Raw genomic sequence first — 115,343 nt, 5'->3', positions numbered from 1 at the left:
ACCATCAGCGAACCATGCCGGGCGGTGGCCGCCCAGTGGACCCTTCGCATGGGGTCGCCGTGACGGTATTCGCGCGTCATGACGTCGTCGTCGCTGGGATTGGCACGGGTCCTGGTTGCCGTCACGCCATCGTTCCCGCGCGCGCCGGCCAGGCCGGTAGCGGGGAGCACGACGGCGGCCGGCGTCACGGTGAGCGTGTCGCCGTCGTCGATGGACTGGCGGTGCAGTGACAACCCGAAGGGGTCCGTGAACTCAGCGGTGACCGGCCCAATGCGGAATTGGCCGCGCTGCTCCGAACGCAGGTGGTATTCATAGCGGCTGGTACCGCCGGAGGCTGTACGCGAGGGAAACCTGAACGAGGGCGAAGAACCGAACCGCGGCGGCAGGCGTTCCTCCATGCTGGCCCGGCCGCTGCCTGCACCGGTCCGCGCCACGGCAAGGCGCACGGTGGTGGGGGAGGACGTTTCCACCGGCGAAGGATGGAACTCCCGGTACACCCGGAAGCGGGGCTTCACCAACCGGATACCGGCCAGCGAAACCAATGGCAAGACCAGCAGCAGGATGCTGAGGGTCAGAAGGTCCCTGCGTCCCATGACCTGGGCGGCTGCCAGGGTGAAGCCACCGGCGGCAAGCATGCCCCACCCCCGTGCGGTGAAAAGGTGCTGGGGCAGTCTGTCCAGGAGGGCCATGGCGTACCGCTTAGCGGTTCCTGCCCGAACCTGCCACGGAAGCGGCGTTCCGGGCGGCCTGGCTCCGCGTTCCGGCGGCAGTGCCTGTACCAGCCGCGTTGCCGGCGCCTCCGGGTGCCTGCGGAACCGGGAGCCGCGACAGGATGCCCTGCAGCACGGTGTGCGCTGTTTCGCCGGCGCCGGCAGCTTTGCGGTCCAGGATGATCCGGTGCGCCAGGACAGCCTCGGCCACCTGGACGACGTCGTCGGGGAGGACGAAGTCGCGGGCGTCCAGGGCTGCGGTCGCCTTCGCTGCGCGAAGCAACTGCAGCATGGATCGCGGACTGGCCCCCAACCGCAGCAGCGGGCTTTCCCTGGTGGCCCTGCCAACGGAAACGGTGTATTCCTTCACCGCCTGCGAGACGTAGACCTGCTGGACGGTGGTGATCATGGCTGCTACCTCAGCGGCGGTGACCACGGCTGAGACCTTTGCCAGCGGGGACACCGCCTGATGGGTTTCGAGCATCTCGATTTCGGCGTCCTTGTCCGGATACCCCATGGAGATCCTGGCCATGAACCTGTCGCGCTGGGCTTCGGGCAGCGGGTAGGTGCCTTCCATCTCGATGGGGTTCTGGGTGGCAACCACCATGAACGGTTCGTCGAGCCGGTAGGAAGTGCCGTCCACCGTGACCTGGTGTTCCTCCATGCATTCGAGGAGGGCGGACTGGGTTTTCGCTGACGCCCGGTTGATCTCGTCGCCGATGACGATGTTGGCGAAAACTGCGCCCGGACGGAACTCGAAGAGCCGGGATGACTGGTTGTAAATGGATACCCCGGTCACGTCGGAGGGGAGCAGGTCCGGCGTGAACTGGATGCGGCTGACGGTGCAGTCAATGGTTTTGGCAAGGGTTTTGGCCAGCAGTGTCTTGCCGACGCCTGGAACGTCTTCCAGCAGCAGGTGGCCTTGGGCGAGCAGGACGGTCAATGCAAGCTCCGCGGCGTCGGACTTCCCGTCGATCACCGTGTTGACAGTGCTGAGGATCCGCTGGCTGGCGTCGTGGAACGAGTCAGCGTCCATGGCGGCGGCACGATGGCCGTTCAGGTGGCTGACGGGATCGGAAACGCCCGCAAGGTTGCGGTTCGCAGCGCTCACATCGTTGGCAGTGCGTCGGTAAGATTCCATCGGCAACCTTTCAGCCAGGGTTTCACCTGGACGGGACAGCAAGCCTGCCTTCGCCCGTCGGTGGGCGTTCTCATGTGCTCCCACCAGACTACTAACACAACTGCCTGGCCTGGCATAGAGTTCCGGCGAAATCGTGGTGCCCTCCGCCGTTAGGCTGGAGTGATGTGCAGTCCGCAGACCCCCGATGCCTACCGCGAACCCACAACGGGAGGTTCCCAGAGTGGCGCAGCGTCCCCGAAACGCGAATATCCGCCCGCTCCCGAACCGCTGCCGGTACCGGTAATGGATAACCACACGCACCTGGATTTTCCTGACGGAAAAGGGCCAGTGGGAATAGCCGAAGCTATGGACGCCGCTGCCGCCGTGGGTGTCCAGGGGGCAGTCCAGGTGGGCTGCGACCTGGAGTCCTCGCGGTTCACTGTTCAGGCGGTGCAGCAGGATGACCGGTTGCTGGGCGCTGTGGCGCTGCACCCCAATGATGCTCCCGGCTATGCCGCCCGCGGTGAACTCGAAGACGCTCTCGCTGAGATTGAAGAGCTGGCAGCCCACCCGCGGATCCGTGCCATCGGCGAGACAGGCCTCGACTTCTTCCGCACTGAAGGCGAGGGACTGGCTCATCAGCGGTACTCATTCCGGCGGCACATCGACATCGCCAAGCGGCTGGACCTCACCCTCCAGATTCACGACCGGGACGCACACGCCGACGTGGTGCAGGTCCTGGAAGAAGAGGGTGCTCCGGACCGGGTGGTATTCCATTGCTTCTCCGGCGATGAGGAGCTTGCCACCATCTGCAACCGCGAGGGCTGGTACATGTCGTTCGCCGGAACACTGACCTTCCGAAACGCGGCCAACCTGCGGTCCGCGCTCGCGGTCGCTGACCCGGAACTCGTCCTGGTGGAAACAGACGCCCCGTTCCTGACCCCACATCCGCACCGCGGCCGGCCCAACGCCAGCTACATGGTGCCGTACACCGTCCGGGCCATGGCTGAATTGACAGGCACGGACCTCTCCGAGCTGTGCACCCGGATCAGCTCAAATACGTTGCGGGCATACGGATCCTGGAGCTGAGAAATGTCACAGTGATGAAGCTTTGAGGCATACGTGGTATGCAAATTTGTTGGCCCGTTTATAACGCTACGGTTACAGTGGAAAACTATTAGCCGGGGTCGGGGAAGGCCAACGGGTAATTTCGCTTCCTTTTCAGCATCACAAGCCGGGACCCTGTCCCGTCCTGGCTGCTGGCGGGAAGCAGGCGGCGCAAAGGTGCCCGGACTGCTGTTCAAAGGCGGTGCCGGGCATTTTACTGCGCAAATCCCCGTGCCCGGATGGACCTAAAGTTACGGGCAATCGTGGTCAAGTTCTTCACATCGGATGGCAAGATCAGCTTTTTCAAGGTTGGGGCCCAGCTGCTGGTGCTTTGCACCCTGGTAGCGGGGCTCGTAGCCTTCGTCGGCAATAACAAAACCATCACGCTCAACGTCGATGGCAAGGTCTCTTCCGTCCAGACCTTCGGCGGCACCGTCGGCCAGGTGGTCAAGAGTGCCAACATTGAACTGACGCCCGCAGACAGGGTTTCCCCGGCCATCGACGCCTCGGTCCACAACGGAACCGTGATCAACGTCAACCAGGCCAAGGAAGTTAAGGTCAGCCTCGACGGCGCAGAGAAAACGGTCAGTACCACCGCGCAGGACGTCGCAGGCTTGGTCACCGAGCTCGGCGTGGCCAGCACCTCGTCGCTCTCCGTCCCCAAGGATGCGCAGCTCGCACTCGCCGGCTCCTTCGTGTCCATCTCCACCCCAAAATCCGTCAGCATCGTCGCCGACGGCAAGGTGAACACCACCACCACCACTGCAGCTACCGTAGGTGACGTGCTCGAAAGCGCCGGGCTGACCATCGGCGCCAACGACCGGACCTCCCAGCCTGCCAACGCGCACGTCGTCAACAACATGGTGATCAAAGTGTCCCGGGTCGATAACGGCCAGACCGCGAAAACCACCGAGGACGTCCCCTTCGAGACGGTGACCACCGAAAACGCCGAGATGCTCAAGGGCGAGAAGGAAGTTACCCAGGCAGGCGCCGCGGGCAAGCTGGAGAAGACCTTCAAGCTGGTCCTCGTCGATGGCCGTGAAGCCTCCCGCACCCTCGTCTCTGAAGCCGTAGCCGTCCAGCCCGTCGCTGAGAAGGTCACGGTGGGCACCAAGGCAAAGCCTGTGGCCCAGGCCGCTGCGGCCCCGGCCGCCGGCAACAACACCGGCGCTGCTGCTCCGGCCATGATGAACGAAGCCATGTGGGACAAGATCGCCCAGTGCGAGTCCACCGGCAACTGGAGCATCAACAGCGGCAACGGCTACTACGGCGGCCTGCAGTTCGACATCCGGACGTGGATCGGTGCCGGCGGCGGTGCCTACGCCCCCAACGCCAGCCTGGCCACCAAGGCCCAGCAGATCGACATCGCCAACCGCGTGTACGCGCAGCGCGGCCTGCAGCCGTGGGGCTGCGGCTGGGCAGCCAGCAGCTAGCAGACCCGCTGCCAGCCCGTACTGGCATGGTCCACGCATCGAAGCCGGGCCCGGGATTTTTCCGGGCCCGGCTTCGGCCGTTAACACGGCCGACCCGGCGGAAACGGCCCGGCCACGCGGGATAGGATACCTAGGTGACTGAACCCAACCCCGCCGCGCCCGCACCGCTTTTCGGTGCCTCCGACATTCGCCGGCTGGCAGGGGAGATCGGTGTCAGGCCCACCAAAACCCTGGGCCAGAACTTCGTCATCGACGGCAACACCATCCGCAGGATCGTGGCAGCAGCAGGAGTCGGTGCCAATGAGACCGTCCTGGAAGTCGGCCCGGGCCTCGGCTCACTGACGCTGGGCCTGCTGGACGCCGCCGCGGCCGTGGTGGCTGTGGAGATCGATCCCGTCCTCGCCGCCAAGCTTCCGGACACCGTGGCTGAATGGCGGCCGGCCGCCGTCGGAAATTTCCACCTCGTCGAGGCTGACGCCATGAGGGTCACGGACCTTCCCGTGGAACCTACGGCGCTGGTAGCCAACCTGCCCTACAACGTTGCGGTACCCGTGGTCCTGCACCTCCTGGAGCATTTCCCCAGCCTGCAGCACGGCCTGGTCATGGTGCAGGACGAGGTAGCCGACCGCCTGGCCGCCGGTCCGGGCTCAAAGACCTACGGTGTTCCGTCCGTCAAGTCAGCGTGGTACGGCCAGATGCGCAAAGCCGGCGTGATCGGCATGAACGTGTTCTGGCCAGCGCCCAAGATCCACAGCGGACTGGTCGCCTTCACCCGGCGCGAACCGCCTGCCACCAGCGCCACCCGCCAGCAGGTCTTTGCCGTGATTGACGCTGCCTTCGCCCAGCGGCGCAAGACCCTGCGTGCCGCGCTCAGCGGCTGGGCCGGGGGAGGAGCGGAAGCCGAACGCTTCCTGCTGGCGGCCGGCGTCGATCCCACCGCGCGCGGTGAAGTCATCGACATCGCCGCGTTCGCCAGGATCGCCGAAGCCAAGGAAGCGGGCGCGTGAACACGCCCGCCGTCCGGTTCGCGGCGCGGACGGTCCGGGTCAAGGCTCCCGGGAAGATCAACGTCTCGCTGGACGTCGGCCCGCTCCGGCCAGATGGCTACCATTCCGTGGCCAGCGTCTACCTGGCCGTCTCCCTCTATGAAGAAGTGGCAGCCACCAGCACGGAAACGCCGGGCATCACGGTGAGCCTGAGCCCGGGCAGCACCCTTGACCTTGACGCCGTCGACATCCCGCTGGACGCCAGCAACCTGGCCTACCGGGCCGCCGCCATCATGGCTGACGTTTCCGAGCACGCCACAGGAGTCCACCTGGAAATCACCAAGAGGGTGCCCGTGGCCGGCGGGATGGGCGGGGGATCGGCGGACGCCGCCGCTACGCTCCTGGCCTGTGATGCCCTGTGGAACAGCGGCCTCTCCCGGGAGGAACTCGCGCACCTTGCTGCCGAACTCGGAGCCGATGTTCCGTTCTCCCTGCTCGGCGGAACAGCGGTAGGGCTCGGGGTTGGTGACCAACTGTCGCCGGCACTCGCAAAGGCAAAGACCCACTGGGTCCTGGTTACCGCAGATTTCGGCCTGCCCACTCCGGAAGTCTTCCGGACCCTGGACAGGCTGCGGGAAGCGGAGGGTGTGGACGCGGACGAGCCCACCGGCGTCGACCCCCACGTCCTGGCCGCCCTGCGCGGCGGCGACGCAGACGCCCTCAGCCGCATCCTGGTCAACGACCTCCAGCGGGCCTCCATTGAACTGGCCCCCTCACTGCGCGATACGCTGGGCATCGGCGAATCGCATGGCGCCATCGCCGGCATCGTATCCGGCTCCGGGCCCACCGTGGCCCTTCTCGCGGATGACTCCGTGGCAGCGGAAGCACTGGCGGAAGACCTGCAGCACCAAGGCCTGTCCGCCCTGGCCGTCCATGGTCCCGTCCCCGGCGCCCGCATCATTTCCGACACCCTTCTCTAGCAGCGCAACGCCCATCCGGGCAGCAGAAAGCAGTTCTTTTTGGCACACCTTCTTGGCGGCGAAAACCTCACAGTCTCCTTCGCGACCCGCACAGTCCTGGACGGCGTCACGCTCGGACTCGAGGAGGGCGACCGCATCGGCATGGTGGGCCGGAACGGCGACGGCAAGTCCACCCTGATGCGGCTGCTCGCCCTGCGCTCCACCCCGGATTCCGGCCGTGTTACCAAACGCGGCGACGTCAACGTCGGCTACCTGGACCAGAGCGACGTGCTCGACGGCGACCTGACAGTGGGCGTGGCGATCGTCGGCGACCAGGCCGACTACGAGTGGGCGCGCAACCCTCAAATCCGTGAAGTCATGGGCGGCCTGGTGTCCGACGTCGACTGGCATGCCAACGTCCATGCGCTCTCCGGCGGGCAGAAGCGGCGGGTGGCCCTGGCCAAGCTGCTGATCGAGGACCACGACGTCATCATGCTCGACGAGCCCACCAACCACCTTGACGTCGAAGGTGTTGCCTGGCTGGCCCGCCACCTGAAATCGCGCTGGCGCGCCAACCAGGGCGCCTTCCTGGTGGTTACCCACGACCGGTGGTTCCTCGACGAAATCTGCACCAAGACGTGGGAGGTGCACGACGGTATCGTGGACCCCTTCGAGGGCGGCTACGCGGCCTACGTCCTCGCCCGGGCCGAGCGGGACCGGATGGCCTCCGTGGTGGAAGGCAAGCGCCAGCAGCTGGTCAAGAAGGAGCTCGCCTGGCTGCGCCGAGGTGCCCCTGCCCGCACCGCGAAGCCGAAGTTCCGGATCGAGGCGGCCAATGCGCTCATCGCCGACGTTCCCGCGCCGCGTGATTCCATGGCGCTGAGCAAGATGGCCACCGCACGCCAGGGCAAGGACGTCCTGGACCTGGAACACGTCTCGCTGAACTTCCAGGGCGACGACGACGGGAAGAAGCTTTTCGACAACATCACCCTCCGCCTGGCCCCGGGTGAGCGGCTGGGCCTGGTGGGCGTCAATGGCGCCGGCAAGACCACGCTCCTGAAGCTCCTGAACGGCGAGATTGCCCCCGATGCCGGGAAGCTGAAGCGCGGCAAGACGGTGGTCACCGCGGTCCTCACCCAGGAAGTCAAGGAGCTTGACGACGTCGCTGACCTGCGCGTCATCGAGGTCATTGAGCGTGAGAAGCGTTCCTTCAACGTGGGCGGCAAGGAATTCACGGCCGGCCAGCTGGTGGAGCAGCTCGGGTTCACCAACCAGAAGCAGTGGACACCGGTACGGGACCTCTCCGGTGGTGAGCGGCGCCGCCTTCAGCTGCTGCGGCTGCTGGTGGGCGAACCCAACGTGCTGATGCTCGACGAGCCCACCAATGACCTCGACACCGATACCCTCGCCGCCGTCGAGGACGTCCTGGACGGCTGGCCCGGCACCCTGGTGGTGGTCAGCCACGACCGCTACCTGCTGGAACGCGTCACCGACCACCAGATGGCGCTCCTTGGCGACGGCAAGCTCCGTGGCCTGCCCGGCGGCGTGGACCAGTACCTTGAACTCCGCGAGGCTGCCCTGGCCGGGTCCACCGTGACCGGCGGCGGAAACCCCGTCACCAGCGCCGGTGCTGCCTCGGCAGCAACCGGGACCGGCCCTTCCGAAGCCGAAAAGCGCGAAGCCCGCAAGGCCCTCAACCGGATCGAGCGGCAGATCAAGAAGCTGGATCAAGAGGAAAAGAAGCTTCACGACCTGATGCTGAAGTCCACCGAGGCCGGAGACTTCGACAAGCTCGCCGACCAGAACAAACAGCTCAAGGACCTCACGGACGAAAAAGACGCCCTGGAAATGGAGTGGCTGGAGTCCTCAGAACTCCTGGGCGACTGACAAAGGCAACCGGGCAACTCACAGCTCTGACTGCAGCTCCGGGTCTTTCCTGAGGCCGGTGAGGCCGTTCCAGGCGAGGTTGACCAGGTGCGCTGCGACGGTGGTCTTGTCGGGCTGGCGGCTGTCCTGCCACCATTGGCCGGTCATGGCCACCATGCCCACCAGCATCTGGGCGTACATGCCGCCGTCCTGGCCGCTGAAGCCGCGCCGGGAGAACTCGTCGGACAGGATGTGCTCCACCCGGGCGGTGACGTGGGACAGCAGCGTGGAGAAAGCGCCTTCGGGCTGTGACGGGGGAGCGTCGCGCATGAGGATCCGGAAGCCCTCAGTGCGGTCCTCGATATACGTGAGCAGGGCCAAGGCGGCGCGTTCAACCAGGACGCGCGGCTTGGCTTCGTCGGCCAGTGCGGTGTTGATCGCGTCCAGGAGGATGTGGAACTCGAAGTCCACCACCTGGGTGTAGAGGCCTTCCTTGGAGCCGAAGTGCTCGTAGATCACCGGTTTGGAGACGCCCGCGCAGGCGGCGATTTCTTCGATGGTGGTGCCGTCCAGCCCGCGGACTGCGAACAGGCCGCGCCCCACGTCGATCAGCTGGTTCCGCCGCTGAAGGCCGGTCATCCGTGTCCGCGGAGGGTTGTTGCTCACATTTCCATCATGCCCTACCCCGGCGGGCCCGTTTTCCCGCTTCCCGGGGGCGCCCGGCTCCCGGTCAACAAGGGCTGTGTCGCGCGCTGCCCCGAAGCCGTGGCAAAATAGGGACTTGTGCCCGGGCCTTGTGCCGGAGGCATGGTCCGCCCTGGTGTAACGGCAGCACCCCGGCCTTTGGAGCCGTGGAGTATAGGTTCGAATCCTATGGGCGGAACTGCTGTGCGGGGAGTTCAGCAGGTAACTCCCGGTGCCGGGCCGGCGGACGTTGGCCGGACACCATGAAGCGCCAGCGCAACAAAGCGAGGAGAATCCGTACGTGATCCCTGAAAACACCGGTCCGGCCGCAGTCATCGTATTGGCAGCAGGTGCCGGTACCCGGATGAAGTCACGTACCCCCAAGATCCTCCACGAACTCGGCGGACGCTCGATGGTGGGCCACGCGCTCCTCGCTGCCCGCAGCATCGAACCCCGCCAGCTCGCCATCGTGGTCCGCCACGAACGCGACCTCGTGGCCGGGCACGTGGCTGAACTCGACCCGTCCGCGGCCATCGTGGACCAGGACGAGGTGCCCGGCACCGGGCGTGCCGTGGAGGTGGCCTTGCAGGCGCTGGACGCCAAGGAAGAGCTCACCGGCACCGTGGTGGTCACCTACGGCGACGTCCCGCTGCTCTCCGGCGGACTGCTGGCCGAACTCGTCGCCACCCACGAACGGGAAGCCAACGCGGTCACCGTGCTCACCGCAGTCCTGGACGACGCCACAGGCTACGGCCGGATCCTCCGCGGAGAAGACGGCACAGTGACCGGCATCCGCGAACACAAGGACTCCACCGATGCCGAGCGCCTGATCCGCGAGGTCAACTCCGGGATCTACGCCTTCGACGCCGCCGTGCTCCGCGAAGCACTGGGCAAGGTCACCACCGACAACGCCCAGGGCGAGAAATACCTCACCGACGTGCTGGGTCTGGCGCGCGAGGCAGGCGGCCGCGTTGCCGCCGTCGTGACCGCTGACCGCTGGCAGGTGGAGGGCGCAAACGACCGTGTCCAGCTCGCCGCCCTCGGTGCCGAACTGAACCGGCGCACCGTGGAGGCATGGATGCGCGCCGGCGTGACAGTGGTGGACCCTTCCACCACCTGGATCGACTCCTCCGTCACACTGGACGAGGACGTCCGCCTGCTGCCCAACACGCAACTGCACGGCTCCACCTCGGTGGCGCGGGACGCCGTCGTCGGACCCGACACCACCCTCACCGACGTTGAGGTGGGCGAGGGCGCAACGGTGATCCGCACCCACGGTTCCGGTTCGGTGATCGGCCCGCGCGCCGCCGTCGGACCCTTCACTTACCTGCGCCCGGGCACCGTCCTTGGCGAAAAGGGCAAGATCGGCGCCTTCTACGAAACCAAGAACGTCACCATCGGACGCGGCTCCAAGCTGTCCCACCTGGGCTACGCCGGCGACGCTGAAATCGGCGAAGACACCAACATCGGCTGCGGCAACATCACGGCCAATTACGACGGCGAGAAGAAGCACCGCACCGTCATCGGCTCAGGCGTCAGGACAGGTTCGAATACGGTCTTCGTTGCGCCGGTCACCGTGGGGGACGGCGCCTACAGCGGCGCCGGCGCGGTGATCCGCAAGGACGTCCCGGCAGGTGCGCTCGCGCTGAGCATCGCCGCCCAGCGCAACACCGAAGGGTGGGTCCCGGCCAACCGTCCCGGCAGCCGATCCGCCGAACTGGCCCAGGCGGCCATCAACAACTCCTCAAGTACCCCGGCATCTACAGAAGAGGGCAAGTAACAATGAGCGAAATTACGGCGCATGGCGAGAAGAAGCTGGTGCTCGCCACCGGGCGGGCACATCCGGAGCTGGCCCGGGAAATCGCCAAGGAGCTCGGCACCGACCTCCTTCCGGTGGACGCGTACGACTTCGCCAACGGTGAGATCTATGTCCGCGCCGGGGAAAGCGTCCGTGGCACGGATGCCTTCGTGATCCAGGCCCACCCGGCCCCGCTGAACAACCACCTCATGGAACAGCTGATCATGATTGATTCGCTGAAGCGCGCCTCCGCCAAGCGGATCACCGTGGTGTCCCCGTTCTACCCGTACGCCCGGCAGGACAAGAAGGGCCGCGGCCGCGAACCCATCTCCGCCCGCCTGGTGGCCGATCTCTACAAGACCGCCGGTGCGGACCGCATCATGAGCGTGGACCTGCACACCTCCCAGATCCAGGGCTTCTTCGACGGCCCCGTTGACCACCTGATGGCCATCCCGCTGCTTGCCGATTACATCCGCACCCGCGTTGACGCCGAAAACATCACCGTGGTTTCCCCGGACACCGGCCGCGTCCGCGTCGCCGAACAGTGGGCCGAGCGCCTGGGCGGGGCGCCGCTGGCTTTCGTTCACAAGAGCCGCGACCTCACCGTCCCCAACCAGGCCGTATCCAAGACCGTGGTGGGCCAGATCGAGGGACGCACCTGCGTCCTGATCGACGACATGATCGATACCGGCGGAACCATCTCCGGCGCCGTCCAGGTGCTGAAGAACGCCGGCGCCAAGGATGTCATCATCGCCGCAACGCACGCCGTGTTCTCCGAACCGGCGGCACAGCGCCTGTCCGAGTCCGGTGCACGTGAAGTGGTGGTCACCAACACCCTGCCGCTGAACTCGTCGCAGCGCTTCCCGCAGCTGACGGTGCTGTCCATCGCGCCGCTGATTGCCCGCGCCGTGCGTGAAGTGTTCGACGACGGTTCGGTCACCAGCCTGTTCGACGGCAACGCCTAGCACCTGCTTGTCCCTGCCGGTGCCGGTACCGTTTTCAGTAAACGATGCCGGCACTGGTAGGATTTACCCCGAAACCTTGGCGAGGGAGAGCAGCCGCTTCGACGGCTCGCAGATCTCCGTGATCGACTGGGTCTGACCTGTTCTTCAGATGAAGAACAGCCTTCTTGGATTGGGCCGCCCCGGCCGCCCGGCGTTGAAGGTCATCCCAGACCTCCGCCCTCGCTGAACACCGTTTAGCCTTCAAGGAGATTCCATGTCTGAGCAGAAGCTCGCAGCAGAACTGCGCACCGAATTCGGCAAGGGCTACGCCCGCCGTGCACGGATGGCCAACCTGATCCCCGCCGTCATCTACGGCCACGGCGCAGAGCCCATCCACATCACCCTCCCCGCCAAGGCCACCACCCTGGCCGTCCGCACCGCCAACGCCCTGCTGTCCCTGGACATCAACGGCGAAGGCCACCTGGCCCTGGTCAAGGACATCCAGCGCGACCCGATCAAGCAGATCATCGAGCACATCGACCTCCTGACCGTCCGCCAGGGCGAGAAGGTCACGGTTGACGTTGCCGTTCACGTCGCAGGTGAGTCCGCACCAGGCACCGTCCACAACCTCGAGCTGACAACCGTCTCCCTCGAAGCTGAGGCCACCCACCTGCCCACCGCCGTCGAGGTCTCCATCGAAGGCCGCGCCGCAGGCGAGCACATCCACGCATCGGACCTCGTCCTGCCCAAGGGCACCGTGCTGCTGACCGACGCCGAGGCGCTGGTTGTGAACATCTCTGAGGAAGTCGAAATCGCCGAGGAAGAGGGCGAGCAGGCCGAGGCTCCCGCAGGCGAAGCTGAAGCCACCGAAGAAGCTGCTGCCGAGTAGCCTTCCCCACGTGCGCAATGGCCGGATCCCGCAGGGGTCCGGCCATTGCCATGCCTGAGCCGCGAGACCACCCACCTTAGGATTGATCCATGACTGATACCTGGCTGATTGTTGGCCTCGGCAACCCCGGCGCCCAGTACCAAGGGAACAGGCACAACGTCGGCCAGATGGTCCTTGACGAACTGGCGGGCCGGGTAGGTGCGGGGTTCAAGAGCCACAAGGCACGCGCCCAGGTGGTTGAAGGGCGCCTGGGCATCGGAGGCCCGCGCGTGGTGCTCGCCAAACCCATGACTTACATGAACGTCTCCGGCGGGCCGGTGTCCGCGCTGGCCAACTTCTACGGGATATCACCCGACCATGTGGTGGCAGTCCACGACGAGATCGACATTCCCTTTAATACGGTGAAACTCAAAATCGGCGGCGGCGAGGGCGGCCACAACGGACTGCGGGACATCTCCAAGGCGCTGGCCACCAAGGATTACCTCCGGGTCAGGGTAGGCGTGGGCCGTCCGCCCGGCCGCATGGACACTGCCGATTACGTGCTGCGCGATTTCGGAACCGCAGAGCTCAAGGAACTTCCTTTCCTGCTGGACGAGGCAGCCGACGCCGTCGAATTGCTCCTACGCGAAGGCCTGACCGCAGCGCAACAAAAGTTCCACCCGGCCAAGACAGCCGGATAGCAGGCACCGGCCGGCGCCACAAAAAACTTAAAGTGGCTTTGACCTGTCTCGTTGTCCGCCGGGCAAGGTACTCTTCTTGCTATGCGGGGGAGCAATGGGGCTACATTCCGCTATAGCTGGATGTAGGGGAACGTTCATGTCAATTGAGCCACTCAGCTGGGGGCGCGGGCCAGCACCCCTGGACGTCGGGTTGCGTACTCCGGCCCAGGGCAGCCCGGGGCCGCAATGGTCCGTGCCCGCCCGCAGCGCCAACCTTGAAACCGTCCGTACCGCACTGACCGCAGACAACTCGCTTGGCGTCGTCATCACCGGCGGCCGGGGCGTCGGAAAATCATCCCTCGCCCGTGCCGCCGTCACGGACCTTGGCCCGGAGGTCTGGTCGCTGCAGCTCCGCAGCGGACCCGCCGGCTCCACCACACCCTACGGATGCCTGTCCTTCCTGCTGGCACGCCTCCCGCAGGCCTATATGGGCTCGCCCACCGCCATCCTGCGCGGCATCACGTCCCTGATCCGCAGTGACGCCGCCGGCAGGCCCTGCGTCATCACGCTGGACACCTCCGGCACCATCGACGATCTCAGCGCCGGCGTGCTCCTCAACGTTCTCCTGACCGGGACCGCCAAGATCATTGCCGTGGCACCCAAGATCAGTGACCTCCCCTCCGACTTCCATTGGCTCCTCACGGACCGGCGGCTCACCGAAGTCCGGCTCAGCAACCTCAATGAGCTCCAGACACGGCAGGTCCTCCTTTCATTGCTGGGCCACCGCGTGTCCGCTTCCCTGGTCACCACGTACCACCAGATGGTGGGAGGCAATCCGCTGCTGCTCAAGGCCCTGGTCACCGAGCAGCAGCTGTCCGGCAACCTGGTGCTGTCCGACTCCGTATGGACCCTGCGGGACAAAGTAGTCCTCGACGGCGCCGCCAGCCTCGACGACATCGTCCGCTCCCGCTGGTCGCGTGAAACCGCCGAAACCCGCGAAGTCATAGAAATGCTGTCCTGCGCCCGGAGCGTGGAGCTGTCGCGGCTGACCTCCATCTACGGCGCCGACGTCGTGGCGGACATGGAAGACGGCGGACTCCTCGAAATCGACAGTTCAGACCACCGCTGGGTCTCATTGCGGGAGAAATACATCGGGGACGTCGTACGGACCTGGCTGAGCATCGCCCGGCGCCGCGAACTGCGTGCCGTACTTCTAGGTGGTGTGGAGCCGGACCCGGCGGGAATGACCGTTGAAGAGCTGATGGCCTTTGCCGCTTGGACCCATGAGTGCGAGGCGGAACTGAGCCCCGCGCTGGCCCTTTCGGCAGCCGAGGCCGCCGTCCAGCTGTTTGACCCGCGGTTCGCGCTGACCTACGGCGAACTGCTTCGCCGCGGAGACCGGGAATGGGTTCCTGCCCAACGGCAGCGGGCAGCCGCCTACCTGCAGCTGGACATGCCGGACCAGGCACTGGCAGCCCTCGAGGACATTTCGCAGCCGGAGCTGGACGCCCTCGACCTCGAGGAATACGCACAGGTGGCCGCGGCCAGGGCCAAGGTGATGATGGGCCTGCCCGAGCATGCGGACAAAGTGCCGTCACTGCTCGACGAAGCCCGGGAGCGCCTGCTTGCCGGCGCGGGTACCGAACAGCCGTCCTGGCCCGAACCGGCAGCCGTCGCAGCCAACCGCGTTGCCCTGAGCGCGTTCGAGTACCGGGCCTTCATGGGTGACTACGCCGAACTGATTCCCGAACTTGTTGCCGCCGCCGATCCCGAACTGAACCCGGACACCGGCTACCGCATGCATGCCGCGATCCTGCTGATGACCGCGCTGGTGCTCACCGGCCGCGAGATGGACGCGCTGGGCCTGATGCGCCAACTCGGCGGCCAGATCAGCGACGCCTCGCACGTGGTGGGGCTGCGGGAGCAGTACACCAAAGAGTCCTACATGGTATTGCTGCTGGCGGGGCAGTGGCGGCGGTGCCTGGACTTCCTGGGCCCCCAGACCGCGGAAGAACCGTACCGGCTGCCCTATGGGACGGCTTCCAGCGAGCTGGGCGCCGGGATAGCCTACGTCTTCGCAGGCCGTGGCGCCGCAGCCCTGGACCTGCTGATCTCCGCCGGAGCGCAGCTGGAACTCCAACCCGTCCAGACCGCCCTCCGGTACACGTATGCCGCCACCGCCCTGGCCTACGCGCAGACGGGAAACGCTCCCCAGGCCCGCAAATACTTGAGCAAGCTGCAACGGATCCCTGCAGCCGCCGGCTTCGCAGACGAGAGCATCATCCGCTTCTGCGCACTGACGGCCGGCCGCTGGCTTAACGACGCCGACTCCGTGGCCCGGCTCAAGGAATCCGCCCGGCGGAACCTCGCTGCGGGCCTTTACACCCTTGCAGGCGTCGAACTGCTGGCGGCCACGGTCAACGGCAGCGATGCCGATTTCCGGCTGCTCGAAGACATTGCCAGCCGCCGCCAGGGTCCACTGGCCGAGGTCTCCCGGCTCATTGCCCTGGGCAGCCGTACCAAGGATGCCAAGACCCTCCTGGCCGGCGGCGAGCTTGCCGCCACCCTGGAACTGGACGCCGTCGAGGCCCGGTGCATGGCCCTCGCGGTGGACTTCGCGCGCCAGGATGGTGACTCGATCTCGGCCCGCACGGCCCAGGCCCGCCTGGACATCCTGGCCACCACGGTTGCGAACCTCCCCATTGTGCCCAGCAGCGGCAGCCCATTGCTGACCAGCCGGGAACGGCAAATAGCGCGGCTTGCGGGCCGGGGTGCATCCAACCGCGACATTGCCCTGGAAATGGGCGTGTCAGTCCGGACTGTTGAGGGCCATCTGTACCAGGTCTTCACCAAGCTCGGCGTAACCTCCAGGGGTGATCTGACTGGACTCGTCTAACGGCCACAAAGCAGCAGCAAGCAGGGTCCTCACCGGACGCCGCGAGCCGCTGGACAGGATCTGCAACATCGTCCGGAACCGCACCAGCCAGGCGGTGTTTGTCATGGCCGGCCCCGGGATTGGAAAGTCGTCCCTGGCCGAAGCCATCTCGGAACGCCTCGCCGGCGAGCTGAACATCCTGCGGATCCATGGCAGCTCCGCCCTTGCGGCGGTTCCGTTCGGTGTCCTGACGCCCTATACCGGTGACCTGACAGCCGAGGAATCCGTCTCCCCGGTGGCGGTGCTGCGGTCCATGTGGAGTTATTTCGAAAAGCTGCGGGCCGGGAACAGTGCGCCCGTGCTGATGGTTCTGGACGACGCCCACTACCTTGACGATGCCTCTGCCGGCGTGGTGGCTGACCTCATTTCGGCTGGCTGGGCCACCGTAGTGGCGGCGGCAAGGCCGCGTCCCGGCTTGCCCCAGCCACTGGACCAACTCTGGTATGACGGGCTCGCCGAACGCGTGGACCTGCGCCCGCTGAACAGGGAACAGATCGAAGAAGTCCTGGCACACCTGCTGGACGGAACTGTTCCCGCCGCCACCATCGAGGCTGTCTGGGCAGCGTCCGGTGGGAACCCCCGCCTCCTCGATGCACTGCTGCACGATGCCGCCGAAGCGGGAATCCTCTCGAAGCGCAACGGGATCTGGATCCTGCTGGGTGCCCTGCCCGCCGACGGACCGCGGCTGACAGCCGTGGTGGCCAAGGACCACCTGCGGCGCAACCCCGAGGAACAGGAAGCACTCAAGCTCATCGCACTCGCGGGCCCTGTGGGCCGCAAGGTCATCGAAGAAATCTGCGGGGCGCCGGTGGTCCGGTCATTGCTGGACCAGCAGATGGCCGTCGAAACGTCAGGCGTTCCTGCCGAGCTTTCCCTCTGGAACCGCCTCTTTTCCGACGCCATCAGGAACACCATCTCGGTCTCCCGCAGCCTCCAGCTGCAGGAGAAGATCCGTGCCCGGCAGAACGGCACGGTCCTTCGCGGTGAGGGGCGGCTGCGGTCCGTGGAGTGGGCCATTGAAGTCGGAGTCAAAGTGTCCGAGGAGGACATGCTGGAGTCGGCCCGCGAAGCACTCCTGCGTTTCCGGAATGGCAGCGCCAGGTCCATCGCAGCCCGGATCCAGGACCCGGGCGCACTGCCGCTCGCCCAGGCCATCCAGGCCCGCGCGCTCTACAACGAGGGCGCCTACGCTGGCGCCGCAGCCCTCCTCGACGAGTGCTGGGCCCCGCTTGCCGATGATCCGCAGGGGCCGGCCGTCCTCCTGCTGCGGGTCTCGGCGCACCAGGCAGCCGGGCAGTCCCTGGCAGGTGTGGCCGACGACGTGCTCAGCCGGGTTTCCCGGGCCGGGGAATCAGGTCCCGCCTGGCCGGTGCAGTTACTGCGCCTGCTCCAGTCGGGGGCCGAAGCGGACTGCCAGGCACTGGCGGACGAGGTGGAGGGCATCAGGGTCCAGGGACTCTCCGAGACCAAGGCGGAACCGATGGCCGCGCTGGGGGAAGCGCTGCTGGCGCACGCACTCGCGGCGGCGGGCCGCCCCGGCGACGGCCTTGACGCCGCGCTCCGGGCCGCGTCCGAACTGTCCCCGCTCGAGGACAGCCTGTACTTCTTTCCGGAAGTCGTCCTCGGCAGGCTGGTGAGCTGTTACCTGGCCATGGGCGAATGGGAGTCCGCGGAGCGGGAACTCAACAGCTACGCCGCCGCCCATGCTGCAGGAGTGGCTACGTTCAACGGCAGCCTGCAGGTGCTGCGTGGGTACTCGCTGCTGCGACAGGGCCGGATGGAACGGGCCTACCAGGTGCTGCTCCCCGCCGTGGAGGCGTTGCGCCTTAACGACCCCCTGCAGCTGTTCGGCTTTGGGTCCGCTCTGGGGTACTACGTTGCTGCGCGGCTGGGGGACGCAGCGCAGGCCAAGCGGCTGGAACAGGACTATGCAGACGCCATGGCCGGTGGTCCCGCTGACCTCCTGGCCCGCGGCTATGCGATGGCCGCGGGGGAGTACCTGGCACACGACGGCAAGGGCCTGGCGTCGCTGCACACGCTGATGACCACCACCGAAGCCTCCGGCCGGGCCGGGCAGCTGCTCGAACTCCTCGCCATATGCTGGGACCTGGGGGATCCCTCCGTCATTCCCATGGTGCAGGAAGCAGCGGGCGGCCTGCAGGGGCGCTGGGCCGAAGCGATGCTGACCCTCGCCACCGGGTGGGAAGCCGCCGATGGCGACGCCCTGATGGTGACAGCCGCTTCGCTGGAAGAATCCGGCTTCGTCAACCTTGCCCGCGAGGCCTACGCCCGTGCCAGTGCCCTTCTTGACCAGGCGGGGGAGCGGCGCCGGTCCCGGCAGGCCGTGGCGCAGCGCGAAAAGTGCGACCACGAGCTGGGTGAGCGGTTCCGCGAAGGCCGGTTCATAGCGGCGGCTCCCACAGTGCACCTCACTCGACGGGAGCAGGACATCGTGGAGCTCGCCGTCCAGGGCCTCACAGACCGCGAGATCGCCCAGCGCCTCATGGTCTCCGTCCGCACGGTCGAAGGCCACCTGTACCGCACCTACGTCAAGCTGGGCGTCCGGAGCCGCGACGAACTGGAAACCGCCCTTCCCCGGTAGCTGCCGCCGTCGCGCCGTATGTCCTCCCTGCAGGCCCGGCACCACGTCCTTCACCGGGGTGCCGGGCCACTCCGCGTGCACTCCTGCTGACTCCGCAGCCACCCGTGGCCCTGCATTAACACCGTGCATTGCAGGCACCCGCGGCCCGACGGGTATCGACACTCAGTGTCCCCGTAGTGGCACCCGCCGGAATTCGAGTACACCCTACTCGTGTGCGCGCCGGCCCCGCGGGATTTACTTAAGGAGGCAAAGCACACGGCGTAAAAGAGCCGCAGGGTTTGCCACAACACATCAAGGCCTCATTGAACTTCCGGCCCACGCGGCCGGACCGAGACGGGGCCGGCGACGTCAGAGTCTTCTGAGACCGAGACTCTCCCCCCAGCCGTCGCCGGCCCTCCGCTCCGCGGGCTGAAGCCCGGAGCGACTGTGGCGGCTGACCCCTCCGGGCGGCCGCCACAGCCGTGCTGTGGGACAATTGAATGTCATCCGCTGGCATCTCAAGGAGCACGTCTTGGCCGTAGTATCAACGCCCGCCACCCTGGAGCGGTCCGTTCCGGTCATGGATAACGCCGAGGTCCTCCGCATCCGCAACGACTTCCCGGTCCTCAACCAGATGGTCAACGGCAAGCCCCTGGTCTACCTTGATTCCGGTGCGACATCCCAGAACCCGCTCAGTGTGATCGAAGCAGAGCAGGAGTTCTACGAGCAGCGCAACGCGGCAGTGCACCGGGGCGCCCACCACCTTGCGGTCGAAGCCACTGAGGCCTTCGAAGACGCGCGCCAGACCGTGGCGGACCTCATCGGCGCAGACTATTCCGAAACTGTCTGGACCTCCAACGCCACAGAGGGCCTCAACCTCATTTCCTACGCCCTGTCCAACGCCGCGCTCTGGGCTGCCCAGGGCCGGGGGGACTCGGCACTGAAGGGCCTTGCCCTCAAACCGGGTGACGAGATCGTGGTCACCGAAATGGAGCACCACGCCAACCTCATCCCGTGGCAGGAACTCGCGTTCCGCACTGGGGCGACGCTGCGCTACTTGCCCATCGACGATGCCGGCCGGCTCAGCCTCGAGCAGGCGGCTGGGATTATCGGGAACCGAACCAGGGTGCTGGCCTTCACGCACGCCTCCAACGTCCTCGGAACCATCAATCCGGTCCGTGAACTGGTGGCACTGGCCCGTGCTTCCAATGCCCTGGTAGTCCTGGATGCCTGCCAGTCCGCTCCGCACATGCCCCTGGACGTCAAGGAGCTGGATGTGGACTTCGCCGTTTTCTCCGGCCACAAGATGCTCGCACCCACAGGAATCGGCGTGCTGTACGGCAGGCAGGAACTCCTGGATATCCTTCCACCGTTCCTCACCGGCGGTTCCATGATCACCACGGTCACCATGGAACGGGCCGAATACCTCCCGGCTCCGCAGCGGTTCGAGGCAGGAACGCAGCGCATTTCGCAGGCGGTCGCCCTGGCCGCCGCAGCCAATTACCTCACGGAGACCGGCCTGGACCGGATCCACCGGTGGGAAATGGACCTTGGCCAGCGCATGGTGTCAGGCCTTGAAGCAATTCCAGGAATCCGTGTCCTGGGTCCGGCAGCCGGGGAGGAACGCATCGGGCTGGCCGCGTTCGACGTCGAAGGCGTCCACGCCCACGACGTCGGACAGTTCCTGGACTCGATGGGCATCGCCGTCCGGGTAGGCCACCACTGCGCCCAGCCGCTGCACCGCCGGTTGGGGCTGACCGCCACCACCCGCGCCAGCGCTTACCTGTACAACACCACCGACGACGTAGACCAGTTCCTGGACGCCGTGGCCGGCGTGCGGGCCTACTTCCGCGCTTAGCCGCCAAAACCGAAGGTATGCAATGAGCCTTGACCAGCTGTACCAGCAGATTATCCTTGACCACTCCAAGGCCCGGCACGGCAGCGGCCTGGCCGAAACCCCCGCACCGCAGGGTGCTTCCACCGGGCAGTCCCACCAGCTGAACCCGGTCTGCGGCGACGAGGTGACCCTGCGGCTCGCCGTGGCCGACGGCAAAGTCTCCCAGGTTTCGTGGGACGGCGCGGGGTGCTCCATCTCCATGGCCTCAGCCTCGGTCTTTAGCGACCTCGCCGAAGGCATGACGGTGGCGGAAGTGCACGAGGTGATCGACAGTTTCCGCGAGGTACTCAGGTCGCGGGGCAAGGTCCCGGCCGATCCTGAACTGCTGGGGGATGCCGCGGCGTTTGAGGGCGTAGCCCGGTACGCGGCCCGCGTGAAATGCGCCATGATTTCCTGGGTGGCCGCGGAGGATGCCCTGAACCAGGCGTCCTGACCCGGCCGACCGCAGCGCCAACTGCAGGCACGCACTGCCCGCAAAACCCAAGAGGTCCGCTTCCCGGTGGGAAGTGGACCTCTTGGGTTAAAACGGGAGTGGGCTATTAACCCAGCAGCCCCAGAACACCGATCACGGCAGTCGCCGCTCCCAGCACCATCGATATGCTGACCAGCACCACGTGCACCGTCAGGAACTTGGTGGCTTTTCCGTTGGCATCGCGTGCGCGGGGGTCCTTCATGACCCGGCGCAGGAACTGCGGCCACACGGCCAGCGACCAAACACCGGCGATGATCAGGACCAGGGCGGCGAAGACAGGGAGCTGCATGAACTAGTGGCTTTCGAGCCAGGCCTGTGCCTGGGTGGCCTGCAGGTTCAGTGCCTTTGCCACCATGGGCTCGGCGGCGTCGGCGATCTTGCCGCCCAGGAACGGCACGGAGGACTTGACCTCGCCTTCCAGCTCCACCCGTGTCCCGCTGGCTTCTGCCACCAGGCGCTGGACAGCCGTCACGTCCACAGGGGCACCGGCAACCTTGAGGGAGATGTTGCTCTTGCGGGAGCCATCGGCGGCCGGGGCATCCCAGGTCTCCACCTGGGTTACCTTCAGGTGCTCGCCGACGAACTTCCGAGCGATCTCGGGAAGGCGGGTGGTGGGCAGCGTCCGCACCAGCGTGGCGCTGAAGGCGCCGGCAATGTCACCGTCAACGGTGAACGATTCCAGGTTTCCGCCCACCAGCTGGCTGACGTGGCGCTGGAAATCCTCATTCACCAGGACAGCGGCAACGCTGTCAACGGGGTGCGGAACGGTGGTGGTGGCGCTCAGGGCCATGGGTCCTCCTGGGACGTCGCGATCGGATGAGGCTCCAAACATCCTACGGGGTTGCAGCCGGCCGTTCCGCATTGGCCAGCTCCTGGGCAGCGGCCGTGATGTTCCGTGCCATCGCCGGGAAGATGAAGCTGTGGAATGGGAGTACCGCCAGCCAGTACAGCCTGCCGCTGAGGCCTTTCGGGAAGAAGATGGCCCGTTGCCGGTAACGGCTTCCGTCACCATCGGGTTCCACGGCGAGCTCCAGCCAGGCCCGTCCCGGTGCCCGCATCTCGGCACGCAGGCGGAGCAGCTTGCCCCTGTCGATGCTTTCCACCCGCCACCAGTCCACTACCTCGCCCGCGTGCAGGGTGTGCGGGTGGCGGCGGCCGCGCAGGAGGCCGGCTCCGCCCGTCAGCTTGTCCAGCCAGCCCCGAACCTGCCAGGCCAGCGGCAGCGAGTACCACCCGTTCCGGCCGCCGATTCCCTCGATGACCGTCCACACGTGGGCAGGGTCCACGTCACCGTGGAAGGTCCGCTCGTCGATGTACACCTTGTGCCCCGCCCATTCCGGGTCGCTGGGCAGGGGGTCGGAGTCCGCACCGGCATTCGCCCACGTGGTCTCCACCTGTCCGTCCCGCTCCTTGCCCAGGGCCAGGGCCACCGCAGTGCGGTAGGGGGTGAGGCCGCCGTCGGGCTGCGGAATGTACCCGTCGACGTCGTGCTCGTTGGACACCGCGTCATGCTGGAGTGACTGGACCAGCGGGACCGCCATGGACCACGGGATGGGCGTGGTGAGCGCCACCCACATGCCTGCCAGCTTGGGTGCGGGAATGGGCAGCGCCAACACCACCCGGTAGGGCAGCCCGGCCTCCGAAGAGTATTCCTGCATCATCCTGGCGTAGGTCAGCACCTGCCGGCAGCCGATATCGAAAGTCCGGTTGATGGTGCCCTCCAGGGATGCGGCAGCAACCAGGTAGTACAGGACGTCGCGCACGGCAATGGCTTCGATCCTGTTCCGGACCCAGCTTGGTGCGGGCATGAGCGGAAGGGTTTCGGAGAGGTGCCGGATCATTTCGAAGGAGGCAGAGCCGGAACCGATCACGACGCCGGCCTGGAACACGATGGCGTCCACCGCGCTGTCCAGGAATACCTGGCCCACCGCTTCCCGGGACCGCATGTGGGTGGAGAGTTCCACGCCCTTCGGGTGCAGCCCGCCCAGGTAGACAATCCTGCTGACTCCGGCAGCCACTGCGGCTTCGGCGGCAGTCCGGGCCATGGCCTGTTCCTTGGACTCAAATCCCGCCCCGGCCGCCATCGAATGGACCAGGTAATAGAAGACGTCGACGCCGGCCAGCGCCTGGCGCAGCGCGTCGCCGTCGTCCAGGCTGCTTTGCACTACCTCCACCTGGTTCCGCCAGGGCACGCCGGCGATCTTGTCCGGGGAGCGCACCAGCACCTTGACGGTGTGGCCGGCCTCAAGGAGCTTGGGTACCAGGCGGCCCCCGATGTAGCCGGTGGCCCCGGTGACCAGGACCGTCCGGGGCGAAGCTGGGCCCCCGTGCGCCGGTACGGGCGAATCTGTGGTGCTGTCTCCGGTCATGCTGGCTCCTGTTCGTCCTCAGCGGTGTTCCGCTTAATAAGTTCGGAGCCGCCGCCGTAAAGGACGGCCGCTCCCGGAAAAAGGTCCGGCCCTGCCAGCGTAGCCCCGCCGGGAGTCCGGGCGCCTGCGTCAGCGATGGCCGTGGAGATTCCGTCCACACCGGAATGTCACTGGTGCGCGGTAGGCTGGGGTTACCCGGGATTCGCAGCGAATTTCGGGTTTTCGCGTTGCCTGCGATCTTCCGTGAATACCCCAGGAGCAGCTGTCATGAGCCTTCCCGTTACCGCCACGCACGGCCCCACGCTCGATGGGCTGCGCCGTGCATTGGCCCCGGACCAGTCTTTCGCCCGTGTCCGGGCTGAGGCCGGACGCGGGTTCGCCGTCAGGGGACAGGACTATCAAATCAGCGCGCCCGCGGGTTTGCGGCCCGTGCTGCTCGCGGAGATGGCGGATGGCCTGGCAGCGGCCGCGGCCGGGCAGGAAGGCGCGGCCGATCCCGGCGTGGTGCTCGCGGTGACCGCCACCGGCCGTGAGGCAGAGGACCTGGCGGCTGCGTTGCGTGCCTACCTCCCCGCAGACTCCGTGGCCGAGTTCCCCAGCTGGGAAACCCTCCCGCATGAGCGCCTCTCGCCCCGGTCGGACACGGTGGGGCGCCGGCTCTCGGTCCTGCGCCGGCTGGCGCATCCGGAAAGTTCGACGGCGGAGCGTCTGCGCGTGGTGGTGGCTCCCGTCCGCGCCGTGGTCCAGCCCGTGGTGGCCGGGCTGGGAGACCTGGTCCCGGTCACGCTGAAGGTGGGCCAGGATGTTCCCTTCACCGACGTGGTGCGAAGCCTTGCCGATGCCGCGTACGCCCGCGTGGACATGGTGACGCACCGCGGTGAATTCGCGGTCCGCGGCGGCATCATCGACGTCTTCCCGCCCACCGAGGACCACCCCATCCGCGTGGAGTTCTTCGGTGACGAGGTGGACCAGATGCGCTGGTTCGCCGTGGCGGACCAGCGCTCGCTGTCCGCCCCCGGCATCCACCACCCCACGGAACTGCATGCCCCGCCCTGCCGGGAAATCCTCATCACCGCATCCGTGATGTCCCGGGCCGCGAAGCTGAAGGCGGAACTGCCCGCCGCCGCGGACATGCTGGAAAAAATCGCCGGCGGTATCGCGGTCGAAGGCATGGAATCCCTGGCGCCGGTGCTGGTAGACGCCATGGTGCCCTTCGTGGACCAGCTGCCGGCGGAGTCCATCGCCGTCGTCATCGAACCCGAGAAGGTGCGCACCCGCGCCCACGACCTTTCGGCCACCAACGAGGAATTCCTTGAGGCAGCGTGGTCCACGGCGTCCGACGGCGGTGCCGCGCCTTTGGACCTCAGCTCGCAGGCGTCGGCCGCGCTGCATTCGGCGAGCTTCCGTTCGCTCGCGGAGACCCGCGGTTCAGCGCTGGGGCACGGCGTTTCCTGGTGGTCCATCACGTCACTGGCGCAGGATGCGGAACTCCTTCCCGAGATCGACGTCCTGAACCTGCACGCCCGCGAACCGCGCGGCTACCAGGGCGACGTGGCGGAAATGATGGCCTTCATCGGCTCGCATGTCCGCGACCAGTGGCGGATCGTGGTGGCCACCGAAGGCCCCGGCCCGGCCCAGCGCCTGGCGGAACTGTTCCACGAAAACGACATCCCCTGCGCCCGCGTGGACAGCCTTGACCACGAGCCCCAGGCGGGCATCATCGAGGTGACCACTGCCGCCGTCGGCCGCGGCTTCGTCCTGGACGGGCTGAAACTGGGCCTGCTCACCGAAGCCGACCTGCTGGGCCGCACCTCGGCCGGGTCCACCAAGGACATGCGGCGCATGCCCTCCAAACGGCGCAACGCCGTCGACCCCCTGCAGCTCGTGGCGGGGGACAATGTGGTCCACGAACAGCACGGCATCGGCCGGTTCGTGGAACTCCTGCAACGCAAGGTGGCCGGCGGCAGCGACGGCGTCCGGGAATACCTGGTCCTGGAGTACGCGCCGTCCAAGCGCGGGGCCCCCGGCGACCGGCTGTTCGTCCCCACGGACCAGCTGGACCAGGTGACCCGCTACGTGGGCGGGGACACCCCGGTGCTGAGCAAGATGGGCGGTGCGGACTGGGCCAGCACCAAGTCCAAGGCACGCAAGGCCGTCAAGGAGATCGCCGGTGAGCTGATCCGGCTGTACTCGGCCCGGATGGCCTCGCGCGGCCACGCCTTCGGCCCTGACACCCCTTGGCAGCGCGAGCTCGAGGAAGCCTTCCCGTACGTTGAGACGCCGGACCAGTTGACCACCATCAACGAGGTCAAGGCGGACATGGAGCGGGAAATCCCCATGGACCGCCTGGTGTCCGGCGACGTTGGCTACGGCAAGACCGAAATCGCCGTCCGTGCTGCGTTCAAGGCGGTGCAGGACGGCAAGCAGGTGGCCGTCCTGGTGCCCACCACACTGCTGGCCCAGCAGCACTACGAGACGTTCACCGAGCGCTTCTCCGGCTTCCCTTTGCGGGTCAAGCCGCTGTCCCGCTTCCAGTCCGCCAAGGAGTCCAAGGAGACCGCCGAGGGCGTGAAGAGCGGCGCGGTGGACGTGGTGATCGGCACGCACCGCCTGCTGTCCAAGGACTTCGAGTTCAAGGACCTCGGCCTGGTGATCGTGGATGAGGAACAGCGGTTCGGCGTGGAACACAAGGAAGCGCTGAAGAAAATGCGCACCAACGTGGACGTCCTGGCCATGAGCGCCACCCCCATTCCCCGGACCCTGGAGATGTCCCTGACCGGCATTCGGGAGACGTCCACCCTGGCCACCCCGCCGGAGGAGCGGCACCCCGTGCTCACATACGTGGGCCCGTACACGGACAAGCAGACCTCTGCCGCCATCCGCCGCGAGCTGATGCGCGAAGGCCAGGTGTTCCTGGTCCACAACCGGGTGTCCACCATCGAGCGGACCGCGGCCAAAATCCGTGAGCTGGTGCCTGAGGCCCGGGTGGAGGTGGCGCACGGCAAGATGTCCGAGAGCCGCCTGGAACAGATCATCGTGGACTTCTGGGAACGCCGGTTCGACGTCCTGGTGTGCACCACCATCATCGAAACGGGCCTCGACATCTCCAACGCCAACACCCTGATTGTGGACGGCGCGGACAAGTACGGGCTGTCCCAGCTGCACCAGCTCCGCGGCCGTGTGGGCCGTGGCCGTGAACGCGCCTACGCGTACTTCCTGTACCCCTCGGAGAAGCCGCTGGGCGAGGTGGCCCTGGAACGGCTTAAGGCCGTTGCGGCGCACAATGAACTGGGCGCCGGCATGCAGCTGGCCATGAAGGACCTGGAGATCCGCGGCGCCGGAAACCTGCTGGGCGGTGAGCAGTCGGGCCACATCCAGGGGGTGGGCTTCGACCTGTATATCCGGCTGGTGGGCGAGGCCGTGGCGGACTTCCGTGGCGAGGCCGAGGAAAAGGCCGCCGAGATGAAGATCGAACTGCCGGTCAACGCGCACCTGCCGCACGACTACGTGCCCGGTGAGCGGCTCCGGCTGGAGGCGTACCGCAAGCTGGCCGCAGCCCTCACCAACGAGGCCATCGACGAGGTCAAGGCCGAGCTGGTGGACCGCTACGGCGAGCTGCCGCTGCCCGCGCAGAACCTGGTGGAGGTGGCACGCTTCCGGGTGGGGGCTCGGGAGGCAGGACTGTCCGACGTCGCGCTGCAGGGCAACTTCATCAAGTTCGCGCCGGCATCGCTTCCCGAGTCCAAGGTGATGCGGCTGACCCGGATGTACCCGGGATCGCAGTCCAAGCCGGCGCTGGACGCCATCCTCATCCCCAAGCCCAAGACGGCCCGGATCGGCGGCCGGGACCTCCAGGACGCCGAAATCCTGGAGTGGGCCAACGGAGTCATCCGCAACATCTTCTCTGACCAGCCGCTTTCCGTCGCCCCGTCAGCGGGCTAGGCCGTGATGGGAGGTCACCACGCCGCGTCGGGAGCCGCGGCGTGGGTAGCTGTTGCGTCCACCGGCCCGTACACGTTGGGCTGGTACCCGCTGGACCCCACGGGGATCCTCATCGGCGGCATGGCCACGGCCGGCACCGCGCTGGTCTGCGACTGGGACCACCGGTCCAGCACCGTGGCCCATTCGCTGCCGCCGTTGTCCAACGCCATAGCAAGGGGCATCGAAACCGCCAGCGGCGGCCACCGCCAGGGCACCCACTCGGTCCTGGGCGCCGCAGGGTTCGTGCTCCTCGCCGGTGTGGCCGCGCAGGTGCAGATGGAAACCCCCTGGGGGCTGCTGTCTGTGGGCGCAGGACTGCTGTGCATGTTCCTGATCAACATCGCCGCCAAGGCCCTGAAGCTGTTTCCGAAGAGCGGGTTCATCTCCAACTGGATCTTCGCCCTGGTGATGGCCGGGCTGGTTACGGTGTACGCGCCGCACCAGTGGACCTGGCTGCCCATGTCGATGCTCATCGGCGTGGTGGTCCACATCGTGGGAGACCTCATCACCACCGGGGGAGTGCCGCTGCTGTGGCCCCTGGTGATCCGGCCGCCGAAACTGCTGCGGAAGGTACCGCTGCTGCGGAACGTCTGGCGGCCCAACGGCGCGCTGTCAGTGCCCCTGCTGGGCCGCGCGGGGTCCAAACGGGAGTGGCTGGTGCTGATCCCCGTCAGCGCCTACGCCATGGTGGGACTGACGGTGGCGGGCTGGGCCATTGCCCAGAACCAGTGGCCGCGGGTGGTGGCAGCTGCCACCGCCTGGATCGCCCCCTGGTTCGCCTGAGAGGGCAGCGCGCAGGCCTGGAACAGCAAAAGACCCCCGGACGGTGTCCGGGGGTCTTTGTGCGTGGGCAGGCTTAGTGTTCGCCGGCGGAATCCGAGCGGCCGAGGATGGTCTGCGGGATCCAGAAGGCCAGGGCGAACAGGCCGAGGCAGACGGCCATCGGCCACGGGTTTCCAAGCGTCAGGAAGGACAGCGAGTAGACGGCGCCGAGGAACAGGGCCATCATGATCACGAACACGACGACGGTGCCGGCAAGCTTGTTTTCGTTCTGGGGAGTGCGGACAGTGCCCGTGTTCGCTGTGCCCTCGTTGGACGCGTTGATCTTGCTGGACATTCGTTCCTCCTCGGCCCCGCGGGGCTTGATTGTGGCGCGTCCGGCGGCCGTCAGTACGCGGACGAACCCTGTTCACCCTTGACGATGGCAATTCCGGAGCTGGCGCCGATACGTGTTGCACCTGCAGCAATCATAGCCTGAGCGTCGGCCAGCGACCGCACGCCGCCCGAGGCCTTGACGCCCAGTTCGGGCCCCACGGTCCTGCGCATGAGGGCCACGTCCTCGGCCGTGGCGCCCCCTCCATTGAAACCGGTGGAGGTCTTGACGAAATCAGCTCCGGCCGCGACGGCCGCCTCACAGGCAAGGACTTTCTGGCTGTCGGACAGGAGGGAGGTCTCGATGATCACCTTCAGGATGGCGCCGCTGGCGTGTACTGCCTCGGCTACGGAGGCGATGTCCTCAGTCAGGGCACCCTTGTCCTCGGCGCGGGCGGCCGCAATATTGATCACCATGTCCACTTCGTCGGCACCGTCCAGCACCGCGCCGCGGGCTTCGAAGGTCTTCACATCGGTGGGCGTTGCACCCAGCGGGAAGCCCACCACGGAGCAGGTCAGGACGCCGGAGCCCTTCAGCGCTTTCTTGACGGTCTTGACCCAGACCGGGTTGACGCAGACGGACTTGAAACCGTATTCGGCGGCTTCGGCGCAGACCTTGAGGACGTCAGCCTCGGAGGCTTCGGGCTTCAGCAGCGTGTGGTCGATGTAGGAAGCAATCTTCCCGGCCGCAGCAGCAGCGGGTTGAACGGAAGGGGTGGCTTCGTTGCTCATGATGGTCCTCTCGGGGCCTCGCCCGGGCATCGTGGGCCCGGCGCGTCCTTGACTCGCGTTTCGGGAACCATCTTGTCACAGGTGCCCACACTGCAACCCGCGCTGCGCCAGGCGTCAGGCGGCCGCCTGGAGGGACCGTGCCCGCGACGGCACCGCAGCTGCTTCTTCCCTTGATGCCTCGGGCGAGTGCACTGCTGCGGAGACCGCCGTGAGCAGCTGGGTGGCGCAGGCCCCCGCAGCGGAAGCCGCCGCCACCAGCAAACCCAGCCGTACGCCGTCGAACGCTGCCGCGTCCCCGATGGCCCAGATGCCGGGAACCGAGGTCCGGAAGTCCTGGCTGATGACGATGCCTCCGGTGGCGGCCGTCCGCAGGCCCCCGCTGGCGGCAAGGCCGTCGCAGGACACCCGGTCCTCGGCGAGCACCACCAGGTCGCCGGACATGCTGCTTCCGTCCTCGAAGACCACGGCGGAGGCGGACAGGCCAAAGGTTGAGGTCCCGGGCACGACGGCGGCAGGCCGGGCAGTGGTTCGGACCGGACGGACGCCCTTGGCACGCAGGACGGCCTCGGCCTGGCCCGCGGCCGCCCCGGTGCCCACCAGGATCCCGAGCGGACGGCGCCCCAGTTCCCGGGTGACTTCCTGAACCCGGTCCGCAATGCGCGTGGCGTCGTCGATGGTGGAGTAGCTCAGGCACTGCGCGGCGCCTTCGACGGGCGCTGCCACGGGGGCCGAACCGGTGGCGATGACCAGCTGGTCGTAGCCGAACTCCATGCCGTCAGCAGTAGCCACGGTGCGGTTATCGGCGTCGATGTGGCTGGCCGGCTGGCCGAAGCGGACCGATACCTGCGGCAGCAGGGCAAGTTCCAGCAGGTCCTGGGGGGCGTCGTCGCGGTTGCTCAGGACGGTGATGCTGCCAGCGAACCGGCCCTGGTCCAGCTGCCGGACCAGGGCGCGGGCAGCCGGACCTGCTCCGGCGATGACGATGCGGGTGGCGGCGGAGGTGGACGTGGTGGGTGCCGGAGCGGACATGTGCTGGCCCTTTCGCTGGCGGCCGGGAAACGGCCGGAAGTTCATGATGGAACCAGCGTAGGCCTGCGCCTTTTCCGGCTTGTTTCCCGCCAGTTGCCGTTCAGCACCCCGGTGTTCGCCAGTATTTACCGGCCGGTAACAGAACCGGTGACCTGCATCTCATTGCGCCCGACTTGGACACATTCGGGCCGGCCGCAACGGCTAGACCCGGATCCGATAGCCCCGCTTGACCACCGTTTCGATGAGCTTGCCGTCGGGCAGTGAGGACCGGAGCCGGCTGACGGTCATGTCCAGTGCGTGCACCGAGCCGCGCAGTTCCAGCAGGTCGGACAACGCCTCCCGGGAGAGGACAGCCCCGCCGGCCCCGAGCAGGGCGCGGAGCAGCAGCAGGGGAGCGGGAGCCAGTTCCACCGCCTGGCCATCGATGCGCAGGCTGCGGCCGCGGAGCTCGATGTTCCCGGACCGGGTGTCCAGCCGGCGCACATGGTTCAGCGCCAGGTGCTCGACGACCAGCCGGATCAGCGCGCCCATCCGGAAACGCTCCGGGATCAGCGGCTTAACCCCGGCGTCCAGCAGCGGCTGGGCGGTGACGGGGCCCACCACGGCGGTGGTCACGTTGGTCTTCAGGCTTTCGATCAGCTGCTTGTAGACGCCCATTTCGTGCGCGGTGCTCCACATGGCGTCGACGGCGGGTGCGCTGGTGAAGGTGAGGACGTCGAGGTTTCCGCTGCAGGCGGCCTCGATGAGGCGGGGGAGCCGGTCGGCGCCGTCCGGTTTGACCCAGCGGTACGGTGTAACGGTCAGGACGGTGGCACCAGACATGCGCAGCCGTTCCAGCTGGCGGACGTCCGTGTAGCCGTGCAGCTGGACCGCGACGGTCTTGCCGCGCACCCCCTCCGCCAGCAGCATGTCCACCAGCGTTGCGGTGGTTTCGTCGCTGCTGATTCCGACGTCGGCGAGGCCGGCCGCGCGGACGGCGCCACGTGCCTTGGGGCCACGGACGAACATCCGGCAGGCGCCAAGGGTTTCGAGCAGCTGGTCGCCGATGCCGAACGTGTCCGCCGCTTCGCACCAGCGGCGCATGCCGTAAGCGGTGGTGGCGATGCACAGATCCGGTTTGGCAGCGATGATGGTGCGGGTGTCCTCGATCAGGCGGAGGTCCTCCTGCACCGGAGCGATCTTCAGGGCCGGGGCGTGGATCACCTCAGCGCCGCGGCGCTCAAGGGCGTCGATCAGGTCCTGGGAGCGCCGGTGCGAGGTCACACCGATGCGGAAGCCCTCCAGCGGTGATTCGGCCGCCTGGGCCTCTGCGGCGTCGACCGCCCCGCTGGCTTCTGCCGTTTCGGCCGGTGCAAGTGCATTCATGGGGGTCAATCCTTTCACGAACCGAGCAGCGAGGCCGCCAGCCGGTCCAGGTCGGCTGCGGCCTCAGCATGCCCGCGGTTGGCTTCCGCCACCCGCACCACCTCGCCGATCACCAGGACGGCGGGGTTGCTGCAGCCGGCAGCAGCCGAGGCGATGGAGCCGAGGTCTGCGATGGTGGTGCGCTGGCCGGGACGGTAACCCCGTTCCACCACTGCCATGGGCATATCGGCGCGCATGCCTGCCCGGCGGAGTCCTGCAGCCAGGTGGTGCAGCGTTCCGATGCCCATCAGCACCACGATGGTGCCGCCCAGGCCGGCAAGGTGATGATGTTCCTTTTCGGTGAGCGGGGCGTGCCCGGACACCACTGTGAACATGTGGCTCACGTTGCGGTGCGTGACGGGAATACCCGCCGCGGCAGGCACGGAGATGGCGCTGGTGACACCGGAAACCACCTGGACCTTCAGTCCGGCAGCCACGCAGGCGGCAACTTCCTCGCCGCCGCGGCCGAACACGTACGGATCACCGCCCTTGAGGCGGACCACGTTGTTGCCGGCCAGGGCGCTGTCCACCATGAGCTTCTCAATGTCGGACTGGCCCACCTTGTGGTGCCCGGGCTTCTTTCCCACATCCACCAACTCGGCGCTGGTCAGGGCGGGCAGGTCCTGGCAGGGCGCCAGCCGGTCGTAGAACACCACGTCCGCGTCGCGCAGCGCCTTGACGGCGGCAACGGTCAGGAGCTCGGTGGTGCCGGGTCCGCCGCCCACCAGGGTCACATGCCCGGCGGCGCCCGCTGCAGGTTCGGTGGCGACCGGGACGCCGGCAGCCCGGTATTGCTGGAGCAGCGGCTCCCAGCCCGGCTGCCCGTCGTCGACCGCGGCCACCAGGAACGGCTTCTCCGGGAGCGGGGCGGTGCCGTGCGGGCCGGCGAGGCGGCGGACGACGGCGCCCGCGGCTTCGTAGCGCCGTACGGCCTGCCGCGCGGCGTTGTCTGTTCCGGTCACCAGGACCTCGCGGCCCGTGAGGTCGATGCTGAGCTGCATAATTATGCCTCGTTTCCGACGGGTGCGGGCGTGCCGGGACGGACCGCGATGGAGGCTCCGAGGAGGACGGGCTGCTGGGCAGCTGCTGCCTTCTCTTCGGCCGTGGCGGGGCGCATCTGGCCACGCTCATCGGGGACGAAGGTGATCGAGTCGTCCTTCTGGTCGGGTGCGTTGACGAAGGAGCGGAACCGGCGCAGGCGCTCCGGGTCCTTCAGGGTGTCGGCCCACTCGTCGATGTAGGTGTCAACGTGCTTGGCCATGGCCGCCTCAAGGTCCTCGGCGATGCCCAGCGTGTCCTTGACCACCACGTCCTCGACGTGCTTGATGCCGCCGTCGAGTTCCTCCTGCCAGCGCGCGGTGCGCTGCAGGCGGTCGGCGGTGCGGATGTAGTACATGAAGTAGCGGTCGATGTACTTGATCAGGGTTTCGTCGTCGAGGTCCTTGGCCAGCAGCTGGGCGTGCGCCGGGGTGGCACCGCCGTTGCCGCCGACGTAGAGGTTCCAGCCGTCCGCCGTCGCGATGACGCCCACGTCCTTGCCGCGGGCCTCGGCGCATTCGCGGGCGCAGCCGGAGACGCCCATCTTGAGCTTGTGCGGGCTGCGGAGGCCGCGGTACCGCAGTTCCAGCTGGATGGCCATGGCCACGGAGTCCTGGACGCCGAAGCGGCACCAGGTGGAACCGACGCAGGACTTCACCGTGCGAAGGCTCTTGCCGTACGCCTGCCCGGATTCGAAGCCGGCGTCCACCAGTTCCTTCCAGATTTCCGGCAGCTCCTCCAGCCGTGCACCGAACATGTCGATCCGCTGGCCGCCGGTGATCTTGGTGTACAGGTTGTACTTTTCCGCGACGGCGGCGATCACGCCCAGCTTCTTGGGGGTGATTTCACCACCGGCGATGCGGGGTACCACCGAGTAGGTGCCGTCCTTCTGCATGTTGGCCAGGGCGCGGTCGTTGGTGTCCTGCAGTGTGCCGCGGCCGGCGTCGAGGACGTAGGCGCTGTTTTGGCTGGCGAGGATGTTGGCGATGGTGGGCTTGCAGATGTCGCAGCCTTCGCCGGTGCCGTACTTGGCCATGATCTCTTCGAAGGAGGTCAATTCCAGGACACGGATGGTCTCGAAGAGTTCCTGGCGGGACAGTTCAATGTGCTCGCAGAGGGCCTTGGAGACCTCGACGCCGGACTTGGTCAGCTCGGTTTCCAGCAGCTTCTTCAGCATCGGGACACAGGAACCGCACTGGGTCCCGGCCCGGGTGCAGCCCTTGAGCTCGCCGAGTTCCTGGACAGGTGCACTGCCTTCGCAGGTGCCGCAGCCGTTGATGGTGTCCCGGATGGTCCCGGCCGTGACGTTGTTGCAGGAGCACAAGGTGGCGTCGTCCGGAAGTTCAGCGTTCAGGACTCCGTCCCCGGCGTCACCGCCGCCGGCTGCGCTGAGGAACGCACCCGGCTCGGCGGGGAGTTCGCGGCCCAGGAGCGGGCGCAGGCTCATGTACGGTGAGGCGTCGCCGACGAAGATGCCACCCAGCAGGGTCTTCGCATCATCGGTGGTGACGATCTTCTGGTAGACGCCGCGGGCGGGATCGGCGTAGACGATTTCCAGGGCGTGCTCGGTCTTCGCGAAGGCATCGCCGAAGCTTGCCACGTCAACCCCGGAGAGCTTGAGCTTGGTGGCGGTGTCGAAACCGGGGAAGGTGGCGTCGCCGCCGTGCAACCGGTCCGCCACGATCTCGGCCATCGTGTTGGCGGGTGCCACCAGGCCCAGGCACATGCCGCCGTAGTTGGCTACTTCGCCGATGGCCCAGATGCCCGGGATTTCGGTGGCGCAGTAGTCGTTGATGACCACGCCGCCGCGGGGGCCCAGGCTGAAGACCTGTTCTTCTCCCTCGGCGGCGCGGAAGAGTTCGTCACGGGGACGGACGCCGATGGCGACGATGACGATATCGGCGTCGACGATGCGGCCGTCGGCCATGAGGACGCCGGTGACCTGGCCGTCGTCGTCAGAAAGTACTTCGGAGGGGAAGACGCCGCCGTGGACTTCGAAGCCCTTGGCTTTGATGAGCCGGCCCATGGCCTGGCCTGCGCCTTCGTCGAGCTGGGTGGCCATCAGCCACTGCGATCCGTCGATGACAATGGGGGTCGCGCCCAGCTGCTCGGTCCCCGCGGCGGATTCCAGGCCCAGGAGGCCGCCGCCGATGGTGACGGCGTTGACCTTGCGGCCCAGCTTTACCGTGAGTTCCGCGATGGTCTTGTTGATGGCCCAGACATCTTCAAGCGTCCGGTAAACGTGGGTGAGCTCGTTGCCCGGAATGGGAAGCCGTGCGGCGTTCGAGCCGGTGGCCACCACCAGTTCGTCATACTCGAAGACGCTGCCTGCTGCGGTTTCCACGGACTTGGCTTCTGCATTGATACGGACCACGCGCTCGCCGGTCCTCAGGTCCAGGGAGCCGTGGTCCCACATCGACGCGGTACCCAGCGTCAGGTCCACACCGCCGTCGGTGAGGGCCTTGGACAGTGCCACCCTGTCGTAGGGGAGGTGGGCTTCCTCGGTGAGGACAGTGACATGCCAGCCATCGAGGCCGCGGGCATGCATGGCGTCCGCAAAACGGTGGGCCGCGGGGCCGCCGCCGGCGACGACGATGCGGCGCGGAGTCTCGGTGCTTGAAGTCTGTTCGGTCACTGTGGGCCTTTCGCATGGGCCGCAGACGGTGCTCCGCGGCCTTCTCTGTCGAGCAGTCCAACCAGACTAGGCAGGGGCAGTTTCGCTTCAGTTTCCCAATTGTTTCGTCAACTTAACTTCTGCATCACGAACGCATTTCCGGCCGGGTTAGGTCTCTTTTACGCCCCGGACACATTTGGCGCATGCCGCGGAAACACCCGGCGCCTAGCGTGGAACACGGCCGCTCAGGCTGCCACCAAGTGACATCAGGACAAGCAGCGCAGGGAGAGGAGCCGGACATGACGGCAACACTGGAACTCGGGACACTCGACGCCGAAGCAGCGGACACCGCGGCAGGCTGGCACCGTGTCTGCCGCCTTGAGGACCTCGAACCCGCATGGGGAGAAGCGGCCCTGGTGGGCGGCCGGCAGGTGGCGCTTTTCCGCACCATGGCTGGCAGCGTTTTCGCAGTGGCCCAGCAGGACCCGGCCACGGGTTCGTACGTGATGGCACGGGGAATCCTCGGCTCGAAGGGATCCCGCCCCACCATCGCGTCCCCGCTGCACAAAGAGGTCTACGACCTCGAAACGGGCGAATGCTTCAGTACGCCGGGCCTGCGGATCGAAGCCTTCGGCACCCGCATCAGCGACGGCTTCGTCGAGGTGGAGCTGTAACCCGGGCGGACACATGCACCACCACAGAGGGGCGCCCCAGGGCGCCCCTTCAGCGGCTTAAAGACCCAGCGCCTCGCTGACGTCGCGGAGGACCTCATCCAGCGCTGCCCGTGCTGCCTGCCGGGCTTCGGGCAGTTCCGCGGCGGATCCCACCTGGTGGATCACCTCGAGGTAGCACTTGAGCTTGGGTTCCGTGCCGCTGGGACGGATGATGACGCGGGTGAGGTTGCGCGTCACGTACAGCAGGCCGTCGGTGGGCGGCAGTTGGTCGGAGCCGACGGAGAGGTCGGCGGAGACCTCAACGGCCGATGAGCCAAAGGATTCCGGCGGGGAAACCCGGAGCCGGTTCATCATGGCATCCAGCAGGCCAAGGTCCGCCACCCTGATGCTCAGCTGGTCACTGGCATGCAGGCCGTGCTGCAGGTAGAGCTCATCGAGCGTGTCAAAGATGGTTTTGCCGTCGGCCTTGGCGGTGGCGGCAAGTTCGGCGATGAGGACTGCCGCGGAAATGCCGTCCTTGTCCTTGACCAGGTCCGGTGCCACGCAATAGCCCAGCGCCTCCTCGTACCCGTAAACCAGGCCGGGTACGCGGGAAATCCACTTGAAGCCCGTCAGGGTTTCCTCGTGGTCGAATCCTGCCGCCGCGGCGATGCGGGACAGCAGCCGCGAGGACACAATCGAGTTGGCGAACACCCCCGGGCTTTCCCCGTCTGGGGTTTCCGCGCCCGCGGCAGCATGCCGTGCGGCGACGTGCGCACCCAGGAGGGCGCCCACTTCATCGCCCCGGAGCATCCGCCACGTGCCGGTGTCCGGGTCCTTGGCGGCCACCGCGGCACGGTCGGCATCCGGATCGTTGGCCAGGACGATGTCCGCGTCGAGGCGGTCGGCCGTTTCGAGTGCCAGATCCAGCGCTCCGGGTTCCTCCGGGTTCGGGAAACTCACCGTGGGGAAGTCGGGGTCCGGTTCGGCCTGCTCCTTGACCAGGGTGACATCCCCGAAACCTGCGGCGTTCAGCACCGCAAGCGCAGTCTCCCCGCCGACGCCATGCATGGGGGTCAGCACGATCCGCAGGTCCCGGGCCGGGAAGAGGTCCGGAAGGGCGAGTCCCGCCGTTTCGGACTGGTACCCGGCCGCGAGCGATCCATCCAGCACCGTCCAGCCGTCCGCGGCCAGCTTGATGGTGTCCAGGGCGCCCACCCCGCTGATCCGGGCAGCGATTTCGGCATCGTACGGTGCCACGATCTGGGCACCGTTGCCGTTTTCCGCCACGGCGTGGCGTCCCAGGTACACCTTGTAGCCGTTGTCCTGGGGCGGGTTGTGGCTTGCCGTGACCATCACGCCGCCGTCGCATCCCAGGGCGCGGACGGCGTAGGCGAGCAGGGGAGTGGGCAGCGCCGCCGGCATCAGGAAAGTTTCGATTCCTGCCGCCGTGAAGATGGCCGCAGTCTCCGCCGCGAACACATCCGAGTTATGGCGGGCGTCATAGCCCACGACGGCGCGTGGCCGGGTTCCCGAAGATGCTTTTGCCACGGCGTCGGTGAGGAAGTCCGCCAGGCCGGCGGCCGCACGGCGCACCACCACGCGGTTCATCCGGTTGGGCCCCGGACCGAGGGCGGCACGGAGCCCGGCGGTGCCGAACTGCAGGGTGCCGCGGAAGCTGTCCTGGAGTTCCTGCCGGGCGGCGGGGTCTCCGTCTACCGACGCCCGGACGAGTTCCAGGAGCTCGGCCGACGTTGCCGGATCCGGGTCTTGGGAAGCCCACTCGCGGGCATCGTTGAGCAGGCGAGCATCGGCATCGGAAGACGTCATGGGCCTAACGCTATCGTCATTGGCGCCGCCCGCGCGGCACCGAGGCCCCGGTGCCGCGCCCCATGGATCAGAGTTTGGCGATGATTCCGGCAAGCAGGGCCGAAATCCTCGGACCCGCGGCCTGGCCGGATTCCAGCACTTCCTGGTGGCTGAGCGGCTGGGGGCTGATCCCGGCGGCCAGGTTGGTGACGAGCGAAATGCCGAACACTTCCATGCCGGCGTGGCGCCCGGCGATGGCCTCCAGCGCAGTGGACATGCCGATCAGGTCGGCACCGATGCGCTTGGCGTACTGGACCTCTGCGGGAGTCTCGTAGTGCGGGCCGGGGAATTGAGCGTAGACGCCTTCGTCGAGGCTGGAATCCACCTCGCGGGCCAGCCCGCGGATCCGTGCCGAGTAAAGATCTGTCAGGTCCACGAACGTGGCGCCTTCCAGCGGCGACGCGGCGGTGAGGTTGATGTGATCGTTGATGAGCACGGGGGTTCCCGGCGCCCAGTCCTCGTTGAGGCCGCCGCAGCCGTTGGTGAGGACCAAGGTGCTGCATCCGGCGGCGGCCGCGGTGCGGATCCCGTGGACTACGGCGCGGACTCCCTTGCCTTCGTAGTAGTGGGTCCGCGCCCCGAGGACCAGTGCACGCTTGCCTTCGGTGGTCAGGATCGACCGGATGGTACCCACGTGCCCTTCGACAGCGGGTGCATGGAAACCGGGCACCTCTTCGGCTGACAGGGTGGCAGTGGTTTCGCCGATCAGGTCAGCGGCACCGCCCCAGCCGGAACCAAGCACCAGGGCGACGTCGTGGGTGTCCACCCCGGTTTCCTCGGCAATGTAGTCGGCAGCAGCGCGGGCGGCGGCGAAGGGGTCCGTGTTCAGGAAGTCAGTTGTACTCACTGGTACAAGGTATCCTGCCGGTTCCGCTCCGCCCACCCCCTGGCCCGCACCCCCGAGAGACCGGTTTCTTTGGTGGTCAGGCGAGGATACGGGAGAATAATCGTTTGTGACTACGCACCCAGATTTCAGTTCACCCCGGATCGCGATCCTGGGAGGTGGTCCAGGCGGATACGAAGCCGCGATGGTGGCCGCCTCGCTGGGGGCGCAGGTCACCATTATCGAGCGCGCAGGCCTGGGCGGGTCCGCGGTCCTTACGGACGTCGTCCCCTCCAAGACCCTCATCGCCACGGCGGACCTGATGACCCGCGTTGCCGAAGCCGGCGAGCTGGGCGTGAAGTTCGACGTCGACGGCGGCGACTTCGTCCCCGTGATGCGCGCCGACCTCAAGCACATCAATGACCGCCTGCTCAACCTGGCCCGCAGCCAGTCCAAGGACATCCACGATGCCCTGGCCAGCCAGAACGTCCGGATCCTCGCAGGCTCCGGCCGGCTCCTGGACAACCACACCATCGAGGTCCTGACCGCGGAGGGCACCGAAACCATCGAGGCGGACACCATCCTGCTGGCCGTCGGCGCCCACCCGCGCGAACTGGCCACCGCCCGTCCCGACGGCGAACGCATCCTCAACTGGACCCAGCTGTACAACCTCGACGAACTGCCCGAGGAACTCATTGTTGTGGGTTCCGGTGTTACCGGCGCCGAGTTCGCCTCCGCCTACAACGGCCTGGGCTCCAAGGTGACGCTGGTATCCAGCCGTGACAGGGTGCTCCCGGGCTCGGACGTTGACGCCGCCGTGGTCCTGGAGGAAGTCTTCGAACGCCGCGGTGTCCGCGTGCTGTCCCGCTCACGCGCCGAATCGGTGGAGCGGACGGACGACGGCGTGGTGGTCACGCTCAGTGACGGCACCAAGGTCACCGGCAGCCACTGCCTCCTGTGCCTGGGGTCCATCCCCAACACGGACGGCATCGGCCTCGAGGAAGCCGGCGTCGCCGTCAGCGAAAGCGGCCACATCAAGGTGGACGGCGTCTCCCGCACCAGTGCCCCGAACGTCTACGCCGCCGGTGACTGCACCGGCGTCCTGCCGCTGGCCTCCGTGGCCGCCATGCAGGGCCGGATCGCCGTGGCCCACTTCATGGGCGATGGTGTGACTCCGCTGAAGCTGCACCAGGTGGCCTCCAACATCTTCACCTCGCCGGAAATCGCCAACGTGGGTGTCTCGGAAGCCGACATCGACTCCGGAAAGTACCAGGGCGACGTCGTAAAGCTCTCAATGCGCAGCAACGCCCGCGCCAAGATGCGCAGCGCCCGTGACGGTTTCGTGAAGATCTTCGCCCGCAAGGGATCCGGGACCGTGATCGGCGGCGTGGTGGTTGGCCCGAACGCTTCGGAGCTGATCTTCCCTATCGCCATCGCCGTGAAGCAAAAGCTCCACGTTGACGACGTTGCCAGCACCTTCACGGTGTACCCGTCGCTGACCGGCTCCATTTCCGAAGCCGCCCGGCGCCTGCACGTCCACATGTAGGTCAGGAGGCGGCCGGGACCGCCTGAAAGTGCTGCTCGATCAGGCCCTTGATGTCCTCGTGGCAGCCGCCGCAGCCGGTCCCGGCGCGGGTTGCCTTGGACACCTCGGCCACGGTGGCGCAGCCTTCTTCCACGGCACCCTGGATCACCGCTCCGCTGACCCCGGCGCAGCGGCACACGGTTCCGGCAGGATCCGCGGAGCCGCTGCCCGGCAGCTGGTCCGGGCCGTCCAGCCGCAGCAGCAGCGACCGGTCCGCCGGCAGTTCCGCGTTCCGTTCGAAGAGCCCCACCAGCTCCGCCGCGGTGCGGGGCATGCCCACCGCCACGAGTCCCTCCAGCACGCCTCCGCGCGTGGTCATCTTGACGTAGCGGCCATGCTCGGGATCCGCCCACTGGGCGATCTGCAGGCGGGGCCGGCCGTTGACGGCACCGGCGGTGAGCGCTTCCTCGTCCCAGGGGTCGGCGCCGTTGTTCCCGGCGACGGCCATGTTCAGGCCCCGCGCTTTGAGGACGATGATGCCCGGCTGTTCGGCCGGCAGCTCCGGCAGGAGTTCGGCGTCCTCGACCGGGCCCGCTGCCAGGAGGGTCAGGTATTCGGCCAGCCACTCGGCCTGGCGCCAGCCCGGGCCCACCAGCCCTGAGGGGCCGGAAGCGGTGCGGCATGCGGCGCAGCCGGGGTCCGGGCAGCGCACCTCGGCGCAGTCGCCGATCGCGAAGATGTGCGGTTCGTGGTGGGCACGCAACCGGTGGTCCACCAGGATGCCCGCGGCCGTGGAGAGGCCGCATCCCTCTGCCAGCTCGGTGCGGGGACGCACACCGCACGAGATGACCAGGAGGTCGCCGTCGATCGCGGAACCGTCATCGAGCAGCAAAGCCGAGAAACCGCCGTCTGGCGCGTTGTGCTCCACACCGGTGGAGCGCGCGTTGCCGGCCATCCGCACGCCGCAGCGCCGCAGGCCCGCCGCCAGGACAGCGCCGCCGCCCTGGTCGATGGTGCGGCCCAGCGGGTGCGGTCCGTTGTGCACCACGGTCACGGTGGCGCCTTCCTCTGCCGCTGCGAGCGCCGTTTCCAGGCCCAGGACGCCGCCGCCGAGGACTACAACGCGCTTGCCGCCGTCCATGGCCTGCCGCAGGACGCCGGCGTCGCGGAGGTCACGCAGCGCGGTGACGCCGGCGGGCAGGACCGGAGAGGCGGGGTCCGGATTGATGCCGGTGAGGTTGGGGATCACGGGCCGGGAACCGGTGGCGAATACCAGCCGGTCGTAGTGGACGGGCGTGCCGTCCGAGAGCAGGACCTGCTGGCGTGCGCGGTCCACGCGCCGGACGCGGGTGCCCAGCCGGACCTCCACACCGTCCGCAGCGAGGGCGCCGGCGTCCGAGAGGGCCAGGGCATCGGCGGTGGTGCGGCCAACCCCGAGGTCGGCCACCAGGACGCGGTTGTAGGCAGCTTCGGTCTCTTCACCCACCACTGTCAGGGCTACCTGGCCTGCGCGTACGGCGGGCAGCAGCTCATCAACCAGCCGGGCGGCCACCGGCCCGAATCCCACAATGACAATCTGCTCGCTCATGAGGCCTCCATCGTCTGAAGCACTTTGCTGGATACGGGTGCGGCCACCGGCCGGACCCATACCTTGTTGAATTTGAATTCGGGCATCCCGGAGATGGGATCGGTGGCCGCCTCGGTGAGGCGGTTGGCACTTTCCAGTTCGGGGAAGTGGAACGGCAGGAAGACCGTCTCGCTGCGGATGGCGGTGCTGAGTTCGGCCCGGCACACCACCTCGCCGCGTTCATTGGCCACGGACACGAATGATCCTTCGGTGACGCCCATCGCGGCTGCCGCGGCCGGGTGGATCTGCATCCTCGCCTCAGGCTGCGCGGCCAGGAGCGCCGTGACCCGCCGCGTCTGGGCGCCGGACTGGTAGTGCTCCAGGAGGCGGCCGGTGATGAGGGTGAAGGGCTTGGCCCCTGCCGCGTTTTCACTGTCCGCGAAGTGGTTTTCAGCTGGCGTACGACGACGGCGCGGCAGCACCGGAGTCATCACGGCTTTGCCGTCGGCGTGGGCGAAGCGTTCTTGGAAGAGCCGGGGGGTGCCCGTGCTGCCGGCGGGGTAGGGCCAGTAGGCGGCTTCCCCGCGGTCCAGCATGGCGTAGTCAATCCCGGAGTAGTCGGCCAGGCCGCCGGCAGATGCCAGGCGCAGTTCCTCGAAGACTGTTTCGGGGTCCTCGCTGTAGGTGGACGGTGCTTCGAGCCGCTCGGCGAGCCGGGCCATGATCCACAGCTCGCTGCGCGCCCCGGCAGGCGGTGTGAGGGCCCGGCGGCGGCGGAGGACGCGGCCTTCAAGGTTGGTCAGGGTGCCTTCCTCCTCCGCCCACTGGAGGACGGGGAGGACCAGGTCTGCCATGGCTGCCGTCTCGGACATGAAGAAGTCGCAGACCATCAGGAAGTCCAGGCTGCGGAGACCCCCGATGACGGCGTTGGCGTCCGGCGAGGCGACCGCAATATTGGAGGCGTGGACGAAAAGGCAACGGACGCCGTCGTCCTTTCCCAGCGACTTCAGCAGCTGGACCGCCGGAAGGCCCGGGCCGGGGATGAGCTCCTCGGGAACGCCCCAGACGCCAGCCACGTGGGCGCGTGCAGCGGGGTCGGTGATCTTGCGGTAACCGGGCAGCTGGTCGGCTTTCTGCCCGTGCTCCCTGCCGCCCTGGCCGTTGCCCTGCCCGGTCAGCGTGCCGTAGCCGCTGCGGGCCGAACCCGGCAGGCCCAGCAGGAGGCTGAGGTTGATGGCGGCGGTGGCGGTGTCGGTGCCGTCCACGTGCTGCTCCACGCCGCGGCCGGTGAGGATGTAGCTGCCGCCCTTGGTGGCCCCGGTGGCAAGCCTGCGGGCCGTTTCCCGGATGAGGTCGGCCGGCACGCCGGTGAGGGACTGGACCCGTTCGGGCCAGAAGGACGCGACGCTGCGGGCTACGGCGCTGTAGCCCGAGGTGCGCTCGCTGACATAGGCGGTGTCTACCAGGTTTTCGTGGATGACCACATGGGAGAGACCCAGCAGCAGGGTGAGGTCCGTGCCCGGAAGGGGCTGGAGGTGGAGGCCGCCGCCGTCGGCCGTGAAGTCTGCTGTGGCGGAACGGCGCGGATCCACCACGATCAGGCCACCGGCGTCGCGGGCGCCCTTGAGGTGCTGGACGAAGGGCGGCATGGTTTCGGCCACGTTGGAGCCCAGCATCAGGATGGTGCTGGCCGTGTCCAGAGCTTCGAGCGGGAAGGGCAGGCCGCGGTCCACGCCGAAGGCGCGCATCCCGGCGGCGGCCGCGGAGGACATGCAGAAGCGGCCGTTGTAGTCGATCCGCGAGGTGCCCAGGGCCAGCCTGGCGAACTTGCCAAGCTGGTACGCCTTTTCGTTGGTGAGGCCGCCGCCGCCAAAGACGCCGACGGCGTCTGCACCGTAGCGGGCGCGGGCGTCCTTCACCGCTTCTGCGGCGAGGTCCAGGGCCTGGTCCCAGGAGATGGGCCGGTGGACGCCGTCCGGTCCCTTGAGAAGGGGCTCGGTGATGCGTCCGGGGTGGTTGAGGAGGTTCGCGGAGGTCCAGCCCTTGCGGCACAGGCCGCCACGGTTGGTGGGGAAGTCGCGCCCCTGGACCTCGAGGGGTGCAGCGGGGGCCGTGGTGAGGGCCACGGGGACCGGCCCCGGCTGTGCAGCCGGGGCCGGTCCTGTGGGGGACGTGAGCGTCATGGCGCACTGCAGGGCGCAGTAGGGGCAGTGCGTGTCGGCGCTTGTGGTCATGGTTAGACGTGTCCCATCGCGTTTCGGTTGGCGTTGCGGATGTAGCAGGCCCAGCAGACCACCAGCATCAGGGCGTAGGCCCCCACGAAGCCGTAGAAGGCCGGGGTGTAGGAGCCGCTGGCAGTGTTGGACGCGTTCAGCACCTGCGGGATGAGGAATCCGCCGTAGGCGCCGATCGCGGAGATCAGGCCGAGGGCCGAGGAAGCCAGCCGCTGGGTGGCCACGGAGCTGGCGCCGCTGCGTGCTGCCCGGCTGTTGGTGGCGAAGATGACCGGGATCATCCGGTAGGTTGCGCCGTTGCCGAAGCCGCTTGCGGTGAAGAGCATCAGGAACAGGACCAGGAAGAGCCAGAAGTTCTTCAGCGGCAGCGTCCAGATCATGGTCAGGGTGATCACGGCCATGGAGGCGAAGGCTGAAACCGTCATCCGGGCGCCGCCCATGCGGTCCGCCATGCGTCCGCCGTAGGGCCGGGCGAGCGAGCCCACCAGCGGGCCCAGGAAGGCGAGCGAGAGGGCCACGGTTCCCACGCCGATGGCGGAGAAATCGGGGAAGTAGTCCTTGATCAGCTTGGGGAACACGCCGGCGAAGCCGATGAACGAGCCGAAGGTGCCGATGTAGAGGAACGCCATGACCCACAGGTGCGGTTCCTTCAGTGCGGCCACGGATCCGGCCACGTCGCCTTTGGCGCTGGTGAGGTTGTTCATGTATTTGTAGGCGCCGAAGGCGGCCAGCAGGATGAACGGGACCCACATCAGGCCGGCCATGGGCAGGTTGACGGTGCCGGCGGCCAGGAGGGTGATGACGATGGGAACGGCGAGCTGCGCGACGGCGGCACCGAGGTTTCCGCCCGCGGCGTTCAGGCCAAGAGCCCAGCCCTTTTCGCGTGCCGGGTAGAAGAAGGTGATGTTGGCCATGGAACTGGCGAAGTTGCCGCCGCCGAAGCCGGCCAAAGCGGCCACCAGGAGCATCACACCGAACGGTGTTTCCGGGTTGGAGACGCACAGGGCGAGCCCGATCGAGGGGATCAGGAGCAGCAGGGCCGAGACGATGGTCCAGTTCCGGCCGCCGAAGCGGGGAACCATGAAGGTGTAGGGAATGCGAAGGGTGGCGCCCACCAGGCTGGGCATCGAGATCAGCCAGAAGATCTCGGATGTGGTGAAGGTGAATCCTGCGGCCGGGAGCTGGACCACCACGATGGACCAGAGCTGCCAGACCACGAAGCCGAGGAACTCGGCGAAGATGGACCAGTTCAGGTTGCGGCGGGCGATGGAGCGGCCGGCGGTTTCCCACTGGTCCTTGTTCTCGGCGTCCCAGTTGGCGATCCAGCGGCCGGGGCGGAATTCAAGGGCGGGAGCGGTTGCGGTGCGGGTAGTGCCGGGCTGTGCGCTGGCGGATGCTGCGGCTGATTCCGGGGACGAAGCGTCGTCCAGATCAACGGAATTGCCGGTGCCGGCATCTGCGGTGCGGTCAACAGTCACGGGTTACCTCCTTTGGGGGAATGTTGTTCCTCAAAGGTAGGGACGGCGCGTTTCGCGGACCGACGCCGGATGTTAACGGGCTGTGACATTTGCCTATCTGTGCCCGCCGGACGCCGTTAGGATGCGAAGGTGCCCAAAAAGTGAGACGCACAGCACAGGTCCAAATACTGGACCTTTCGTCCATTGACTGGACCAGCGGAACTAATATTGAACTCTAACTATTTCGCGCCGGGGCAGCCCGCTGTATCCGGCCGGTTTCTCACGAAAGCGTTTACACATGTCTTCCACCGACACCTCCACGGTGCCCGGTTCACCCCAGCCGGTGAACTCCCGCGGCCGTGTGATCGTCGCCAGCCTGATCGGCACCACGGTCGAGTTCTATGATTTCTATGTCTACGCAACTGCGGCGGTCCTCGTCTTCCCGCAGCTGTTCTTCCCCGGCCAGAACGAGACAACCCAGCTCCTGAGCTCCTTCGCGGTTTTCGGCGTGGCCTTCGTTGCCCGCCCGCTGGGGTCCATCGTCTTCGGGCACTTCGGCGACAAGTTCGGCCGCAAGGGCACCCTGGTGGCCTCGCTGCTCACCATGGGCATCGCCACCTTCCTCATCGGCTGCCTGCCCACTGCGCTGGTACCGGGCTGGGAGTTCTGGGCACCGGCGCTGCTGGTAGTCATGCGCTTCGCCCAGGGCCTGGCCCTTGGCGGCGAATGGAGCGGGGCGGCCCTGCTGGCCACCGAGAACGCACCGGCCAACAAGCGCGCCATCTACGGCACGTTCCCGCAGCTCGGCGCTCCCATCGGCTTCATCATCGCCAACGTCATCTTCCTGGTGGCCAGCTACATGCTCTCACCCGCTGCCTTCCAGGCCTGGGGCTGGCGCGTTCCGTTCCTGCTCAGCGCCGTCATGGTGATCATCGGCCTCTACGTGCGGCTGAAGCTGATCGAAACCCCGGCGTTCACCAAGGTGATCGAATCCAACGAGGTCGCCAAGCTGCCCCTGGGGCGCGTCTTCAAGACCAGCTGGCGCCAGCTGATCCTGGGTACCTTCATCATGCTCGCCACCTACGTGCTCTTCTACCTGATGACCACGTTCACCCTGACCTACGGCACCCGTGCCTCCAGCCTCGACGCGGCCAAGGCGGCGGCCGAGAAGGCCGGAAAGCCGATGTCCGAGGCCGCTGCAGCAGCGTTTGTTCCGGGACTCGGCTACACCCGCAACGACTTCCTCTGGATGCTGATTGCCGGCGTCGTGTTCTTCGGCATCTTCACGCTGGTCTCCGGTCCGCTGGCTGAGAAGTACGGACGCCGGAAGATGCTGATCGGTGTTACCGCCGGGATCTTCGCCTTCGGCCTGCTTTTCGTTCCGCTGTTCAGCGGCGGCTTCGTGGGCACCATGGCGCTGCTGATCCTGGGCTTCTCGCTCATGGGCCTGACCTTCGGGCCGATGGGCGCGCTCCTGCCGGAACTGTTCCCCACGAACGTCCGCTACACGGGATCGGCCATCAGCTACAACTTCTCCAGCATCCTGGGTGCGGCAGTAGCGCCGTTCATCGCCGTGGCCCTGTGGGAGCTGGCCGACGGCAGCCCGGTACTGGTGGGTGTCTACCTGACGTCCATGGCCGTGCTGACCCTCATCGCGCTGTTCGTCAGCAAGGAAACCCGGGACCTCGACTACGAGAACAACGTAGCCTGACCCGCCAGCCTGTGCCTTCCAGCCCGGTTGGTGGCTGGACGGCCCGGTGCCCGCCCTGCAGTGCAGGGACGGGCGCCGGGCTTTCGTCGTTCCGGGCATAGGTAACCGGGCAGGAACGCACGACGGCGGCCGGCTGGTTGGGGAAGGATGGTCCAGGTACGCGGGCTCAGGCCGCGTAACGCTCCACGAAGTTTCGCAGGATCTTCATCGGCTCGGTCACGGTGAACTTCCGGGCGTCGGCCATCAGGTCTTCGGCGGACTCCGGAGGAAAGTAGCCGGCGTTGCGGTAAATGTCGATGCGAGTCACCAGGCCCTCCGCATCGAGTTCGGGATGGAACTGGGTTGCGTAAAGGTTTGACTGGATTCGGAACATCTGAACCGGGCAGGCTGCGGATCCCGCCAGGCGTACCGCATGGGCGGGCAGCGAACTGCAGGCTTCCTTGTGGCCCGCAAAAGCCGTAAACGCCTGTGGCATCCCTTGCAGCAACGGGTCCTGCAGGCCGGCATCGGTGAGGCCGATCTCCACGGCGGCGAGCGGCTCGCCGTACGTCCGGTCGATAACCGCGCCTTGGTGCCTGCCCAGTGTCCCCACCCCGTAACACGCCCCCAGGAACGGGAAGTCGCGGGCCACCAGCTGGTCCAGCAGGCCTGAAAGTTCCTGTTCCACCCTGTGCTGGGCCGGGCTCTTGTCCTCTGGCGGATCGCTGGAGGTGAACGGACTGCCGCCCACGATCACGCCAGAGTATTCGGAGAGGTCCAGCTCGGGCAGGGGAGCTGCTTCAAGCCGGATGCGTCGCAGCTCCCGCTCCTCCAGGCCGCCGTACCTCAGGTACGCGGCGTACTCGTCATCGGCGGCGGCGTCTTCGGCTCGGGAGGCCAGGAGCAGGAATGGCAACACCTGCTAAGTGTGCCTGCAATTGCCTGCCATACGCCAGCAGCCCGGAGCGGATGGCTCCGGGCTGCTGGGTGGTGTGGAACGGCTGAACCCGTAGCCTGCCCGGTCGGGTTGGGCTGCTACGCACACCAGCGGGTAGCGGGCTACAGGCTGTTTCAGCCGGCCGCTGCCTGGGCCAGCGACCTGCGGGACTGGGGCCGCGCAGCCGGATCGGCATGGCGGTGCACCAGCTTCCAGTAGCCTTCCTCGCGGCGGAAGATGCTGGTGACCCGGAGGGCGAACTCCTCGGCGGCCGCGGCACCGTCCAGCCGGGCACGGAAGTGCTCGGTTTCCACCAGGTAGGCGGTGTCGCGCGCCGTGTACGACGTGATGGTGTCGAAGCCGAGCATCTCGCCGTCCTGGAACTGCCGAGCGGCCTGGTCCAGCCGGGCTTCAACCTGTGCCCAACCTTTGGCGATGCCGCCAAAGGGGTTGGCCAGAGTTACGTCCTCGAGCCGGGAGTAAAGGTCCTTGATGGGGAGGGTGTTGCCCCGGGTGATCTCCGGAACCGCCTCGTGGTAACGCGCCACTTCTTCCTGGAAACTGGGTGCCAGCATGGGTGCCTCCGGCCCGTCAGTCTTCGATGGTGGCGATCACGGCGCCCGCGGACACCGTCTCGCCCGCAACAGCCTTCAGGCCCGTTATGGTTCCGGAGCGGTGCGCCGTGAGGGGCTGCTCCATCTTCATGGCCTCCAGGACCACTACGAGGTCACCCTCGGCTACAACGTCGCCTTCAGCCACAGCCACCTTCACGATGGTGCCCTGCATGGGGGAGGTGAGCGCGTTGCCGGTTGCGGCAGCCGGGCCGCCGGAACGTGCGCGCTTCTTGGACTTACCGGACTTTGCCGCAGGAGCGGCGCCGGCGCCCAAGGAACCCAGGGAGGCCGGGAGCACTACTTCCAGGCGCTTGCCGCCTACCTCGACCACCACGCGCTGGCGTTCTTCGGCGTCCTCGGTTTCGGCGGCGCCGTGGGGGTTCCAGGCCGGCAGATCGTTGTTGAATTCTGTTTCGATCCAACGCGTGTGCACCTTGAAGGGGCCCTCCGCCGGAGCGAAATCGGGGTTGGTGACCACGGCGAGGTCGAACGGGATGACTGTGGGAATGCCTTCCACCACCATCTCCTCCAGGGCGCGGCGTGAGCGCTGCAGGGCCTGGGTGCGGGTAGCCCCGGTGACCACCAGCTTGGACAGCATGGAGTCGAAGTTGCCGCTGATGACGTCACCCTGCTCCACACCGGAATCAATCCGGATGCCGGGGCCGGTGGGGTTCTTCAGCGTGGCAATGGTGCCTGGGGCGGGCATGAAGTTCCGGCCCGGGTCTTCGCCGGTAATGCGGAACTCGATGGAGTGGCCGCGGACCTCGGGGTCGCCGTAGCCCAGTTCCTCGCCGCGGGCAAGGCGGAACTGTTCGCGGACCAGGTCGATGCCGGTGACTTCCTCGGACACGCAGTGCTCCACCTGCAGGCGGGTGTTGACCTCAAGGAAGGAGATGGTGCCGTCCTGGCCCACCAGGAATTCACAGGTACCGGCACCCAGGTAGCCGGCTTCCTTCAGGATGGCCTTGGAGGATTCGTACAGTCGCTGGTTCTGCTCAGGGGTGAGGAATGGCGCCGGTGCTTCTTCGACGAGCTTCTGGTTTCGGCGCTGCAGCGAGCAGTCGCGGGTGGAGACCACCACAACGTTGCCGTGGGCGTCAGCGAGGCACTGGGTCTCAACGTGCCGCGGAGCGTCCAGGAAGCGCTCGATGAAGCATTCGCCGCGGCCAAAAGCTGCGGTGGCTTCACGGACGGCGGACTCGAACAGTTCAGGGATTTCTTCGCGGGTCCGGGCCACCTTGATGCCACGTCCGCCGCCGCCGAAAGCGGCCTTGATGGCCACGGGCAGGCCGAACTGGTCCACGAACTCGAGGATTTCCTCGGCCGACTGCACAGGATCGGCGGTGCCGGGGACCTGGGGTGCGCCCACCTTTTCAGCAATGTGGCGGGCCTGGACCTTGTCGCCCAAGGCGGAAATCGCTTCGGGGGACGGGCCGATCCAGGTGATGCCGGCCTCGATCACGCGGGCTGCGAACTCGGCATTCTCGGCCAGGAAGCCGTAGCCGGGGTGGATGGCATCCGCGCCCGACTGCCGGGCGGCGTCGATGATCTTGTCCATCACCAGGTACGACTCGGCAGCGGTGTTGCCGCCCAGGGCATACGCTTCGTCAGCAAGGCGGACGTGCAGGGCGTCGCGGTCCGGGTCGGCGTAGATCGCCACGGAGGCGATGCCCTCGTCGCGGGCGGCGCGGATGATGCGCACCGCGATTTCACCGCGGTTGGCGATCAGCACCTTGGTGAGGCTCTGCTGCGTGGTACCGGCGGACTGCTCCATATTTGCTGACAAGGCGTCTCCTTCTTTCCTTCAGGGAGCCTAGCGCGGTTTTGGAGGTTCCGCCGATATTACTTGCGGAATCCGCGTGTAAACCGGCAATGCTTTGTAGGGAAGCTACAAGTCCGGTGCAATTGGCCGCCTTTCAGTGCGGTGGCCAGAGATCGGTGATGCGCACGTTTGCGGCGGCCAGCAGCCCCCGGAGGGTGGAAACGGACAGGCCGACGACGGCATGCGGATCGCCGTCGACCTTCCGGATGAAGGCCCCGCCCAGGCCGTCGATGGTGAAAGACCCTGCGCAGTGCAGCGGCTCGCCGGTGGCGATGTACGCGTCGATTTCCTCCGCGTCCATGTCCAGGAAGGCGACCTCGGCTGAGGCAACCGCGCCGAGGGTGGCGCCGGATCCGGCACCGTCACCGCCGTCGTCGTCCGTGTCCCGGCAGTCCACCAGCCAGTGCCCTGTGTGCAGCACCCCGGAGCTGCCGCTCATCCGGAGCATCCGCTCCCGCGCGACGTCGGCCGTGTAGGGCTTGCCGTGCGCCTCGCCGTCGAACTCGAAAACCGAGTCGCAGCCAAGGACCAGTGCGCCCTCGGAGTCCGGGAGCGCCGCCACGGCCTCGGCCTTGGCCCGGGCCAGCAGGAGTGCGGTGTCGTGCGGATCAGTCACGCCGTAGCGCGCCTGCACGGCGTCCTCATCCACATCGGAGACCAGTACGGTGTGCCGGATGCCGGCTTCGGCCAGGAGTTTGGTGCGGGCGGGGGACTGGGAGGCAAGTATCAGGCGGACCACGGAATCAGCCTAGTGGACCAGCTCTGCGGACGCCTTTGCGTTCTCCGGCCGGCTGAGCTTGGCGCCTTCCACGTCCACGTCCGGCAGGATGCGGTCCAGCCAGCGCGGCAGCCACCAGGACTTTTCGCCCAGCAGGTACATCACGGCGGGCACGATGGTCATCCGGACCACGAACGCATCCAGCAGCACACCGAACGCCATCGCGAAGCCGAGCGGCCGGACCATGGTCAGGTGGCTGAAGATGAAGCCCGCGAACACGCTGACCATGATGATGGCGGCGGCGGTCACCACGGCGGCGGCGTGCCGGAAGCCCACCCGCACGGCCTCCTTCGCGGTGGATCCGTGCATGTACGCCTCGCGCATGCCGGAAGCGATGAACACCTGGTAGTCCATAGCGAGGCCGAACAGCACGCCGATCAGGATGATCGGCAGGAAGCTCAGGACCGCGCCGGGGTTGGCGACATCGAACACGGTGCCCAGCCAGCCCCACTGGTAGACGGCCACCACGGCGCCGAACGCGGCAGCCAGCGAAAGGAGGAAGCCGCCGGTTGCCAGCAGCGGCACCACGATGGAGCGGAACACCAGCAGCAGCAGGATCAGGGACAGCCCGACGACGATGGCCAGGTACGGCGGCAGGGCGTCACCGAGTTTGGTGGAGACGTCGATATTGCCGGCGGTCTGCCCGGTCAGGCCCATGGCTACGTCGTAGTCGGCCTTGATTTCGCCGTTCAGGCCGCGGAGTTCCGAGACGACCTTGACGGTGCTGGCGCTGGCCGGGCCTTCCTCCGGGATGACCTGGAAGACGGCGGTGCGCCGGTCTTCGCTGATGGCTACCGGTACGGCGGCCACCACGTTGTCCACTGACCGGAGCTTGTCCGCAATGTCGTACTGCAGGGTGGTGGCTGCGGCCTCGTCCAGCCCAGCGGGGAACTCGCCCACGGCAACGATGGGGCCGGTGACCCCTTCGCCGAAACTGCGGGCAGTGACGTCGTAGGCCTGGTAGGCCTCGGAATCCACCGGTTCGGAGCCGCCGTCGGGCAATGCGAGCTGCAGCTGGGTGGCCGGGAGGGCCAGCGTGCCCAGCAGGATGACGCCGGCCACCATGGCGAGCACGGGGTGCCGGGTGACCAGGCCGCCCCAGCCGCGGGTGCTGCGTTCGCGGTCTTTGGCGTCGTCTGCCGCTTCGTGGCCGGGCTCTGCGTTGTGGGCGTTGGCCTTGGCCCAGGCCCGCTTGGAGATGATGCGGCGGCCAATGAGGGACAACATGGCCGGGGTGAGGGTGATGGCGACGAGGACCGCCACGGCCACCGTGCCGGCGGCTGCAAGGCCCATGACGGCCAGGAACGGCAGGCCGGGGACCACCAGGGCGGCGAGGGCGATGATGACGGTCAGGCCGGCGAACACCACGGCATTGCCGGATGTCCCCGTGGCGCGGGCCACGGATTCCTCGGGATCCATGCCTGCCAGGAGCTGGGTGCGGTGCCGGTTGACGATGAACAGTGAGTAGTCGATGCCGACGGCGAGGCCCAGCATGAGCGCCAGCATGGGGGAGATGGAGCTCATGTCGAAGAGGCCGGACAACGCGAAGGTGATGCCCACGCCCACGCCGACGCCCATGACAGCCATGAGGAGCGGGAGGCCTGCCGCCACCAGGGTGCCGAGCATGATGATCAGCACCAGGGCTGCGACGGCGATGCCGATGATTTCCGCGATGCCGAACAGCTCGGAGATGTCCTCGGTGATTTCCTTGCTGGCCAGGGCTGTGACGCCGGCGGCGGAGGTCGCATGCGCGATGTCCTGGACCTGTTGGCGGACCTCGGGGCTCAGCCCGTTGATGGAGCCGTTGAACTGCAACTGGGCTACGGCTGCCTTCCCATCCTCGGAGACAAAGCGGATGGCCGAGGATGCTTCGGCCTGCCGCTTGCCCAGTTCCAGCTTGGCCTTGCTGGCCTCAAGTTCCTTCGCGCCGGCGTCGTATTTTGCCTGGCCCTCAGCCGCTGCGGCCTTCTGCTGGCCCAGTTGAGCCTCGATGGCGGCTGCCGGAGCACCGGCGGCCACCATCTGCTGTTCTGCCGCGTCCAGCTGCGCTTTTCCGGCATCCAGTTGTGCCTTGGAGGCGTCCAGGGTGGCCTGCCCGGCGGCCAGCTGCTGCTCACCGTCTGTGATGGCCTGCCCGGCCTGGTCCACTTGGGCCTGGGTGGCGAACGGGTCCACGGTGCCGCGGACGTCCGGCAGCGTTTCGAGCTTCTTCAGGGCATCAGTGACCGCCGCCCGGCTGGCGTCGGTGAAGCCGCCATCGGGTGCCTCAAAAACGATCGTGGCGGTGCCGCCGGACGCTGACGGAAGGTCTTCCTTCAGTTTGTCCGCGATCCGCTGCGTTTCCGTTCCGGGGATCTGGAAATTGTTGGACAAGGTGCCGTGGAAAGCCGCGGCGGAGCCGCCGACGGCAACCAGCGCCACGAGCCATAACGAAAGGACCAGCCAGCGCCGGCGGTAGGAGAACTTGCCAAGGCGGTAGAGCAGCAGTGCCATGAGGGAAACCGATCTGGTCAGGAGGAATGGGCGGCTGATGGGGCTGACGTGCGGGCCGGAGTGGCCGGCGCGGTGGATTTGCCGGCGCCGGCCGGCGGGGTGAAGCCGGAACCCAGAAGGGCCATGGCGTCGATAAGGAGCTGCCGGAGTTCGGCAAGGGACGCGGGCGAGAGGTCGGGTCCCCGGCGGCTGAACCAGACCTCCATGGCGGCCTTGCCGCAGGAGATAACGGAGCCGGCCAGGGCGTGGACGTACAGCTCGTCCGAACCGTCCGGCGTTGCTGCCACCCGGTCCCGTGCCACGGTGAAGACCTGGGCGCGGCAGTGGTCCCAGGCCTCGAGTTCGGTGTGGGCCATCAGCTGGCTGTGCTGCGTCAGGGCGAACAGCTCGGCCAGGGGCTCCACCGTCCTGGGGTCCGCCAGGGCCATGAGGGCGGCCTGTGCCGCCTCCAGCAGTGGTTCCTCCGCGGGCCGCAGTTGCAGTTGCCGGATGACGATATCCAGGAAGCCGTGCGTCACGGACGCCAAGGCTGCGTCGGTGCTGTTGAAGTAGTTGAAGAAGGTGCGCCGGGAGATGCCGGCGGCCTCGGCGATGTCCTCAGCCGTGAAGCCGCCGGGCCCCTTGGACCGGAGCAGTGCCAGCGCGGCGTCCGTAATGGCCTGCCGGGTGGCCGCCTTGTTCAGTTCGCGGCGTGAGGGAGCCGCGGGCGCATCAGGCGGGGACGAGGATGAATTCACGCTCTTACACTACGTGCAAGTTTGCACAGTGGGCAAGTTAAATTCACAGGAGAATGAAAGGCTCCCAACAGCCTTTACCGAACCTGCGCACGGATGCTTGGTAGGACCCGGAAAGGGTCAAACCACAGCAGCCGTCTGGCGACGGCGGAGCAGGAGAAGAGAATGTCACGCAGGAAGAAGATGGCGCTCGGCCTGTCGGCCGCGGCGCTCGCCGTGGGGGCCGGCATTGGAGTGGCGGGAGTGGCCTCAGCCACGACGACGCCCACCCCCTCGCCGAGCGCCAGTTCCAGTGCCTCTGCCGATGCCGGCACGGGCACAGGCTCCGGCACAGGCCATGACGGCATGGGCCGCCATGGCGGACGCGGAGGTGAACGCGGCGGCGTCCAGGCGTCAGCGCTGGCGCAGAAGCTTGGTGTGGACGAGGCAAAGGTCACTGACGCATTGAAGGCTTTCCGCGAGGCCAACAAGCCCAGTGGACCGCCGGCCGAGGGTGAGAAGCCCGACGTGGCCGCCCGCGAAGCTGCGCTGGCCAACTCCCTGGCAGCATCGCTCGGGATTGACGAAGCCAAGGTAACGGCGGCGCTCGACGAGCTCCGCACCGCGGCACAGGCAGACCGGGCGGCAGAGCTCAAGACCCGCCTGGACCAGGCCGTCACGGATGGAAAGCTGACGCAGGCCGAGGCGGACGCCGTAACCAAGGCGGTTCAGAACGGAGTGATCGGCGGCGGCGGACACTGACCGCGCGCCTCAGGGCCCCGGCAGGCCGGGGATAGCGTCCCAGGGCAAAAGCCCGGGACAACAGGAAGTCCCCGGGAGAATTCCCGGGGACTTCCTGTGATTGCACATTCGCGGCGCCTGGTGGCACCCGGTGTTGATTATGCCTTGGCGTCCTGCAGTTCGCGGGGCGCGGTGTCGGCAGCAGTACCGTCCGTAGCGGCACCGTTGTCGGCGTCGGCGTCGTCGTCAACGAACGGGGTGCCGTTGCGGGGCGCGTTGTACAGGGCTTCGTCCAGGATGCCCTGGCGCTTGGCCACGATGGTGGGGACCAGGGCCTGGCCTGCCACGTTGACGGCGGTACGGCCCATGTCCAGGATCGGGTCGATGGCAAGGAGCAGTCCGACGCCGGCCAGCGGCAGTCCCAGCGTGGAGAGCGTCAGCGTCAGCATCACCACGGCGCCGGTGGTGCCGGCTGTCGCAGCAGATCCCAGGACGGAGACCAGGGCGATCAGCAGGTACTGGCTGAAGTCGAGCTGGATGCCGAAGAACTGGGCCACGAAGATGGCGGAGATGGCCGGGTAGATCGCGGCGCAGCCGTCCATCTTGGTGGTGGCGCCCAGCGGGACCGCGAAGGAGGCGTAGCCGCGGGGGACGCCCAGGCTGCGCTCGGTGACGCGCTGGGTGAGCGGCAGGGTTCCCACGGAGGAGCGGGAAACGAAGGCCAGCTGGACGGCCGGCCAGACACCGGAGAAGTACTGCTTCACGGACAGGCCGTGGGTACGGACCAGGATGGGGTACACAACGAACAGCACCAGGGCCAGGCCGGCGTAGATGGCAACCGTGAATTTGCCCAGGGAGCCGATGGTGTCCCAGCCGTAGACGGCGACGGCGTTACCGATCAGGCCGACGGTGCCCAGCGGTGCGATGCGGATGATCCACCAAAGGACCTTCTGGATCACGGCGAGGGCGGAGGCGTTGAGGTTCAGGAAGGGCTCGGCTGCCTTGCCCACCTTGAGGGCGGCAACGCCGACGGCGATGGCGATCACCAGGATCTGCAGCACGTTGAAGCTGACGGAGGTGGTCACGGCGCCGGATTCGGCAACCGTGGAGCTCGCGCCCAGGCCGAGGAAGTTCTTCGGGAAGAGGCCGATCAGGAAGGACCACCAGTCGCCGGACTTACCTGCGTACTTGGCTTCCTCAGTAATGCCGGTGTTGGCGCCGGGCTGCAGCAGGACGCCCAGGCCGATGCCGATCAGCACCGCGATCAGGGACGTGATGGCGAACCACAGCAGGGTGTTCCAGGCAAGCCGGGCGGCGTTGGATACCTGGCGGAGGTTGGAGATGGAGCTCACCACAGCCGTGAAGATCAGGGGCACGACGGCGGTCTGCAGCAGCGACACGTAGCTGGATCCGATGGTCTGCAGTGTTGCGCCAAGGCCGTTGGGGTTGGTCTTGGTGCTGCCGGTGTACTTGGCCAGCAGGCCGAGGGCAAGGCCCACGATGAGTGCGGCGATGATTTGGAAGCCGAACGATCCAGCCCACTTGGGAAGCTGGAAGCCCGTCTTCCCTGCGGGGGAGGGGGTGCTTGTCTGAGTGCTCACCCGAATACGCTAGGTCCGCACTGCCTACCACGCCGAAACAACATTGAGAAATGTTACGCACGCCCAGTCTCCGGAAGAAACAGAATACCCCGGAATTCCAAGGCGGACAGCGGGTTTTGTTACTTATTCCCAGCGGCGGTGTGCTTAACATCTCCCGAAAGTGACCTGCTCACGCGCCGACGTGAACAAGAAGGGGGGGGGCGCTCTGGGTCCTGCTAGCGTTGCAATAATGACGACTCATCAGATCGCCCTTGGGGCGATCAACATGGAGGCCCAGGATCCAGCCGCGCTAGCCGAATTTTGGGCGTCCGTGACCGGTGCGTTTCCCTCGCCCGGTGGCGACAGCGTCTACCTGCCACCTGCTGGTCCCGGAGGGTTCGCGATGTTCTTCCAACCCAGGACCGGTCCTCGCCCCGAGCATCAACCGTTCCACCTCGACTTGACTGTCCCCTGGGGGTCACGACCGACAGAGGTCGATCGCCTCCTGAGCCTCGGGGCCACCTACCGGTGGGACGTCCTGGACGAATTCCCGCACGTGCAGTGGACAACTCTTGCTGATCTGGAGGGGAACCTCTTCTGCGTGGCCGAACACCCACCTACAGACCAGCAGGGTACGTGAGCCGACCCGGGCCGAGGAATCTCCTTCTGCTTAATTCCGTAGCCGAACAGTTTCCCGTTCCCGTCACCGGTGCGGCGACGGCCAAGAGATGATTTACGCATCACCGGAACCGTAGCCAGCCCGGCTGCCTGCGGCGGGGACGGCGTTGTGCTGGGACTTCACTGCGTTCACGGCCGCGCAGCGAGTTATGAAAGCAGCGCCCGCCGTAGGGTATCGAGCCCAACGGAGCCGATGTTCAGGGCCTTGGTGTGGAACTCCTTGAGGTCGAACCCTGGCCGTGTCTCGAGTTCGGCGCGGATCTGTTCCCAGAGGCGCTGGCCCACTTTGTAGGAGGGTGCCTGGCCGGGCCAGCCGAGATAGCGGGTGAACTCGAAGTTGAGTTGTCCTTCGCTGATGGGCAGGTTGGCTTTGAGGAATTCGTATCCCTTGTCCGGGGTCCACGTGCCGGTGCCCCAGCGTGCGGGCACCTCCAGTTCCAGGTGGACGCCGATATCGAACACCACCCGGGCTGCGCGCATCCTTTGCATGTCCAGCATGCCCATATGGTCGCCCGCGTCGTCGAGGTATCCGAGCTCCTGCATGAGCTTTTCCGCGTAGAGGGCCCAGCCTTCGCCGTGTCCGGAGGTCCAGCAGATGTTGCGCCGCCACTTGTTGAGCAGTTCGCGCCGGTAGGTGGCGGTGGCCACCTGGAGGTGGTGGCCGGGGACGCCTTCGTGGTAGACGGTGGTGGTTTCGGCCCAGGTGGTGAAGGTGTCCTCACCGGCGGGCACGGACCACCACATGCGTCCGGGGCGGGTGAAGTCGTCGGAGGGGCCGGTGTAATAGATGCCGCCTTCATCGGTGGGGGCGATGAGGCATTCCAGTTTCTTCATGACGTCTGGAATGTCGAAATGGACCCCCGCCAGCTCCGCCACGGCTTTGTCGGAGAGTTCCTGCATCCAGGCCTTGAGGGCGTCGGTGCCTTTGATCTGCCGGGCAGGATCGTTGTTCAGGATCTCCTTGGCTTCGGCGATGGAGGCGCCGGCCTTGATGGTCCCGGCCACCACCTCCTGCTCAGCGATCAGGCGGTCCAGTTCCTGCACACCCCAGGCATAGGTTTCCTCCAGGTCCACGGTGGCACCCAGGAAGGACCGTGATGCCAGCGCATAGCGGGCCTTACCCACTGCGTCTTTCTCGGGTGCGGCGGGCAGCAGGTCGGTGCGGAGGAAGTTGGCAAGCCCCGTGTAGGCGCGGCGGGCGGCGGCGGCCCCGGCGTCGAGCTTCTCCTGCAGGGCGGTGCCCAGCGGGCCGGTTTCAGTGGCGGCGCCGGCTGCGAGCTTGGCGAAGAATCCGTCCGCGGCGGCATACTTGGTGGCCTGTTCGATGACGATGTTCACCTGGCGCGCCGCGGCCACCCGGCCTGCGTCGCGCGCAAGGCGGAGGGACTCGATGTAGCCTTCGACGGCCACGGGCACGTTCTGCGCGCGGCCCGCGATGTGCTCCCAGTCCTGTTCCGTGGCGGTGGGCATGAGGTCGAAGATCGCGCGGATGTCCTGCGCGGGCGAGGCAATGTTGTTCAGGTCCGCGTACTCCCACCCGGAGGCATGGATCAGCAGCTGCAGTCCAAGCCGCTCGCGCATGGCGTCCAGCGTGACGGCGTCAACGTCATCCTCAGGCTCCAGGCCCTCAAGGTCGGTCAGCGCTTTGCGGGCCACCTCTGCGAACTCGGCGATGCCTGCGGGCGAGAAATCCTGGTATTCGGTTTCGCGGCCGGGAAGTCCCAGGGTGGTCGCCAATGATGGATTCAGGCGGACGAGGGTATCGGTATAGGCGTCCGCGACGGCGTCGATGCGGGTGTGCGGGCGTGCGGCGGGCGAAGTGTCGGTAGTCACCATCCGAGACTAGCCCGGCTGCGCCCACCGGGCGAGGAACGCGCCGGGGATCAGCCCTTGCTGCGCTTCCAGGCGCCCGGACCGGGTGTTGGTGCCAGGCCCAGCCGTTGCCGGCGCGCCCAGTGCCGTGCGGTTGGCGCCGCAGGCTTGGCCGCTTCCGGGCCGCCCAGGGAGAGTACGACGGCGGTGAGCGCAGCGAGTTCCTCGGCGTTCGGCTGCCCCTTGACAACAGAGAGCAGGGGAGCCGCGGCGGTTTCTGCCGGGTCCGGCGTTCCGGTGGCACTCACAGCGGGATGTTCCCGTGCTTCTTGGCCGGCAGGCTGGCACGCTTGTCACGAAGGGCGCGCAGGCCACGGACAATCTGCAGCCGGGTGTCGGACGGTGCGATCACGGCGTCGACGTAGCCGAGCTCGGCTGCCTGGTAGGGGTTCAGGAGTTCTTCCTCGTACTGCCGGATGACCTCGGCGCGGCGGGCTTCGACGTCGCCGCCATCCTCGGCCACAGCCGCAAGGTCCCGGCGGTAGAGGATGTTGACGGCGCCCTGTGCGCCCATCACGCCGATCTGCGCGGTGGGCCATGCCAGGTTGAGGTCAGCCCCGAGCTTCTTGGAGCCCATCACGATGTACGCGCCGCCGTAGGCCTTGCGGGTGATGACCGTCAGCTTCGGCACCGTGGCCTCGGCATACGCGTACAGCAGCTTGGCGCCGCGGCGGATGATGCCCTGGAATTCCTGGTCTTTGCCCGGCAGGAAGCCCGGTACGTCCACGAGGGTGATGATGGGGATGTTGAAGGCGTCGCAGTTCCGGACGAAGCGGGCCGCTTTTTCGGAGGCGGCAATGTCCAGGGTTCCGGCGAACTGCAGCGGCTGGTTGGCCACGATTCCCACGGTGTGGCCTTCCACCCGGCCGTAGCCGATCATGACGTTCGGTGCGTAAAGGGCCTGCATTTCCAGGAAGTGCCCGTCGTCGACGATCTGCTCGACGACTGCGCGCATGTCGTAGGGCTGGTTGGCCGAATCGGGGATCAGCGTGTCGAGGGCGAGGTCGTCGTCGTTGACCGCGTTTTCCTGGGCGTGTTCCAGAACCGGGGCTTCGGACAGGTTGTTGGAGGGCAGGAAGTCCAGGAGTTCGCGGACGAACTCGATCGCGTCCCCTTCATCCGAGGCGAGGTACGTGGACGTGCCGGTGGTGGCGTTGTGCTGGCGCGCTCCGCCGAGCGTTTCCATGTCCACGTCCTCGCCCGTGACGGTCTTGATGACATCGGGGCCGGTAATGAACATGTGGGACGTCTTGTCCACCATCACCACATAGTCGGTGAGGGCGGGGGAGTAGGCGGCGCCACCGGCGGAGGGGCCCATGATGAGGGAGATCTGGGGCACGACGCCGGACGCGTGCACGTTGTTGCGGAAGATATCGGCGAACATGGCCAGTGAGGCGACGCCTTCCTGGATGCGGGCGCCGCCGCCGTCGAGGATGCCAACCACCGGGCAGCCGTTGCGCAGGGCGAATTCCTGCACCTTGACGATCTTTTCGCCGTTGACCTGGCTCAGTGAACCGCCGTACACGCTGAAGTCCTGGCTGTAGACCGCCACGGGACGGCCATCCACGGTGCCGTAGCCGGAGACCAGGCCGTCGCCGAGGGGCTTCTTCTTTTCCATGCCGAAGGCGGTGGACCGGTGTACTGCGAGGGCATCAAACTCAACGAACGAGTCCTCATCCAGCAGCAGGGCAATGCGCTCACGTGCTGTGTTCTTGCCGCGCGCATGCTGCTTTTCGACGGCCTCGGGGCCGGAGGGCTGTTCGGCACGTGCCTGGCGGTCGCGGAAATCGGCAATCTTTCCCGCTGTCGTTGTCAGATCGTGGCTCATCAAGTATCTCCGGCTCTGTTGCAGATTGGTTCAGTGTCGCTGAGTCTGTTGACGGGCTGTGCTCTGGAGGCGCTTAAGTAGCTTCCACACAAAAAACGAACCCTGCTGGCAAGTCTAATGACGGTCTGAGTGCCCGCGGCTGTAGGGAACCTACAATTTTCTGCCGTGCCCTCACCCGGACCACTATGTTACTCGCCGGTAACTTATCTGGGTTACAGTGTTTCCATGACTTCGAGCAACGACGCTTTGACCGCTGCCGCCAGCCCCTACCGGGCCTCCGGTTCGCTTCGCGGGAGGACCATCCTGATGTCAGGAGGCAGCCGCGGCATCGGCCTCGCCATCGCGCGGCGGGCTGCGGCGGACGGAGCCAACATCGTCCTGATGGCCAAAACCGGCGAACCCCACCCCAAACTCGCCGGCACGGTGTTCACCGCCGCGCAGGAACTGACCGAGGCCGGCGGCGGTGCACTGCCCCTGGTGGGGGACGTCCGCAACGACCAGGACGTGGCCCGTGCCGTGGCAGAGGCCGTGGGCCGCTTCGGCGGCATCGACGTCGTAGTGAACAACGCCTCCGCAATTGACCTCTCCACCACGGATGCCGTGGACATGAAAAAGTACGACCTCATGCAGGACATCAACGTCCGCGGGACTTTCCTGCTCTCCAAGCTCGCCCTGCCGGCGCTGCGCGCGTCCGGCAATGCGCATATCCTCACGCTGTCGCCGCCCCTGAACCTGGATCCACACTGGGCCGGCCGGCACCTGGCCTACACCATGGCCAAATACGGGATGAGCCTGACCACCCTTGGCCTGGCCGAGGAGCTGAAGGACGACCGGATCAGCGTCAACTCCCTGTGGCCCTGCACTCTGATCGACACCGCGGCGATCAGGAACATGCCGCAGGGCGAGGCCATCGTCCAGGCCGCACGCGGACCACAGATCATGGCCGATGCCGCCCATGCCATCCTGACCGGCGGCAACCTGCCCGCAGGCGGGCAGGCAACGGGCAATTTCTACACTGACGAGCAGGTGCTGGCGGCAGCAGGGGTTTCCGATTTCCGCCCCTACAGCCTGGGAGCCCCGGAACACCGGCTGGTTCCGGACATATTCCTGTAGCCGCAAGGGCAGGCTGTCGGTGCGGCCACATTCCCCGGCTCGGTAGGATTTAGCTATGGCTGAAGCGCATATCCCCGGTATCCCGTTGGACAGGTCGGAGCTGGGCGATCAGCGCTTCCTGTCCGCCGCCGGCATTTCCCGGCTCGACGTGGTGGACTCCACCGGCTCCACCAACGCCGACCTGCTCCGTGCAGTGACCGTGGAGCCCGCCTCCTGGCCGGATCTTTCCGTGCTGACGGCCGAATACCAGACCGCTGCCCGGGGACGCCTGGAAAGGCACTGGGAAGCGCCGCCGCTGAGTTCGGTCTCCGTTTCCGTTGTGCTGCGGCCCGTCAATGCCGAGGGCCGGCCGCTGCCCACGCAGAGCTACTCGTGGCTCTCGCTCATCGCTGCCCTGGCGCTCCGCGAAACCCTGCTGGAAACGGCAGGCATCCCGGCCGAACTCAAATGGCCCAACGACGTCCTGGTCCGCGGCCGGAAGATTGCCGGCATCCTGGCCCAGATGGGCCCCATGGCGGACGGCACCGTCCCGCCGGTGGTGCTGGGCACCGGCCTGAACGTCACCCTCCACGAGGACGAACTGCCGGTCCCCACGGCCACCTCGGTGTTCCTCGAGGGGGCGCAGACCACCGACCGGACCCAGCTGCTGAAGAGCTACCTGTCCCACTTTGCCGTGCTCTACCGGAGTTTCTGCAACGCCGACGGCGACCCCACGGCAGGCATGGCCGGCGGCCCGTCCCTGCATAAGCGCATCGAAGCCGTCATGGTGACGCTGGGCCGGCAGGTACGGGCGCAGCTGCCGGGCGACCACGAGATCATTGGCCATGCATCCCGCCTGGACGAATACGGCTCACTGCTTGTGGTGGACAAGGATTCACGCGAGCATGTGGTCACCGCGGGGGACGTGGTGCACCTGCGGCCCTGGACCGCACCGGAAGACGCCGGCCAAGGTGGTTATGCGTAAGGACCTCGTTCCCGGCGAACAGGTCATCGTCACCACCCGCCCACAACCCAGGAAACTGGCCGGCCCGGCAGCCGCTTTCATCATCGCCCCCGCGGTGGCGGCCTTCGCGTCCGCCTGGATCGTCCGAGGGGAAGCCCGGCGCCTGGTTCCGGCTCTGGAGGCACGCTGGACCCCGTGGCTGGTGACGGTTTGCGTGCTGGCTGCGGCGTGGGTGTGGCTGGGCTACTGCCTGCCGCGGCTGATGCGCTGGCACGCGACACGCTATACCCTCACAAGCCGGCGGATGGTGGCCAGGTCCGGCATCGTCAGGCGGCGCGAAGAGCAGGTCAACCTCCTCTCCGTCCGCAACCTCACAGTCCACGAGGGCGTGCTTCAACGCCTCCTGCGCTCCGGGAATATATCCTTGGAAACCGGGTATGAGGGCGTGACGACATTCCGGGACGTGCCGGAGGCCGCCAGGTTCCGGGATTTCATCCTTGACGCCATCGGGGAACTGCCCGGTGAGCTCCTCCCGCCCGGAGATGCAGGGGATTACCCTTACGGGGCAGTGCCGACGGAAATGAGAGAAGGTGGACGGAATGAACGATGAGGACCAGCAGGAGCTCGTGGATCCCGTCACGCCGTCCCCTGCCACTGACCCGCACCCTCCCACCGGGGCGATGTCCGCAGAGCGCCTGGCCATGAAAGCCCTTGAAGCGCGGCTGCTCGGCGGCGAACGCAAGCTCCGCCGTCGCGAGGTGGCGGCGGGCGCAGGCCTGTCCCTGCTTTCCGCGCGCAAACTCTGGCGCGCACTCGGGTTCCCGAACTTCGGCGACGAGGACGTTGCCTTCACCGAACGCGACCAGGCGGCACTGTCAACCGTGGTGGACCTCGTCCGCAGCGGAAAGCTGACCGAGGAAGCGGCCATTTCCGTCACCCGCGCCATCGGCCAAATGACGGACCGCATGGTGGTGTGGCAGATCGAAGCCCTGGTAGAGGACCTCGTTCACGAACAGGGCGTCACCGACGCGGTCGCCCGCAAGCGGCTGGTCAACGAGCTCCCGGCCCTGGTGGATGCCCTCGAGGAAGTGCTGGTCTATTCGTGGCGGCGCCAGCTCAATGCCGGCATCCAGCGTCTGGCCGTCCGGGCCGAAGCCGGACTTCAGGCCAGCGAAGAAGGCCGCGAAGGCGACGAGGACGATGCGCCGCTGCCGCTGGCGCGGGCCGTGGGCTTCGCCGACCTGGTGTCCTACACCAGCCTCTCGCGCCGGATGAACGAGAAGACACTGGCCCGCCTGGTGCAGCGGTTCGAAAACAAATGCGCCGAGATCATTTCCGTTGGCGGCGGCCGCCTGGTCAAGACCGTGGGCGACGAAGTCCTCTACATCGCCGAAACCCCGGCGGCCGGCGCCGAGATCTCCCTGGCCCTGGCGCAGGCTTTCACCGAGGACGAAATCCTGCCGGAAGCCCGGGTGGCCATGGTCTGGGGCAGAATCCTGTCCCGGCTTGGTGATATTTACGGCCCCACCGTCAACCTCGCCGCGCGTCTTACCACCCTGGCCGATCCCGGAACGGTGCTGGTGGACTCCATGACCGCGTCAGCACTCGAACATGACGAACGGTTCGTCCTGTTGCCCCAACCGCCCGAAAACGTCCGTGGTTTCGGCGAAATCAAGCCGGTCCGCCTGACGCGGGGCCTGGGCAAGGGCCTGATCGTCGACTGACCCTTCTTCCCCTGACGTCAAAGCGGGTGAGGGTTTGTCCATTTGATAGCTAGACAGGCTATATTTGTTCTGCCCGGCTGCCGCATGCCGGTCGTCGGCCGTCGCCGGACTTAACGGGGGGAACCGTTCCATGAAACTTCGCGGACGAGCGCGCGCAAAAGCTGCTGCTGCGCCCCGGCGCCGGCCCTTTCTCCAGTCCCCCCTTTTCAGCACCTCCGCCATGGGGCTTGCCCTCGCCGCCCTCGTTGTTGGCGCCGTCGTCTATCCGGGGTTTAAGACCACTGAGGTGGAGTTGAATGACGGTGGTGTGTGGGTGGTGTCGAAGTCTAAGAATGCGGTGGGGCGGTTGAATTATCCGTCGCGTGTGTTGGATGGGGCGGTGACTCCTGCGTCGTCGACGTTTGATATTTTGCAGGATGCCGGTGAGGTGTTTGTTGATGATGAGTCTGGTTCGACGTTGAATCAGGTGTCGCCGGCGAATATGCGTTTGGGTGGGGATAAGCAGTTGCCGGGGGCTGCGGATGTGAGTTTTGGTTCGTCGGTGTTGTCGGTGACGGATGCGGCGTCGGGCAAGGTGTGGGCGGTGTCGCCGTCGACGGTGAATGGTTTTGATGAGGAAGCGTCGGAGCCGGTGTTGGTGGGCTCTGAGGGTACGGTGTCGGCGGTGGGTGCTGATGATCGTATTTATTCGGCGGATCCGAAGGCTGGGACGGTGACGGTGACCGGTGTTGATGCCAATGGTGTGGTGGTGTCGTCGGAGTCTGAGTCGTGGTCTGAGTTGAAGGGTGCGGGGGACCTGCAGGTCACGGTGGTGGGGGACCGGCCGGTGGTGTTGGATGCTGCGGCGGGGAACCTGTTTTTGCCTGGTGGTAAGCGGTTGCAGTTGGCTGATGCGCTGGATGCGAAGTTGCAGCAGGGTGGTCCGGGCAGTGATTTTGTGGCGATTGCGACGCAGAAGGCGTTGTTGAAGCAGCCGTTGGATGGTGGGACGGCGAAGACGGTGTCGTTTGGTGGTGGGGGTGTTCCTGCGGCGCCGGTGCAGTTGGGTGGGTGTGTGCATGCTGCGTGGTCGGGGGCGAATAAGTATGTCCGTGATTGTGTCAGTGATGCTGATGATAAGAATGTGGATGTGCCGAAGGCGAGTGCGTCGCCGTCGTATGTCTTTCGGGTGAACCGGGACCTGGTGGTTCTCAATGATGTGAATTCCGGGAATGTGTGGCTGGTGAACCAGAACATGCAGCTCGTGAACAACTGGGACGACGTTGTTCCCCCCAAGGAAACCTCGGACGACGCCGACAAGGACTCCGCCGACGAAGTCCAGCAAACAGTCCTCCCGGACCGCACCAAACCCAACAGCCCGCCGGTTGCCCAGCCGGACAGCTACGGCGTCCGCGCCGGCAAAACCACCATCCTCCCGGTCCTGGACAATGACACGGACCCCGACGGCGACATCCTGACAGTGCGCCAGCCCGACAACATCCGCCTGGGCACGGTGTCGACGATCTACGGCAGCACGGGCTTCCAAGTCGCCGTTCCCGCCGACAAGACAGGCAGCGAAACCTTCAAATACACGGTGGACGACGGCCGCGGGCTTTCCGCCACCGCCGAGGTTTCGCTGCGCGTCGTCCCGCTGACGGAAAACACCGCACCTGCGCAGAAGCCGAACCGTGACACCACCATGGTGGTCCAGCAGGGCAAATCGGTCACCCGGAACATCCTCACGGACTGGATCGACCCCGACGGCGACGACCTCTACGCCACGTCGGTCTCCAGCCCGGACCCCCTTGACCAGGTCCGCATCCGCCCCGACGGGCAGCTCTCCTTCCAGGACAGCGGCACGTCACCCGGCCGCAAGGTCCTCACGGTGGGCATCTCCGATGGCCAGGCCACCACTGAAGGCCGGATCACCCTTGACGTCCGCCCCGCCGGGGCCCTCCCGCCCATCGCCAACGCTGACCACGTGGTGGCAGTGGCCGGGGCTCCGACGGTCATTGCACCACTCAAAAACGATATCGACCCCCAAGGCGGCGCGCTCCGCCTCGCCCAGGTGACCGCGGACGAGCAGTCCCGGGCGGTCATCGGCGCCGACCAGCAGACCTTCAGCTTCACGTCCGACGTGCCGGGACCGCACTACGTGGAGTACCTGGTAACCAACGGCCCCGCCAGCGCAGTGCAACTGGTCCGTGTCGACGTCGTGGCCGGCAACGACGCCGGAGCCCCCGTCGCCGTGCGCGACATTGCCCTGCTGCCCACCGGCGGCAGCGTCCTTGTCGATGTGCTCGGCAACGACTCCGACCCCTCCGGCGGTGTGCTGGTGGTCCAGTCGGTGACCGCCGACGGTTCGCTTCCGGTCAGCGTGTCCGTCCTGGACCACTCGGTGGTCCGGATCACGGACCTCCGCGCCGAAGGCCAGCTGACGCTGAAGTACACCATCTCCAACGGCCGGTCCTCCGCGACCGGCGAGATCGCCGTCGTGGTGGTCCCGGCACCGACAAAACTGCAGGCACCCCAGGCAAAGCCCGATGAAGCCACCGTCCGTGCCGGTGACGTCGTCTCCATCCCGGTGCTCGACAACGACACCGATCCCAACGGCGGCAAGCTGACCCTCGTGCCCGACCTCGCCCAGGTACCGGACGAAGCCGACGGACGGACTTTTGTGGCCGGGGACCAGGTGCGGTTCATCGCCGGTTCCGAGGCCAAGACCGTCTACGCCATCTATAAAGTCCGCAATGAGTCCGGCCAGGTGGACTCCCAACAGGTGACCATCCGCATCCTGGCGCGCGACGACGAACGGAACAGCCGCCCCGAACCGCGCAACCTCACCGGGCGCGTGGTCTCGGGCATGACCGTCAAGATCCCCGTCCCCCTGGACGGCATCGACGCCGACGGCGACTCGGTGCAGCTGATGGGAATCGACAAGGCGGCGGGCATGGGCACGGCGATCATCCGTGACGGTTACCTCGAATACACGGCCGCAGGTGACGCCGCCGGGACGGACACCTTTACGTATCGCGTCCGCGACCGGATTGGCGCCGAGAACACCGGCACCGTCATTGTGGGCGTTGCACCGCCGGAAGCCATCAACCAGAACCCGATTGCCGTGGACGACGCCGTGGATGTCAGGCCGGGCAGGAACGTCGCCGTTGACGCCCTGGCCAATGATTCGGATCCCGACGGCGATCCCATCTCCCTGCTGACCGACGGTTTCGAAGCCCGGCCCGAGCTGAACGTCGAAGTGGCTGACGGCGCCAAAGTACTTTTTACCGCGCCCGCGGTGGAAGGCAACGAGAGCATCCGGTACCGCATCCAGGACGACAAGAAGGCGCAGGCCAGCGCCGTGATCCGGGTGCGGGTCAGCGCGGACGCGGAACTGAAGCGTCCCATTGCCAAGGACGACAGGGTCACGCTGGCCGAAACCCTGGGTAAGACGGCCATCGACGTACCCGTCCTGAAGAACGACTCCGACCCCGACGGGGTTGCCTCAGAGCTGCAGATCAGCCTTCCGGACGGCAACCCGAATGCCCGCGTGGGCGGCTCAGGAAACGTGGTGGTCAGCCTCACGCCCGAAGACCAGCTCATCCCGTATACGGTGACCGATACCGACGGCCTTACCGCAACGGCCGTGATCTGGGTGCCGGGCCAGGGTGCGCAGTACCCCACGCTGTCCAACACCGAAACGGTGGAGGTCATGGCCGGCAAGGAAATCACCCTGGACCTGGACGACTACGTCAGGGTGCGGGACGGCCGCCGGCCCAAGATCAGCGTTGCCGACTCCGTCAAGGTCCTGGGCGCCTCCCCGGACAACGTGATCGTCGGAGAGGGCGAAGGCCTCCGCTACGCGGCGCGGCCCGGCTACGCGGGCCCGGGATCCATCACCTTCGAAGTCACCGACGGCTCCGGCCCCGACGATCCCGACGGGCTGAAATCGACCCTGGTCATCATGACCAACGTGATCCCGGACCCGGACGAAGCCAACACCCCGCCCACATTCCGTGGCGCATCGCTGGACATTCCCAAGACGGAAACTGCCACCCTGGACCTTGGCCCCCTCGCGGCCGACGTCGACGAACGGGACCAGGGTAACCTCACGTTCTCCCTCGAAGGCTCACCGCCCCCGGGCTTCAGCGCGAAGCTCGACGGCACGGTACTGAGCGTCAGTGCGGAGAACTCCGTTGGGGTCGGCGTGACGGGCAATATCCAGGCCACCGTGACCGACGGACGGTCGCCCGCGGTGACGGCCACCGTCCAGGTGCGGCACGTGGCCTCCAACCGGCCCATGCCGGTAGCCAATGATGACGTGGTGGAGAAAGCCAACGCGGGCCGCGCCGAGACGGTCAACGTCCTGGCCAACGACGTCAACCCCTACAGTGATACGCCGCTGAAGATCGTCGGCACCAGCGTCGAAACCGGTTCGGCCCAAGGCCAGCCCACCATCAACGGCGACTCCATCACCATCACCCCGGCAGACGGATTCAAGGGCGTGATGGTGGTCCGCTACACCATCGCCGACAAGACCGGCGACCTTTCCCGCCAAGTGGACGGCCGGGTCCGCCTCACAGTGCGCAGTGAACCCGATGCGCCGTCCGCCCCCTCGGCGACCGACGTCCGCAGCCGCACCGCGGTGCTCAAGTGGGCGCCGCCGTCGGACAATGGAGCGCCCATCACCGAATACACGGTGGTATCCAACAACGGATTCCAGCAGAAGTGCCCCACCACCACCTGCACCCTTTCCGGCCTGACCAACAACGTGAAGTACGTCTTCACGGTCAAGGCAACCAATGAGGTGGGGGAGTCGCAGCCGTCACCGCAGTCGAACGAGATCCGGCCCGACGAGAAGCCCTCCCCGCCGGAAGCACCCAGCGTCAAAGCCGGCGACAAGAACATGGTCATCAACTGGCCCGCTGCCCGGACGGAAGGCTCCCCGGTCAAGCACTACAACCTGGAGATCTCACCTCCGCCCGCCAACGGTGTTGCCGTCAAGAACGAGGTGGCAGGCCTCAACTACACCTGGACCGGGCTGACCAACGGCGTGAAATACAAGGTGCGTGCGCAGGCCGTCAACGAGCTGGGCCCCTCCGACTGGGGTACCTATTCCGCCGAAGACAATCCGGCCGGCGTTCCGGCAGCCCCCGCCGCACCCACCTCTTCCGTGGCATCGTCAGTGGGAACCCAGAACCAGCTCCGGGTGAACTGGACTGAACCCAACACCAACGGTGACGCCATCAGCGCCTACTACGTCACGATGTCCGGCGGCGGCCGGCCAGACCAGACGCAGACCATTCCAGGCACGGTGCGCACCGCCAACTTCACGGCGGACAACTCCGAAGCCGCGTACACGTTCACCGTGCAGGCCGAGAACAAAGCCGGCAAGGGTGCGGTCAGCCCGCCGTCGGCTCCACGCCGTGCCACCGGAAAGCTTGGCCAGGTTTCGGGCGTCAACGCCACTCCGGCCAACACCGGCGGTGCCGGCCGGTCCGTCACTGTCGACTTCAGGCGCCTGACGGCTGCTGAACGGAACGGCTCTGCCGAGAACGAGGTCAGTTACAGCTACAACGCCAGCAATGGGGCCAGCGGCCCCATCACCCCGGGCCAGACCATCGGCGGCTTCGCCAACGGCGCCCAGGTGAGCATCACTGTCATTGCCAATTCCTCCGTGGCCCCGAGCTCCAACGCCAGCGCCCCGGCGTCGGCAACGCCGTACGGGTCCCCGGGCACACCGTCCGCATCGGGACAGGACGGCGGCGTCAACGACCAGTCCGTTACGCTTCGCTGGTCCTCGCCATCCACGGCAACGAACGACGTCGCGAGCACCAGGATCAGGATCAACGGTGGAGGATGGGAGAACGTGGCAGCTTCCGGCAGCCGGACCATCAATACCGGTGGCTGGCAGCAGAGCCGCACCATCGAAGTCCAGACCCTGAACTCCGTGGGGACCGGCAGCGGCATCGCCCGTGCCAGTGCAACGTCCGGCAAGCAGGGACTCTGGGAAACCCGGATCAAGACCTCGGATCCCAACTTCGAGCGCTCCTGCACCTTCACCCGGGGCGGCTCGAACTACCGGCCCACGCCCTACTTCACCTGCGACGGGGTCAGCGGCAACAATCCGCCCTGGTTCTACAAGTCCAGCCAGGACCGCATCATGGTGGCCTGCTACATCGACCAAAGCGACAACTGGTCCGGCAACGGCATCGTCCGCTGGTGGCGGGTTGAGTCCGGCTCGGCACGCAACGTAGGCCGTTACGTCATTGCCGGCCACACCACTCTTCCGGACCCCGCAGGGCTTGGAGCACCCCCGTGCTGACGCGCCAAAATCATGAAGCCGCAGGTCAGCGCCTGGGGCACCTCTACCCATCGCGGACCCTTGCACCCTTGGGTAGGCTAGCGCGGGGAACAGAGAGCCCGATACCGGGTTTTTGGGGATTTCGGCCGGGGGGCCGCCGCACAACTGAGGGAAGCCAATCGCTGTGACAAGTCTGCTGGGGAAACTTGGGCTCAAACGGCGCCACAGGAAGATCGTCACCGGTACAGCCTTCGCCGCTGCCGTGGCCGTCGTGGCGACCGGCGCCGTGCTCTATCCGGGGTTTAAGACCACTGAGGTGGAGTTGAATGACGGTGGTGTGTGGGTGGTGTCGAAGTCCAAGAATGCGGTGGGGCGGTTGAATTATCCGTCGCGTGTGTTGGATGGGGCGGTGACTCCTGCGTCGTCGACGTTTGATATTTTGCAGGATGCCGGTGAGGTGTTTGTTGATGATGAGTCTGGTTCGACGTTGAATCAGGTGTCGCCGGCGAATATGCGTTTGGGTGGGGATAAGCAGTTGCCGGGGGCTGCGGATGTGAGTTTTGGGTCGTCGGTGTTGTCGGTGACGGATGCGGCGTCGGGCAAGGTGTGGGCGGTGTCGCCGTCGACGGTGAATGGTTTTGATGAGGAAGCGTCGGAGCCGGTGTTGGTGGGGTCTGAGGGTACGGTGTCGGCGGTGGGTGCTGATGATCGTATTTATTCGGCGGATCCGAAGGCTGGGACGGTGACGGTGACCGGTGTTGATGCTAATGGGGTGGTGGTGTCGTCGGAGTCTGAGTCGTGGTCTGAGTTGAAGGGTGCGGGGGATCTGCAGGTCACGGTGGTGGGGGACCGGCCGGTGGTGTTGGATGCTGCGGCGGGGAACCTGTTTTTGCCTGGTGGTAAGCGGTTGCAGTTGGCTGATGCGCGGGATGCGAAGTTGCAGCAGGGTGGTCCGGGCAGTGATTTTGTGGCGATTGCGACGCAGAAGGCGTTGTTGAAGCAGCCGTTGGATGGTGGGACAACGAAGGCGGTGTCGTTTGGTGGTGAGGGTGTTCCTGCGGCGCCGGTGCAGTTGGGTGGGTGTGTGCATGCTGCGTGGTCGGGGGCGAATAAGTATGTCCGTGATTGTGTCAGTGATGCTGATGATAAGAATGTGGATGTGCCGAAGGCGAGTGCGTCGCCGTCGTATGTGTTTCGGGTGAACCGGGACCTAGTGGTCCTCAATGATGTGAATTCCGGGAATGTGTGGCTGGTGAACCAGAACATGCAGCTCGTGAACAACTGGGACGACGTTGTTCCCCCCAAGAACGAATCCGATGAACAGGACCAGGAATCCGCGGACATCAACACCATCAACGTGTTGCCGGACCGCACCAAACCGAACCGTCCGCCGGAAACCAAGCCCGACGTCGTCGGCGTCCGTCCCGGCCGCACCACCATCCTGAGCGTCCTGGACAACGACTCGGATCCCGACGGCGACGTCCTCACCGCCGGGCTTCAGGGCAACCCGCCGAGGGCAGGGACGCTGGAGAACATCTACGGCGGCACCGCCTTCCAGATCTCCGTGCCGGCCGACGCCCGGCCCGGCACGGAAACGTTCAGCTACTCGGCGTCCGACGGGCGTGGCCTCTCCGCAGCCGGACAGGTCACCCTCAACGTGGTGGGCCCGGACGATAACAAGCCGCCGCAGTTCAAACGCGGCGAGAACACCACCATGCTGGTGGAACAGGGCAAGACCGTGAGCCAGAACATCCTTACGGACTGGGTGGACCCCGACGGCGACGACCTGGTGCTCCTTGATGCCAAGGCCGATAACGACCAGGACCAGGTGAAAGTCCGCCGCGACGGCCTGCTCACGTTCCAGGACTCCGGCGCCACCGCTGGGAAGAAGAACGTTGAGGTGACCATCTGGGACGGCCGCGACACCGTCACCGGCAGGGTGGTCATCAACGTCCAGCCACCCGGTGCCCTTGCGCCCGTGGTCAACGCTGACCATGTCACAGCCGTGGTGGGCCAGGATTTGGTGATTTCGCCGCTGAAGAATGACGTGGACCCCAACGGCGGCGCGCTTCGCCTGGCCCAGGTGGAAGCCAACGGCCCCGCGGATCTCGGCCCCGTGACAGACGGCGGAACCTTCACGTTCCGCAGTACCACCCCGGGCCCCGTCTACCTCACGTACATTGCCAGCAACGGCCCGCAGAGCAGCCAGGGACTGATCCGCGTGGACGTCGAGTCCGGTGACGATCCCGGCGACCCTGTTGCTGTCCACGACGTCGCCCTGATGCCCACCGGTGGCAGCGTCCTGCTGGACCCGCTGGCCAACGACTCCGACCCCTCAGGCGGCGTTCTGGTGCTGCAATCCGTGAAGCTGCCGGAAAATGCCACCATCTCAGTCAGCGTGATCAATCACAGCGTCCTGCGCATCACGGACATCCTGGGAACCAAGGATCCGATCCTCTTCGAATACACCATGTCCAACGGCAAGAAGTCGGCCACCGGTTCCGTCTCCGTGGTACCCGTCCCGGCACCGGCCGTGGTGGAAGCACCCCAGCCCAAGCCTGACGAGGTGAACGTCCGCGTCAACGACGTCGTCACCATTCCCGTCCTGGACAACGACACGCACCCACAGGGCCAGGAACTGACTGTGGACCCGGTCCTGCCGCAGGGCGTGGACCCGGTCGACGGGAAGAGTTTCGTCTCGGAAAACACTGTCCGGTTCATCGCGGGCAGCCAGCCAAAGACGGTCCGTGCCATCTACAACGCGGTGGACCCGCAGGGCCAAAAGAGCGCCGCCGCAGTCACCATCCACATCCTCCCTTTGGAAGGCGCGGAGAATTCCCGGCCCCAGCCACGCAACCTCACTGCCCGCGTGGTGGCGGCCGGCACCGTCCGCATTCCGGTGCCCCTGGACGGCATCGATCCCGACGGCGACTCGGTCCAGCTCACCGGAATCGACAGTACTCCAGCCATGGGTACAGCCACCGTGGGCAGCAACTTCATCGACTTCACGGCTGCCGGTGATGGCGCCGGGACCGATACTTTCCGCTACAAGGTGGTGGATCGGCAGGGTGCCGTCAACACCGGCACCGTGACCGTGGGCATCGCCCCGCGCGGCGAAATCAACCAGAAGCCCACTCCCGTGGACGACGAGGTGCGGGTCCGCCCGGGCCGCCAGATCGCCGTCGACGCCACCGGCAACGACACCGATCCCGACGGCGACCAGATCCGCATCCTCACCGACGGCATCGAGGCTGATCCGGCCCTTCAGGCAACCGTCAGCAAGGCCAGCGGACGGGTTATCCTGACCGCTCCCAACGAGGCCGGGACCGTCAACGTCCGGTACACCGTGGCCGATGACCGGGACGCCCGGGCGCAGGCCACCATCCGCGTGGTGGTGGACCCGGAGGTTCCGCTCAAGGCACCCATCGCCCGTGACGACCGGGTCACGTCCGCCCAGACCATGGGCAAGACCGCCGTGGACGTTCCCGTCCTGAAAAACGACGAAGACCCCGACGGCGTGGGCGAGAACCTGAAGATCAGCACCGAGGCAACCACGGCCCGGCCCGGCGCCGAAGGCAACATGATTGTTGACCTTACCGAGCAGCCGCAGCTTATCCCGTACACCGTGGAGGACGTGGACGGGCAGAAGTCCACCGCCATCATCTGGGTGCCCGGCCTCGGCCAGCAGGTTCCCACGCTTGCCAAGGACGAGGTCCTGGAAGTGGTGGCCGGCCAGTCCGTCAACGTGGACCTGGACGAATGGGTCAAGGTCCGTGAAGGCCGCTCTCCGCGGCTTACCCAGGCGGACCGGATCAAGCTCATCGGAGCCGACGGCAGCGACCCCGTCACCGGTGACGGCACGGGGCTGAAGTACACCGCAGGCACCGACTATGTGGGTCCGGGTTCGCTGACCTTCGAAGTCACGGACGGAACCGGACCTGACGATCCCGCCGGCCTGAAGTCGACTCTCAGCATCCGCACCAAGGTCCTCCCGGACCCCAACAAGAACAACCCGCCTGAGCTCCTGGGCGCGAACGTCGAAGTGCCCATGGGCGACTCGGCGAGCATCGATCTGGGCAAGCTGACCTCGGACCCGGACGGGGACGACGTCGACAACATGAAGTACGAACTCCTGGACGGTGCGCCGGCCGGATTCAACGTGAGCGTCGACGGCAAGAACCTCAAAGTCTCCGCGGCGGACTCCAGCCGGGCCGGCACGGCCGGTGCCGTGCAGGTCAAGGCCAGGGACCCGCGCGGCCTTGAAGCTACGGCTACGTTCCAGCTGTCCGTGACGGCATCCAACCGGCCCAAACCGGTAGCAAACGACGACGTTGAGCCCAACGCCGCCGCCGGCAAGCCCGTCACCATCAACGTCCTGGCCAACGACGCCAACCCGTTCCCCGAAACAGCGCTGAAGATCATTGCCGCCGGCGCCGAGACCGGCAACGGCAATGTGGAAGTGAATGGCGACTCCTTGACTATCACGCCGAATCAGGGCTTCACCGGAACCATGGTGGTCACCTACACAGTGGAGGACAAGACCCAGGACGCGTCACGGCACGCCACGGCACGCGTCCGGCTTACGGTCAAGGACGAGCCCGCGGCGCCAACCACTCCCCAGGCGCAAAGCGTGGGGGACAGGACTGCACTGCTGACCTGGACCGCACCCGCGGACCGCGGCTCACCCATCACCAAGTACACCGTGTACGGCGAGGGCGGGTTCAAGCAGGACTGTCCGGCCAACACCTGCACGCTGAACGGGCTGGTCAACAACACGAAGTACCACTTCCAGGTCACCGCCACCAACGAGTTCGGCGACTCCGACAAGTCCCCGCCCTCGGCCGAGGTCCGACCCGACGTCAAGCCGGATACACCGCTGGCGCCCTCCCTGAAGTTCGGCGACAAGCAACTGTCCATCAACTGGACCGCGCCCGCCAGCAAGGGTTCGCCGGTGAAGTCCTACGACCTGGAGATCTCGCCGGCCCCCGCGGGGCAGAACGCCCAGATCCAGAATCTGACCGCTGTCAGCTATGTCTGGAAGGGCCTGCAGAACGGCGTGTCCTACAAGGTGCGTGTCCTTGCACGTAACGATGCCAAGGAGCCCTCTGAGTGGAGCCCGTACTCTGCGGCAGAAGTACCGGCAGGCGTGCCGGCTACCCCGGCAGCACCCACGGCCGCGCAGGCAGCGCCCCTCGGCCAGCAGAGCCAACTGCGGGTCAGTTGGGCTGCGCCGAACAATAACGGTGACGCCGTCTCGGCCTACACCCTCACCACCCTCCGGGGCGGTGCGGTGGTTGCCACCCAGCAGGTGGCCGGCACCTCGCAGAACGTGACAGTGGACAATTCCGAGGCCAACTACACCTTCACCGTCTCCGCCACCAACAAGGCCGGAACCAGCGCCACGAGTGCCCAGTCGGCGCCCATCCGGGCCGTGGGCAAGCCGGCCATGGTCGGTACACCGACGGCGACGCTGGTGGACACCGGATCCAATGGCGGAAAGATCGACGTCAGGTTCCCAGTGTTGAGCGACGGCCAACGAAACGGTTCGACCGCTCAGGAAATCACCTACAAATACTCGCTGACCTCCGGCGGGGGCAGCGGCAACATCGCTGCCGGCGGCGGAACCGTCGCCGCCGCAAATGGCACCCCAACTTCGGTGGTGGTCTGGGCCGTTTCCTCTCGCAGTTCCACCGCCGGTGACGCCAGCGCTCCGTCCAACCAGGTCAATCCCTATGGCCTGGCCTTTGCTCCGAACGTGAACGGGAGCAAGAGCAGCGGAGTGGGCGACAAGACAGTGTCCTGGACATGGAACCAGCCGGACGGCAACGGCCGCGCTGTCACGGGATACCAGTACAGTGTCGACGGCGGCGGCTGGCAGAACACCGACCAGCGATCCTTCTCGAAGACGGTTGGCTACAGCCAGACGGTCACCCTCCGCGTGCGCGCCATCAGCGGCGGCCAGCCGGGCCGGATCGGCAGCGATACGTCCCGCAGCGGCGCCGAGCCGCCGCCCCCGGTCCCGACGTCCCAGATTCAAGTGGAGGCCACTACCGTCAGGACCTGCCCAGGCAAGCCAAACCAGTCCGACACGTACTCGGACGGTCCGCCGAAGAGGTGTGGCGCAGGATGGGTTGAACGGTCTGAGGGCAAGCTCACCATTGACTGCACCAAGGACATCTACGGCAACGGAACACCATGGTTCCGTGTCACCCAGGGCAGCCACCCGGGCTGGTACGTCAAATCCACCACTGTGGATCTGTATGGCCCGAGGCCCGGAGGCTGCTGATGGGAACAACAGAACGCCACGCCAGACTCATAGGCGCTTCCCGTTCCGGGCGTGCCACGCTATCCCGCCAACACAAGAAGAGGACCATCTCATGACGATGACCAGCGAGCAGGCCGCGTGGTTTGCCGATACGTTCGAAAAGCTCGTTGCCAATGTGGGGCAGGCGGTGCTGGGTAAGGAACACGTCATCCGGCTGACCTTTACCGCGATGCTGGCCGAGGGCCACGTCCTGTTCGAGGACGCCCCCGGAACGGGTAAGACCTCCCTGGCCCGCGCGCTGGCCGCCACCGTCCAGGGCTCCAACAACCGCATCCAGTTCACCCCTGACCTCCTGCCTTCGGATGTCACCGGCGTGACCATCTACGACCAGAAGACGCAGAAGTTCGAGTTCCACAAGGGGCCGATCTTCAACAACATCGTCCTCGCCGACGAAATCAACCGCGCGTCGCCGAAGACCCAGTCCGCGCTCCTTGAGGTCATGGAAGAGTCCAGGGTCACCGTGGACGGCGTCACCTACTCGGCGGGCCGCCCGTTCATGGTGATGGCCACCCAGAACCCGATCGAACAGGCCGGCACCTACCGCCTCCCGGAAGCCCAGCTGGACCGCTTCCTGATCAAGACGTCCATTGGCTACCCGGACCACGCCTCCACGGTCCGGCTGCTGGGCGGCTCCAACCTCAAGGACCGTTCCCAGGATCTTTCCGCCGTCATCACCACCCAGGCCGTGGCCGACATGGCTGACCTTGCCGCCACCGGACACGTGGACACCGCTGTGCTCGAGTACATTTCCCGGCTGTGTGAGGAAACCCGCAGCGCCCCGGAAACCCGGCTGGGCGTCTCGGTCCGCGGCGCCCTCGCCATGGTCCGCGCCGCGAAGGTCTGGGCGGCCTCGCAGGGCCGCAACTTCGTCCTGCCGGACGACATCAAGGAACTCGCCCCGGTGGTGTGGACCCACCGCTTCGTGATGGACCCCGAAGCCGAGTTCTCCGGCGCGACTCCAGAGGCGGTGCTGGCCCGGATCCTCGCCGACGTGGCCGCCCCGCAGCAGCGCACCAACGCCTGACCCGCAGGCCCGGCACGCCCTCCACTTCCAGCAACAACGAAGGCACACATATGTCCACCGGCACCCCGCTGACCCGGCTCACGGAGCGTCTCAAGCAACCCTTCCACCGGGACGGCAGGCCCACCCGCCTGCACCCGTCGGCGGTCTGGGCCGAGGCAAGCTCCACAGTGGGCCTCGCCCTGGCACCGGCCTGGCGCACCGTCCGGAAGGCGTGGCTCACCTACGCATGGCCGGTACTCTCCGTGGTCAGCGTGCTGGGATGGTCGGTCCTCGCCGCCACGATCCTGCTCTGGTGGGCAGGATCGGCCTATGGCTGGCAGGAGGCGAAGGCCGCCGCCGTGGCGGCCTTCGTTATGTTCCTCATCGCCGTTGGCTTCATCCTGGGCCGCTCCACTTACGGAGTTGTCCTGGACCTGGCGCGGACTCGCGTGGCGGTGGGGGACAGCGCGGTGGGAAGCATCGCCGTCACCAACACGTCCAGCCGGCCGCTGCTGCCCGCATCGGTCGAACTGCCCGTTGGCGGAGTCACCGCAGTCTTCCACCTGCCCCGCATGAAGCCCCAGCAGGTCCACGAAGACCTCTTCACCATTCCCACCGCCCGCCGCGCCGTCATCGTGGTGGGTCCTGTCCGCTCCGTCCGGGCCGACCCGCTGCACCTGCTGCGCCGCCAGGTCCTGTGGACCGAGCCCGAGGACCTCTTCGTCCACCCGCGCACGGTGCCCCTGGCAGGCTCCGCCGCCGGGTTCATCCGCGACCTCGAAGGCATGCCCACCACCGAACTGTCCAGCGCCGACGTCTCCTTCCACGCCCTCCGCGACTACGTCCCCGGAGATGACCGGCGGCACATCCACTGGAAGACCACTGCACGGACCAACAAGCTGATGGTCCGCCAGTTCGAGGAAACCCGCCGGGCGCACCTTGCCATCGCGCTGTCCATCAACACGGAGGAATACGCCTCCGAGGACGAATTCGAAATGGCCATCTCGGCGGCCGCATCGATCGGCCGCCAGGCGATCCGCGAGCAGCGCGAGCTGGACGTCCTGACGCAAAAGGGGCCGCTGCGCTGCGAAACCGGGCGCAACATGCTCGACGACATGACCCGGATCGTCGGCACCCCGATGCGCCGCACCGCCGTCGACCTCGCCCGCACTTTGGCAGACACCGTCCCCAACGCCTCCGTGGTGTTCTTCGTGGTGGGCAGCAACGTGACAGCCACCCAGCTGCGCTCCTCCGCGGCCTCCGTTCCGCCGGGCGTCCGCAGCCTCGCCGTCCGGATCGAGGCCGGGGCCGCGTCCAGCAGGGCCAACATCGCAGACCTCACCGTGCTGACCGTCGGCGACCTCGCCGACCTCGGCATCGTCCTCCGAAAGGCGGCAGCATGACCTCCGCACCTGGCCTCCGCCCCAGAAGCGGATCCGCCCGGAAAGCCTTCAGCAGCCAAGGCGGCCCGTTCAGTAACGGGCAGCCCGCCTGGCATTTCGCCCTCGACGCCGGTGCCCTCACCGTCCTCCTGGGGCTGGGACTGCTCGGTTTCGGGCTCAGCTTCGGCGGCGACCCCTACTACCTGCTGTCCGGCTTCGGCGGCATCATCCTGGGCCTGGGCATCGGCGTGCTCAACGCGCACCTGCGCCTCGGATTGCTGGTCACCACGGCCATCACCCTGGGCGCCTACCTCGTGTTCGGCACCCTGCTGGCAGTTCCGGACGCCGCCATCGCCGGGTTTGTGCCCACCCTGGACTCGCTCCGCACACTCCTGCTGGGTGTGGTGTTCGCCTGGAAGGACATGCTCACCGTGGGCGTCCCGGTAGGGTCAGCCAACGGCGTGCTGATCGTCCCGTTCCTGAGCTCAATGATCATGGCCCTCGTGGCAGCCGTGCTGACCTGGCGGGTGCGCAGCCCCTACCTCCCGCTGCTCCCTGTCCTGCTCCTCTTCGTCACGGGTATCGCGTTCAGCACCAATGCCGCCTTCCTCACGGTTGAACGCGGCATCGGCCTGACGGTGCTGGGCATCGCCTGGGCAACCTTCCGCCGCGACGCCCTCCGCAGGTCCTCCACCCGGCGGGTTTCCGTCAACAATCCGCAGGCCGACACCGCCACCGCCCGGAAAGCCTCGCTGCGCCGCCTGGGCATGGCCGCCGCCGTGATCGCCGTCAGCGTGGGCGTCACCGCCCTGTCCGCGCCGCTGGTGACCGCCGGAAACGAACGCAAGGTCCTCCGCAACGTGGTGGTTCCGCCGTTCGATCCCAAGGCCTACATCACCCCGCTGGCCAGCTTCCGCACCTACGTCAAGGACAAAAAGGACGACACCCTGTTCGTCGTCAAGGGACTTCCCCGCGACGGCAGGGTACGGCTGGGGGCCCTGGACGCCTTCAACGGGACCAACTACAACATGGACCCCAACGGCTCGGGCAACTTCAGCAAGGTGGGCGATGCCGAGTCCATCAACACGCTGGCGGACACCTCAAGCGTGGTCCCCACGAACGACTACGCCATTGACATCAGCATCGAGGACTACCAGGGATACTTCGTCCCCGGCGGCCGGAAGACCACCGGCATCAGCTTCGACCAGGGCGGGTCCCAGGCGGCGTCCGGCCTGTACTTCAACTCCGGCACGGATACCGCCGTCACCACCAACGGGCTCAACCGGGGCGACTCCTACAGCGTGCAGGTGTCAGATCCCGTAAAACTGGAGCACGGCCAGTTGACGCAGTACGACTTTGCGCAGGTCTCGCTTCCGGACCCGCTGGAAGTTCCGCCGGTGGTGGGTTCGCAGGCCAACGACCTGTCCGCCGATGCCCCGACGGCCATCGACCGGGTCCGCCAGATCGAGGCCCACTTCCAAAAGACCGGCGCGTTCAGTAACGGCCTGGTCAGCGAAGGGCAGCTCCCCAGCGTCTCCGGCCACGGCTCGGCACGCATCCGCAACCTGCTGACGGCAAAGCAGATGCTGGGCGACGACGAACAGTACGCCGTGGCGATGTCCCTGATGCTGCGCCACCTGGGCATCCCGTCCCGGGTGGTCATGGGCTTCTACCCTGACCCCACGAGCCCTGAAAACGGTGCCGGCGAGGTCAGGATCACGGGCAAGAACGTCCACGCCTGGGTGGAAGTCGCGTTCGAACGCGTTGGTTGGGTCAGCTTCGATCCCACCCCGCCCAAGGACAACGTTCCCATCCCGCCGGACCCGGAGAACAAGTCCAAGCCCAAGCCGCAGGTACTGCAGCCGCCGCCCCCGCCGCAGGAACCGGCAGACCTTCCGCCGGACTCCTCGCCGGATGCGCTGGACGCGGACCAGAAGAAGGACAACCCCTGGCTGTTCTGGGGTGCGCTGCTCAGTGCCCTGGGTGTGGCACTGATCCCGCTGGCCATCCTCGCGTTGCCGCTGCTGCTGGTCGCGTTGTTGAAATCACGACGCCGGAAGTCGCGTTTCAGCGCAGGTGACCCTGCGCAGCGCGTCGGCGGGGGATGGAGCGAAGTGGTCAGCCTTGCCACCGACATGGGTGCCGCCGTCGACACGAAGGCCACGCGCCGGGAAAGCGCCGCGGTCCTGGCCGAGGCGTTCCCGGGCAGCCAGTCCGCCACCACGACTTTGGCGCGGCGCGCCGACGCCTCGATCTTCGGCGCCGGGCAGCCCAGCGAGGACGAGGTGCGCGAATACTGGACCATCGTGGACGGGTCGCTGAAGGAAATGACAGCCACGGTGGGTTTCTGGCGCCGCCAGCAGGCCCGGTTCTCACCGCGGTCGCTCCTTTCCGACGCACGCACCGCCCTGAACACGAAAGACACCGCCGGCGGCGGCGGACGCCGGTTCAAACTGCCGGCGCTGCCGTTCGGGAAAGCCGCGGGCCGCCGTCGTCCGCCTGCCGGGCCGCCCGCTGACGGACCCGGCACGCCACCGGCCGGCACCGGCGCACCGTCCCCTGAAGAACCCCCAACGCAAGGACCCAAACAGCAGTGACCCCCAATGCCGAGCGCTGCCCGCGCTGCCAGCAGAGCATCCGCACGGGCGCCGCTTTCTGCACCTCATGCGGGGCGCCGCTGCCCAACCGGTCGGCACGGAGCCTCCGCAACCAGGAGCAGGTTCCCGTACCCGGTGCCGGCCCCAACCCCGGCTCCCAGCCCGGCGCCGGCACCGCGCCGTACCAAGGGACGGACGTCCGGGCGTCGCCAGTTGCCGCGCACCGGCCGCCGATTCCCGGTACTATCCCGGTAGTACAAATGCCCCAGGCAACTTCTGCCGCGGGCATCGCGAACGCGGCAGCGGTGCAGGGGAGCGCCGCAGGTCCGGCAGGGGCGTCCGCGCCAGGGGGAGGAACAGGAATGGCAGGAAACCTTCAGCTTGTCCCGGCAACCGTGGGCAAGCGGCTCGGGGCTGCCGTCGTGGATTGGCTGTTCCCGCTGGCGGTCCTGGTGGTGACGTTCGCCATTGGCTTTGCAGGGATTACCCGCACCCGCAGCGGTGGTTTCATCATTTACGACACCGCCTCCCTGGTGCTGTTTGGCGGCATTGGACTGGGCATCACCGTGGTTTACGCAGCCGTGCTGACAGGCCTCGAAGCCCGGACGGGCAAAACGCCCGGCAACCTCCTGATGGGGATCCGCAGCACCGACAATGACGGCTATGCGCCTGGCGCCGGCGGAGTGTTCGTGCGCGGACTGCTGACCGGTGCCGGCGTGCTGCTGACACTCATTGGAGCCGTCCTGGTGGTGGTATTCAAGTGGTTCGACGCCGCTTTCTTCATCCTGGGGCCGCTGCTCCTGGTGGCGGCCGTTTGGGCCGTGCTGGTAGTGGTTTCCAATACCTGGGACAAGGGCGGGCGCCTGCGCGGCTGGCACGACAATGCCGCCAAGACGCTTGTTTTCGACGTCAAGGCGGGCCGTGATCCGATCACCACGGGCGGCATCCAGGGCCCGTACAGCTTCGCGCCGCTGGACCTGCCGCCCGTCCAGCAGGTGCTCTCGCCCGTCGCGGGCGCCCGCGCGCCCCAGGTCATCGCCCCCCAGGCGCCGGCCGGAGCAGCACAGCAGACAAATGCGGCACAGGCACAGGGTCCGCAGCCGGTCCACCAGACGCCCGCTGCACCCGCTGCAGCGCCCGTCCAGCCCCACCCGGTCCAGCCCGTCCAGCCCCACCCGGCGCCAGCCATCCAGCCCGACGGCCGGACCATCCCCGCGCAGACCGTCTCCTACACCTCGCCCGCGTCCTTCGCACCGCAGGGCACTCCGGCGCCGGAAGCCGCCCCTGCACCGCCCGCAACATGGCAGCCCGGGCAACCCGGGACCGCCCAGCAATTTGCGGCGCCAGCGGGCATGGGACAGCAGTCCGCCGGGCAGCAGTCTCCGGCGCAGCCGCACGCGGACGACGACGTCGAACGCACCCAGGTGCGTCCCGGCACCGCCGGCCCGGCGCCTGTCGCCGTGCTGCGGATCAGGCTCGACGACGGCCGCGACTTCCAGCTCGACCGCAGCGTCCTGGTAGGCCGCAACCCCGTAGGCTCCGCAGGCGAACAGCACGCCCAGCTCCTCGCCGTCGACGACCCCGGACGGTCCATCTCCAAGACCCACCTGCACGTCCTGACTGACGGGGCCGGCATCTGGGTGACCGACCGGAACTCCACCAACGGCAGTGCCGTGACCACGCCCGACGGACTCCGAACGCCCCTCGCGGCAGGTGTCCCGACTTTCGTTTCCCCCGGTTCCAGCGTCCACTTTGGCGACCGGACCTTTTACCTAGGACAGGCATGAACCAACAGCCCGCCAGTGTTCCCTCCACCACGCAGCCGGGCCCGGGCCTGAGCCTCAACTGCGGCTACGGGACGGACCGGGGACTCCGCCGCGAGCTGAATGAGGATTCCTTCATCGCGTCGGACCCGGTCTTCGCCGTTGCCGACGGCATGGGCGGCCACGAGGCCGGCGAGATTGCCAGCGGCATGTGCGTCAGGACCCTGGCAGCGATTCCGCAGTTGTCCACGGGGGACCGGAGCGTCACGGCCGCGGTCCTGCAGCAGTACCTGCTGCGCGCGGACAACTCCATCCGGGAAGCCACGGGTGCCCGGGCGGGAACCACGCTGACCGGTGCGGTGGTGGTGGAGCAGATGGGCATGCCGTATTGGCTGGTCATGAACATCGGCGACTCCCGTACCTACCGGCTCAGCCAGGGCCGCTTCGAACAGATCAGCGTGGACCACTCTGAAGTCCAGGAACTCGTGGACGCCGGCGAAATCACACCCCAGCAGGCCACGGTGCATCCCCGCCGCCATGTGGTCACCAGGGCGCTGGGCACCGGGGACGAAACCGAGGCGGACTACTGGCTGCTTCCGGTGGAAGAAGGGGACCGGGTGATGGTCTGCTCCGACGGCCTCACCTCCGAACTGACCGACGAGCACATCCACCGCATCCTCAGCACTGCCGGCCAGCCCCAGGACGCGGTGGACGCCCTGATCCAGGCCGCGCTGCGCAGCGGCGGCCGGGACAACATTACGGTGATAGTGGTGGACGCCCGCAACGTCCTGAACGACGCCGGCGCAGCCACCACCGCTCCGCGGCGGGATCCGTCCGCTGAAGACGAGGTAACGCTGCCCCGCGGACAAGCCGTGCAGGCCACAACCCAGCCTCTTCCCCAACAGGAGGACAGCGCAGGGCAGGCGGACGCGGCCGGGCACGAACAGGCTGCAGGCCAGGAACCCGACGACGGCACGGAGGCCCCGCGATGACCGGCACCAGCTACGTCCCCGGCACCTGGCTGGGCATCGTCCGCTCCCACACGGCGGTTATCCTCGGTCCCGATACGCCGCCGGCCCTCGCCGATTCCGTGTGGAACCTCATTGCCGGGAAGACCGAGGTCTACGAAGTGCTGCAGGCCATCACCGGCAGCGCCGGCGGCAACCTGTCCCGCATTCCGCCGTTCGCCATCCTGGACTTCGCCGGGCCGCTGCGGGTGTTCCTTCGGGGCGGCCTGGAACTCTCTGTCGAAACACCGGAGGGACCTGCGGAGCTGAACGGCCGCGACGTCACCACCTGGAGTGAACGCAGTTTTGCCGTTCCGGGCGCCTGCACCCTGATGATCCCGGGGGCAGGCGAAACCGGACAGCCCGAGCTTCGGCTGGGTGAGGGCATGGTGCTTCTCCAGGCGATCCGCCTGGGCGCGGATGCCGGGCAGGGCGCGCTGGAAGCACCAAGTGCCGCTGCCGTTCCGGACGGTGAAAGCGTAACCGCCGCTGGTGCTGACGGTGCGCCAACGGTCCTGACCGCCGTGGACCCTGCGGCCGATTCTGCCGCTGCGGACCTTCCGGTGGCGGCTGTTGCCGTCGATTCTTCCGGTACCGCTGAAGTTGTTCCGGAGGCCGCCAGCGCCGGCGATGCTGCTGCCCGCCCGGCCGCTGATTCCACATCTCCGGACGCCGGAGATGTGGCTGTACCGGCAACGGCTGTCGCGCCGGGCCGCGCAGAGGTTTCCGTCGAGACCGTGTACGCCGTCCTGGACGAGGACGGCGAATATGCCGATCACGGCGGCGCGCAACAGGCCGGTACAGGCGAAACCGGCATCGTTGACAATGATCCTTCCGCAAATGACTCCATCGAAGACGGCGCAGCGGACAACGCCTCCGGTGAAACCGGCGGCCCGGAACCGGACGCCACCGGACTGGACCTGGACGGCGGCGCGGACCGTGATGCCGAAACGGCAGTTCCCGGGGCAGCTGACCTGCCTGCGGCCATCGACCTGACCAGTTCCTATGACCACCTGTGGGAGCGGACGGTCATGCGGAACATCGAGGATGCTGCGGTCCGCGAGGAACCGGCCGAAGACGATCACGAGTCCGCACCTGCCATCGAGGCCGCGGCCCCGCAGGCTGCCATCGAAGCCGACGCGGACGCTGCTGAACAGCCGGCATCGGAGCATCCGCTGCCGCACGACGAAGCGGACGAAGCGGGGGTCCAGGACGGCGCGGGCCCTTCTCCTGCCGATGCCCCCAAACCGGCCACGGGCCTGCTCATCGAGTCAGTGCCCTGGCGGACCGGGGGAGCGGGGAACGCGCAAGCACCTGCCCCCGAGCCGTTCACCCCGGCACCGGCTTCGAACGGGACACCGCCGGCAGCACCACCGGCTTTTGGAGCGCCTACGCCGGCACAGCAGTGGGGAACAGCCCCGCCGAACAGCTACCCGCCGGCACCCGGGCCAGGGCCGTCGCCCACCGGCTTTGACGATGACCATGACGGCCAGACGGTCATGAAGAGCAGCCTCCCCACCGGGCAGCAGGCACCTGCCACTTCGGGCGGGCCCGGTACGGACGGTTCGGCTCCTGCCAGCGGTCCGCTGGTGTTGGCCCGGGTGTGCCCGCAGGGTCATGCCAACCCGCCCATCCGCTCGGCCTGCACCGAGTGCGGGGCGTCCCTGCCCCAGGACGCCGTGCAGGTGGGCCGCCCCCGCCTGGGCCGGATGCGCCTGTCCACCGGAGAACTGCTGGACCTTGACCAGTCCCTGGTGATCGGCCGGCAGCCATCAGTGTCCCGGGTCCAGGGCGGCGGCATGCCGCGCCTGGTCCAGGTGCCCAGCCCCAGCGGCGACATCTCAAGGTCCCACGTGGAGGTCCGGCTGGAAGGCTGGCACGTCATGCTGTGCGACCTCAAGGCAACCAACGGCACAGTCCTGGTGCGGCAGGGGCAGCCCCCGCGGCGCCTGGCCCAGAACGAGATGGCCATCCTGCTGGACGGTGACATCGCCGAGCTGGGCGATAACATCTCGCTGCGTTTTGAGGAGATTCCTTGAGTTCCAAACGGCCCGTAGCGCCGCCGCCCCGCATCCCGGGGTTCACTTACATCAGCCTGCTCGGTTCCGGCGGGTTCTCTGATGTCTACCTCTACGAGCAGGACAGGCCGCGCCGCAGGGTGGCCGTCAAGGTGCTGCTCTCGGACCTGAAGACCGAGGGCGCGCGCCGCCGGTTCGAGTCCGAGGCCAACCTGATGGCCCAGCTGTCCTCCCATCCCTACATCGTCACCATCTTCGAAGCGGAAGTGACCGATGGCGGGCACTCGTACCTGGCCATGGAGTACTGCTCCCGGCCCAGCCTGGACGTGCGCTACCGCCGCCAGCGGTTCAGCGTGGATGAGGTGCTGGCCGTCGGCATCCAGGTGGCCTCCGCCGTCGAAACGGCACACCGGGCAGGCATTGCCCACCGCGACATCAAGCCCGCCAACATCCTGGTGACGGATTACAACCGTCCGGCCCTGACCGACTTCGGCATCTCCGGCACCCTCGCCGGTGACAGCGACGACGACTCCGGCATGTCCATCCCGTGGTCCCCGCCCGAACAGTTCCGCGACGGCAGCGTGGACGGCGTCATGGTGGACGTCTGGGCGCTTGGTGCCACGCTCTACACACTCCTGGCGGGCCGTTCGCCCTTCGTGCTGCCTGGGGCGGACAACTCCCAGCGCGAACTGATCAACCGCATCAGCAACACCCCGGTTCCGCGCCTGGGCCGCGCGGACGTGCCGGAATCCCTGGAGCTTGCCCTGGCCACCGCCATGGCCAAGTCGCCCCAGTCACGGTATTCCTCCGCGCACGCGTTCGCCCTTGCGCTGCAGCGCATCCAGGCCGAGCTGAACCTCTCCGTCACCCCCTTCGAGGTCCTCGAAGAACCGCAGCAGGAAGAGAACCACCCGGACGAGGGCACCGAGGAGACCCGGGTCCGGAGCATCGCATCGATCGACCCGGAGCGGACCGGCAGCGCACCCACCTTCCCGGCGCGCACGTGGCCGCAGGCTCCCGGATCCGGGGCAGGAGGCAATGGCACCGGGACCACCGGAACCGGAAACACAACGGCGGGGCCGGGCAGCCAAGCCGTCGCGCCGCCGTCGCGCTTCACCGCCCCTGCAGCCGGAACCTGGCCGCCTGCCACGGCGGAAGGACGCAACGCCGCGACGCAGGCCCGCGTCCCCGGCAGCATCTTCGGCAAGGAGGCAACGGACGACGACGGCCCGCACGAATGGTCCCAGTCCACCGTCCTGCGCGGCAGCGGCGGCACCCAGCCCAACTATGGGGCGCCGGTCCACGGCGCTGAGGACGCACACACCAGCTCCGCCGACGCCACCGTCCACCGGCCCGCGGCAAGTGACCGGCCGGCCGAAGGGCCAGAGGAAGCGCCGAAGCAGGACCACGGCAAGCGGAACCTGTGGCTCGCCATAGCCGGCGGCACCATCCTGGCCCTTGCTGCGGTGGTGGGCATCGTGGCGGCCAACTCCGGCGGCGGCACGCCCAAGGTGGTGGAAACCCAGCAGGTATCCAAGCCGCCCGCCGACGCCCTGGACAACGGGACCGTCCCTGACGTCGAAGGGCTGGCCGGGGCTGCCGGCAGTGACGGCAATGTGGCGTTCACCTGGAAGAACCCGCAGCCCAAGGACGGCGACAGCTACAAATGGCGTGTCTACACCATCGGCGGTGGCGGCGAGTTCCAGTCTGTGGCGCAGCCGCCGGTCCAGGTCAAGGCAAACCCCTCCGGGCAGACTTGCGTCCAGGTGATGATCGTCCGCACCGACGGCGCGTTCTCCCCGCTGGAACAGGGTTCCATCGCCTGCACAGGCTCATGACGGCCGGCACGCGTGCCTGCCAGTCCGTTGTCCCGGCAAGCACGCCGGCCGCACTAACACTTTCGCTCTTGAGGAGGCACAGAATATGGGGGATCTAGCAATAGATTTCTGTGGTGAATGGTACGAGCCCTCGGATGAGGACGTTTTCAATATCGGCCGCGAGGGCGATCTTGAAGTGGACGACAATCCGTACCTGCACCGGCAGTTCCTGCAGGTGGCCCGCTACGACGGCATCTGGTGGCTCAGCAACGTGGGCGGAATGCTCTCCGCCACAGTGGCTGACGCGTCCGGCGGGATGCAGGCCTGGCTGGCGCCGGGCGCCCGGATTCCGCTGGTCTTCAGCCACACCAACATCATCTTCACGGCCGGGCCCACCACCTATGAGTTCGCCGTCCACCTGAAGACTCCGTCGTTCCGGCAGGAAGCCCGGGATGGTGACAGCACCGGCGACACCACCATCGGCCCGGTGGTGTTCACCGACTCCCAGAAAGCTCTGATCGTGGCTCTGGCCGAGCCCATGCTGCGGCGCGAGGGCACCGGCTTCAGCGCCATCCCGTCGTCCGCGGCCGCCGCGAAGACCCTGGGCTGGGCGCTGACCCGGTTCAACCGCAAGCTCGACAACGTCTGCGACAAACTTGACCGGGTGGGCGTGGTGGGCCTGCGCGGCGGCGGCGGGAAGCTCGCCACCAACCGGCGTGCCCGCCTGGTGGAGCACGCCGTCACCTCCCACCTGGTGACCCCCGATGACCTGTACCTGCTGGAAAAGATGAGGGGCGTGGACGAAGGATGAGGATCCGGCTGACACTCCGCCGGGACCCGGCGGAAACCAAGGACCTGGCCGTCACCGTGGACGGCCTGGCCACCGTGGCGGACATCGCCACCGTCCTGTGGGCCGCGGACCCGGACCGAAAGGGACGCCCCGCACCGGACAACCTGTCCCTGCGCATCGACGAGGCCTTCGTTGGCGGAGGCATCAGCGGCAACGTCCTGGCCCGCGAAGACAACCTCCTGGAGTCCGGCCTGCGGCCGGGTTCGGTGGTCTCGCTGGCCCAGGTCAGCGACCAGTTCCATGAGGCCGGCGCCGGACGGGGTCCTGCTGCGGCCACCCTGCGCGTGCTGTCCGGGCCCGACGTCGGCAAGGAATTTTCGCTGCCCACCGGCACCAGCTACATCGGCCGGGACCGGGACGTGGACATCAGGCTCACCGACCCCCTGACCTCCAAGCGGCATGCCCGCATCACGGTGGCCGAGGGCGTCGAAATCGTGGACACCAACTCCGCCAACGGACTGCTCATGGATGGCCTGCCGGTGACCCGTGCACGGCTCAACTCCTCCGACACCGTCACCCTCGGCGACACCACCGTCACGGTGGTACCGCTGGGCCACAACCGGGCGGCAGCACCGACGTCGCCCCTGCTGGACTTCAACCGTTCGCCACGGGTGGTTCCGCGGTTCGAGGAACCCAAGCGCGTGGTCCCGTCCGGGCCCAAGCGGCCGGAGGACCACCCCTTCCCCTACATCATGCTGATTGCGCCGCTGATGATGGGCGGAGTCATCTTCGCGGTCACCCGCAACCCGCTGTCCGTGATCTTCATGATGATGATGCCGCTGTTCATCATTGGCCACTACGTGGACCAGAAGATGCGCAACAGGAAGCAGCAGAAGGATGGCCACAAGCACTTCCGCGCATCGATGGCCGCCTTCCGGGAGGACATCACCGAGCTGCAGAAGGTGGAGCGTGCCGTCCGGCTGCAGGAAGCACCGTCCGTCAGCGACACCGTTGACGCGATCTATAAACTCGGCCCGCTGCTGTGGACGCACCGCCCCGAACACAAAACGTTCCTGGGGCTGCGGTTCGGGCTGGGCACCGCGCCCTCCCGGGTCCGGCTCGAAGAACCGTCCAACAACGACACCGAGGTGCAGTACGCCCGGGAGATCCAGGACTGCCTGAAGCAGTTCCGGGAGATCGAAGGCGTCCCCATCGTCTCGCAGCTGCGCACCTCCGGGTCCCTGGGCATCGCCGGCGCCCGCGGCCTGGTGGATGACGTGGCCCGCGGAATCGTCCTGCAGTTGGTAGGCCTCCACTCGCCAGCCGAAGTGGTCCTCACAGCCATCACCTCGGCGCAGTCCCGGGAGCGCTGGGACTGGCTGCAGTGGCTGCCGCACGTCGGTTCCGGCCACAGCCCCCTGTCCGGAGACCACCTGGCCGCAGGGTCCGCCGGCGGCTCATCGCTGCTGGCCCGGCTTGAAGACCTGCTCGACGCGCGGGAGGCCGCGGTGAAGCGGCAGGCACCTGAGCTGCGCCAGGAGATGGACCCCGCCAAGCACGAACTCGAAGCACCCGTGCTGCCCACCGTGCTGCTGATCGTGGAGGACGACGCGCCGGTGGACCGCGGGCGCCTCACCCGGCTCGCCGAACGGGGACCGGACTCAGGCGTGCACGTCATGTGGGTGGCCACCGACATCCAGGCCCTCCCGGCTGCCTGCCGGGACTTCATGGTGGTGGACGGCGATCACGGCACCACCACCGGCCAGGTCCGCCTGGGGCGGCACACCTACCCGGTGAGCTGCGAAAGCGTCGACGCCGAGCTGGCCGGCCAGCTGGCCCGCATGCTCGCGCCGGTGGTCGATGTGGGCAAGCCCGTCAACGATGACTCCGACCTGCCGCGCGCCGTGTCCTACGCCACGTTGATTGGCAAGGACTTCCTGGACAACCCTCAGGCCGTGGCCGAGCGCTGGTCGGAGAACAACTCCGTGCACTCCTCCGCGGTTGCGAACCGCAAGGATAACGGCACGCTCCGGGCCCTGGTGGGATCCAAGGGCATCGAACCGCTGTACTTGGACCTGAAGAACGAAGGCCCGCACGCCCTGGTGGGCGGTACCACCGGTGCCGGCAAGTCCGAGTTCCTGCAGTCCTGGGTGATGGGCATGGCATCCGCCTACAGCCCGGACCGGGTCAGCTTCCTGTTCGTGGACTACAAGGGCGGTGCTGCGTTCGCCGATTGCATCAACCTGCCGCACACCGTGGGCCTGGTCACCGACCTGTCCCCGCATCTGGTTCGGCGGGCACTGACGTCGCTGCGCGCGGAGCTGCACTACCGTGAGCAGCTGCTGAACCGGAAGAAGGCGAAGGACCTGCTGGCCCTCCAGCGCGAAGCCGATCCCGACGCGCCGCCGTACCTCATCATCATCGTGGACGAATTCGCGGCGCTCGCCAACGAAGTGCCTGAGTTCGTGGACGGCGTGGTGGATGTGGCAGCCCGCGGACGGTCGCTGGGCCTGCACCTCATCCTGGCCACCCAGCGCCCGGCCGGCGTCATCAAGGACAGCCTGCGCGCCAATACCAACCTGCGCGTGGCGCTGCGCATGGCTGACGAGGATGACGCCACGGACATCCTGGGAGTCCCGGACGCCGCGTATTTCGATCCGGGGATTCCGGGCCGCGGAGCCGCGAAGACCGGCCCGGGCCGGATCCAGGGTTTCCAGACCGGTTACGCCGGCGGCTGGACCACGGAGAAACCGCAGCGGCCGCAGATCGACATCGTGGAGATGGCCTTCGGCTCGGGCTCGAGCTGGGAGGCTCCGGCGCCGGAAAAGCCCGTCGCGGCTGAACCCGCGGGGCCCAACGACATCGCACGGATGACCGCCAACATCGTGCGGGCGGCGGACGTCCTTGACATCGCGCCGCCCCGCAAGCCGTGGCTGGACGAGCTTGCCAAGACCTACGATTTCTCCAAGCTGCCCAACCCCCGCACGGACGAGCAACTGCTCCTTGGCGTTGCCGACGATCCCGTTCGCCAGGACCAGCCCACCGTGTTCTACGAACCGGACCGGGACGGCAACATGGCCATCTACGGCACGGGCGGCTCGGGCAAGTCCGCCGCCCTGCGTGGTATTGCCATCGCCGCGGCGGTGACGCCCCGCGGCGGCCCGGTGCACGTGTACGGCATCGACTGCGGCTCGTCAGGCCTGCGGATGCTCGAAGAGCTGCCGCACGTGGGTGAGGTCATCAACGGCGACGACGTCGAACGCGTGGGGCGGCTTTTGCGCCTGCTGCGGGACATCGCCGAACAGCGTTCCACACGCTTCGCCGAGGTCCGGGCGTCCACCATCGTCGAGTACCGCAGGCTGGCCAACCGGCCCGACGAAAAGCGGATCTTCGTCCTGGTGGACGGCATGTCCGCGTTCCGCGAAGCCTACGAACACAGCCGCCTGTCCGGACTGTGGGACATCTTCCTCCAGCTGGCCACCGACGGCCGCACGCTTGGAATCCACCTGGTGGTCTCCGGCGACCGTCCCAACGCCGTCCCGGCATCGCTGCTCGCCTCCATCCAGCGGCGCCTGGTGCTGCGCATGTCATCCGAGGACGATTACATTTCGATGGACGTTCCCCGCGATGTCCTCGGCGCCACGTCTCCGCCGGGCCGCGGGCTGCTGGACGGGCTGGAAGTCCAGCTTGCCGTGCTGGGCGGAAACTCCAACCTGGCGCTGCAGGCCCGCGAAGTCCACAAGCTCAGCGAAGCGATGCTCCGCCAGGGGCTGGACACCGCCCCCGGCATCGAGCGGCTCCCGGACCAGGTGGACCTGGACGTCCTGCCCGCCGGCAGTCCGGAACTGCCGGTCATCGGCGTCGACGACGAAACACTCCAGCCGGCGGAGATCATGGCCCGCGGACCGCTGCTGGTGGGCGGCCCTCCGGGCGCCGGCCGGACCGTGGCATTGGTCACCCTTGCCTACGCCCTCCGCCGCTCCAACCCGGACGTGGAACTGATCTACATCGGTGCCCGCCGCTCCGCCGTGGCCTCACTGCCGCTGTGGAACCGCTCAGTGGTGGGTCCCGACGACCTCGCCGACGTGGTGGAGGACCTGGTGGAGCATTCCTCCGGCAACCCGGGACGCCTGGCCATCTTCATCGAGGGCCTGACGGAGTTCACCGACACCATGGCCGAATCCGGAATGGCGCAGCTGGTCACGGCCTCCATCAAGGCTGATCAGTGGGTGGTTGGCGAGTCCGAGTCGTCCACGTGGTCCTCGGCCTGGCAGCTTGCCCAGCCGTTCAAGTCCGGCCGCCGGGGCCTGCTGCTCAACCCCGGTGACATCGAGGGCGACAGCCTGCTGAACACTTCGCTGGGACGGGTCAGCCCCGAATTCATCCCCGGCCGCGGGTACATTGTGGGCCGCGGAAAGGCCCGGAAAATCCAGGTGGCGCTGCCGCCGGAAAACAGGGACTGAAGCGTTTATCACGGAAGGGCCGCAAATCGATGGATTTGCGGCCCTTCGGCGCGTTATAGAAGACTGGACAGGAACCAGATAGCCGCAGCGGGGGACTGCGGGCCCTGAAAGGTAACAATGCCCCCCTCTTCTCCGGCGCTTCGCGCTGTCCTGGCCACGGCGTCCGCAGCCGTCCTGGCCGCCTCCATAACCCTCCCCGCCGGTGGGCCCGCCCTGGCCGATTCACCTGAACCCACAGGATCGGCGACTGCCACCACCGCGCCCGGCTGTGAGGACGACTGCAGCCCGGAACCCACCACCCCGGCCACCGAGCCAGTCCGGCCCACCAGGACGAAACCGGCCGACCGGCCGGGCCCACCAACACCGTCCTCTCCCGCGCCGCAGCCGGTCCTGCCGACGTCGGCTGCCCCCACATCCACGGTTCCCGCTGCGCCGCCGGCAACCAGCAGCCCCACCGCACCAGATGCCCCGGCAACCCACGGCACGGACCCGGAAACATTGCCGGACCCGTCCGTTGCAGCCCCCAGCACAGGCGGCGCCGCCCCTACAACCGCGGCGCCGTCGTCGGACTCCGCCTGGAACACTCCGGTGACCACATCCGCCGAGGCAACCCAGGCGGCAGCCGTGTCCCGCGCGGAAATGTCCGGCCGCGGCGGCCTCGACCTTCCCGTGGTGGCCGCGGGCATCCTACTGGTGGGCGCCGGCGGCGGTGCGTTCACCTGGTGGATCAGGAACCGCCCGCGCACCCACTGACACGGCTGGCTGTCGCACCGGTAGGGCAAGATAGGTCTGTGAGCACAGGAGAAGGCACAGCACAACAGACCGACACCGGGACCGCCGCGCAGAATGGACGTGAAAGCATCCCGTCCGATGCCATCCGGGAGGAATACGAAAACCTGTCGGACCTCATCAGGAAATACCGGTTCGCGTATTACCAGGACGACGCACCCCTGGTGTCCGATGCGGAGTTCGACACCCTGTTCCGCCGCCTGGAAGAAATTGAGGCGCTGCATCCGGAACTGGTGGCCAATGATTCGCCCACCCAGGAAGTGGGCGGGGAAGCCTCGGCAGCCTTTGCCGCCGTCGAACACCTGCAGCGGATGTACAGCCTCGAGGACGTCTTCTCGATCGAGGAGCTCGAAGCCTGGCTCAACCGGGCCGAAGCCAGCATCGCCAAGCTGGGGGACGGCACCGCCAAGGCCGCCTGGCTGACCGAACTCAAGATCGACGGACTCGCCGTCAACCTGCTCTACCGCGACGGGAAACTGGTCCGCGCTGCCACCCGCGGCGACGGCACCACGGGTGAGGACATCACCCACAACGTGCTGACCATCAAGGAAATCCCGCAGCAGCTGCGCGGGGAAGGCTACCCGGCGGAAGTGGAAGTCCGCGGCGAGGTGTTCATCCCCTCCAAGGCGTTTGCCGAGTTCAACGAGGCACTGATCGAAGCGGGCAAGGCCCCGCTGGCCAATCCCCGTAACGCCGCGGCAGGCTCGCTCCGGCAGAAGGACCCGGCGGAAACCGCCAAGCGGCCGCTGAAGATGTTCGTCCACGGCATCGGCGCCCGTGAAGGCCTCGAAGCCCGCAGCCAGTCCGAAACCTACGCCCTGCTCAAGGAATGGGGCCTGCCCGTCAGCCCCTACTTCGAAGTGCTGGAGGCCCGCACCGACGTTCTGGGGTTCATCAGCAAGTACGGCGAGCAGCGCCACAAACTCCTCCACGAAATCGACGGCATCGTCATCAAGGTGGACGACTTCGCCACCCAGCGGGCCCTCGGCTACACCACCCGCGTGCCGCGCTGGGCTGTGGCCTACAAGTACCCGCCGGAGGAAGTGCACACGAAGCTGCTCGACATCCAGGTCAACGTGGGCCGCACCGGCAGGGTGACCCCCTTCGGCATGATGGAACCGGTCAAGGTGGCCGGCTCCACGGTGGAGATGGCCACCCTGCACAACCAGGACGTGGTCAAGGCCAAGGGCGTGAAGATCGGCGACATCGTGGTCCTTCGCAAGGCCGGCGACGTCATCCCCGAAATCGTGGGACCCGTCCTGGCCCTGCGCGACCAGCAGGATCCGCCCGTCCGCGATTTCGTGATGCCCACCGAATGCCCTGCCTGCGGCACGCCGCTGGCACCGGCCAAGGAAGGGGACGTGGACATCCGCTGCCCCAACGGGAAGTCCTGCCCGTCCCAGCTCCGCGAGCGGGTCTTCCACCTCGCCGGGCGCGGCGGGTTCGACATCGAGGCGCTGGGCTGGGAAGCCGCCATCGCGCTGACGCAGCCCACCGAGCCGGACGTGCCGCCGCTGACATCGGAGGCTGCACTGTTCGACCTCACCCCGGAAGACCTCGCCGACGTGAAGATCCGGCGTGAGAAGCGGTCCAAGGGGGTTGCCACCGGCGAGTACGAGCTGGTGCCCTACTTCTACAGCAAGGGCACCGCTAAGTCCCCGTCCAAACCCACGGCCAGCACGGAGAAGCTCTTCAAGGAACTCGACAAGGCCAAGAGCCAACCGCTGTGGCGGGTGCTGGTGGCGCTGTCCATCCGGCACGTGGGCCCCCGCGCCTCCCGCGCACTCGCCCAGGCTTTCGGCACCATGGATGGGATCCGGGCAGCCTCCGAGGAAGAACTGGCCCACGTGGACGGGGTGGGACCCACCATCGCTGCGGCGCTGAAGGAATGGTTCGCCGAAGACTGGCACCGCGAGATCGTGGACCGCTGGGCTGCCGCCGGCGTCCGGATGGAGGATGAGCGGGACGAGTCCACGCCGCGCACTTTGGAAGGGCTCACCGTGGTGGTGACCGGTTCGCTGCCCAACTTCAGCCGGGACGAAGCCAAGGAGGCCATCCTGGTCCGCGGCGGCAAGGCCTCCGGGTCCGTGTCGAAGAACACCAGTTACGTGGTGGCGGGTGAAAGCGCCGGCACCAAGCTGGACAAAGCGGAACAGCTGGGGATCCGCGTGCTGGACGAGGACGGGTTCCGGCTGCTGCTCGACGGCGGCCCGGCCGCGGTGGGGGACACCGCGGAGGCCGACGGCGACGACGCCCCGGAGGAGAGCGCCGCGTTGGCAGAAGAGAAGGCAGCCGCAGTGGAGGAGAAGGCATGACCGGTCCGGAGGAATTCCTGGACGTCGCAAAGGCGGCGGCCCGGGCCGGTGCCCGGGTCCTGTCCGGACGGAACGGCGAAGCACTGGGCGTCAGCAACAAGGGGGCGGCCGGCGACTGGGTCACCGCCTTCGACCTGGCAGCGGAAAACGCCGTACGGGAGGTCATCACGGCCGCCCGCCCGGGGGACAGCATCACCGGTGAAGAACACGGGACCACCCGCCCCGTGAACCCCACCGGCTACCGCTGGTCCATCGACCCGCTGGACGGCACCACCAACTTCATCCGGAACATCGTCTACTACGCCACCTCCGTGGCGGTGGCCGATGCCGACGGCGCCTGGCTGGCCGGCGTCGTCAACGCCCCCGCCCTTGGCCGCGTCTACTACGCTGCCCGCGGCGCCGGAGCCTGGCTGGAGGAAGACGGCCGGACCACCCGCCTGGACGGTCCGGTGCCGGGCCGGACGGGCCAGATCCTGGCCACGGGCTTCAGCTATGACCCCGCGGTCCGGTCCCAGCAGGCCGCCCAGTTCGCTGAGCTGGCCGACGGATTTGCCGACGTCCGCCGGCTCGGCTCAGCGGCGCTGGACCTCTGTATGGTGGCCGACGGGACGCACGACGCCTACGGGGAACGGGGCCTGAACGAGCATGACTTCTCGGCCGGTGCCCTCATCGCCGAGGAAGCCGGGTGCTGGGTGCGGCGTCCGCGGCTCACCAGTCCATTGGACGGCGGACCTTCAGACCAGGAACGGCTGGACGCCTGGACCTGTGCTGCCGGCCTGGAGCTTTCGGGCAGGTTCCCGCTCTGACCGGGACGCCGGCCCCGGCGGTATCCGCAGAGTGATAGCTCAATCACGGAAAAGGCTGTTTCCGTCCGCCGGTGCGCCCGGCAGCACTACCATAGACGGGTGCATCCGCAGATAACCATCCGCACCGCCGTCGAATCGGATTACGACGCCGTTGCCCGCATCACCCGCGACTCCTACTTGGCCGCCGGCTACTTTGAGGACGCCGCGCACCCCTACATGGTCAAGGTGCAGGACGTGGCCGACCGCGCCGGCCAGGCCACCATCTGGGTCGCCGAACGCGGGGGAGCGGTGGTGGGATCGGTAACTTTGGCGCTGGCGGGCGAGCCGTACGCGGACATAGCCCTGGAGGATGAGCTCGAATTCCGGATGCTGGTGGTGGATCCCGCCATGCAGCGCAGCGGCGCCGGCCGGGCCATGGTGGAGGCCATCATCGAGCACGCCCGGTCCCTTACCGGCATCAACGCCGTAGCCCTCACCACGGGCCAGACCTGGGAAAGCGCCCACGGGCTTTACCGCACCACGGGCTTCCGCCGGGTCCCCGAACGCGACTGGCTTGTCCCCGGAACCGACATAAAGCTGCTGGTTTACCGGCTGGACCTGTAGCCGCCCTACAGTGGTGCCGACCCGCATTCCATTGTTGAAAGGCCCCGCTATGCGCAAAACCTACGGCACCGGTTCCGTCTGGGAACAGTCCCTCGGCTACTCCCGCGCCGTCCAGGTGGACAACACCCTGTATATCTCGGCCACCGCGGCAAGCGGCGAGAACGGGATCGTGGGCGAAGACTTCTACACCCAGACGCAGTTCATCCTGCAGAAGCTGGGCGATGTCCTCGCCGATGCCGGGTTCGGCTACGGGGACGTGGTCCAGTCCAAGCTGTACCTGACGGACATCAGCCAGTGGGAAGACGCCGGCCGCGCCCATGGCGAGGTCTTCGGCGAGATCCGCCCCACCCTGTCCCTGGTTCACGTCCTGCCGTTCCTCGACCCGAAGATGCTGGTCGAAATCGAACTGGTGGCCCAGAAAAGCGCCTGAGCTGCCTGGCGGCCGGACCGGCGTCAGGCCACCGGCAGGCCGTAGCGGTGCTCCGGCCTGCCGGTGGTCCCGTACCGGAGCTGAATGTCCACGGCGCCATCGTCCGCCAGCGATGACAGGTACCGTTGCGCCGTGGCCCGCGAAACGCCCACCCGCGCCGCGACCTCCGCAGCGGAGTACTGCTGGCCCGGTTCCAGTGAATCCAGCACCGCAGCCTCGGTGGCGGAGCGCGGCTTGGCCGACGGCGTGACGTCGCCCGGTATGAGCGATCTCTTGGCCCGTTCCAGGGACTCCTGGTCAAGGGCCCCCGGCTGGGCCATCAGCCGCCGATACCTGGCGTAGGACCGGAGCTGCTGTGACAACGCATCCGCCGTGAACGGCTTCAGTAGGTAACCCAGGGCGCCGCGGCGGAAGGCCACCCGGACGGATGCGGTGTCTGACGCTGCGCTGAGCATCACGGTGTCCACGTCCAGTTGCTGCAGCAGGTCAAGCCCGGAAGCGTCCGGCAGGTAGACATCCAGCAACACCAGGTCCGGCCGGAGGCTGTGGATGGCCTGCAATGCCAGTGACGCCGTCCCAACGGGGGCCAGCGCCAGGAACCCGGCCACCGAGTCCACGTAGGCGGCGTGCAGTTTGGCGACGTGGAAGTCGTCATCCACGATCAGCACCCGGAAGTCGTCAGCCATTCTGGTCCTTTCCTTCATCGGAAGCCTGGGCGGCAGCGCCCGCGGTGGTGTGCGGCAGGGTGGCCATGAACACCGCGCCCGGCCCGCCGCTGCTGCCGCGGTCCAGCACCGTGACGTCCCCGCCGCGGCGGCGCGCCAGTTGCCGGGCGAGGGCCAGTCCGAAGCCCTGCCCGCCGCCGTTACGGTTGTTTCTGTTCAGCGCGCCTGTGGCGGTGGTGAACCCTTCGGCGAACACCGCCTCCGTGTCCGTTCCCTCGGCCAGCCCGTCACCCGAGTCCGCGACCACGACGTGCAGCGTGCCGCCGTTGTCGCCCGGCTCGTCCAGCACCTCAAGCTCCACCCATTTCTCCGCTGCGGCACCGGTCACGGCGGCATTAACCGCGTTATCGATCAGGTTGCCCAGGACGGTGGTGACGTCCTGCGCCTCGGTCACCTGGCCCCGGACCAGGGTTTCCGGGCCGATCCGCAGGGACACGCCCCGTTCGTCGGCCTCCACGCCCTTGGCGCCCACGAAAGCCTGCAGGTAGGGGTCCTGGAGCAGCTCGGCCTGCTCCACGGGGAACTTCAGTGGCCCGGTGGCGGCCAGGGTGGCAAGGTAGTCGCGTGCCTGCCGGTGCTGCCCGATGCTCATGAATCCCGCCAGCGTGTGGAGCTGGTTGGCGAATTCGTGGCGCTGGGCGCGGAGTGCGGTGGACATGGTGCCAACGGCGTCCAGCTGCCGGGTGAGTTCCTGCAGTTCAGTGCGGTCCCTGAGCATCACCACCCAGCCCAGGTCCTCCCGCCCGTGCAGGGCCTTGCGGGCATTGGCCACCAGCACCCGCCCGCCGGCCACCAGCTCCACGGCATCGGCGGCCGGCCGGTCCGGGCTGGTCAGGGAAGTCAGCTGGTCCGGCACCGGGGCGTCCTCCCAGCGCGTGCCGGCCAGGTCAGGCAGCCCGAGCATGCGCTGCGCCGCGGCATTGAAGACACTTACCCGGCCGTCTGCCGAGACGCCGATTACGCCGTCGTCCACGCCCTGGAGCACGGCAACCTGGTCGTGGACCAGCGTGCTGATCTCTTCCGGTTCCAGCCCCAGCGTGAGCCGCTGCAGCCGGCGGCGCAGCAGGAACGAGCCCAGGATGCCGGCCAGCAGGGCGCCGGCGGCGGTGAGGGCCACGGGTCCGATGTCCCGGGCTACGCTCTGGCCCACCGTTTCCATCGAGTAGCCGACGCTGACCTCGCCCACCACTGCGGAGTTGTCTGCGGCATAGACCGGGACCTTCGCTCCCGCCGATGCCCCCAGCGTCCCGGTATTGCGGGTGGTGACCTCCTGTCCCGACAGCGCCTCGGACGGATCGGTGCTGACCTTTTCGCCGAGCCGCTGGGGGTCCGGGTGGGCCAGGCGGATGCCCTCTTCGTCGGTGATCACCACGAACAGTGCCCCGGTGCGGGTGCGCGCCGCTTCGGCGGAGACCTGCAGGGGACCGGACGCCAGCTCAGCTGGCGGGGGAGTCCCTTCCTCACCGCTGATGGCCAGCACATCGGCGCGGACTTCGGGGTCCGAGGCCACGGTGCGTGCCAGCGTCAGGGCCTGGTTTTCCGCTTCGCTGCCCACCCGGTCATAGGTGAGCCAGGTATGGACGGCGGCGCTGAGCAGAACCACCAAAAGCACCACGCCCAGCTGCAAGAGGAGGGTCTGGGTGGAGAACCGCAGCGGGGTGCGCGGCACGGAGCGCTGCATGATCCTCCTTGACTGGCGCGGGCCGGATAGCTTCCTGGGTATTGCGTCATCTGCGGGGCATCGCGAGAGCGGATACCGCGTGAGCACAATGAGCAAAATGCTCCCAATAAGCAGTATGCCAATCAATTGAGCCAAAGGCACGGCCGTGACGTCCGCCACCCTACAGTCTGTAGCACGCATCACAACGCTGTGGTGCCGTTCACAAGAAGGAGCCGGCTGTGCTGGTAATACTTGGATTCGCCATGATCGCGGTGTTCATGGTGCTGATCATGACGAAGAAGTTGACGCCAGTGCTGGCGCTGATCATCGTCCCCACCGTTTTTGGCCTTTTCGCAGGTGCCGGCCTCGGCATCGGGGACATGGTCCTGGACTCGATGAAGTCCATGACGTCCACCGCGGCCCTGCTGATGTTCGCCATTATCTACTTCGGCCTGATGATCGACGTCGGGCTGTTCGACCCGCTGGTGAAGTTCATCCTCCGCAAGCTGGGCAACGACCCCGCCAAGGTGGTCCTGGGCACCGCCCTGCTGGCCGCCGCCGTCTCCCTCGACGGTGACGGCTCCACCACCTTCATCCTCACCACCGCGGCCATGCTGCCGATCTACCTGCGCCTGAAGATGAGCCCCGTGGTCCTCACCTGCGTCGCCGGCCTCGCCAACGGCACCATGAACATCGTCCCCTGGGGCGGTCCCACGGCCCGCGCCGCCACCGCCCTGAAGATCGACGTCAACGATGTCTTCGTGCCCATGATTCCGTCGCTGATCGGCGGCATCGTTGTGGTCCTCGTCTTCGCCTGGATCCTCGGCCTTCAGGAACGCAACCGCCTCCGCAGCACCCAGCCCGAAATCTGGGGCGTACCCGATACCGCAGCAGAGTTCGACGGCGGCGCTCCCGCCGGCTCGGCCGCCGGTTCCGGCGCAGGCCGTGGACACAAGGGCAACAACCCCGGCGGATCAGTCCCCGCAGGCGGTTCAGGCGACGGCGGTTCCGTGGCCGTGCTCGAACGCACCGAGACGCTCGTGGATGACCACGACGCCGCCATGGCAGACACCGCACTGGACCCCAACCGCAGCACGCTGCGCCCCAAGCTGTTCTGGTTCAACCTGGGCCTGACCGTGGCCGTCATGGCCATGCTCATCGCCGACCTCGTGCCGCTGCCCTACGTCTTCATGGTGGGCTCCGCCATTGCGCTGCTGGTCAACTTCCCCAAGGTCAAGGACCAGGGCGCCCAGCTCGTGGCACACTCCTCCTCGATCGTGGCCGTGGTCAGCATGGTCATGGCAGCCTCCGTCCTCACCGGCGTGCTCACCGGCACCGGCATGGTGGAAGCCATGTCCGCCTGGCTGGTGCAGATCATCCCGTCCAGCATGGGCCCGCTCATGGCAGTCATCACCGGCCTGCTCAGCATCCCCATGACGTTCTTCATGAGCAACGATGCCTTCTACTTCGGCGTCCTGCCGGTCCTGAGCGAGACCGCAGCACACTACGGCATCGGCGCCGCCGAAATGGCCCGGGCCTCCATCACCGGCCAGCCGTTCCACATGCAGAGCCCGCTGGTGCCGGCCATCCTGCTGCTGGTGTCCCTCGCCAAGGTTGACCTCGGCGACCACCACAAGAAGGTCCTGTGGCGCGCCGCAGTGGTGTCCCTCGTCATGCTGGGAATCGGCATGCTGACCGGAGCCATCGGGATCGGCTAGTCTGTTGCTGCCTGCGGCTGGCCCTCCGGAGCCGGCCAACGGCAGCGAAAGGTGCCCGTCTGACGCCCGCTGGGGGCCGTCAGACGGGCATCTGCGTTTCCCCACTAGAATGGATCGGAAACCAATCCGAACTTTGCAGGGGAGATCCATGGCTGCGATCAACCGTGACGATGTTGCGCACCTCGCGCGGCTCGCTCACATCGAGATGAGTGACCAAGAGCTGGACAGGATGGCCGGAGAACTCGCCGTCATCGTTGATTCGGTCAAGTCCGTCAGTGAAGCCGCCGGAGACGACGTCCCGGCCACCTCGCACCCCATTCCGCTGACCAACGTCTTCCGCGAGGACGTGGTGGGGCACACGTTCAGCGCCGAGCAGGCGCTGTCCGGAGCCCCGGACTCGGACGACAACCGTTTCAAGGTCCCGGCAATCCTGGATGAGGCATAAACCATGACTGAACAGAACACCACTGCCGAGGGCCTGATCCGCCTGTCCGCAGCCGATCTTGCCGAGAAGCTCCGCGCCGGTGAGGTCACCGCCGTCGAGGCCACCCAGGCGTACCTGGACCGGATCGCCGCAGTAGACGGCGGGGAACGCGGCGTCAACGCCTTCCTGCACGTCAACGCGGAGGAAGCGCTCGCCGTCGCCGCCGAAGTTGACGCCATCCGCGCCGCCGGCGGCGCTGAAGCCGAGGCCCTGCACTACCTGGCCGGCGTCCCCATCGCCGTCAAGGACCTCATCGTCACCGTCGGCCAGCCCACCACGGCCGGCTCCAAGATCCTCGAAGGCTGGCACAGCCCCTACGACGCCACAGTCGTAGAGCGGCTGCGGGCCGCGAAGATGCCCATCCTGGGCAAAACCAACCTGGACGAGTTCGCGATGGGTTCCTCCACCGAGCACTCCGCGTACGGACCCACGCGCAACCCTTGGGACCTGGACCGGATCCCCGGCGGCTCCGGCGGCGGTTCCGCTGCCGCCGTCGCCGCGTTCGAGGCCCCCCTGGCCCTGGGCACGGACACCGGAGGGTCCATCCGCCAGCCCGGTGCCGTCACCGGCACGGTGGGCGTCAAGCCCACCTACGGCAGTGTCTCCCGCTACGGCGCCATCGCCATGGCCTCCTCGCTGGACCAGATCGGGCCGGTCACCCGGACCGTGCTGGACTCCGCACTCCTGCACCAGGTCATCGGCGGCCACGATCCCCGCGACTCCACCTCGCTGCCCGAACCGCTGGCCGACCTCGTCGCCGCCGCGAAGACCGGCAACGTCGAAGGCCTGCGGATCGGCATCATCAAGGAGCTGCACGGCGAGGGCTACCAGGCCGGCGTCGAAAGCCGCTTCAACGAATCCTTGGAGCTGCTCAAGCAAGCCGGCGCGGAAATCGTCGAGGTCTCCTGCCCCAACTTCCAGTACGCGCTCGGTGCCTACTACCTGATCATGCCCTCCGAGGCCTCCTCCAACCTGGCCAAGTTCGACGGCGTCCGGTTCGGTTTGCGGGTCCTGCCCACCGATCCGCCGCTCACCATTGAACGGGTGATGGCCGCTACCCGCGCGGCAGGCTTCGGCGATGAGGTCAAACGCCGCATCATCCTGGGCACCTACGCCCTGAGTGCCGGCTACTACGATGCCTACTACGGCTCGGCGCAGAAGGTCCGCACGCTGGTTCAGCGCGACTTCGACGCCGCGTTTGAGCAGGCGGATGTCCTGGTTTCCCCCACGGCGCCCACCACGGCGTTCAGGCTCGGCGAAAAGCTGGACGATCCGCTGGCCATGTACCTCAACGACGTCGCCACCATCCCCGCCAACCTGGCCGGTGTCCCCGGTCTGTCCCTCCCGGGCGGCCTCGCGGACGAGGACGGGCTTCCCGTCGGTATCCAGCTGCTGGCCCCCGCCCGCGAGGACGCAAGGCTCTACCGCGTAGGTGCCGTGCTGGAAACCCTGCTGGAAGAAAAGTGGGGCGGACCGCTGCTCGCGCAGGCCCCCGAACTCGCCACGTCCGGCACCCTCGAAACCCAGGAGGCTAAATAATGAGCACCGACACCATCCTGAGCTTCGAAGAAGCCATGGAGAAGTACGATCCCGTCCTGGGGTTCGAGGTCCACGTGGAGCTCAACACCAAAACCAAGATGTTCTCCTCTGCACCCAACGTGTTCGGCGACGAGCCGAACACCAATGTCAACGAGGTGGACCTCGGCCTTCCGGGCGTGCTGCCGGTGGTCAACCGGACGGCCATCGAGTCCTCCATCAAGATCGGCCTGGCGCTGAACTGCAAGATCGCCGAGTCCTGCACGTTTGCCCGGAAGCAGTACTTCTACCCGGACACCCCCAAGAACTTCCAAACGTCCCAGTACGAGGACCCCATTGCGTACGACGGCTACCTGGACATCGAACTGGCCGACGGCACCGTGTTCCGTGTGGAGATCGAGCGCGCCCACATGGAAGAGGACGCCGGAAAGCTGACCCACATGGGCGGCGCGGCCGGCCGCATCCAGGGTGCTGACTTCTCCCTGGTGGACTACAACCGCTCCGGCGTGCCGTTGGTGGAGATCGTCACCAAGCCGATCGAAGGGGCAGGCTCCCGCGCCCCCGAGCTCGCGAAGGCCTACGTGGCAGCGGTCCGTGAGATCGTCAAGAACCTTGGCGTCTCCGATGCCCGGATGGAACGCGGCAACGTCCGCTGCGACGCCAACGTTTCGCTCCGCCCGCACGGCCGCGAACGGTTCGGCATCCGGTCCGAGACCAAAAACGTGAACTCGCTGCGCGCCGTCGAACACGCCGTCCGCTACGAGATCCAGCGCCACGCCGCCGTTCTGGACGCCGGTAACCCGGTGGTCCAGGAAACCCGGCACTGGCACGAGGACACCCGCACCACCACGTCAGGCCGGCCCAAGTCAGACGCCGACGACTACCGCTACTTTCCGGAACCGGACCTGGTCCCCGTGGTGGCGTCCCGTGAATGGGTCGAAGAGCTCCGTGCCACCCTCCCCGAGCCGCCGGCGGAGCGCCGCAAGCGCCTGCAGGCCGACTGGGGCTACTCTGACCTCGAATTCCGCGACGTGGTGAACGCTGGGGTCCTGGACGAGATCGAGGAAACCATCGCCGCCGGTGCGAGCGCCTCCGTGGCCCGCAAGTGGTGGATGGGCGAGATCGTGGGCCGTGCCAAGGCAGCCGACGTCGACCCCGGCCAGCTGGGCGTCCAGCCCGCCACCATCGTGGAACTCGCGCAGATGGTGGAAGCCGGCAAGATCAACAACAAGATGGCAGCCCAGGTACTGGACGGCGTCCTCGCCGGGGAAGGCACCCCGGCGGAGATCGTGGAGAAGCGCGGCCTCGCCGTCGTGTCCGACGACGGACCCCTGCTGGAAGCCATCGATGCAGCCCTCGCCGCGCAGCCGGACGTCGCGGACAAGATCCGCGGCGGCAAGGTCCAGGCCATCGGCGCGATCGTTGGCGGCGTCATGAAGGCCACCCGCGGCCAGGCCGACGCGGGCCGCGTCCGCGAGCTCATCCTGGAGAAACTGGGCGTCACCGCGTAATAGCGTCACCCCCAACTGGGTCGCAGTTATTGTCGTTTTGAGCCCTCAAAACGACATCTACTGCGACCCAGTTGGGCTTTAAGGACCTACTCGGGGGCGGCTGGAAAATACCCGTATCCACTGTCGCCGCACGGTCCTACACTGGAGCCGTCGGGGCCTGCCGGGCGGCAGGCCGGGTGAAGGAAGTGGCGGACATGGGACCGAAGACCTTGAAGACACGGAAGGCACTCCTGGCGGGTGCCATTGCCCTTTCCCTGACCGGGGCCGGCGCGGCGCTGGCATGGTCAGCAGATTCCCCCACGCCCGCGCCCACCCAGTCCGCGTCGCCTTCCATGCCCGCTTCTCCTTCCGCGCCCGGCGACGACGGCAAGCAGGCAAGGCCCGACAAAGCAGGGCGATCACAGTTCCAGCACGGCGAGAGCGTCGTGAAAAAGGCGGACGGAACCTTCCAGACCGTCATTGAGCAGCGCGGAACGGTGGAGGCCGTCAGCAGCACGTCGATCACCATTAAGAGTGAGGACGGCTTCACCCAGGCCTACACGGTCACCGCGGACACGAAGGTCACCAGGAACGGCACCATCGCGGACATCGCCACCGGTGACGTGGTCCGGGTTGCGGGCGTCAGGGACGGCGAGACCGCAACCGCCCAGCGGATCGCCGAGGGCGGCGGAGACCGCCCGGGTCCGGGCCGCGGCCATGGACACGGGCACGGGCACGGCGGAAATGGGAACGGACACGGCAAGGGGCATGGTCAGGGCCAGGGAAACCCTTCAGGCTCCGGCGCCTGATCCACGCCTCCGCGCCTGTCAGCCCTGCTTCACCAGCCCCGCCATGATGTCCTGCAGCGCCTCGCAGACCGTCATCACCGATCGCCGCTTCAGGTTTTCCGGGCGCGCCAGCAGATCGATCCGCCGCCTGGTGCTGATTCCCTTCAGCGGCCGCAGCACGATGTCCGGGTGCAGGACGGGGCCGGCGGTGTACCGGGGGAGCAGCCCGATCACGCCGCCGGCGGCCACCAGCGCGGCGACGGTGGAGTAGTCGTTGATGCGGTGCACGATGGTCGGTTCCCGGCTGGACACGGCCGCGACGGCGGACAGGACGTCGGCGGGGGAGTACCCGGCGTGGCTGGTCACCCAGGCCTCGCCTCCGACGTCGTCCGCCGTGACCGACGCCTTGTCTGCGAGCGGATGCGCCGCGGGCAGGGCCACGTCCAGGGGTTCGTGCAGCAGCGGCACCACCGTTACCCGTTCCGTGGGCCATCCCGGGCTGTGGTCCATCCGGTGGGCCAGCACCAGGTCATACCGGGCGGTGAGCGCGGGAAAGTCCTGCTGCGCCACGTCCTCGTCGGACAGTTCGAGTTGGGGCTGCCCCGGACCCTCCAGGATCCGGGCCAGGGTGGCGAACACGGCCTGGCCGGCGCTGTGGAAGCCGCTGACGGTGACGCGTCCGCCGCTCGAGCCGTGGTAGCTGCCGATGGCTGCGCGGGCATCCGCCATGGCACTGACGACGGCGGCCCCGGCGTCCGCGAGCACCTGGCCTGCGTCCGTCAGCACCAGGTTCCGCCCCTCCTTGCGCGTGAGCGGAACGTCCACGGAACGCTGCAGGAGGGCCAATTGCTGGGAGACAGCGGACGGGGTGACCATGAGGGTATCGGCCACCGCCTTGACGCTGCCGAGGGCTCCGAGTTCGCGCAGGATTTCAAGCTGGTGGATCTCCATCCGACCAGTCTACGCATTAGTAATTGCTACATCGTCGATTGAGAAGATTCCCATTGTGCTAAAGCGTTGCCGGGGCTGTAATGGGGAAAGGCAGGTTCCTGCCGAGCACGTGACGAAGAAGCGAGGAAGCCGATGAAGGCTCTGTACAAGGCGGGTCCGCAGGCCGGCTTCGAACTGGTTGACCGCCCGGAACCCGAAGCCGGGCCGGCCGATGTGAAGATCCGGGTGATGACCACAGGGATCTGCGGGACCGATCTCCACATCCAGTCCTGGGACGCCTGGGCGCAGGGCATGATCGAAGCCCCGCTCATCGCCGGGCACGAGTTCTACGGTGAAGTGGTGGAAGTGGGCTCCGACGTCCGCGACGTCAGGGTGGGGGACAGGGTCTCCGGCGAGGGGCACATCGTCTGCGGCATCTGCCGGAACTGCCGGGCCGGCCGCCGCCAGATGTGCATCCATACCGTGAGCGTCGGCGTGCAGCGTGACGGCGCGTTCGCTGAGTACGTCGTCATTCCGGAGACCAATGTCTGGGTCCACCACGATCCTTCGGTCACCCCCGAACTTGGCGCCATCTTCGACCCCTTCGGCAACGCAGTGCACACCGCGCTGAGCTTCCCGCTGGTGGGCGAGGACGTCCTCATCACCGGTGCCGGGCCCATCGGGCTGATGGCCATCGCCGTCGCCCGCCACGCCGGAGCCCGCAAGATTGCCATTACCGACGTCTCCAGGCCCCGCCTGGAACTGGCCGCCAAGCTGGGCGCGGACCTCACCATCGACGTCTCCGCCACCCGCGTCCGGGATGCCCAGCGCGAACTGGGAATGCGCGAGGGATTCGACATCGGCATGGAAATGTCCGGCCACCCTTCGGCCCTGCCCGAAATGATCGACAACATGAACCACGGCGGCCGGATCGCCATGCTGGGCCTGCCCAGCCAGGACATCACCATCGACTGGGGCAAGGTGGTCACCCACATGCTCACGCTCAAGGGCATCTACGGCCGCGAAATGTACGAAACCTGGTACGCCATGAGCGCCATGCTGTCCTCCAACCCCGCCCTCCACGCGGGCATCTCCGCCGTGGTCACGGACACCCTCCCTGCCACAGACTGGGAGAAGGGCTTCGAGATCGCCCGCAGCGGCAGCGGCGGCAAAGTTGTCCTCGACTGGACCCGACTCTAAGGAACCCCATGTACACCTCCATCAAGGAACAGCTCCGCGACGAACTGGAAGACATCCGCACGGCAGGGCTCTTCAAGAACGAGCGCAGCATCAGCTCACCCCAGTCCAGCCACATCACCGCAGGCAGGATCGGCGCGCCCGGTGCGGACGTCCTGAACTTCTGCGCCAACAACTACCTCGGCCTGGCGGACCACCCGGACATCATCGGCGCCGCCAAGCATGCCATGGACGAGCGCGGCTTCGGCATGGCCAGCGTCCGCTTCATCTGCGGCACCCAGGACCTGCACCTGGAGCTCGAATCCCGCGTCTCGCGGTTCCTGGGCACCGAGGACACCATCCTGTTCTCCAGCTGCTTCGATGCCAACGGCGGGGTGTTCGAGTCCCTCTTCGGCCCCGAGGACGCCATCATCTCCGACGCCCTGAACCACGCGTCCATCATCGACGGCATCCGCCTCTGCAAGGCCCGCCGCTACCGGTACGCGAACCAGGACATGGCCGAACTCGAGGCGCGGCTGCAGGAGGCCTCGGACGCCCGCCGCCGCATTATCGTCACAGACGGCGTGTTCTCCATGGACGGCTTCCTCGCCCCGCTGGAAGCCATCTGCGATCTCGCCGAAAAGTACGGCGCGCTGGTGATGGTGGACGATTCCCACGCCGTGGGCTTCATGGGCGGCACCGGCGCCGGAACCCCTGAGCACGCCGGCGTCTCCCACCGGGTGGACATCTACACCGGTACGTTCGGCAAGGCGCTGGGCGGCGCGTCCGGCGGCTACGTGTCCGGCCGTTCCGAAATCGTGGCCATGCTCCGGCAGAAGGCCCGCCCCTACCTGTTCTCCAACTCCCTGGCACCGGCCATCGTCGCCGCCACCATCAAGGCACTGGACCTGGTGGAGAACTCGGCGGACCTCCGGAGCAGGCTCTTCGAGAATGCAGCGCTCTTCCGCCGCAGGATGACCGAGGAAGGTTTCGACCTCCTGCCGGGCGAGCACGCCATTGTCCCGGTCATGTTCGGCGACGCCGTCCTGGCCGCCAAGGTGGCCGACCGGATGCTGCAGCACGGCGTCTTCGTCACCGCCTTCAGCTTCCCCGTGGTGCCGCGCGGCGCCGCGCGGATCAGGGTTCAGCTCTCGGCCGCACATTCAGCGGACGACGTCGAAACGTGCGTCGGTGCGTTCGTCGCCAGCCGCGCGGAAACCGCCGCCTAAGGGCGCCTGTTCCTTCCGGGTACCGGACGGCGATATCTCTGCAAGGATGATGGCATGGCAGCTCATTACGATGTCCTGATCGTCGGCGGCGGCATTGCGGGCCTGTCCCTCGCTTCGGCGCTGGCCGGGAACTGTACCGTGGCCCTGGTGGAGGCGGAGCAGGAACTGGCGTACCACACGTCCTCCCGCTCCGCCCGCCAGCTCATCCCCAGCTACGGTCCGCCGGTGGTGCAGGAGCTGACTGCCCGGACCCTGGAGCTGATGGCCGCCCGCGATGCCGAACTCCCCGAGCCCGTCCTGACCCCGCGCAGCTTCATGCTCATCGGCACTGTGGAAGAGGTGAACGCGGAGGCCAGCGGCTCCATGCGGCCCATCACCAACGCCGAAGCGCTGCAGTTGTGCCCGGCGCTGGTCCCCGGATCCTTTGCCGCGGCCGGGCTGGATACCGGGTCCTTTGGCAGCAATGCACCCCTGCTGCTGGAGGACCACCGCCGGCGGGCCGTGGAGGCCGGCGCGGACATCATCACCGGAGCAAGGGTGCATTCTGCCCAGCACCTCGGCTCGGGCTGGAGGGTGGGTGCCGGTGCCGAGGGGTTCGAAGCCGGGGTGCTGGTGAATGCGGCGGGAGCCTGGGCCGACGAACTGGCCGTTATCAGCGGCGTGGAGAAGCTGGGCCTCCAGCCGTACCGGCGCACCGCGGCGATTGCCGCCGTCGAACGCCCCCTCCCGGAGGGCAGCCCCATGGTGGCGGCAGCGGACAATTCCTTCTACTTCCGGCGCGAAGGCGACGGCGTGCTCATCTCCCCGTCCGAACACGTGCCCAGCGGACCTGAGGACGCCCGGCCACGGCCAGGGGACGTGGAGCGGCTGGTGGACCGGCTTAATGAGGTGACCACCCTGGGTATCTCGGGCGTCCGCAAGGCCTGGACAGGGCTGCGTACCGAGGCGGCCGACGGCGTTCCCGTAGCAGGATTCGACGCCGAGGCGCCCGGCTTCTACTGGCTGGCGGGGCAGGGCGGTTACGGATTCCAGACGTCGGCAGCCATTGCCGAACTGGCCGCGAGGCAAATCCTGGACAACACGCCGGGAAACCCAGCAGGCCCAAGTCCGGAATCCCGGACAGCGCAGGCGCTGGCGGCCACGCGCTGGTCCATCCGGCGCTGAAGAATGAAAGCATGAGCATCCTGATCACCAACATCGCCGAGCTGATGACCCAGGACCTGGAGCACCGGGTCCTGAAGGATGCCGCGGTGGTGATCGAGGACGAACGCATCTCATGGATCGGGCCCGCTGCCGGCGCACCGGCCGCTGACGACGCCGTCGACGCGGGGCGGCGCGCCCTGCTGCCCGGCTGGGTGGACTCCCATACGCACCTGCTGTTCGCGGGGGACCGGACGGAGGAGTTCGAGGCGCGGATGGCCGGGGAATCGTATTCGGCCGGCGGGATCGCGGTGACAGTGGACGCCACCCGGGCCACCTCCGATTTCGATCTCACGCGGCTGGCCCTTGGCAGGGTGGCCGAGGCCGTCTCCCAGGGCACCACCTACCTGGAGACGAAGACCGGCTATGGCCTCGATGTGGAGCAGGAGGCGCGCAGCGCCCGGATTGCCTCCACCGCCGCGGACCAGGCCACCTACCTTGGCGCCCACCTGGTTCCCGCCGGCCAGGACGCTGACGCGTATACAGACCTGGTGTGCGGGCCGATGCTCTCGGCGGTCCGGCCGTACGTGCAGTGGGCGGACGTCTTTTGCGAGAAAGGCGCCTTCACCGAGGAGCAGTCCCGCCGCGTCCTGCAGGCCTGCAGGGATGCCGGCCTGGGGCTGCGGGTGCACGGCAACCAGCTGGGCGAGGGTCCGGGCGTCCGGCTGGCAGTGGACATGGGTGCCGCCAGCGTGGACCACGTCAACTACCTCGCGGGCGCCGACATCGACGCCCTGGCCGGAACCTGGTCCGGCTGGGACCCGGCCACCGGAACGGGAGTCCGCGGCACTGTGGCCACCTGCCTGCCGGCGTGCGACCTGTCCACCCGCCAGCCGCTGGCCCGGGCCCGAGCCCTCATGGATTCCGGCATCCAGGTGGCCCTGGCCTCCAACTGCAACCCGGGCACTTCCTACACCAGTTCCATGGCCTACTGCGTGGCCACGGCCGTGTTGCAGATGCGGCTCAGCGTGCACGAGGCAGTCCGTGCGGCCACCTATGGCGGCGCACTGGCGCTGCACAAGGATCGCGGCATCGATGCCGACGGCCAACGCGCCGTCGGTTCCATCGCCGTCGGACACCGGGCAGACCTGCACCTGCTGAACGCCCCATCTGCCACCCATCTCGCTTACCGCCCGGGCATGCCGTTGACGTACGCTGTGTGGCGGGCCGGTGTCCGGGAACGTTAAACAGCGAATCCGTCCTGCACAATTTGACGTTATATGATCGTTTTAGGTCTGTTATGATCATGAAACGTCATCCGGAGTGGTGGCCGTTGTACCGAGAGGCCCCGCATGACCCGCACTGACCGTCTGACCGCCATCCTCGACTTGCTTGCCAGGACCGGCCAGGTGGAAGTGGACGAGATCGTCAACACCCTCGGGGTATCGCCCGCCACTGCACGCCGCGACCTGGACAGCCTTGCCAAACGGCGGCTGCTGACCCGCACCCGCGGCGGCGCCACCACCGGCGCCCTCGCCTACGACCTGCCCGGCCGCTACAACCGGGACGACCATGCCGAGGCGAAGGAGCAGATCGCCCGGGCGGCGTCCGCCCTGATCCGGCCGGGCGCCGTCATCGGCCTGTGCGGTGGCACCACCAGCACGGCACTGGCCCAGATCCTGGCCACCCGCGAGGACCTGAATGCCCCGTCCAACCAGTCAACGCTGACTGTTGTCACCAACGCCATCAACATCGCCGGGCAGCTGGCGGTGCGGCCCAATATCAAGGTGATGGTGACCGGCGGCATCCTCAACCCGCGGTCCTACGAACTGGTGGGCCCGTACACGGACATCATCATGCAGAAGGTGGTCCTGGACATCGCCTTCATCGGAGTGAACGGCATCGACCCCGAGGTGGGCCCCACCAACACCGGGGAGGGCGAGGCCTCGGTGAATGCCCTGCTGGCCAGCCGGGCACGGGTCTCCTATGTCATTGCCGATTCCTCCAAGGTGGGGGTGCGTGCTTTCGCCACCATGGACGGTTATGACTTCACGCGGCTGATCACGGACGCCGGCATCTCGCCGCGGGACAAGGCCGCCTTCGAGGCCAAGGGCACCGAGGTCATCGTCGCCCCCGTGCCCTGACACGGCGGGGCCATCAGCCCCGGCCCAGGAACTGCAGGCAAGATGGGTACATGCTGGTTCCCTCCCGCCGCCGCCTGGCGTTCGAAGTCTGGATAGTCCTGGGCCTGTCCCTGGGGCAGTCCGCCGTGTACTCGGTGGTGCAGCTCCTGGACAAGATGACCCGGGCGCCGCTGGCCGAGGGAACCTCCACGCTCAACCGGTCCCAGAGCACCCGCGAATACTTCGACCTGACGTATCAGCTCCTCGATATCATCTTCGCCCTGGTCCCGGTCCTGCTGGTGCTGTACTTCCTCACAGGCTCCCGGCAGGCGTCCTCCGGGGACCTCGGACCGCAGTCCGGATCAGCCTTCACGAAACTGGGCTTCACCTTCGCCCGTCCGGGCAAGGACCTGCTGCAGGGGGTGGGCCTGGCCGCACTCATCGGCATCCCGTCGCTGGGCCTCTACGCTGCCGGCCGTGCCCTCGGAATCACCACCGCCATCATCCCCAGCGCCCTGGACGCCTACTGGTGGACCGTGCCGGTGCTGATCCTCTCCGCCATCCGCCACGGCATCGTGGAGGAGGTTATCGTGGTGGGCTACCTGATGGACCGCTTCGGCAAATTCGGGTGGAGCGTGCCGCTCTCGATTGCCGTCAGCTCGGTGCTGCGCGGCAGCTACCACCTGTACCAGGGCTTCGGCCCCTTCATCGGGAACGTGGTGATGGGAATTGTCTTCGCCTGGATCTACACCCGGACCAAACGCGTCATGCCGCTGGTCATCGCGCACGCGCTGCTGGACATCGTGGCGTTCGTCGGGTTCAGCCTCTTCGGCAAGGCCGTGGGGCTGGGCTAGGTGTACTGCCCAGGCAGGTTGGTTAAGCGGCTGATGGGCGGATGGCCTCCGATTGCGGTGTGGGGCCTGTGGTGATTGTAGTGGTGCAG

The 115,343-nt window shown here is 67.3% G+C and carries 82 protein-coding genes, 1 tRNA gene and 1 pseudogene (1 of these 84 running past the window's edge); 53 read left to right on the top strand and 31 right to left on the bottom strand.

What is annotated here, in order from left to right:
* Window positions 1–689 carry the start of a DUF58 domain-containing protein gene (locus tag ACFV4R_RS12285; protein ID WP_377202592.1) on the bottom strand. 787 nt of this gene lie to the left of the window's left edge, so 689 of the gene's 1,476 nt are visible here — the first part of the coding sequence; it begins with the start codon at window positions 687–689; its stop codon lies off the left edge, out of view.
* 10 nt (window positions 690–699) lie between these two features.
* Window positions 700–1,851, bottom strand: a complete 1,152-nt coding sequence (locus ACFV4R_RS12280) for an AAA family ATPase (RefSeq protein WP_377202593.1) — start codon at window positions 1,849–1,851, stop codon at window positions 700–702.
* A gap of 162 nt (window positions 1,852–2,013) precedes the next feature.
* Between ACFV4R_RS12280 and ACFV4R_RS12275 the strand changes: the two genes are divergently transcribed.
* The 5 genes from ACFV4R_RS12275 to ACFV4R_RS12255 all read left to right on the top strand — a co-directional run bounded on the left by ACFV4R_RS12275 (window position 2,014) and on the right by ACFV4R_RS12255 (window position 8,202).
* Window positions 2,014–2,919, top strand: coding sequence for a TatD family hydrolase (locus ACFV4R_RS12275; RefSeq protein WP_377202594.1), 906 nt, complete (start codon window positions 2,014–2,016; stop codon window positions 2,917–2,919).
* A 257-nt stretch (window positions 2,920–3,176) separates the two neighbouring features.
* Window positions 3,177–4,370 carry a ubiquitin-like domain-containing protein gene (locus tag ACFV4R_RS12270; RefSeq protein ID WP_377202595.1) on the top strand — a complete coding sequence of 398 codons (1,194 nt, stop codon included), beginning with the start codon at window positions 3,177–3,179 and terminating at the stop codon, window positions 4,368–4,370.
* 134 nt (window positions 4,371–4,504) lie between these two features.
* Window positions 4,505–5,377 (top strand): 16S rRNA (adenine(1518)-N(6)/adenine(1519)-N(6))-dimethyltransferase RsmA, encoded by an 873-nt coding sequence (gene rsmA, locus ACFV4R_RS12265; protein ID WP_377202596.1) that lies wholly within the window; start codon window positions 4,505–4,507, stop codon window positions 5,375–5,377.
* A complete protein-coding gene (locus ACFV4R_RS12260) occupies window positions 5,374–6,336 on the top strand; it encodes a 4-(cytidine 5'-diphospho)-2-C-methyl-D-erythritol kinase (RefSeq protein ID WP_377202597.1) in 963 nt (320 codons plus the stop codon). The genes rsmA and ACFV4R_RS12260 overlap by 4 nt, the downstream gene beginning before the upstream one ends.
* 39 nt (window positions 6,337–6,375) lie before the next feature.
* Window positions 6,376–8,202, top strand: coding sequence for an ATP-binding cassette domain-containing protein (locus ACFV4R_RS12255; protein WP_377202598.1), 1,827 nt, complete (start codon window positions 6,376–6,378; stop codon window positions 8,200–8,202).
* An 18-nt stretch (window positions 8,203–8,220) separates the two neighbouring features.
* Here ACFV4R_RS12255 and ACFV4R_RS12250 read toward each other — a convergent pair whose 3' ends face one another.
* Window positions 8,221–8,847, bottom strand: coding sequence for a TetR/AcrR family transcriptional regulator (locus ACFV4R_RS12250; RefSeq protein WP_377202599.1), 627 nt, complete (start codon window positions 8,845–8,847; stop codon window positions 8,221–8,223).
* Window positions 8,848–8,992: 145 nt separating this feature from the next.
* Here ACFV4R_RS12250 and ACFV4R_RS12245 point away from each other — a divergent pair.
* The 9 genes from ACFV4R_RS12245 to sufU all read left to right on the top strand — a co-directional run bounded on the left by ACFV4R_RS12245 (window position 8,993) and on the right by sufU (window position 21,001).
* A tRNA-Gln gene (locus ACFV4R_RS12245) sits at window positions 8,993–9,064 on the top strand.
* A 102-nt stretch (window positions 9,065–9,166) separates the two neighbouring features.
* On the top strand, window positions 9,167–10,645 hold the full coding sequence (gene glmU, locus ACFV4R_RS12240) for a bifunctional UDP-N-acetylglucosamine diphosphorylase/glucosamine-1-phosphate N-acetyltransferase GlmU (protein WP_377202600.1): 1,479 nt from the start codon (window positions 9,167–9,169) through the stop codon (window positions 10,643–10,645).
* 2 nt (window positions 10,646–10,647) lie between these two features.
* Window positions 10,648–11,628, top strand: coding sequence for a ribose-phosphate diphosphokinase (locus tag ACFV4R_RS12235; protein ID WP_045730890.1), 981 nt, complete (start codon window positions 10,648–10,650; stop codon window positions 11,626–11,628).
* A 253-nt stretch (window positions 11,629–11,881) separates the two neighbouring features.
* Window positions 11,882–12,496 carry a 50S ribosomal protein L25/general stress protein Ctc gene (locus ACFV4R_RS12230; protein WP_377202601.1) on the top strand — a complete coding sequence of 205 codons (615 nt, stop codon included), beginning with the start codon at window positions 11,882–11,884 and terminating at the stop codon, window positions 12,494–12,496.
* A gap of 89 nt (window positions 12,497–12,585) precedes the next feature.
* Window positions 12,586–13,176 carry an aminoacyl-tRNA hydrolase gene (gene pth, locus ACFV4R_RS12225; RefSeq protein WP_377202602.1) on the top strand — a complete coding sequence of 197 codons (591 nt, stop codon included), beginning with the start codon at window positions 12,586–12,588 and terminating at the stop codon, window positions 13,174–13,176.
* A gap of 136 nt (window positions 13,177–13,312) precedes the next feature.
* Entirely contained in the window at window positions 13,313–16,051 is a 2,739-nt protein-coding gene (locus ACFV4R_RS12220) for a LuxR C-terminal-related transcriptional regulator (RefSeq protein ID WP_377202603.1), read from the top strand.
* The gene (locus tag ACFV4R_RS12215) at window positions 16,038–18,692 is read left to right on the top strand and encodes a LuxR C-terminal-related transcriptional regulator (RefSeq protein ID WP_377202668.1); all 2,655 of its coding nucleotides are present in this window, start codon (window positions 16,038–16,040) and stop codon (window positions 18,690–18,692) included. Before ACFV4R_RS12220 ends, ACFV4R_RS12215 begins: the two co-directional genes overlap by 14 nt.
* Window positions 18,693–19,203: 511 nt before the next feature.
* Window positions 19,204–20,529: an aminotransferase class V-fold PLP-dependent enzyme gene (locus tag ACFV4R_RS12210; RefSeq protein WP_377202604.1), complete on the top strand. Its 1,326-nt coding sequence runs from the start codon at window positions 19,204–19,206 to the stop codon at window positions 20,527–20,529.
* Between the two features lie 22 nt (window positions 20,530–20,551).
* Window positions 20,552–21,001, top strand: a complete 450-nt coding sequence (gene sufU / locus ACFV4R_RS12205) for a Fe-S cluster assembly sulfur transfer protein SufU (RefSeq protein ID WP_377202605.1) — start codon at window positions 20,552–20,554, stop codon at window positions 20,999–21,001.
* Window positions 21,002–21,107: 106 nt separating this feature from the next.
* On the opposite strand, the gene ACFV4R_RS12200 is transcribed toward sufU, so the two are convergent.
* From ACFV4R_RS12200 to ACFV4R_RS12185, 4 genes are read right to left on the bottom strand one after another with little or no spacing between them, the layout of a single operon-like run.
* Window positions 21,108–21,329, bottom strand: a complete 222-nt coding sequence (locus tag ACFV4R_RS12200; RefSeq protein ID WP_377202606.1) for an SCO4848 family membrane protein — start codon at window positions 21,327–21,329, stop codon at window positions 21,108–21,110.
* Window positions 21,330–21,332: 3 nt separating this feature from the next.
* On the bottom strand, window positions 21,333–21,830 hold the full coding sequence (locus ACFV4R_RS12195) for a DUF2505 domain-containing protein (protein WP_091719060.1): 498 nt from the start codon (window positions 21,828–21,830) through the stop codon (window positions 21,333–21,335).
* 43 nt (window positions 21,831–21,873) lie between these two features.
* A complete protein-coding gene (locus ACFV4R_RS12190) occupies window positions 21,874–23,409 on the bottom strand; it encodes an SDR family oxidoreductase (protein WP_377202607.1) in 1,536 nt (511 codons plus the stop codon).
* Window positions 23,406–23,567, bottom strand: coding sequence for a hypothetical protein (locus ACFV4R_RS12185; protein WP_377202608.1), 162 nt, complete (start codon window positions 23,565–23,567; stop codon window positions 23,406–23,408). The genes ACFV4R_RS12190 and ACFV4R_RS12185 overlap by 4 nt, the downstream gene beginning before the upstream one ends.
* Before the next feature lie 109 nt (window positions 23,568–23,676).
* Here ACFV4R_RS12185 and mfd point away from each other — a divergent pair, with 109 nt between their 5' ends.
* On the top strand, window positions 23,677–27,351 hold the full coding sequence (gene mfd, locus ACFV4R_RS12180) for a transcription-repair coupling factor (protein WP_377202609.1): 3,675 nt from the start codon (window positions 23,677–23,679) through the stop codon (window positions 27,349–27,351).
* A 6-nt stretch (window positions 27,352–27,357) separates the two neighbouring features.
* Window positions 27,358–28,173 (top strand): metal-dependent hydrolase, encoded by an 816-nt coding sequence (locus ACFV4R_RS12175; RefSeq protein ID WP_377202610.1) that lies wholly within the window; start codon window positions 27,358–27,360, stop codon window positions 28,171–28,173.
* Between the two features lie 73 nt (window positions 28,174–28,246).
* On the opposite strand, the gene ACFV4R_RS12170 is transcribed toward ACFV4R_RS12175, so the two are convergent.
* The 6 genes from ACFV4R_RS12170 to nirB form a co-directional block, all read right to left on the bottom strand.
* Entirely contained in the window at window positions 28,247–28,507 is a 261-nt protein-coding gene (locus ACFV4R_RS12170; protein ID WP_377202611.1) for a hypothetical protein, read from the bottom strand.
* 50 nt (window positions 28,508–28,557) lie between these two features.
* On the bottom strand, window positions 28,558–29,274 hold the full coding sequence (gene deoC / locus ACFV4R_RS12165) for a deoxyribose-phosphate aldolase (protein WP_377202612.1): 717 nt from the start codon (window positions 29,272–29,274) through the stop codon (window positions 28,558–28,560).
* Between the two features lie 114 nt (window positions 29,275–29,388).
* Window positions 29,389–30,303, bottom strand: coding sequence for an FAD-dependent oxidoreductase (locus tag ACFV4R_RS12160; protein WP_377202613.1), 915 nt, complete (start codon window positions 30,301–30,303; stop codon window positions 29,389–29,391).
* Window positions 30,304–30,504: 201 nt separating this feature from the next.
* Window positions 30,505–31,668, bottom strand: a complete 1,164-nt coding sequence (locus ACFV4R_RS12155) for a uroporphyrinogen-III synthase (RefSeq protein ID WP_377202614.1) — start codon at window positions 31,666–31,668, stop codon at window positions 30,505–30,507.
* A 14-nt stretch (window positions 31,669–31,682) separates the two neighbouring features.
* Complete coding sequence (cobA, locus tag ACFV4R_RS12150; RefSeq protein WP_377202615.1) at window positions 31,683–32,708, bottom strand: uroporphyrinogen-III C-methyltransferase; 1,026 nt, start codon at window positions 32,706–32,708, stop codon at window positions 31,683–31,685.
* A 2-nt stretch (window positions 32,709–32,710) separates the two neighbouring features.
* Window positions 32,711–35,380: a nitrite reductase large subunit NirB gene (gene nirB, locus ACFV4R_RS12145; RefSeq protein ID WP_377202616.1), complete on the bottom strand. Its 2,670-nt coding sequence runs from the start codon at window positions 35,378–35,380 to the stop codon at window positions 32,711–32,713.
* A 278-nt stretch (window positions 35,381–35,658) separates the two neighbouring features.
* On the opposite strand from nirB, the gene nirD reads away from it, so the two are divergent.
* Complete coding sequence (nirD, locus tag ACFV4R_RS12140; RefSeq protein ID WP_377202617.1) at window positions 35,659–36,033, top strand: nitrite reductase small subunit NirD; 375 nt, start codon at window positions 35,659–35,661, stop codon at window positions 36,031–36,033.
* Between the two features lie 57 nt (window positions 36,034–36,090).
* Here nirD and ACFV4R_RS12135 read toward each other — a convergent pair whose 3' ends face one another.
* Window positions 36,091–37,842 (bottom strand): phospho-sugar mutase, encoded by a 1,752-nt coding sequence (locus tag ACFV4R_RS12135; RefSeq protein WP_377202618.1) that lies wholly within the window; start codon window positions 37,840–37,842, stop codon window positions 36,091–36,093.
* A 67-nt stretch (window positions 37,843–37,909) separates the two neighbouring features.
* Entirely contained in the window at window positions 37,910–38,728 is an 819-nt protein-coding gene (locus ACFV4R_RS12130) for a purine-nucleoside phosphorylase (RefSeq protein ID WP_377202619.1), read from the bottom strand.
* Window positions 38,729–38,834: 106 nt separating this feature from the next.
* Here ACFV4R_RS12130 and ACFV4R_RS12125 point away from each other — a divergent pair, with 106 nt between their 5' ends.
* On the top strand, window positions 38,835–40,250 hold the full coding sequence (locus ACFV4R_RS12125) for an NAD(P)H-quinone dehydrogenase (RefSeq protein WP_015936523.1): 1,416 nt from the start codon (window positions 38,835–38,837) through the stop codon (window positions 40,248–40,250).
* A gap of 1 nt (window position 40,251) precedes the next feature.
* Here ACFV4R_RS12125 and ACFV4R_RS12120 read toward each other — a convergent pair whose 3' ends face one another.
* From ACFV4R_RS12120 to ACFV4R_RS12110, 3 genes are read right to left on the bottom strand one after another with little or no spacing between them, the layout of a single operon-like run.
* Complete coding sequence (locus tag ACFV4R_RS12120; protein ID WP_377202620.1) at window positions 40,252–41,817, bottom strand: FAD-dependent oxidoreductase; 1,566 nt, start codon at window positions 41,815–41,817, stop codon at window positions 40,252–40,254.
* Window positions 41,814–44,030, bottom strand: coding sequence for a molybdopterin oxidoreductase family protein (locus ACFV4R_RS12115; protein ID WP_377202621.1), 2,217 nt, complete (start codon window positions 44,028–44,030; stop codon window positions 41,814–41,816). Before ACFV4R_RS12115 ends, ACFV4R_RS12120 begins: the two co-directional genes overlap by 4 nt.
* A gap of 2 nt (window positions 44,031–44,032) precedes the next feature.
* The gene (locus ACFV4R_RS12110; protein WP_377202622.1) at window positions 44,033–45,508 is read right to left on the bottom strand and encodes an MFS transporter; all 1,476 of its coding nucleotides are present in this window, start codon (window positions 45,506–45,508) and stop codon (window positions 44,033–44,035) included.
* Between the two features lie 277 nt (window positions 45,509–45,785).
* On the opposite strand from ACFV4R_RS12110, the gene ACFV4R_RS12105 reads away from it, so the two are divergent.
* Window positions 45,786–47,198, top strand: coding sequence for an MFS transporter (locus ACFV4R_RS12105; protein WP_377202623.1), 1,413 nt, complete (start codon window positions 45,786–45,788; stop codon window positions 47,196–47,198).
* Between the two features lie 166 nt (window positions 47,199–47,364).
* Here the strand turns inward: ACFV4R_RS12105 and ACFV4R_RS12100 are convergent, their stop codons facing one another.
* The 6 genes from ACFV4R_RS12100 to ACFV4R_RS12075 form a co-directional block, all read right to left on the bottom strand.
* Window positions 47,365–48,096 (bottom strand): glutamine amidotransferase, encoded by a 732-nt coding sequence (locus ACFV4R_RS12100; RefSeq protein ID WP_377202624.1) that lies wholly within the window; start codon window positions 48,094–48,096, stop codon window positions 47,365–47,367.
* Between the two features lie 152 nt (window positions 48,097–48,248).
* Window positions 48,249–48,689 carry a YybH family protein gene (locus ACFV4R_RS12095; RefSeq protein WP_377202625.1) on the bottom strand — a complete coding sequence of 147 codons (441 nt, stop codon included), beginning with the start codon at window positions 48,687–48,689 and terminating at the stop codon, window positions 48,249–48,251.
* A gap of 16 nt (window positions 48,690–48,705) precedes the next feature.
* Window positions 48,706–50,502, bottom strand: coding sequence for an acetyl/propionyl/methylcrotonyl-CoA carboxylase subunit alpha (locus ACFV4R_RS12090; protein ID WP_377202669.1), 1,797 nt, complete (start codon window positions 50,500–50,502; stop codon window positions 48,706–48,708).
* Window positions 50,503–50,644: 142 nt separating this feature from the next.
* Window positions 50,645–51,289 (bottom strand): Maf family protein, encoded by a 645-nt coding sequence (locus ACFV4R_RS12085; protein ID WP_377202626.1) that lies wholly within the window; start codon window positions 51,287–51,289, stop codon window positions 50,645–50,647.
* Between the two features lie 9 nt (window positions 51,290–51,298).
* Complete coding sequence (locus ACFV4R_RS12080) at window positions 51,299–53,821, bottom strand: MMPL family transporter (protein WP_377202627.1); 2,523 nt, start codon at window positions 53,819–53,821, stop codon at window positions 51,299–51,301.
* Between the two features lie 17 nt (window positions 53,822–53,838).
* Complete coding sequence (locus ACFV4R_RS12075) at window positions 53,839–54,558, bottom strand: TetR/AcrR family transcriptional regulator (RefSeq protein ID WP_377202628.1); 720 nt, start codon at window positions 54,556–54,558, stop codon at window positions 53,839–53,841.
* Window positions 54,559–54,720: 162 nt separating this feature from the next.
* On the opposite strand from ACFV4R_RS12075, the gene ACFV4R_RS12070 reads away from it, so the two are divergent.
* Window positions 54,721–55,296 carry a hypothetical protein gene (locus ACFV4R_RS12070; protein WP_377202629.1) on the top strand — a complete coding sequence of 192 codons (576 nt, stop codon included), beginning with the start codon at window positions 54,721–54,723 and terminating at the stop codon, window positions 55,294–55,296.
* 137 nt (window positions 55,297–55,433) lie between these two features.
* On the opposite strand, the gene ACFV4R_RS12065 is transcribed toward ACFV4R_RS12070, so the two are convergent.
* Complete coding sequence (locus ACFV4R_RS12065; protein ID WP_377202630.1) at window positions 55,434–56,876, bottom strand: dicarboxylate/amino acid:cation symporter; 1,443 nt, start codon at window positions 56,874–56,876, stop codon at window positions 55,434–55,436.
* 229 nt (window positions 56,877–57,105) lie between these two features.
* Between ACFV4R_RS12065 and ACFV4R_RS12060 the strand changes: the two genes are divergently transcribed.
* Window positions 57,106–57,495, top strand: coding sequence for a VOC family protein (locus tag ACFV4R_RS12060; RefSeq protein WP_377227109.1), 390 nt, complete (start codon window positions 57,106–57,108; stop codon window positions 57,493–57,495).
* A 185-nt stretch (window positions 57,496–57,680) separates the two neighbouring features.
* On the opposite strand, the gene ACFV4R_RS12055 is transcribed toward ACFV4R_RS12060, so the two are convergent.
* From ACFV4R_RS12055 to ACFV4R_RS12045, 3 genes are read right to left on the bottom strand one after another with little or no spacing between them, the layout of a single operon-like run.
* Window positions 57,681–59,369, bottom strand: a complete 1,689-nt coding sequence (locus tag ACFV4R_RS12055) for a DUF885 domain-containing protein (RefSeq protein ID WP_377202631.1) — start codon at window positions 59,367–59,369, stop codon at window positions 57,681–57,683.
* A 47-nt stretch (window positions 59,370–59,416) separates the two neighbouring features.
* A complete protein-coding gene (locus ACFV4R_RS12050; RefSeq protein ID WP_377202632.1) occupies window positions 59,417–59,653 on the bottom strand; it encodes an acyl-CoA carboxylase subunit epsilon in 237 nt (78 codons plus the stop codon).
* The gene (locus ACFV4R_RS12045; RefSeq protein WP_056080090.1) at window positions 59,650–61,233 is read right to left on the bottom strand and encodes an acyl-CoA carboxylase subunit beta; all 1,584 of its coding nucleotides are present in this window, start codon (window positions 61,231–61,233) and stop codon (window positions 59,650–59,652) included. Before ACFV4R_RS12045 ends, ACFV4R_RS12050 begins: the two co-directional genes overlap by 4 nt.
* 225 nt (window positions 61,234–61,458) lie before the next feature.
* Here ACFV4R_RS12045 and ACFV4R_RS12040 point away from each other — a divergent pair, with 225 nt between their 5' ends.
* The 21 genes and pseudogenes from ACFV4R_RS12040 (at window position 61,459) to ACFV4R_RS11940 (ending at window position 99,401) form a co-directional block, all read left to right on the top strand.
* Complete coding sequence (locus ACFV4R_RS12040; RefSeq protein WP_377202633.1) at window positions 61,459–62,346, top strand: SDR family oxidoreductase; 888 nt, start codon at window positions 61,459–61,461, stop codon at window positions 62,344–62,346.
* 55 nt (window positions 62,347–62,401) lie between these two features.
* Window positions 62,402–63,310: a biotin--[acetyl-CoA-carboxylase] ligase gene (locus tag ACFV4R_RS12035; protein ID WP_377202634.1), complete on the top strand. Its 909-nt coding sequence runs from the start codon at window positions 62,402–62,404 to the stop codon at window positions 63,308–63,310.
* Window positions 63,303–63,899, top strand: coding sequence for a PH domain-containing protein (locus ACFV4R_RS12030; RefSeq protein ID WP_377202635.1), 597 nt, complete (start codon window positions 63,303–63,305; stop codon window positions 63,897–63,899). The genes ACFV4R_RS12035 and ACFV4R_RS12030 overlap by 8 nt, the downstream gene beginning before the upstream one ends.
* Complete coding sequence (locus tag ACFV4R_RS12025; RefSeq protein WP_377202636.1) at window positions 63,889–65,013, top strand: adenylate/guanylate cyclase domain-containing protein; 1,125 nt, start codon at window positions 63,889–63,891, stop codon at window positions 65,011–65,013. Before ACFV4R_RS12030 ends, ACFV4R_RS12025 begins: the two co-directional genes overlap by 11 nt.
* A gap of 130 nt (window positions 65,014–65,143) precedes the next feature.
* Entirely contained in the window at window positions 65,144–71,314 is a 6,171-nt protein-coding gene (locus ACFV4R_RS12020) for an Ig-like domain-containing protein (protein WP_377202637.1), read from the top strand.
* A gap of 163 nt (window positions 71,315–71,477) precedes the next feature.
* Window positions 71,478–77,579: an Ig-like domain-containing protein gene (locus ACFV4R_RS12015; protein WP_377202638.1), complete on the top strand. Its 6,102-nt coding sequence runs from the start codon at window positions 71,478–71,480 to the stop codon at window positions 77,577–77,579.
* A gap of 91 nt (window positions 77,580–77,670) precedes the next feature.
* Window positions 77,671–78,642: a MoxR family ATPase gene (locus tag ACFV4R_RS12010; RefSeq protein ID WP_268158449.1), complete on the top strand. Its 972-nt coding sequence runs from the start codon at window positions 77,671–77,673 to the stop codon at window positions 78,640–78,642.
* Between the two features lie 50 nt (window positions 78,643–78,692).
* Entirely contained in the window at window positions 78,693–80,024 is a 1,332-nt protein-coding gene (locus ACFV4R_RS12005) for a DUF58 domain-containing protein (protein ID WP_377202639.1), read from the top strand.
* Complete coding sequence (locus tag ACFV4R_RS12000; RefSeq protein WP_377202640.1) at window positions 80,021–82,600, top strand: transglutaminase family protein; 2,580 nt, start codon at window positions 80,021–80,023, stop codon at window positions 82,598–82,600. The genes ACFV4R_RS12005 and ACFV4R_RS12000 overlap by 4 nt, the downstream gene beginning before the upstream one ends.
* Window positions 82,597–82,677: pseudogene (locus tag ACFV4R_RS11995) on the top strand (zinc-ribbon domain-containing protein); the annotation flags it as partial. The gene ACFV4R_RS12000 and the pseudogene ACFV4R_RS11995, both read left to right, overlap by 4 nt.
* 285 nt (window positions 82,678–82,962) lie before the next feature.
* Window positions 82,963–84,387, top strand: coding sequence for an RDD family protein (locus ACFV4R_RS11990; RefSeq protein WP_377202671.1), 1,425 nt, complete (start codon window positions 82,963–82,965; stop codon window positions 84,385–84,387).
* On the top strand, window positions 84,384–85,355 hold the full coding sequence (locus tag ACFV4R_RS11985; RefSeq protein WP_377202641.1) for a PP2C family protein-serine/threonine phosphatase: 972 nt from the start codon (window positions 84,384–84,386) through the stop codon (window positions 85,353–85,355). The genes ACFV4R_RS11990 and ACFV4R_RS11985 overlap by 4 nt, the downstream gene beginning before the upstream one ends.
* Window positions 85,352–87,409, top strand: coding sequence for an FHA domain-containing protein (locus tag ACFV4R_RS11980; protein ID WP_377202642.1), 2,058 nt, complete (start codon window positions 85,352–85,354; stop codon window positions 87,407–87,409). The genes ACFV4R_RS11985 and ACFV4R_RS11980 overlap by 4 nt, the downstream gene beginning before the upstream one ends.
* Entirely contained in the window at window positions 87,406–89,226 is a 1,821-nt protein-coding gene (locus tag ACFV4R_RS11975) for a protein kinase (protein WP_377202643.1), read from the top strand. Before ACFV4R_RS11980 ends, ACFV4R_RS11975 begins: the two co-directional genes overlap by 4 nt.
* An 85-nt stretch (window positions 89,227–89,311) precedes the next feature.
* Window positions 89,312–90,016, top strand: coding sequence for a hypothetical protein (locus ACFV4R_RS11970; protein ID WP_377202644.1), 705 nt, complete (start codon window positions 89,312–89,314; stop codon window positions 90,014–90,016).
* The gene (locus tag ACFV4R_RS11965; RefSeq protein WP_377202645.1) at window positions 90,013–94,458 is read left to right on the top strand and encodes an FtsK/SpoIIIE domain-containing protein; all 4,446 of its coding nucleotides are present in this window, start codon (window positions 90,013–90,015) and stop codon (window positions 94,456–94,458) included. The genes ACFV4R_RS11970 and ACFV4R_RS11965 overlap by 4 nt, the downstream gene beginning before the upstream one ends.
* Window positions 94,459–94,575: 117 nt before the next feature.
* Complete coding sequence (locus tag ACFV4R_RS11960; RefSeq protein WP_377202646.1) at window positions 94,576–95,211, top strand: hypothetical protein; 636 nt, start codon at window positions 94,576–94,578, stop codon at window positions 95,209–95,211.
* Window positions 95,212–95,249: 38 nt separating this feature from the next.
* Window positions 95,250–97,562, top strand: coding sequence for an NAD-dependent DNA ligase LigA (ligA, locus tag ACFV4R_RS11955; RefSeq protein ID WP_377202647.1), 2,313 nt, complete (start codon window positions 95,250–95,252; stop codon window positions 97,560–97,562).
* Complete coding sequence (locus ACFV4R_RS11950) at window positions 97,559–98,368, top strand: inositol monophosphatase family protein (protein WP_377202648.1); 810 nt, start codon at window positions 97,559–97,561, stop codon at window positions 98,366–98,368. The genes ligA and ACFV4R_RS11950 overlap by 4 nt, the downstream gene beginning before the upstream one ends.
* Window positions 98,369–98,467: 99 nt before the next feature.
* A complete protein-coding gene (locus ACFV4R_RS11945; protein ID WP_377202649.1) occupies window positions 98,468–98,971 on the top strand; it encodes a GNAT family N-acetyltransferase in 504 nt (167 codons plus the stop codon).
* A 49-nt stretch (window positions 98,972–99,020) separates the two neighbouring features.
* On the top strand, window positions 99,021–99,401 hold the full coding sequence (locus tag ACFV4R_RS11940) for a RidA family protein (protein WP_056083604.1): 381 nt from the start codon (window positions 99,021–99,023) through the stop codon (window positions 99,399–99,401).
* A 23-nt stretch (window positions 99,402–99,424) separates the two neighbouring features.
* Here ACFV4R_RS11940 and ACFV4R_RS11935 read toward each other — a convergent pair whose 3' ends face one another.
* On the bottom strand, window positions 99,425–100,087 hold the full coding sequence (locus ACFV4R_RS11935) for a response regulator (RefSeq protein WP_377202650.1): 663 nt from the start codon (window positions 100,085–100,087) through the stop codon (window positions 99,425–99,427).
* Entirely contained in the window at window positions 100,080–101,807 is a 1,728-nt protein-coding gene (locus ACFV4R_RS11930; protein WP_377202651.1) for an ATP-binding protein, read from the bottom strand. Before ACFV4R_RS11930 ends, ACFV4R_RS11935 begins: the two co-directional genes overlap by 8 nt.
* Window positions 101,808–102,025: 218 nt before the next feature.
* Between ACFV4R_RS11930 and ACFV4R_RS11925 the strand changes: the two genes are divergently transcribed.
* The 5 genes from ACFV4R_RS11925 (at window position 102,026) to ACFV4R_RS11905 (ending at window position 107,823) form a co-directional block, all read left to right on the top strand.
* Window positions 102,026–103,504, top strand: a complete 1,479-nt coding sequence (locus ACFV4R_RS11925; protein ID WP_377202652.1) for a CitMHS family transporter — start codon at window positions 102,026–102,028, stop codon at window positions 103,502–103,504.
* A gap of 148 nt (window positions 103,505–103,652) precedes the next feature.
* Complete coding sequence (gatC, locus tag ACFV4R_RS11920) at window positions 103,653–103,949, top strand: Asp-tRNA(Asn)/Glu-tRNA(Gln) amidotransferase subunit GatC (protein ID WP_377202653.1); 297 nt, start codon at window positions 103,653–103,655, stop codon at window positions 103,947–103,949.
* A gap of 3 nt (window positions 103,950–103,952) precedes the next feature.
* Window positions 103,953–105,527, top strand: coding sequence for an Asp-tRNA(Asn)/Glu-tRNA(Gln) amidotransferase subunit GatA (gene gatA, locus ACFV4R_RS11915; RefSeq protein WP_377202654.1), 1,575 nt, complete (start codon window positions 103,953–103,955; stop codon window positions 105,525–105,527).
* Window positions 105,527–107,035, top strand: coding sequence for an Asp-tRNA(Asn)/Glu-tRNA(Gln) amidotransferase subunit GatB (gene gatB, locus ACFV4R_RS11910; protein WP_377202655.1), 1,509 nt, complete (start codon window positions 105,527–105,529; stop codon window positions 107,033–107,035). Before gatA ends, gatB begins: the two co-directional genes overlap by 1 nt.
* A gap of 194 nt (window positions 107,036–107,229) precedes the next feature.
* On the top strand, window positions 107,230–107,823 hold the full coding sequence (locus ACFV4R_RS11905) for a DUF5666 domain-containing protein (RefSeq protein WP_377202656.1): 594 nt from the start codon (window positions 107,230–107,232) through the stop codon (window positions 107,821–107,823).
* Between the two features lie 18 nt (window positions 107,824–107,841).
* Here ACFV4R_RS11905 and ACFV4R_RS11900 read toward each other — a convergent pair whose 3' ends face one another.
* A complete protein-coding gene (locus ACFV4R_RS11900) occupies window positions 107,842–108,753 on the bottom strand; it encodes a LysR family transcriptional regulator (RefSeq protein ID WP_377202657.1) in 912 nt (303 codons plus the stop codon).
* Window positions 108,754–108,885: 132 nt separating this feature from the next.
* Between ACFV4R_RS11900 and tdh the strand changes: the two genes are divergently transcribed.
* The 6 genes from tdh to ACFV4R_RS11870 all read left to right on the top strand — a co-directional run bounded on the left by tdh (window position 108,886) and on the right by ACFV4R_RS11870 (window position 115,254).
* On the top strand, window positions 108,886–109,932 hold the full coding sequence (gene tdh, locus ACFV4R_RS11895; protein ID WP_377202658.1) for an L-threonine 3-dehydrogenase: 1,047 nt from the start codon (window positions 108,886–108,888) through the stop codon (window positions 109,930–109,932).
* Window positions 109,933–109,940: 8 nt separating this feature from the next.
* Window positions 109,941–111,137 carry a glycine C-acetyltransferase gene (locus ACFV4R_RS11890; RefSeq protein WP_377202659.1) on the top strand — a complete coding sequence of 399 codons (1,197 nt, stop codon included), beginning with the start codon at window positions 109,941–109,943 and terminating at the stop codon, window positions 111,135–111,137.
* A gap of 54 nt (window positions 111,138–111,191) precedes the next feature.
* Window positions 111,192–112,301, top strand: a complete 1,110-nt coding sequence (locus ACFV4R_RS11885) for an NAD(P)/FAD-dependent oxidoreductase (RefSeq protein ID WP_377202660.1) — start codon at window positions 111,192–111,194, stop codon at window positions 112,299–112,301.
* Between the two features lie 11 nt (window positions 112,302–112,312).
* Window positions 112,313–113,524 (top strand): amidohydrolase family protein, encoded by a 1,212-nt coding sequence (locus ACFV4R_RS11880; RefSeq protein WP_377202661.1) that lies wholly within the window; start codon window positions 112,313–112,315, stop codon window positions 113,522–113,524.
* 105 nt (window positions 113,525–113,629) lie between these two features.
* Window positions 113,630–114,421, top strand: coding sequence for a DeoR/GlpR family DNA-binding transcription regulator (locus ACFV4R_RS11875; protein ID WP_091719162.1), 792 nt, complete (start codon window positions 113,630–113,632; stop codon window positions 114,419–114,421).
* A gap of 50 nt (window positions 114,422–114,471) precedes the next feature.
* Window positions 114,472–115,254 carry a CPBP family intramembrane glutamic endopeptidase gene (locus ACFV4R_RS11870; RefSeq protein WP_377202662.1) on the top strand — a complete coding sequence of 261 codons (783 nt, stop codon included), beginning with the start codon at window positions 114,472–114,474 and terminating at the stop codon, window positions 115,252–115,254.
* Window positions 115,255–115,343: the final 89 nt, after the last annotated feature.

Origin of the sequence: Pseudarthrobacter sp. NPDC059871, from assembly GCF_042731175.1 — a bacterium.
Classification (GTDB): domain Bacteria; phylum Actinomycetota; class Actinomycetes; order Actinomycetales; family Micrococcaceae; genus Arthrobacter.
This window is presented reverse-complemented; position numbering and strand designations above follow the sequence as displayed.

What these genes read in the sequence shown, in the direction of transcription:
- ACFV4R_RS12280 (WP_377202593.1), bottom strand. Translation starts at nt 1,851, where the DNA reads ATGGAATCTTACCGACGCACTGCCAACGATGTGAGCGCTGCGAACCGC.
- ACFV4R_RS12275 (WP_377202594.1), top strand. Translation starts at nt 2,014, where the DNA reads ATGTGCAGTCCGCAGACCCCCGATGCCTACCGCGAACCCACAACGGGA.
- ACFV4R_RS12270 (WP_377202595.1), top strand. Translation starts at nt 3,177, where the DNA reads ATGGACCTAAAGTTACGGGCAATCGTGGTCAAGTTCTTCACATCGGAT.
- ACFV4R_RS12235 (WP_045730890.1), top strand. Translation starts at nt 10,648, where the DNA reads ATGAGCGAAATTACGGCGCATGGCGAGAAGAAGCTGGTGCTCGCCACC.
- ACFV4R_RS12230 (WP_377202601.1), top strand. Translation starts at nt 11,882, where the DNA reads ATGTCTGAGCAGAAGCTCGCAGCAGAACTGCGCACCGAATTCGGCAAG.
- pth (WP_377202602.1), top strand. Translation starts at nt 12,586, where the DNA reads ATGACTGATACCTGGCTGATTGTTGGCCTCGGCAACCCCGGCGCCCAG.
- ACFV4R_RS12220 (WP_377202603.1), top strand. Translation starts at nt 13,313, where the DNA reads ATGTCAATTGAGCCACTCAGCTGGGGGCGCGGGCCAGCACCCCTGGAC.
- sufU (WP_377202605.1), top strand. Translation starts at nt 20,552, where the DNA reads ATGAGCCTTGACCAGCTGTACCAGCAGATTATCCTTGACCACTCCAAG.
- ACFV4R_RS12200 (WP_377202606.1), bottom strand. Translation starts at nt 21,329, where the DNA reads ATGCAGCTCCCTGTCTTCGCCGCCCTGGTCCTGATCATCGCCGGTGTT.
- ACFV4R_RS12195 (WP_091719060.1), bottom strand. Translation starts at nt 21,830, where the DNA reads ATGGCCCTGAGCGCCACCACCACCGTTCCGCACCCCGTTGACAGCGTT.
- ACFV4R_RS12190 (WP_377202607.1), bottom strand. Translation starts at nt 23,409, where the DNA reads ATGACCGGAGACAGCACCACAGATTCGCCCGTACCGGCGCACGGGGGC.
- mfd (WP_377202609.1), top strand. Translation starts at nt 23,677, where the DNA reads ATGAGCCTTCCCGTTACCGCCACGCACGGCCCCACGCTCGATGGGCTG.
- ACFV4R_RS12175 (WP_377202610.1), top strand. Translation starts at nt 27,358, where the DNA reads ATGGGAGGTCACCACGCCGCGTCGGGAGCCGCGGCGTGGGTAGCTGTT.
- ACFV4R_RS12170 (WP_377202611.1), bottom strand. Translation starts at nt 28,507, where the DNA reads ATGTCCAGCAAGATCAACGCGTCCAACGAGGGCACAGCGAACACGGGC.
- deoC (WP_377202612.1), bottom strand. Translation starts at nt 29,274, where the DNA reads ATGAGCAACGAAGCCACCCCTTCCGTTCAACCCGCTGCTGCTGCGGCC.
- ACFV4R_RS12160 (WP_377202613.1), bottom strand. Translation starts at nt 30,303, where the DNA reads ATGTCCGCTCCGGCACCCACCACGTCCACCTCCGCCGCCACCCGCATC.
- ACFV4R_RS12155 (WP_377202614.1), bottom strand. Translation starts at nt 31,668, where the DNA reads ATGAATGCACTTGCACCGGCCGAAACGGCAGAAGCCAGCGGGGCGGTC.
- cobA (WP_377202615.1), bottom strand. Translation starts at nt 32,708, where the DNA reads ATGCAGCTCAGCATCGACCTCACGGGCCGCGAGGTCCTGGTGACCGGA.
- nirD (WP_377202617.1), top strand. Translation starts at nt 35,659, where the DNA reads ATGACGGCAACACTGGAACTCGGGACACTCGACGCCGAAGCAGCGGAC.
- ACFV4R_RS12135 (WP_377202618.1), bottom strand. Translation starts at nt 37,842, where the DNA reads ATGACGTCTTCCGATGCCGATGCTCGCCTGCTCAACGATGCCCGCGAG.
- ACFV4R_RS12120 (WP_377202620.1), bottom strand. Translation starts at nt 41,817, where the DNA reads ATGAGCGAGCAGATTGTCATTGTGGGATTCGGGCCGGTGGCCGCCCGG.
- ACFV4R_RS12115 (WP_377202621.1), bottom strand. Translation starts at nt 44,030, where the DNA reads ATGACCACAAGCGCCGACACGCACTGCCCCTACTGCGCCCTGCAGTGC.
- ACFV4R_RS12105 (WP_377202623.1), top strand. Translation starts at nt 45,786, where the DNA reads ATGTCTTCCACCGACACCTCCACGGTGCCCGGTTCACCCCAGCCGGTG.
- ACFV4R_RS12095 (WP_377202625.1), bottom strand. Translation starts at nt 48,689, where the DNA reads ATGCTGGCACCCAGTTTCCAGGAAGAAGTGGCGCGTTACCACGAGGCG.
- ACFV4R_RS12090 (WP_377202669.1), bottom strand. Translation starts at nt 50,502, where the DNA reads ATGGAGCAGTCCGCCGGTACCACGCAGCAGAGCCTCACCAAGGTGCTG.
- ACFV4R_RS12080 (WP_377202627.1), bottom strand. Translation starts at nt 53,821, where the DNA reads ATGGCACTGCTGCTCTACCGCCTTGGCAAGTTCTCCTACCGCCGGCGC.
- ACFV4R_RS12070 (WP_377202629.1), top strand. Translation starts at nt 54,721, where the DNA reads ATGTCACGCAGGAAGAAGATGGCGCTCGGCCTGTCGGCCGCGGCGCTC.
- ACFV4R_RS12060 (WP_377227109.1), top strand. Translation starts at nt 57,106, where the DNA reads ATGACGACTCATCAGATCGCCCTTGGGGCGATCAACATGGAGGCCCAG.
- ACFV4R_RS12055 (WP_377202631.1), bottom strand. Translation starts at nt 59,369, where the DNA reads ATGGTGACTACCGACACTTCGCCCGCCGCACGCCCGCACACCCGCATC.
- ACFV4R_RS12045 (WP_056080090.1), bottom strand. Translation starts at nt 61,233, where the DNA reads ATGAGCCACGATCTGACAACGACAGCGGGAAAGATTGCCGATTTCCGC.
- ACFV4R_RS12040 (WP_377202633.1), top strand. Translation starts at nt 61,459, where the DNA reads ATGACTTCGAGCAACGACGCTTTGACCGCTGCCGCCAGCCCCTACCGG.
- ACFV4R_RS12035 (WP_377202634.1), top strand. Translation starts at nt 62,402, where the DNA reads ATGGCTGAAGCGCATATCCCCGGTATCCCGTTGGACAGGTCGGAGCTG.
- ACFV4R_RS12030 (WP_377202635.1), top strand. Translation starts at nt 63,303, where the DNA reads ATGCGTAAGGACCTCGTTCCCGGCGAACAGGTCATCGTCACCACCCGC.
- ACFV4R_RS12025 (WP_377202636.1), top strand. Translation starts at nt 63,889, where the DNA reads ATGAACGATGAGGACCAGCAGGAGCTCGTGGATCCCGTCACGCCGTCC.
- ACFV4R_RS12020 (WP_377202637.1), top strand. Translation starts at nt 65,144, where the DNA reads ATGAAACTTCGCGGACGAGCGCGCGCAAAAGCTGCTGCTGCGCCCCGG.
- ACFV4R_RS12010 (WP_268158449.1), top strand. Translation starts at nt 77,671, where the DNA reads ATGACGATGACCAGCGAGCAGGCCGCGTGGTTTGCCGATACGTTCGAA.
- ACFV4R_RS12005 (WP_377202639.1), top strand. Translation starts at nt 78,693, where the DNA reads ATGTCCACCGGCACCCCGCTGACCCGGCTCACGGAGCGTCTCAAGCAA.
- ACFV4R_RS12000 (WP_377202640.1), top strand. Translation starts at nt 80,021, where the DNA reads ATGACCTCCGCACCTGGCCTCCGCCCCAGAAGCGGATCCGCCCGGAAA.
- ACFV4R_RS11990 (WP_377202671.1), top strand. Translation starts at nt 82,963, where the DNA reads ATGGCAGGAAACCTTCAGCTTGTCCCGGCAACCGTGGGCAAGCGGCTC.
- ACFV4R_RS11985 (WP_377202641.1), top strand. Translation starts at nt 84,384, where the DNA reads ATGAACCAACAGCCCGCCAGTGTTCCCTCCACCACGCAGCCGGGCCCG.
- ACFV4R_RS11980 (WP_377202642.1), top strand. Translation starts at nt 85,352, where the DNA reads ATGACCGGCACCAGCTACGTCCCCGGCACCTGGCTGGGCATCGTCCGC.
- ACFV4R_RS11970 (WP_377202644.1), top strand. Translation starts at nt 89,312, where the DNA reads ATGGGGGATCTAGCAATAGATTTCTGTGGTGAATGGTACGAGCCCTCG.
- ACFV4R_RS11965 (WP_377202645.1), top strand. Translation starts at nt 90,013, where the DNA reads ATGAGGATCCGGCTGACACTCCGCCGGGACCCGGCGGAAACCAAGGAC.
- ACFV4R_RS11960 (WP_377202646.1), top strand. Translation starts at nt 94,576, where the DNA reads ATGCCCCCCTCTTCTCCGGCGCTTCGCGCTGTCCTGGCCACGGCGTCC.
- ACFV4R_RS11950 (WP_377202648.1), top strand. Translation starts at nt 97,559, where the DNA reads ATGACCGGTCCGGAGGAATTCCTGGACGTCGCAAAGGCGGCGGCCCGG.
- ACFV4R_RS11940 (WP_056083604.1), top strand. Translation starts at nt 99,021, where the DNA reads ATGCGCAAAACCTACGGCACCGGTTCCGTCTGGGAACAGTCCCTCGGC.
- ACFV4R_RS11935 (WP_377202650.1), bottom strand. Translation starts at nt 100,087, where the DNA reads ATGGCTGACGACTTCCGGGTGCTGATCGTGGATGACGACTTCCACGTC.
- ACFV4R_RS11930 (WP_377202651.1), bottom strand. Translation starts at nt 101,807, where the DNA reads ATGCAGCGCTCCGTGCCGCGCACCCCGCTGCGGTTCTCCACCCAGACC.
- gatC (WP_377202653.1), top strand. Translation starts at nt 103,653, where the DNA reads ATGGCTGCGATCAACCGTGACGATGTTGCGCACCTCGCGCGGCTCGCT.
- gatA (WP_377202654.1), top strand. Translation starts at nt 103,953, where the DNA reads ATGACTGAACAGAACACCACTGCCGAGGGCCTGATCCGCCTGTCCGCA.
- gatB (WP_377202655.1), top strand. Translation starts at nt 105,527, where the DNA reads ATGAGCACCGACACCATCCTGAGCTTCGAAGAAGCCATGGAGAAGTAC.
- ACFV4R_RS11905 (WP_377202656.1), top strand. Translation starts at nt 107,230, where the DNA reads ATGGGACCGAAGACCTTGAAGACACGGAAGGCACTCCTGGCGGGTGCC.
- ACFV4R_RS11900 (WP_377202657.1), bottom strand. Translation starts at nt 108,753, where the DNA reads ATGGAGATCCACCAGCTTGAAATCCTGCGCGAACTCGGAGCCCTCGGC.
- tdh (WP_377202658.1), top strand. Translation starts at nt 108,886, where the DNA reads ATGAAGGCTCTGTACAAGGCGGGTCCGCAGGCCGGCTTCGAACTGGTT.
- ACFV4R_RS11890 (WP_377202659.1), top strand. Translation starts at nt 109,941, where the DNA reads ATGTACACCTCCATCAAGGAACAGCTCCGCGACGAACTGGAAGACATC.
- ACFV4R_RS11885 (WP_377202660.1), top strand. Translation starts at nt 111,192, where the DNA reads ATGGCAGCTCATTACGATGTCCTGATCGTCGGCGGCGGCATTGCGGGC.
- ACFV4R_RS11880 (WP_377202661.1), top strand. Translation starts at nt 112,313, where the DNA reads ATGAGCATCCTGATCACCAACATCGCCGAGCTGATGACCCAGGACCTG.
- ACFV4R_RS11875 (WP_091719162.1), top strand. Translation starts at nt 113,630, where the DNA reads ATGACCCGCACTGACCGTCTGACCGCCATCCTCGACTTGCTTGCCAGG.
- ACFV4R_RS11870 (WP_377202662.1), top strand. Translation starts at nt 114,472, where the DNA reads ATGCTGGTTCCCTCCCGCCGCCGCCTGGCGTTCGAAGTCTGGATAGTC.